The organism is Kribbella sp. NPDC048837 (assembly GCF_055586945.1).
The window spans coordinates 790,726-902,629 of the sequence record NZ_JBVJHF010000003.1 but is presented as its reverse complement, the minus strand read 5'-3'; the positions used below and the strand labels follow the sequence as shown (position 1 = coordinate 902,629).

Genomic DNA, 111,904 nt, shown 5'->3' with positions numbered 1-111,904 from the left:
CCTGCTGTTCGTCCAGCAGATCGACGCGCAGCGCAAGTTCGAGCGGTCCTGGGGTGACATCCAGTCGTACCTGCGGTCGGTGCTGCACATGGTCGGGGTGGACCCGATCGAGGCCGAGGAGCTGACCGTGCTGCCGGGCGCGGAGGAGGTGCTCGCGCTGCTCGAGGTGCGCGACCACGTCCGGTCCGGGCGCTGGGACGTGATCGTGGTGGACTGCGCGCCGACCGCGGAGACGCTGCGGCTGCTCGCGTTGCCCGAGGCCCTGAACTGGTACATGGGCCGGATCTTCAACGCCGAGCGCAAGGTGATGCGGACCTTCCGGCCGTTCCTGAGCCGCGGGTCCGGCATCCCGATGCCCGACGACACCGTCTTCGACGCGCTGAGGCGGCTGCAGAGCGACCTCTCCGACATCCGCACGCTGCTGGCCGGCCCGGACGCCTCGGTGCGGCTGGTGCTGACGCCGGAGGCCGTCGTCGTCGCCGAGGCGCGGCGGTCGCTCACGCGCCTGTCGCTGTACGGCTACCGCGTGGACGGCGTGGTCGCGAACCGGGTGTTCCCGGCCGCCGGCGCGGACTCGTGGCGACGGCAGTGGGTCGCCGCACAGCGAGGGATTCTCGAAGAGGTGGCCGACTCGTTCCGGCCGCTGCCGATCTGGGAGTCGCCGTACCGGGTCTGTGAGCCGGTCGGCGTCGAGGAGCTGGCCGCCTTCGCGGTCGAGATGTACGGCGGGGACGACCCGTTCGCCCGCGCCACGGCCGAGACCTCGTTGTGGGTGGACCGGCACATCGACACCGACGGTCGGACCTACACGCTGACGATGCCGTTGCCGCTGGCATCCGCGAGTGAGCTGGAGCTGGCGCGGCACGGTGACGAGCTGATCATCACGGTCGGGTCCTACCGGCGCGTGCTGCCGTTGCCGGCGGCGCTGGCGCGCGGTGTGGTCGCGGGCGCGCGGCTGGACGACGGTCGGCTGCAGGTGCGGTTCGCTCCGCGGGAGGCCGCGCGACCGGTGACCTCCGAGCTGCCGAGCGGCAGTGGGCCGCTGGAGTCCGCGCAGGAGCTGGCCCAGGAGCTCACCGCCGAGTACCACGCGAAGCAGCTAGCCCACGGCGCCGCGATCGGAGAGGGCCGTTGAGCAAGGAGCCGATCGGGTCCGTGGCGGAGGAGGCGGCGAAGCTGTTCGCCGTACTGCAGCAGGCCGCAACCGACCCCAGTGGTACGACGCATGCGGAGCAGCCGCCGGAGGCCCATGAGCACAAGCTCGGGCCGGACTGTGTGTGGTGCCCGGTCTGCCAGCTGATCAACAAGGTCCGGACCACCAGTCCGGAGACGATCGAGCAGCTGTCGACGGCCGCGGCTCATGTGCTCGGCTCGGTGAGATCTCTGCTCGAGGCCGCCGCTGACGCGGCCCGGCAGACGCGGGAGGACGCAGAGTCGCGTTCCCAGGAGACAGCGCAAGAGGAGCCGGTGCGGTCCCGGGTGGACCGGATCGACGTGAGTGAGGACCCCGAACCATGGGACTGACGATCGGCATCGATGTCGGCGGAACGAAGATCGCGGCGGGCCTGGTCGGCCCGGACGGAACGATCGGCGCCCGCGCGGTGCGCGACACCCCGGCGAACTCGGTGGACGACACCGCCGCGGCGATCTGTGACGCGGCGGCCGAGCTGATCGCCGGGCACGACGTGGAGGCGGTCGGGATCGGCGCCGCCGGGTTCGTCTCGTCGGACCGGTCGACCGTGCTGTTCGCGCCGAACCTCGCCTGGCGCGACGAGCCGCTCGGCGCCCGGGTCTCGAAGGTGCTGAAGATCCCCGTGGTCGTGGAGAACGACGCGAACGCGGCCGCCTGGGGCGAGTTCGCCTTCGGCGCCGCGAAGGACGTCGAGGACATGGTCTGCATCACGGTCGGCACCGGCATCGGCGGCGGGGTCGTGAACGACGGCGAGTTGCTGCGCGGTGCGAATGGTGTCGCGGCCGAGCTCGGCCACATGCGCGTCGTACCCGGTGGGCATCAGTGTGGGTGCGGGGCGCGCGGGTGCTGGGAGCAGTACGCGTCGGGGCGGGCGCTGGTGCGCGAAGGGCGCGCGCGGGCCGAGTCCGGCTCGCTGCTCGCCGCGCAGATGCTGAGCGTCTGCGGGATCACCGACCCGGCCGAGCTGACCGGGCCGATGATCACCCAGGCGGCCGCGGCCGGCGACCCGTGCGCGGTCGAGCTGCTGGAGGACCTCGGGCACTGGCTGGGCGAAGGCCTGGCGAGTATCGCGACCCTGTTCGACCCGACCATCATCGTCATCGGCGGCGGGGTGAGCGCGGCGAAGGACCTGCTGATGAAGTCGGCCCAGGTCGCCTTCGAGCGGAATCTGCCGGCCAAGGCCAACCGCCCGCACCCGGCGTTCGGGGTGGCCGAGCTGGGCAACGACGCCGGCCTGATCGGTGCCGCCGACCTGGCCCGCCGCCCGGCCGCGGCCCCGGAGAAAACCCGGTGATCCCGGGGACGCGGGATACTGGACGTAGTCCGGCGGGGGCTGGGGGTACGGCGAGGAGGGTCGTGCAGTGGCTCTGACGCAGGCTTTGACGATCGGGATCGACATCGGCGGGACCAAGGTCGCCGCCGGGGTGGTCGACCCGGAGGCCAACATCCTGGACCGGGTCCGGCGGGACACGCCGACGACGGACCCGAAGGAGACCGAGGACGCGATCGCGGAGATCGTCCACGACCTGGAGTCCCGGCACGACGTGATCGCGGTCGGCATCGGCGCGGCCGGGTTCGTCGACGGGACGCGCTCGTCGGTGCTGTTCGCGCCGCACCTCGCCTGGCGGCACGAGCCGCTGCGGGACGCGGTCGAGCGCCGGCTCGGCCTGCCGGTCGTGGTCGAGAACGACGCCAACGCGGCCGCCTGGTCGGAGTGGCGGTTCGGCGGCGGTCAGGGCGAGAGCCACCTGGTCTGCGTGACGCTCGGGACCGGCATCGGTGGCGCGATCCTGAACGACGGCGCGCTGCAGCGCGGGAAGTTCGGCATCGCGGGGGAGTTCGGGCACATGCAGGTCGTGCCGGGCGGTCACCGCTGCGAGTGCGGCAACCGCGGCTGCTGGGAGCAGTACGCGTCCGGCAACGCGCTGACCCGGGAGGCGCGGGAGCTGGCGCTGTCCGGTTCACCGGTCGCCCACAACCTGCTGCGCGCGGCCGGCGGCGATCCGAGCAAGATCAACGGCCCGATGGTGACCGAGCTGGCCAAGGACGGCGACCCGGTCGCGGTCGAGCTGCTCGAGGACGTCGGCCGCTGGCTCGGGATCGGACTCGCCAACCTGGCCGCCGCGCTCGACCCCGGCACGTTCGTGATCGGCGGCGGTGTGTCCGACGCCGGTGAGCTCCTGCTGGCCCCGGCCCGGGAGGCGTTCAAGCGGACCCTGACCGGTCGCGGCTTCCGTCCGGAGGCGCGGATCGTCCGTGCGGTGCTCGGACCGGAAGCGGGTCTCGTCGGCGCGGCCGACCTGGCCCGCGAAGAGGCCACCTGGCTGCGCCGGGTCCGGGTCAAGACCACTGCGGTCACCGCGAAGACCGCGGCCGCCCGCAGCCGCTCCACCCGCCTCGAGCGAGCCGCCCGCAAGTCCGCCGGCCGCCGCACCGGCATGCGCGCTGCCGCTTCCGACGCCGACCTGCACCCCGCCGACGACGCATGAGCGCAGGTCCCACCGGCGACGACTCGAAGCTGGGTCCATCCGGTGGTACGGCGGCGCTCCGGGTGCTGTCGTACAACGTGCATCGCTGGGGCGACGACCGTACGGCGCTCGCCCGGGTGGTGAAGGCGTGCGCGCCGGACGTGATGCTCGTCCAGGAGGCGCCGACCTGGTGGGGGACCCGGCGGAAACGGCGGGCGATGGCGGCGAGCTTCGGCATGCGGTACGTCGCCGGCTCGGCCCGCAACGCGATTCTCGTTGCTGACGGCACCGATCTGACCGAGCCACTGCACTGGCGGATCTGGCGCCCGTTCGTCCGCCGGCGGCTGAACTTCATCGCCACCCAGCTCCCCGGCGGCGCCGTCGGCGGCCACGTCACGCTCGGGACGACCCGGCTCGCCCTCGTCGTCTGCCACCTCGGCCTGCACATCCGCGGCCGTCAGCACGAACTCGAACAGGTCCTGAAGGGCTGCCGCTCCTTCAACCTCCCGTACCTCCTCGCCGGCGACCTCAACGAGGAACCCGACGGACCGGTCTGGAAACGCCTCGCCGAGGAAGGCCTCACCGACCTGGGCGCCGACGCCGGCCCGACCTTCAGCTCCACCAACCCCCACAAGCGCATCGACGGCGCCCACCTCTCGCCCGACCTGACCGGCCGCATCGTCAAGACCCCCGCACGTCAGGAAGACCTGGCCGCCGCCTCCGACCACCTCCCCATGCTGATCGAACTCAGCCCGGACGCCGGAACTCCAGCAACGGCTCAGTAACCGCCTCACGCCACCGCTCGCGATGCCCGCCGGCGTGCAACCGGTAGTAGATCGTCTCGCGCCATACGTCGTCCGCCGGGCCGGAATGCCCGCCGATGTTGTGCGCCAGCAGGTAATGCGCGAACAGCACACTGCCCGCCGAGCCTGTCGCCTGAATCGGCTCCCCGAGCGGGATCTTGGGATACGGCCCAGGATTCATCTCATCGACCCGGGCCAGCGCTTCAGCGCCATGCTCGGCCAGGTAGGCGCCGAGCCGCAGATGCGTACCGGGCCAGACGTACAGATTGCCGCGATCAGGCTCGTCCTGCCCGGTCAGCCAAACCCCCGCCAGCATCGTGAACGTCCCCGGAGTGCCGTCCTCGAGACAAGGCGTCACCCCGTCGACATGCGGCCCACCCGGCCGATGCGGCCACGGCGGAACCGTCGTCGCAACCTGCGCGAAGTCCGGCTCCTGAACGGTGAGATCCACCCGCAGCAACTGATCCGCAAGCCCGGCAATACCGACCGATCGATAGAAGTCGAGCAAGGGATGTCCGGCATCGAACCGTGGCCAGAGGAAATGTGCTCCCACATCTGACGGAGGTTGGCGGTCCAGCATCGTCGCCACGATCCGCCGGCCTGCTGTGAGCTGCTCCTCGGTCAGGACGTTCGGCACAACCAGGTAGCCGTCGGTCCGGAACTGTTCCCGCTGGTCATCGGTCAGCGCTGGCATGCCGCCAGTCCAGCAGCACGTTCACTGGGCGGCAAACGAATTGTCCGGGCGGCGTTCAGCCGAGGAAGCGGTCGATCTGGTCGACGAGGACCGGCCAGGCGGGCTCGTGGTCGGTGATGATGTGGTTGGCGCTGTCGAGGAAGACCAGGCGGCTGCCGGGGATCAGCTTGGCCAGTTCGTGCGCCTGCGACTCGGGCACGCGGATGTCGTCGCGGGAATGCAGGATCAGCGTGGGACAGCGAACCCGCGGCGCGACGGCCGAGACGTCGAGCTGGGCAAACGCGTCGAGGAAGCGGACGACGTTCTCCACCGAGGTCGTGGCGCGCTGCAGTTCGTTGAATGCGTCCCAGGTCTCGCGGGGCGCGTCCGGCAGGAACTGACTGGCGAACACCTGCCGGAAGGTGGCGTCGTCCCGGCGCCAGCTCACCCGTCCCACCGCCAGGTCGAGGGCCGCCTCCTGACGTTCCGCCTCGGAGTGCGCCCGGGCGAGCCGGCCACGGCAGTAGGCCCCGACGAGGACCAGCCGGGTGACGCGCTCCGGGTGGCGTTCGGCGTACGCGATCGCGACCGCGCCGCCCTGGGACACGCCGAGCAGCGGGAACCGGTCGACGCCGGCCGAGTCCACCACGAGTTCGAGGTCCTCGACCCAGGCGTCGATACCGAACTCCGACACGTTCCAGTCGGACAGTCCGCAGCCGCGTTCGTCGTACCGGATCAGGTGGTGGGCGCCGGCCAGCCACTGGATCCAGTGCCGCCAGATCGGGCTGCTCCACTCGTGTTCGAGGTGCGTGAGCCAGTTTGCGGCCTTGACCAGGGGCGCCCCGCCGCCGGCGATCGCGTAGGCGATCCGGACGCCGTCCGGGGAGTCGCAGTAGTGGATCTCCTGCGTGGCGCAGCCGGCCGGTACGGCGGTCTCCCCGAACACGTCGACCGGCGCGACGAAGCGGTACCCGATCCCGTGCACGGTGGCGATCACGTCCTGCCGGTGGCCGTCGTCTCCCACCGCCCGGCGCGCGTCCTTGAGCCGGCTGGTCAGCGCGGAGTCGCTGACGAAACGGTCACCCCAGATCGCGTCGAGCAGTTCGGGTTTCGGTACGACGCGGTCGCGGTTCTCGATCAGGTGGACCAGGACGGCGAACACCTGGCGCTCGACGCGTACCGGAGCGCCGCCCCGCCGGAGCACGAATCCGCGGGGATCGACCTCACAGTCGCGGAAGCGGTACATCGAAGGCCCCTTCTGAGCGAAAGTCTGCCACGCCTTCAGCAGATCTCGGGACTCTCCGCAGATGTTCTTCATGACTCCGCCGCCCCGGGGCTGTCACCGTGATCCCGACGGGATCACGGTCAGGGGGTGGCCGGCCCGCACTTTCCAGGGGGGAATCAGCATGAACAAGGATCGACTGGGCCATGCCGTCGTGATCGGCGGAAGTATGGCGGGCGTCCTGACCGCTCGGGTTCTGAGCGACCACTTCGCTCGGGTGACCGTGATCGAGCGGGACAGGTTGCCCGATGCGCCGGACGTTCGCAAGGGTGTACCGCAGGCGCGCCATCTGCACGCCTTCTGGACCGGCGGCATGGAGGTCGTCGAGCGTCTGCTCCCCGGTGTCGGGAGCGACCTGCTCGCGGCCGGCGCCGTACCGGTCGACCTGCCGACCGACATGGCCTGGCTGACGCCGGCCAATCGGTGGACCCAGCCGTTCCCGGCGACCCAGCATGTCGTCTCCGCCACCCGGGCACTGCTCGAATGGACCGTACGGAGCCATGTCGAAGAGGTCGCCGGTATCAGCTTCCGCACCGAGCACGAGGTCACCGCGCTGAACCTCGGCCCGACGGGTGACGTGTCGGGACTGACCGTGCGCGGCCGCGCCACCGGTACGACGGCCGACCTGGACGCCGACCTCGTCGTCGATGCGAGCGGACGCGGCTCCAAGCTGCCAGATTGGCTCGCGGCACTCGGCTGCGAGACTCCCGAGGAAAGCACCGTCGATTCGTTCCTCGGCTACGCGACAAGGATGTTCGAGATCCCGGCCGGGTTCAGCGCCCGGTGGAAGGCCGTCTACATCCAGAACGCGCCGCCGGTCCAGCCGCGCGGCGGCATCATGTTCCCGATCGAGGGGAACCGCTGGATCCTGACGCTGATCGGCGGCGGTGGGGACTACCCGCCGACCGAGGAGGACGGGTTCCGCGACTTCGCCGCGAGCCTGCGCAGTCCGCTGCTGTCGGAACTTCTCGAGCTCGTCGAACCGGCCTCGCCGATCTGGGGTTACCGGCGGACGGCGAACCGCTGGCGGCACTACGAGAAACTCGCGCTCCCGGGGCGGTTGCTGGTGATCGGCGACAGCCTGTGCGCGTTCAACCCGGCCTACGGTCAGGGGCTGACGGTCGCGGCGAAGGAGGCCGAGGTCCTGGCGGGTGTTCTCGCGGGCTGCCGGGCCGCCGACCTGACCCGCGACCTCGCCGGAGCGCAGGCCGCGATCGCGGCCCGGGCCGAGGGACCGTGGATGCTGTCGACCGGTTCGGACCTGCGGTACCCCACGACGGTCGGTGCTCGCCAGACCCGGAAGGACAGGCTCGTCAACAGGTATCTCGACCGGGTCCTCGCGGCCGTGTCCGACGACGCCACCGTGAGCGCGGCGTTCCTGCGGGTGCTGAACATGGTCGACGAGCCACAGGCCCTGTTCTCACCACGGCTGATGCCGCGTGTCCTCCGACCGCGCCGACGTGCGGCCGGCGCCTCCAACGACTTCGTCGTACCCGATCGACTGCCCAGCCGGTAGGTGCCGGTCAGCTCGACGGGGGACGGTCGTGGACGTAGTCCTCGACGGCGAACAGGTGGGCGGCCATGCGGGCTCGGGCTCGGTCGGGGTCGTGGGCGGTGATGGCGGCGAGGATGGAGCGGTGCTCGGCGTGGGTGGTCTCGTCCGCGCCTTGCTGGCTGATCGAGCGCCACAGGCGGTCGCGCGTGGTGCGGCCGCCGAGGGCCTCGATCAGGGCCGCGAGGACCGGGTTGCCGGAGGCCCCGGCGATGATGCGGTGGAAGGCGATGTCGTTGTCGATCACGGTCTCGTGGTTCGGATCGTCCTTCGCGAGCTCGAGCTCGATCCGGTGCAGGGCCTGGTCCGCGGCGGCGAGCTCCTCCGGGCCGATCAGCCGGGCCGCCAGTGCGGCGGCCTCGGTCTCGAGGACCCGGCGTACGGCGTGCAGGTAGTGCGCACCGGTGTGGTCCTGCAGATCCACCACGAACCCCATCGGTGCCAGCAGCAACGAGGAGTCGAGCGAGGTGACGTAGGTCCCGTCACCTTGCCGGGTCTCCAGCACCCCCATCATCGAGAGAGCGCGAACCCCTTCCCGCAAAGGGTTTCTGGACACACCGAGCGCCTCGGCCAGGTCCTTCTCCACCGGCAGCCGGTCACCCGGCCGGAGTTTGCCCTCGATGATCAGCTGCCGGATTCCCTCCACCACCACATCGGTCTGCGAGGTCATGGGACTGGCTCCGGAACTGCGCGCGACGCCCAGTACGTCCCGGTGCGGAACGTGTACGTCGCCAGCGACTCAGCCTGCATGTCGGCACTGTAACCGGCCGCGGTCGGCAACAGATACGCACCGCTCCACGGTTGCCGGCTAGCTCTTCTTGCGGTTCAGGAAGGCCAGCATCGCTTCCTGGGCCGCGGGGGAGCCGAACAGGCTCGCCGACAGGTCGGCCAGGTCCCTGCCCCGGGCATCGATGTCGGCGAGCAGTTCGCGGTTGAGCAGCTTCTTCGTCTCGCGCAGGCCCTGCGGAACGCCCTCGAGCAGCGACTCCAGGATCGAGCCGACCACGGCGTCCAGTTCGTCGTCGGGGACAGTGATGGTCACCAGCCCGAGCCGGGCAGCCTCGAGCCCGTCGAACCCGTTGCCGGTCAGGAACGTGTACGCCGCTCCGCGGTCGGTCAGCCGGGGGAGCACCGTCAGCGAGATGGTCGCCGCGGCCAGACCGAGCCGGACCTCGGTGAGGGCGAACGTCGAGGCCGCACCGGCGACGCTGATGTCGGCCGCCGCCACGATCCCGATCCCGCCGGCGCGGACCGGACCGGCCACCCGAGCGACCACCGGCTTCGGGTTCGCGACGATCGCCCGCTGGACGTCGACCATCCGCTGAGCGCCGACGCCCATGCCGACCGTGGTCGCCTCGGACAGGTCGGCCCCGGAGCAGAACACCTCCAGCGCGGACCGGATCACGATCACCCGGACGGCGTCGTCCGTACCCGCGCTCTCGAGCTGCTCCAGCAGTTCACCGGTGAGCTGCTGTGAGAGCGCATTCTTGTTGTGCGGCGAGTCCAGCGTGATCGTCGCCACGCCGTCGGCAGTCTCCAGATGCACGAGTTCGGTCATGGCCTCATCCAACACCAACCGATCAGGGTCCGGACGTGACGCGGGTTACTTGGTCTCGGCGTAGGTGGGGGAGAGTTCGCGGGCCAGGTGCTCGATGAAGAGGCCGACGTCGGTGACGATGCCGCGGGCCTGGGAGGAGCCGCGGTCGGCCAGCTTGGTCACCGTCGCCGGGTTGATGTCCACGCAGGTGAGCGGGATCGACGCGGGCAGGATGTTGCCCGTGGCAACCGAGTGCAGCATGGTCGCCGCCATCAGGCAGTAGCCGACGCCGGGCAGCTCGGCGCGCATCGCCCGCTGGCCCTCGAGGACGTCGGTGTAGACGTCGGGCAGCGGCCCGTCGTCGCGCACCGACCCGACCAGGACGAACGTCTTGCCCATCTTCACCAGCGCGTGCATGACACCGGAGGTGAGCACGCCCTGCTCCACGGCGTCGGCGATCGAGCCGGCCTTGCGGATCGTGTTGATCGCGCGGATATGGTGCTCGTGGCCGTGCTCCACGCCGCGGCCGCGGGCCAGGTCGACGCCGAGCGACGTACCGTACAGCGACGACTCGATGTCGTGGGTGGCCAGCGCGTTCCCGGCGAACAGGACGTCGACGAAACCGGCCTCGACCAGTGCGACCATGGCCGGCGCGGCGCCGGTGTGGACGATGCCCGGACCGCCGACCCACAGCACCTTCTGGCCGTTCGCCTTCGCCTCGCGCATGCCGTCCGCGACCTGCTTCACCAGCACCCGCTGCGGCTTCTCGCTGGACACGTCGGACTCCATGAAGCCGAAACCCTCTTCGGTGTTCACCGCGATCGGCGGGATCACCCGCACGCCCTGCGCGCTGGTGATGATCTTCATCCCGGCCCGGACGTCGGACATCGGGATGGTCCGCACGGTCTCGCCCTCGACCAGCAGCCCGCAGTCCATCTCCGGGTTCTGCACGGCGACCCAGTGGCCGCCGAGCCGGACACTGGTCGGCAGGTTCGTGGTGGAGTAGAAGCCGTCCGGGAACACGCCGTCGTGGGAGACCTCGGTGATCTCCGGCGTCCCGGGGTCGACCAGGTTCGCGCCCTTGGTCTGGATCCGCATCAGCAGCCGCTGCAGGGACTCCTCGTCCTCGGCGCCGACCGTCATCCGGACCGTCGACGGGTCGTCCTTGTCGTAGCCGAGGTCGAACTTGTCCAGCGTGTACTCACCGCCGTACCCGCGGATGTCGTCGAGGACCCGGGACAGCAGCCCGGAGTCCATCAGGTGGCCGGTGATCTCGACGGTCTCGGTGACCTGCACGGGTACCTCCCTCGGAAGTCGTCGGATTGTCCGACGATCCGCACTCTAACTCAGACGACCGCTCCATCATCGGGCGTGTCATCTGGTGGCAGCCGGTCCTTCATCCTGATCACCAGGGTGAGGAAGCCGCCGATGAAGCCGACCACCGCGAGCGTGGTGATCCGGCCGGTGCCGAAGTCGAGGATCGCGGCCGCGATCAGCAGCAGTGGGCCGCCGATCAGGCCGAGCCAGGCGACCCGGCTGATCCAGTCCAGCTTCGGGCCGCGCGGCGGCTCGGGCGGGACGTAGTGGTCGTGCGGGTCGTCGGTCTTCTTCGCCGGCTTGTCGTCCTCGTCCTCGTCGTCCGACTTGTCGTCGACGGCCAGCCCGGCGGGTACGTCGATCAGCGGTTCGTACTTCTCGTCGACGTCCTCGCTGGCCGGCCACCGCGGCACCGGCGGCTCGCCGCCGTCGTGCCCGGGCGCGGACGGCGCGTTGAACTGCTCGACCAGCGACGCCCACTCGGCGTCCTCCGTGCTCCGCTCCACGATCGGCCGGGCCCGCTCCACCGCTTCGGCGTCCACGAAGATCTCGGCGTACCCGACCGGTCCGTGGACCGGCTCCTCGGCTTCCTCCGGCGTCCGGGCCTCGCTCTGACTCGCGCAGTACGCCGCGATGCCCGCCTCGGCCAGCGCGGTCAGGACCGGCTCGGCGACGAGTGGATCGATACCACCGAGCGACGTGTAGCCGGCGGCGGTCAGGCCGTTGTCACGCATCGGCCGCGACCCGGCGGATGAACGCGGCCGAATCCGCGAAGATGCGCGGCGCGTCGTTGTCCAGCGTGGCCACGTGATAGCTGTCCTCGAGCATGGTCTCGGTCACGTCGCGCGACGAGATCGAGGCCAGCACGGTCCGCCCAGAGCTCGGTTCCACCACATGATCGACAGTACTGCGGAACATCAGCACCGGCTGTGTCACTTTGGGCAGATCGTCCCGGGTGACCTGCCAGAGCTGCGACAGCGAGTGCAGCGCCCGCAGCGGCATCCGGTCGTACGCCCCCTCCTCGACCCCCGGCTTCTTGATGTCGTTCGAGATGCCCGGGAACGACGGCACCAGCCGGGACAGCACCGGCAGCAGCGCCAGCCGCTTGTCGTCGGTCCGCACCGACGGGTTGATCAGGACCAGACCGGAAACGTTCGCGCCGTGCTGCTCGGCCAGCCGCAGCACCAGGCAGCCGCCCATGGACAGTCCGGCCAGGAACACCTGGTCGTGCTCCTTGCGCAGCCGCTCCAGCTCGTTGTCCAGGACGGCGTACCAGTCCGGCCAGCCGGTCTTGTTCATCTCCTGCCAGGTGGTGCCGTGGCCGGGCAGGCGGGGCACGGCGACGCCGTACCCCTCGGCGGCCAGGTGTTCGCCGAACGGACGCATCGACTTCGGCGAACCGGTGAATCCATGGCTGAGCAGGACACCTACCGCGGCGTTCTCGCCGGTCCCGGGACTGCGGAATTCCTCCGCGTAGCCTTGCACTGCCACGTCGACTCCTCGCAGGTCACGGTCCTCACAGACGGGCCGGGCCACGGTGGGCCCGGACGCACGCCCATCGTCCCATCTGGGCTGCATCCAGTCTGCATCCAGGTGACAACACGGTGAGCAACACCCGCATTCCTGGCGGTGACATTGCCTGAGGGGGAAGCTGGAACGTATCGTCCGCACTGTCGGGCGAGTGACGGAGGTCGAGGCGAATGCTTTATCTGTTCCTCAGACGGTTCCTCGTCGCACCGTTGGTGAAGCTGCTCTTCCGGCCGAAGGTCACCGGGCTGGAGAACATCCCGGCCGACGGCCCGGCGCTGCTGGTCAGCAACCACCTGGCCTTCTGCGACTCGATCTTCCTCCCGGTCGCCGTCCCCCGGCAGATCGTCTTCCCGGCGAAGTCGGAGTACTTCACCGCGCCCGGGCTGAAGGGGAAGCTGGTCGCCACGTTCTTCCGGTCGGTGGGCCAGATCCCGATCGACCGCTCCGGCGGGCGGGCCTCGCTGGCCGCGCTGAACACCGGGCTGGAGATCCTGAAGAAGGGCGAGCTGTTCGGGATCTACCCCGAGGGCACCCGCTCGCCCGACGGCCGGCTCTACAAGGGCAAGACCGGCGTCGCCCGGATGGCGATCGTGGCCGGCGTGCCGGTGATCCCGGTCGCGATGATCGACACCGAGAAGCTGCAGCCGCCCGGCACGCTCTGGCCGCAGTGGCTGATCCGTGAGCCGGGTCGCCGCCTGCCGCGGCTGGTCCGCCCGGGTGTCGCGATCGGCAAGCCGCTGGACTTCTCCCGCTACGAGGGGATGGAGCGCGACCGGTTCGTGCTGCGCTCGGTCACCGACGAGATCATGTACGCGATGATGGAGCTGTCCGGCCAGGAGTACGTCGACATGTACGCCGAGAAGGCCAAGGAGCTGATCAAGGCCGGCGAGTCGGTCGACGCGCACCTCCGACTCGGCGACACCAAGGCCAGCTGACCGCCTTTCGCGCCCGTCCGGGTCAGGATGTCGCCATGGACAGCGACCTGAACGTCCTCGGCGAACCGCTGGAGGAGTGCGGGACCGATCCGGTCACGGGCTTCTACCGGGACGGCTGCTGCACGAGCGGCCCCGAGGACCTCGGCAGTCACACGGTCTGCGCGGTGGTCACCGCGGAGTTCCTCGCCCACCAGGTCTCGGTCGGGAACGACCTGGTCACCCCGCGGCCGGAGCTGAGCTTCCCCGGTCTGAAGCCGGGGGACCGGTGGTGCGTGGTCGCGGTCCGGTGGCTCCAGGCGTACCACGCCGGCGCCGCGGCTCCCGTCGTACTCGCGTCGACCCACGTCCGCTCCCTGGACACGATCCCGCTCGCCGTGCTGCGGGAGCACGCGGTCGACGTACCGCCGGATCCGGGCTCACTGACCTGAGACGCTGACTGTGCGTTGACCCGGCTGGCCTAAAGTTGGGCTCATGCAATTTGCGACGTTGACGACGGGGGAAGTTCCCGGGGTTCCGAGCCTGGACGAATTGCGGGCTCTGAAGCCGCTGCAGCAGCCGGAATGGCCTGATTCGGCCGTGCTGGACCAGGTGATCCAGGAGCTGCGGAAACTGCCGCCGCTGGTGTTCGCCGGTGAGTGCGACGACCTCACCACGAAGATCGGCGCGGTCACCCGCGGCGAGGCGTTCATCCTCCAGGGCGGGGACTGCGCGGAGACGTTCGAGGGCGTGACCGCGGAGAACATCCGGGCCAAGCTGCGGGTGCTGCTGCAGATGGCCGTCGTACTCCAGTACGCCGCGAGCGTGCCGGTCGTGAAGGTCGGCCGGATCGCCGGTCAATACGCGAAGCCGCGGAGCTCGGGTGAGGAGACGCGGGACGGCGTAACGCTGCCGACGTACCGCGGGGACGCCGTCAACGGACTGGAGTTCACCCCCGAGGCGCGGATCCCGGACCCGCAGCGGCTGCGGGGTGTCTACAACGCGGCCGCCGCCACGCTGAACCTGACCCGCGCGTTCACCACCGGTGGGTACGCCGACCTGCACCAGGTGCACGCGTGGAACACAGACTTCGTGAAGTCCTCACCGGTCGGCCGGCGCTACGAGCAGCTGGCGTCCGAGATCGAGCGCGCGCTCTCCTTCATGCGGGCCTGCGGCGCGACCTCGGACGAGTTCAAGACCGTCGACTTCTACGCGTCGCATGAGGCGCTGATCCTCGAGTACGAGCACGCCCTGACCCGGATCGACTCGCGCACCGAGCAGCCGTACGACGTCTCCGGCCACCTGCTCTGGGTGGGGGAGCGGACCCGGCAGCTGGACGGCGCGCACGTCGAGTTCCTGGCGTCGCTGACCAACCCGCTCGGTGTGAAGATCGGTCCGACCACGACCCCGGAGTACATCCGGACCCTGATCGACAAGCTGAACCCGAAGGGGATCGAGGGCCGGCTCACGTTCATCACCCGGATGGGCGCTGGCAAGATCCGGTCGGCGCTCCCGCCGTTGCTCGAGGCCGTCCGGGACCACGGCTCGCCGATCGCGTGGGTGTGCGACCCGATGCACGGGAACACCTACGAGGCCCCGAACGGGTACAAGACCCGCAACTTCGACGACGTGATGGACGAGGTGCAGGGGTTCTTCGACGCGCACGAGCAGGTCGGGACGTGGCCGGGCGGTGTGCACATGGAGCTCACCGGCGACGACGTCACCGAGTGCCTCGGCGGCGGTGAGGAGCTGGTCGCGGAGGATCTCGTGAACCGGTACGAGACCGCCTGCGACCCGCGTCTGAACCGGCACCAGTCGCTGGAGCTGGCCTTCCTGGTCGCCGAGCGGCTGCGCGGCGCGCAAGCATGATCGACCTCCGCTCGGACACCGTGACCCGTCCGTCGGCGGGGATGCTGGCGGCGATGACGTCGGCGCCGCTCGGCGACGACGTGTACGGCGAGGACCCGACGATCAACCGGCTCGAGGAGACGGTCGCCGGCCTGCTCGGGCACGAGGCCGGGCTCTTCACCGTCACCGGCTCATTGGCCAACGTGCTGGGCGTGATGGCCCTGGTCCCGCGCGGCGGCGAGGTCCTGTGCGAGGCGAGCGCCCACATCGTGCGCGCCGAGCTCGGTTCGCACGCCGCCGTCAGCGGGGTCACCACCCGCACGTGGAGCGCTCCCGCCGGCCAGATCGACCTGGAGCAGATCCGCGCACTCATCGCCGCCGATCTCGGGCCGTACTTCGTACAGACCGCGGCCGTCTCGGTCGAGAACACCCACAACTTCGGCGGCGGCGCGATCCAGCAGGCGTACGACGCTCTGGCGGACGAGCTGGACGCCCGCGGCCTTCCGCTCCACCTCGACGGTGCCCGCCTATGGAACGCATCCGTGGCCACTGGCCGCCCCGCCGCGACGTACGCGTCCCGTGCGGCGGCCGCGAGCGTCTGCCTCTCCAAGGGCCTGGGCGCCCCGGTCGGCTCGGTCCTGGTCGGCTCAGCTTCTCTGATCGCCGAGGCTCGTGTCTGGCGCAAGCGGCTAGGCGCCGGCTGGCGTCAGGCCGGCGTACTGGCGGCTGCCGGTCTGTACGCGCTCGAGCACAACGTCGAGCGCCTGGCCGAGGACCACGCCAACGCCCGGCTGATCGCGGAGACTCTGGCCGACGCGGCACCCGGCTCGGTCAAGCCCGACCAGGTCGACACCAACATCGTCGTCGCCGACCTGGCCGCCACGGGCAAGTCCGTGGCCGAGGTGGTGGAGGCGGCGCGCGGTGCAGGCGTCCTGGTCGGCGGTGTCGGCGCTACCCAGCTCCGCGTCGTGACACATCTCGACGCGTCGACATCGGATTGCCGCAAAGCCGCGGAAGCCCTCGCCCGCTTGATCAGCTGAGCCCCGAGATAGGGTGCAGGTGTCGGGTTCGCAGCGTTCGGGGAGAGCCGTGCGAGAGATCGTCGTGTTCAGCGGAAGTGCCCACACTGGTTTGGCGGAGCGGATCTGTGCCGATCTCGGCGTACCGCTCTCGCCCGTCGAAGTCCATCGTTTCAGCAACGACTGCCTGCAGGTGCAACTGCAGGAGAACTGCCGGCAACGCGACGTCTACATCGTGCAGCCGCTGGTGCCGCCGACGCAGGAGCACCTGATGGAGCTGCTGCTGATGATCGACGCCGCCCGGGGCGCGTCCGCGCAGCAGATCACCGCGGTGATGCCGCACTACGCGTACGCACGGTCGGACAAGAAGGACGCCTCCCGGATCTCGATCGGTGGCCGCCTGGTCGCGGACCTCCTGGCCACGGCCGGCGTCGACCGCGTCCTCACCATGGCCCTGCACGCACCCCAGGTCCACGGCTTCTTCTCCGTCCCGGTCGATCACCTGACGGCGATCGGCGTACTCGCCGACCACTTCCGCGGCCGCGACCTCAGCGACACCGTCGTGGTCAGCCCGGACCTCGGCAACGCCAAGACCGCAACCCAGTTCGCCCGCCTCCTCGGCCTCCCGGTCGCAGCCGGCAGCAAGCAGCGCATGGCCGACGACCGCGTCGTCATCGACGCCATCGTCGGCGACGTCGCCGGCAAGCGAGCAATCATCCTGGACGACGAGATCGCCACCGGCGGCTCGATCATCGAACTCCTCGACCGGCTGAAAGACCGCGGCTGCACCCAGGCCGCCGTCGCCTGCACCCACGGCCTCTTCGCCGGCCCCGCCGTCGAGCGCCTCCGCTCCCACCCGTCCATCACCGAGGTCATCAGCACCGACACCGTGCCACGGCCGGCCGGCTTCCCGGAGCTCCAGGTCAGCACGGTCGCGGGGTTGTTCGCCGAGGCCATCAAGCGCATCCACGGGGGCGAGTCGGTGAGCAGCCTGTTCGACGGCGTAGACCCGACTCACGCCCCACCCCAACCCAAGCTCCCGTTCTAGGGGTTGTAGCCGACCCACGCGTGCTCCGCAGGCGCTCCGTCGCTCCGCTCCTCCCGCGCCTGCTACGCCCGCTCCCACCCACCCTCCGGCTCAGCGCCGGTGCATCCTTGCCGGCTACCGCCGGCGGCCTGCGGGCTGCCGCCCGCGTGCGACCAATTTGCCAGCGTCCGTGGTCGAGCGGGCTGCGAGAAGTGATGACCGAGGAGGAACGCACACCTTAACCCCACGCCACGGGCTCTGGCCTGATGTCCGTCGCCCGACCCTGTAATCATTGACTTGCGGGCCTCGCCCCCGGGGGCGTTGTCGGCGCCCGTTACGAGGACGCTGTCGCCTCGGCCAACTAGCCGCCAGATGTCGACACCCGCGGCGGGTGTCGGCATCACCGATATGGCGTCGACATTTCTTGCGGCGCACGGTTGCCACGCAGGCCGACACGAACTGGGCACAGTCCCCGGCGGTGGATCTGTTGGTTCAGCCGGCGATGATGGGGACCGGCCGGCCACGCCGCGTCGGCCGAGAAAGGTGTGGGCACTCGGCCCGCCGGGTGTGGAGATGGTGGGGGAGCTGTGAGCAGAACCGAGGAGACCAACGGGCACACCAACGCCAGCTCAACCGGCGCAACCGGTGTGCCCGGGCGAGGCCATGACCTTCCCTTCGAGGTGATTCACCCGGGTCTGCCGGCCCCGCCTGAGTACGGCGACGGCTGCTTCATCTGCCACCGGCTCTTCGGCGAGGAGGTGCGAGGGACTGAGGAAGACGTCGTGCCGAAGTGGATGCTGAAGCGTCTCGGTCTGGGCAACGCAGGAGCCGATCTGCCGAACAATCAGGTCTTCAGATACGGGAAGCGGAAGGTCCCGTGCTGTTTCGATTGCAACCAGCGGATGTCGACCGTCCTCGAGAAGCCCGTCAGCACCGCGTTCGGCACCGGCTGGGAGGCCGTCCGAGGTCTCGACTTCACCATCCTGTTCTTGTGGCTGGCCAAGATCTACTACGGGACCCGGTTCCGCGAGACCGGTCTCCGTGACCAGGTCCGCGATCCAGGCTCACATGCGATGCTGGAACCAGCCGAGCTCAAGGCCTCCACCGAGCACCTCCGCAGATGCCTGCAGCACCGACCGGATCAGCTGTCCTTCGGAGAACAGCCCGCGTCCATCTTCGTCTTCCGTGCCGGCCTGCCCGGCGAGAAGGAGGACCGGTTCGACTACTTCATCCCGAAGACGCCGCCCGCAGATCTGGTCGCCGTCCGGTACAACGACGCATTCGTCATCGGCATCTTTGGCGACAACGGCTACTGGGGACAGCAGTTCGGCGGCACCAGGATCGTGCACCAAGCCCTGGCAACGCTGGTGCTACACCCGGTGCAATGCGACGAGCTCATGCTCTGGTTCGCATCCGAGGTCGGCGGCGCACACACCAGCTCAGGTTGTTACGACCTCATCACGACCAGTCTCGAGGACCAAGCCCTTCGTTCGGTCCTCATCCCTCGATTCAGGGTCGAGCCCTCCGGTGCGCCGCGAGCGGTGCTCAACCTGATGCGAGTTAACTCGCTACTCAAGCGGCTCAACCTCGAAATCAGAGGGGACGACCTCCACGCGATCGCGGCGGCAGAGCGTCCACCGACCACCCTGTTCAACGCGACCTCGCAGGAGTTGGTACAGGCTACGTGCTTCGAACGCACCTGTCGCGAGGTGTTTCGGCTCGCGGGCTGGACCAACCTCGGCTCACGATGCGCACACTGTGGTGCCTGACGCGCCCGGCGCCGCGCGATCCTCGTTGCTCGCCGACAGCGTGCCCAACAATCGCCGTGAAGTCGGCAGGCGGGTAGGCGACCCAGGTCGACGCCGGCGATCAGCAGAAGACTCGTTAGCCCAAAGCGGTTTGGTTGAGCCAATCCTCGATGGGAAGGACAGCGTGGGTGCTGGCCGGGACGTTGCGGTATCCGGATTCGGGATGGCCGAAGTAGGGTCAACACACGATTCGGAAGGGGGACTGTGCGGGCACGCATCGGGCGAGTGGGCGCGAAGCTGTCCGAGCATCCGCTCGCCGCGGAGTTCGATCTGCTGTTGAACGCACCGATCACACCAGAGCAGCTCGCTCAGCAGGACAACAACAAGTACTGGTGGCAGTGCGCCTCGGGTCACAGCTGGGAGGCAAGTCCGAACAACAGGGTGGGGAAGGGCTCTGGTTGCGGAGTGTGCAATGGCAACATCCTGCACGACTTCAACCGCCTGTCACTGAACTGCCCGGACCCGCTCCTGCTCACGCAGTGGGACTACGACAAGAACGCTCCACTCACTCCGGACGACGTGACGGTCCATTGCGGCAAGAAGGTTTGGTGGCGTTGCGCGGTCGCGGACGATCATCGCTGGCCGGCTGCCGTGAACAGGAGGGTCGCCGGGCAAGGATGCCGGTTTTGTGCTGGTCTGGAAGTCTCCTCGACCAACCGGTTGTCGACGATGCGGCCGGACATCGCGGCTCAGTTGGACGAGAAGGCGTCCGGCTTCGCAGCGGACAGCGTCGGCATCGGGAGCACGATGGTCGGGACATGGAACTGCCCGAACGATTCCCGCCACCCGTCTTGGGAAGCCCCTGTCAATCGTCGTACCGGTGGGAACAAGGCAACCGGCAGCGGCTGTTACAGCTGCCGGCTGGGCCAGACTTCCCGGCAGGAACTGCGCCTCAAGGCCGAGCTCGCAACAGTGCTGCCGATCGACGCGGATCGCAAGACTGTCAAGCTCGGACGAGGCCGTCCGGAGAAGATCGACATGGTCGCTGAGGACGTCAGTCGGGGCCTTCGGCTCATCCTCGAGTTTGACGGTGTCTGGTGGCACAGCAAGGCAAAGGCGCGTCGGCAGGATGCCGACAAGGCGCGCCGGCTACGCGACGCGGGCTGGACGGTCGTCCGCATCCGTGAGGTGGGCCTCGAGAAGCTGGACGACACGTACGACGTCATCGTGGAATCTGTGGCAGCCGAGGAAGAGGTCGCCATCGCGGTACTCGACCACCTCGCCCGCCTCAATATCATCGCAGTGGCTGAGGCAGCGCAGTACCAGGTCGGTCAGCTGCCCAAAGCCTCGGCGACAGCTGACGACTGGATTAGCAAGGAACTAGGGCCGAGAGCCCTCTCGGATGATCGCCGCAACCAAGAGACGGCCTGGTCGAGTATGTACGACGCGCTGGTGGGCTTCGAAAAGGAGTCTGGGCACTGCCAAGTGCCGGCCGACCTGCGCGTAGATGGAGTCCACCTGCGTAGGTGGGTAGGCAAGCAGCGCAGTCGATATCGCAGCAATGAGCTGCCGCCGGAACGCGTGGAGCGGTTGCAAGCAATCCCCTCATGGTGCTTCAGGGAAAGATTCTGGACGGGTTTCGACCTCTATGCCAGCTGGCTCGCGGGCTCCACCGACCACGAGCAGAACGCGTCAGCCTGGGCCACCAACGTCCGAATGCGCCGAGCGGCCCTACAAGCTAAAGGACGCGACTACTCTGCCGACAAGTTGCAGGCCCTCGCGGATCTCCCCGGCTGGCACTGGAACCCGCGCGAAGCCGAACTCGATCGCAAGATCTCCGTACTGCGCGACTTCATCGCAGAATCCGGCTGTACGATCGCCGACGTCAAGCAGCGCGACCAGTGGGGCACCGAACCGATCGGCACTTGGATCAACACCTGGCGAACGAAAGCCCATCGCCTCACCCCGAATGCCCGGCGACTCCTCGAAGACCTGCCGGGTTGGACATGGACCAAGCGTGGCGACACTTGGGACACCACCTTCGCAGCCTTACTGGCCTTCGCTGCAACCCACGGGCACGTCACGCCCTCGCTCACCTCCACTGATGAGCACGAACGTGCCCTCGCCCGCTGGAAACGTAACAACAAGAACCGCAGGCGCGGTCACACCGAGCCGCAGACCCAGAACCTCCGCCGGCTCCTCGCCAGGTACGGCGAACGCCTGCCCTAGCCCTGCCCAGCGGAAGCAGCATCTAGCCGCGCTGGGGCGATGCGCCTCCGGAGCTCGATCACCTTGACTTCATCGAGTGCCAGCCACCCGAACTTGATGGCGATCATGAGATAGGCCTCAATCGCGTTCAGGTGGACCAACACCTGCTCGACCTCACCGCCATCCGACAGCTCATCAGCGTGTTTCAGTCGCTGAAGGGCCGTCCTGGCCACGATCAAACCCTCGACGGCGACCTCCTGCAAGGCCGACCGCATTCGTACTGGCGCGCCACCGAACACGAAGCACATGGCCTGGCCGCGCTTGCTTGGCCGCTTGGTGCCGCTGGACACAAAGGTCAGCTCAGTATCGTCTGGCCGGTTCTGCTTGATCCAGGCGAGAACCGTCTGCGCGTCGAACGCCCGACGCAGAAGGCGGTCAATGAATTCGATCAGCGAGTTCGCCGCCTGGGAGACGGGATCGGCCGGGTATGCCAGAGCATCCCGAGCCCCCTGCAGCTTCCGGCTGAGGACGGCACTCAACTCCAGCACCATGTCGCGGACACTTGCCGATTACAGTTCCTGAAGGTCGGCGGTAAGCGTTGCCAGGCTCCGGTCGTCGGAAGCATCGGTTGATGGGTCGAGCTGCCCGATCTCATCATCGAGCTCGGCCAGAATGGCTAGGGTCAACCCGGCGAACGTACTGATCTGAGGCAGCTGCGCCAGCTGCGCCGGACTTAGCGGTGCGACACTGTTATCCAGCGTCAGCGCGAACGGCATCCCGAGCTGAAGCGCCCGGCGGATCGCTCCGACCACGATGGCAACATCTTGGCGCAACGCCAACCTCAAGCGGTCATACTGCTTCTCGTCAAGAACCTGCCGCAACCGTTCGCGCCCAGCCGAAGACCGCAGCTCGTCTATCCAGAGCGGGATCTTGTCGGTGTCGAATGAGGCGATGGCTGCGCCCAGCTGCTCGATGCCGTCATCGGCGCCGGCTGGAAGTCCGAACTCCTCTACGAAGGCGGTGAGTCGATCTGGCCAGGGCCTCTCATCATTCCCATCAGTCAAAACAGCCGCCAGGGTCACCGACAGGTCGACCAGGAGGATGGCGGCGTCGGTCAGTTCGAGAGTGGACCTCAGTGCGGCAGGCAGTTCGGCCAGTTCCCGGGTCAACGCAGAACGGCCCAACGGCTCAGACACCTGCATCCCGACCCCGGACCTCTATCCCGCGCCGTAGTCACCGAGATGCTCACCCGGATACTGCATCCTACGAGACAGTGGTGAGCCACATGTCTCCAGCCGTCCTGCCTTGGAGAACGAGGCGTAGCGGGGCAATGCTTGACCCGGGCGGGAGGCTGACTTTTGGTATGAACACGCCTTGCGTTCAGGAGGAGGAGCGCCACCTCGCAGACTCGCACCGCCCTGGCGACCTGGCTCTGGCGCATCCCTTCGACGACGTCGAGGTAACTCTGGAATCGACGAACCCGTTCACCGCCGACAGGTTCGATATCAATGACCGGCGGGGCGAAGCCCTCGTCCTGCCCCATGGCGTTGATCTCGCGCAGGAGTGTTGCTCATGAGGTCCCCGAAGGCGACACGTGCGGGGGTTTGATCAGCTCAGCGATCGTGGGAGTCGGCGCGCACGCGGGAGGTTCTATTACACGATCCGCGTCAGTGCGGGGTGGTCGATGCGGGCGGTAGACCGCAGAGGCCGGCGGCAGCCGGCAAGGAAAGGTCCGGCGATGTGCCGGGGGTGGGTGGGAGCGGCGCGTAGTGCGGCGACGGAGGAGCCGGGCGTAGCACCGCGTGGGGTACCCGCGTCGCACGATCCGATTGGTTGACCGCCGCGCCAGTACGAGGCGGTTGCTGCGGGCGTAGCCCGCAGAGGCCGGCGGCAGCCGGCCAGGGGAGTGCCGGCGATGAGCCGGAGGGTGGGTGGGAGCGGGCGGAGCGGCCGCGTTGAGGAGCGGAGCGACGAAGGGAGCGGCTGCGTAGCACGCGTGGGAGGATCACTTGTATGGCGGATACGGTGCGGATGGGTGTGGTGGGGGCGGGGAGTATTTCGGTTCGGGGGATTCTTCCGCATTTGGGGCAGGGGGATCTGGCTGGGCGGGTGAAGTTGGCTGCGGTGTGTGATCCTGTGCCGGGGCGGGCGGAGGCGGCGGCGGCGAAGTTCGGGGTTGAGCAGGGGTTTACGGAGTACGAGGAGTTGTTGGCCCGGGGGGATGTTGATGCTGTCACGATCGCTTCGCCGATCGGGTTGCACTACGAGCAGGGGAAGCTGGCGCTGCGGGCCGGCAAGCATGTGCACTTCAACAAGACGATGACGGTGACGGTGGCCGAGGCGACCGAGTTGATCGAGCTTGCGGCGGCCAATGATCTGCGGATCGTTGCCTCGCCGGGGGAGATGTTGCGGCCGCATCATGTGCGGACGCGCGAGTTGATTGCCCACGGCGCCATTGGGACGCTGTCCTGGGTGAGTTGTGGTGCGGCGTTCGGCACGTATCACGAGGACGAGTCGGTGCGTGGTGGGAACGACGTACTGACGAACATCGATCCGTCGTGGTACTTCCGGAAGCCCGGGGGTGGACCGATGTACGACATGACGGTGTACGCGCTGCACTCGGTGACCGGGATCCTCGGTCCGGCCAAGCGCGTGACGGCGATGTCCGGCGTGCGGATTCCCGTGCGTACGAGCGGAGGCGTGGACGTTCGTACGGACGCCGACGACAACACCGTCGTACTGATCGATTTCGGCGACAACCTGTTCTGCGTCGCGACCGGGACCGCGGCCGGGGGGATGCGGGGCGGCTTCAGCGGGACGTACTACGGGACGGCGGGGACGATCGACGGGTTGCTGCTCAACGACGAGCCGTTCGACTTCCCGAATCGCAATCCCGCCGAGCTCTCGCCTCGTGGGCCGGGCAACCAGGCGCTGCTTCCGCATGTGACTGGGGTGCATCGCGAGATCGAGGAGCAGCATGTGTACGAGGACGTCATGCAGCTGGTCGATTGGGTCCGCGAAGGGAAGCCCTCGATCGTCACTGCCGAACACGCGCGGCATGTGATCGACATCATCGAGTCCGCGTACCGGGCCGCCGCGACCGGTCAGACCCAGGACCTCACGACCACCTTCTGACAGAGCGCAGGCGTTATCGTCTGCGCCATGCAATCCGTGTCTCCGCGTGTCCGGGCGCTCGTCGCCGCCGTCGTCTGTGTGCTGATCGCTCTCGGGGCGGCGCTGGCGGTGGACGCGCGGCTTGATCGGCACTGGATCCTGCGCGGGCTGACGCTGTTCGTCGCGCTCTGCTGTGCCGCGTTGTTACTGACCGATCAGAGCCGCGTGTTGCGGCAGGTGATCACCCTGATCGGGCTGTTCATGTTCGGATTCGTCATCCCGGTCACGTCGACCACGTGGGCGACCCCGCCGGAGATCGACTTCGCGCTGGCCGTCGCGACCGATGCGGAGAACGCGGCCACGAAGGACGCCCGCAGTGCTGTCTCGGTCGACGATGTGAAGGCGGCGGTCGCGGCCCGCGGTGGTGCGGTCGGCTCACTGAAGACCGAGCGTACGCCGGAAGTCCGGGGCGCGACCGCCTTCCCGCTGATCGTCCGCGCCGACCCGAAACAGGGCCGGCCCCGAGCCTGCATCTCCTTCCCCCACGGCCTGCAAGCCGAGGTCCGCGCCTGCTGACGCGTACGGAAGAACGGGTAGTGGTGGCTTGATCGGACACCACGTCCGCCGCACTGAGGCGAGCGGTCGGTGTCGTCGGCGGGTACCTCCCGTCCTTCGGTACGGCGCCCCGAGTCCCAGTCGGTGGGCAATCGTTTTCTCATGGACCTGCCCCCGGCTTAAGGTCGCGGGTATGACGCTTGGGAATCTGTCCGGCATCAGCGCGCTCGCCGACGTCGAGTCGCGGTCCATCAGTCCGGAGAATCCGACCGGTGAGCCTGGTCAGGGTGGGCGGCAGACCGAGGGGACGGGTGCGCACGCGGCCCGGGACCTCGGGCAGGGCTGGAAGGTGTCGCCGTCGATCGAGATCGGTCCGGGGGAGACCGCGACGCTCGCGGACATCGCCGGCGCCGGCTGCATCACGCACATCTGGCTCACCACGCACGTCGACAACTGGCGGCGGCTGGTGCTGCGGGCGTTCTGGGACGGCGACGAGGCGCCCGCGGTCGAGACGCCGGTCGGCGACTTCTTCTGCTCCGGCTGGGGCAAGTTCGCCCAGGTGAACTCGCTGCCGGTGGCGGTGAACCCGAACGGCGGCTTCAACAGCTACTGGGAGATGCCTTTCACCGAGCAGGCCAAGCTCACGCTCGAGAACACCCACGACGAGTCCGTGGTTGTCTACTTCCAGGTGGACTACTGGCTGGGCGCCGTGCCGGACAAGTCGGCGTATCTGCATGCGCAGTGGCGCCGGAGCAACCCGTTGCAGGCCAAGACCGTGCACACGCTGCTGGACGGCGTCGAAGGCCCGGGCCACTACGTCGGTACGTACGTCGCCTGGGGTGTCAACAGCTCCGGTTGGTGGGGCGAGGGCGAGGTGAAGTTCTACCTCGACGGTGACGAGGAGTTCCCGACCGTCTGCGGCACCGGGACCGAGGACTATTTCGGCGGCGCGTGGAACTTCGACGTACCTCACTTAGGTGGATACACCGAGTTCAGTACGCCGTACCTGGGCATGCCGCAGGTGATCCGTCCGGACGGGCAGTACGCGAGCCAGCAACGGTTCGGCATGTACCGCTTCCACCTGCCCGACCCGATCCGCTTCAGGGAGAAGCTCCGCGTCGACGTGCAGGCGCTCGGCTGGCGCTCCGGCGGCCGCTACCTCCCGTTGCAGGACGACATCGCGTCGACCGCGTTCTTCTACTCGGCCAGGACCAGTACGACGCGACCGGACGCGCCGACGCACGACGTGATGGAGATCTGCTAACCGGGAGTCGGAAGCGCGTTCTGCAGCGCAGTGCCCGCGAGGACGACCAGGGCCGCGGTCCAGCTCAGCGGCGCCTCGCCGGCCGGCTCCAGATCCCGATTGACCTTCTCGGGCAGGGCTCCGGTGCTGGTGCGGTGCTGGTCGAGCCAGCTCAGCAACGCATCGGCGGTGGCGTGATCGCCGCGGGCCGCCGCGCTCAGCGCGAACAACGCGGTTTGCGGTGTCCAGGAAACGCCGTCCGCACGCCAGTCCTCGCCAGGCGTCACCCCACCGTTGGGCTGCGTGAGTACGGCGAGCGCCCGGTCGATCGCTGTAGATACGACCGGCCGGGCCGGCGCGAACGGCGGACCGAGGATCGTGACGATCGCGTCGGCGCCACCGCCGAGCTGGATCGGCTCGACCCCCGGTTCCACGAAGCTGGTCGCCCGGCCCGGAGTGCGCGGATAGTCCGGCCCGAAGACGCGATCAGTTGCCTGAGACAACTTGTCCAGGGCGGACTGCCACCGGGTGGCCTCGGCCTGCCGATGCTGTTCGGTGGCGATCAGGATCGCGCAGCGGAGGCCGGCCAGCAGCGGGGCTACCGTCCCGAGGGTCACCTGCTTCTCCGGCCGCTCCCAGTAGTCGGAGGACGGACCGGGCAGGCCGTTCGGTCCGAGCTCGGCGACGATCTGGTCGGCAGACTCGCTGACCAGGTCCCAGTACCGGTTGCCGGCCCGGCAGAACCAGGTTGCCCAGAGCACCCATCCGGACCCGTCCAGCTGAGGCTGACGGCCGTCCGCTATGTGCGCGCCGGTCTCGGTGTACCGGGCTTCCCAGCGACCGGTCGGCGGCCGCACGCGGTCGAGGAAGGACAGCACCTTGAGGGCTTCGTCGTACTGACCGATCGAGCAGCGGGCCGCGGCGACGAACGACGCGTCGCGCGGCCAGACGTACCGCCAGGGGCCGTCCCAGCCCGCCAGCGTCGCACCGCTCGGGAGGGTGAGGGCGTCCAGGTCGGCGAGGGCATGGCTGATCAGATCGTCGTACGGCTCGCCACCGCCCAGTGACGAGGCGGTGTGCTGTGCGGAGTGGCCGGGGACGCCGTCCGCGACCAGGCGGGGCTGCGGGTTGCGGACCAGGTTGTTCACCGTACCGGCGGCCAGGAATGCGAGCAGGACGACGATGACGACGGCCGGAAACCACCGGCCCCGCCCCCCACCGTTCTCCCGCATCGCCCCTCCCTGTCCCGCCTATTGTGCGAGGTGTTGCACCTCGGCCTCGAGCTTGCGCCGCGGTGCGAGCTCCACCAGGTACATCGCCGACAGCACCAGTGCGCCACCGACCAGCATCCTCCACGTCACGCTCTCGGACCCGAACAGTACGGCGAACGCGGACGCGAACACCGGTTCCATTGTCATCGCGATCGCCGCCCGCGTCGGATTGAGGTGTGCCTGCGCCCAGGTCTGCACGATCAGCGCGAGCGCGCCGGCGATCAGCGCCATGTAGATGACGCTGGCCCAGTCCGCACCGGAGCCCGGGACCGTGAAGCCGCCAGGCAGCGCTCCGGTCGCGCAGACCAGGGTGATCACGACCATCTGCAGGGACGAGAGACCGAACGCGTTCTGCGGTGTCGACCAGGCGCCGAGACCGATGATGTGCAGCGCGTAGAGACCGGCCGAGGCGAGCGTGAGCAGCTCGCCGGTGCCCATGCTGAGGCCGCGCAGCGACAGTACGCCGAGGCCGACAGTGGCGAGGATCACGGCGACCCAGGCCCAGCGGCCGATCTTGTGGCGCAGGATCACGGCCGCGAGCAGCGGGGTGAAGACGACGTACATGCCGGTGACGAAGCCCGACACGCTGGCCGACGTGTGCCGCAGGCCCTCGGTCTGGACCAGCTGGGCGATGCCGTAGGTGATGCCGAGGGCAACGGCCCGGCCGCGGTCCAGGCGGCTCAGCCGGGAGATCGCCGGCGGGTGGATCAGGATCAGCGCGACCGAGGCGATCAGGAATCGCAACGCCAGGTAGTCGGCGACGTCCATCCTGGTGAGCAGGTCCTTGGTCAGGAAGAACGTCGATCCCCACGCCGCCGCGACCGCGAGCAGGGCGAGTACGGCGATGCGCGGGCGGTTCACGCCCGACATCTCATCAGACGCCCGGCGTAAGCACCAAAACGAGCTACAGGACTGTGATCGTCACCGTGCTGCCCGGCTGGGCCTTCTTGCCGGCGCCCGGGTTCTGTGCGGCGACGATGTTCAGACCAAGGTTGAACGGTGCTTTCTCGACCTTCACGATGAAGCCCGCGTCGGTCAGGATCTTCTGCGCGTCGGCGGTGCTCTTCCGCTTGACGTTCGGCACGTCGACCAGCGGCGGACCCTTCGACACCACCAGCTGGACCTTGTCCTTGGCGAACAACGTGCCGCTGTTGGGCGTCTGGCTGATCACGTCGCCCTCGGGCACCTTCTCGTCGTACGCCTCGGTGCGGCCGACGACGAAGCCGAGTTTGCGCAGGGCTCTGTTCGCGTCCTTGTAGCTCTTGCCGGTCATGTCCGGGACGTTGATCGGCCGCTTGCCCTTGCTGACGGCGAAGTTGACCGAGGTGCCCGGCTTCACGACCGTGTTGAACTTCGGGCTGATCGCGAGCACCCGGCCCTGCGGCACGGTCTCGCTGTACTGCTCGTTGATCTGCCCGGTGATCAGCTTGATCGGCGCGAGCGCCTGCTGGGCGGCGTCCAGGTCCAGACCGACCAGTTGCGGCACCCGGTAGCGCTCCGGGCCCTTGGAGACGGTGAGACCGATCTCACCGTTCTTGCGGATCCGGTCGCCCGGCGCGGGGTCGGTCCTCATCACGTAGCCCTTGGCCACGTCCTCGGAGAAGTCCTGGTTGGCCGGCGTGGTCGTCAGGCCCGACTTCTCCGCCTCGGTGGCCGCGGCGGCGGGAAGCATGTTCACCAGGTCCGGCGTGGTCGTGTAGCGGTGGATGCCGTAGTACCAGGCCGCTGTGCCGATACCGATGGCTGCGGCGAGGATGACGATCAGTGCGATCAGTCCGCGGCCTCTGCGCTGCTGCGGAGGCGCTTTCGCCGGTGTGCCGGTCGGCCGGCCCTTCTCCACCGGTACGACGATCGTGTCGTGCCGCAGGGCGGGTTGCTCGACCAGTTCGGGCACACCGCGCGTGTAGCCGTCGTCGTACCCACTGTCCTGCCGGATCTGCTGGATCGGCACGGTCAGGTCGCCGGTCAGCTCCGGGTCGTCCGGCAGGCCCTCCTCGAGCGCGCTGCGCACCCGGTGCACCTGACGGCTGAACACCCGCGCGTCGGCCGGTCGCAGGTCCCGCTCGCGGGCGGTGGCGCGCTGCACGAGCGCATCGACGTACGGCGGGATGCTCGGCTGCTCCAGCGACGGGGCGGGCACGTCGGCGTGGACGTGGGCGTACGCGACCTGGATCGGGGTGTCACCGGAGTGGGGCTTGTTGCCGGTGAGCATCTCGTACAGCAGGATGCCCGCCGAGTACACGTCCGAGCGGGCGTCCGCGCTACCGTCCGTGACGAGCTCGGGCGCCAGATACGACACCGTGCCCATCAGGAGGCCCTGGGTCGCGGTGTTGCCGGTCGCGCTGACCGCACGGGCCAGACCGAAGTCGGCGACCTTCACCGCGCCCTTGTCGGAGATCAGCACGTTCTCGGGCTTGATGTCGCGGTGGACGATGCCCGCGTCGTGCGCGGCCGAGAGCGCGGACAGGATCGGCGCGAGCAGATCGAGCGCCCGCGCGGGGGAGAGCGGCGCCTGCTCGCGGATCACGTCACGCAGCGTGCGGCCGGGGATGTACTCCATCGCCAGGAACAGGGTGCCATCGTCGTCACCCTGGTCGAACACGGCGACCACGTTCGGGTGCGAGAGGCGGGCGGCGGCCCGGGCCTCGGCCACGAACCGGCGGGCGAAGTGGGCGTCGTCACCGAGCCCGTCGTGCATCACCTTGAGCGCGACGGTGCGGTCCAGCCGCATGTCGAGGGCCTGGTAGACGGTGGCCATGCCGCCCTTGGCGACGCGCGCGCCGACGCGGTAGCGTCCGTCGAGCACTCGCCCGACGAGGCGATCGCTGACCTGCGTGTCCACGTCGTCCGTCACTTGCGGTGAGCCGCCTCTCAAAGCCGTTCTGCTCTGAGAGTGTAGATAACGGCTCAGCGTGACCGTGCCAGGCTCACCGCAGGGGATCCCACCCGCGTTCGAGCTGCGCCTTGATCCGGAGCACGTTCTTCACGTAGAGCTTCGTGTCCGGGTACATGCCGTTCTTCTTCACCCCGCCGAGGCCCTGGTAGTAGCCCGCCACCGCGATGTCCAGTTTGGCCGCCCCGGTCAGCCGGCTCAGCAGCACCACACCGGCCGTGACGTTGTCCTGGGGCTTGAGCAGGTCCAGGTTCCGCCCGACGATGCTCGAGGCGAACCTGCCGGTCGACGGGATCACCTGCATCGCGCCGACCGCGTTGGCGGGGGAGACCACCCGCTGCTTCCAGCCGGACTCCTGCCAGCTCACCGCGAGCGCGAGCTCCGGGTCGACGCCGTACCGCTTGGAGGTGGTGACGATCAGGCTGCGCATCTGGGACCGGGTCGGCAGTTTGCGCTTCTTCAGCGTGGCGCGGTTGCGGTCGGCCTGGGCGACGATGTGGTCGGCGTACGTCCGGCCGGCGAAGGTGTTGTTCTTCTTGGCCGGCTTGGCCTTCGGGCGGATCTTGACCGGCACCTGCAGCGGCTTGCCGGCGTAGATGCGTGAGCTCGCGTGCAGGCCGTTGGCGGCGAGCAGGTTCGCCTGGGAACACTTGAAGCGCTTGGCGATCCTGGAGATGGTGTCGCCGGGCTTTACGACGTACGTGACCCGGCCGAGCTGGGAGCGCTTGGCGGGCTTGGCCGCGCCGGTGGACTTCTTGCCGGGGAGCTTGAGCACCTCGCCGGCGTAGATCGCGTTGCCGTTGCCGGGCAGGTTGTTCAGCGCGACGAGCGTCTTGACGGTGGTGCCGTACCGGTTCGCGATGTGGCTGAGGGTGTCGCCGTTCTTCACCGTGTAGGCGCCGAAACCGGGCGAGCCGGCCGTGATCACCGCCGCGGTCAGCACCGGCACCGCGATCCCGGTCACTATTCGTACGACGTTACGCATCGCATCCATCTCCCCGTGTGAACGTCACTTGACCGTAAGTGCTGATACTGATGTGACAACAGGGGTGGATGGGGTGCTTGTTACGCCTGTAACTCAATGTTTACAATTCAAGGCTGAACTACATGGTTGTGGTTCACAAGCTGCCGTTGCTCACGGCAACCGGCCGCGCTCAGTGACCGGACTGGCCGAACCTGCTGCCCAGGAAGGGTTTCCCCAGGTCCGGCAGGGCGCCGGTACGCACGGTCTCGGCCAGGATCTGCGCGGTGATCGGGGTCAGCAGCACCCCGTTGCGGTAGTGCCCTGTTGCCCACAGCAACCGATCCAGACCGGACGGCCCGAGGATCGGTGCGTTGTCCGGAGTGGCCGGCCGGAGACCCGCGATTGTCTCCACGAGCTCGAGCTCGTCCATGATCGGCAGCACGGTCCGCGCGTCGCGCAACAACGCGAACACCCCACCGGCGAGCACTCGAGTGTCGTAGCCGAGCTCGCTGGTGGTGGCACCGACGACCAGTTCGCCACCCGGCCGCGGAACGAGGTAGACCGAGAAGCCTCGGGCGGTCGCACGGACTGTGTGCCGCAGCGCGGGGCGGTACGCCTCAGGCACGCGCAGCCGCAGCACCTCACCCTTCACCGGTCGCACCGGTGGCCGCAGTTCGTCGGGAACACCTTCCAACTGCGACGACCACGGGCCGGCGGCACCGATCACGTGACCGGCGTGCACGGTGTCCCCGTTGTCGAGCAGTACGCCGACAGCCGTCGTACCGGAGGTGATCACGCGAGCCACGCGCCGGCGGATGAGCTGGACACCCGAGACGTCGACAGCCCGGAGGAGTGCGGCGACTGCTTGCCGGTTGTCGACGGAGTGGTCGTTCGGGACCCAGACGCCACCGGAGACACCCGTGGCGAGCAAGGGCTCACGTCGACGGGCGTCGCGACCGGACAGCTCCTCGACCTCGAGTCCGAGTCGCCGCTGGTAGTCGGCGAGCCGGCGGAGGGCAGCTGCGTCGTCGACGTCGTACGCGACCGAGAGGGTGCCGGTCTGGTGGAGGCCTGCCGACAGTCCGGTCAGCTCTTCCAGCTCTGCGGCGAAAGCCGGCCAGGCGTTGACTCCGGCCAGGTTGAGGGCCAGCAGGTCGTCCTCGCCGTACTCCACCTCGGTCACCGGGGCGAGCATGCCGGCGGCGACGTTGGAGGTCTGAGCGCCGGGCGTCGGGTCACATACCGTCACCTGGATACCGTCTGCAGCCAGGCGCCAGGCGGTCGCCAGACCGATCAGCCCGGCGCCGACCACCACCACATCGGACGTGTGCTCAGGCATGCCGTAAGCCTACTTCTGGCAGGACATGGCAGGCTTTGGGGTGTGACTGACTACACCGACCAGCTGGCCGACGCACGCCTGTACCTGTGCACGGATGCGCGTGAGAAGCAGGGCGACCTCGAACAGTTCCTGGACGCCGCACTGGCCGGTGGCGTGGACATCGTGCAGCTCCGGCAGAAGGACCTGGAGGCTGCGGACGAGCTGGCCGCGCTGGAGGTGTTCGCGGACGCCTGCAAGCGGCACGGCAAGCTGCTGGCGGTCAACGACCGGGCGGACATCGCCTTCGCCGTGGGTGCCGACGTACTGCATCTCGGTCAGCGCGACCTGCCCGTGTCTGCGGCGCGGGCCATCACCGGTCCGGGACCGGTCATCGGCCGGTCCACGCACACGTTCAGCCAGGTGAACGCCGCGGTGGCCGAGCAGGGCTCCGACTACTTCTGCGTCGGCCCGACCTGGGAGACCCCGACGAAGCCCGGTCGCCAGGCGGCCGGCCTGGAGCTCGTCTCGTACGCCGCGAGCCGCCCGCAGGCGAAACCGTGGTTCGCGATCGGCGGCATCGATCTCGGCCGGCTGGACCAGGTCCTCGAGGCCGGCGCCACCAGGGTGGTCGTCGTCCGAGCCATCACGGACGCGGACGACCCGGCCGCGGCGGCCGCGGAGTTCAGCCGGCGATTGCGGGAGGCCGGGTGATCAACAACCCGAAGACCGCGCGGATCGTCGCGATCGTGGTGATCGCCATGCTGGTGATCACGCTGGCGGCGTCGTTGTTCGGGTGCGCCGCGGCCAAGCCGTCGGCGTCCGACAGCATCGATCCGGAGAGTGGTCTGACGGTCGTCGCGGTCGCGGACCTGCCGAAGGAGGCCCAGGACACGCTGAAGCTGGTCGACCAGGGCGGACCGTACCCGTACAGCCGGGACGGCGTGGTGTTCGGCAACCTCGAGAAGCTCCTGCCGAAGCATGACCGCGGTTACTACCACGAGTACACGGTGAAGACGCCTGGTGAGAAGGATCGTGGTGCCCGCCGGATCGTGACCGGCAATGCTGGTGAGCGTTACTACACCGACGATCACTACAAGTCCTTCCGCCGCATCGCGGAAGACGGGGGCACTTCATGACCGACCTGCGCACGCTGCTGACCGACGGGCTGCGACCGGGCGTCTACCGCTGGCAGACCGACCGGACGCCGGACGAGGTACGCCTTGACGTCGTGGCGGCAGGTTGGGACTTCGTACTGCTCGACACCAGCACGATCCACGACAAGACCGGGTTCCTCGACCTCTGTGCGACCGCCTTCGATCTGCCGCGGTGGTTCGGCCGGAACTGGGACGCTCTGGCCGACTCACTGAGTGACCGGTCCACCGGTGAGCCGGAGATCGTCCTGTGGGCCGGTCTGGCGCATCTCCTCGCGCATGACCACGACACGGTCGACGTGGCCCTGCAAGTCTTCACGGAGGACATCACGAACTCCGGTCAGCTCCGCGTGCTCATCGTTCAACCGAAGGACGCCACGTCACCGGATCTCCTCAGCTCACTGCCCGTTCTGTAGCCGGCCGGCCAGGGCGTCCAGATCCGGCACGAACCAGAGGTTCCGCCCGCGGTTGCTCTCCCGGACCCAGTCCGCGAGGGACGTGCTGGTCGCGACCCGGTCCGCGATGTCGCCGACCACGGCCAGCCGCATCCGGTAGTCGACGAACTTCTGCGCGATCGCGCCGGCCCGGCCACTGCGCAGTTCGAAGAACTCGTCGCCCAGCTTCTCGGCGCGCAGGGCGACCCACTCCGCCCGGTGCTCGTAGTGCGCTGTCGCGATGAGCTGCACGACGTCGTCCACCGGGGCGTCGCTCACGTACACCCGCACCCCGCTCAACTCCTCAACCATGCCGCTAAAATACCTCAAAGGTCCCTATCGAGCGATTTATAGGGAATTCTAAGGAAGCTGCCGTAGTCTGAGGGGCATGCCCCAGGAGCTGTACTCGGTCGAGCAGGTGGCGAACCGGCTCGGTCTGCACGTCCGGACGATCCGGAACTACGTGCGCGACGGCCGCCTCAAGGCCGTCCGGATCGGGAAGCAGTACCGGATCGCGCGTGAGGACCTGGAGGAGTTCACCGGCACCACCGCGGCCGCGCTCGAGGTGGACGAGTCGACGCGACACGTGGAGGCGTCGAGCATCGTGCACATCGACGCGATCGACCGGGCCGGCGCCGACCGGGTCAGCACCCACGTGATCGGATCCCTCAATCAGAGCGGGATCGGCCGGCTCCGGGTCGAGACCGTGTACGACGAGGACCGCGCCGTGCTCAAGGTCATCATCCTCGGCGACCTGGCCCCGACCGCCGAGCTCCTCCGCCTGATCGACATGATGACGGCGCCCTAGAGCTGCCTCGACGTCGCGGCGATCGCCAGGTCCGCCAGAGCTTTACGGGCGGTGTCGTCGGCCAGGGGAGCGCGGTCGAGGGCGTCGAGCGCGTCCTCGGTGCGTTCGGTGATCAGGTCCTCGCAGGCCTGCACCGCGCGGGAGTCCTGGAGGATCTCGCGCAGCAGCTGGATCTCGTCGTCGTCCAGATCGGGCCGGCCGAACAACCGGTCGAACTCGGCCAGCTGGACCTCCGACGCGTGATCGACCGCGTACGCGACCAGCACCGTCCGCTTGCCCTCCCGCAGATCGTCGCCGGCCGGCTTCCCGGTCAGTGCCGGATCGCCGAACACCCCGAGCAGATCGTCGCGCAGCTGGAACGCCTCACCCACCGGCAGTCCGTACGCCGACAGCGACTCGACGAGCCGTTGGTCCGCGCCGGCCAGGGCCGCGCCGATGTGCAGCGGGCGCTCGACCGTGTACGTCGCCGCCTTGTACCGCAGGACGCGCAGCGCCAGGTCCATCTCCGACTCACCACTCGCCTGGGCGACCAGATCGAGGTACTGCCCGGCCGTCACCTCGACCCGGACCGCGTCGAAGAACCGCGACGCCCGGGCCAGCGCGGCCGCGTCGAAGCCCGAGGTGTGCAAGAGCTCGTCCGCCCAGATCAGGCAGAGGTCGCCCAGCAGGATGGCCGCACCGACCCCGAAGCTGACCGGGTCGCCCCCGCGGCCGGACGCCTCCGAGCGGGCCCGCTGCAGCGCCTCGAACCGGCGATGAGCGGCCGGCGCGCCCCGGCGTACGTCGGAGGAGTCCATCACGTCGTCGTGCACCAGCGCGCTGACGTGCAGCATCTCCAGGCTGGCCGCGGCCTTCAGGATCGGCTGCGCCGGATCGCCGCCGGCGGCCCGGAAACCCCAGTAACAGAAGGACGGCCGCAGTCGCTTGCCGCCGCTGGTCGCGTCCCGCGCGGCCTGCACCTGTTCGGTCAGCTCCGGCCCGATCGCGGCCAGCCGCTGCTCCTGGAGGTCGAGGAAACCGGTCAGCGCGCGCTGGACCTCGGCCGGGATGTCCACATCGGCATACACGTCTCGGAGCGTAGTCGGTACGCGCGCAGCGGTGGACACCGCGGGTAACCTGTCGCCATGGCGAACGGACTTCCCTCGACGCTTCCCGGCAACACGCCGACGATCCGCGAGCTGCTGGCGGACGGTCGCCGTTCGTTCTCGTTCGAGTTCTTCCCACCGAAGACGCCGGAGGCCGAGGAGGTGCTCTGGCGCTCGATCCGGGAGATCGAGCAGCTGCACCCGACCTTCGTCTCGATCACGTACGGCGCCGGCGGGACGACCCGGGACGGCACCATCCGGGTCACCGAGCGGGTCGCGCAGGACACGTCGCTCACGCCGCTCGGCCACCTGACCTGCGTCGCCCACTCGCGCGACGAGCTGCGATCGGTGATCGGTGCCTACGCGGGGTCCGGCGTACGCAACATGCTGGCGCTGCGCGGCGACCCGCCGGGCGGCCCGAACCAGCCGTGGGTCGCGCACCCAGAGGGGCTGAACCACGCGATCGAGCTGGTCGAGCTGATCCGGTCGCTCGGCGACTTCTGCGTCGGGGTGGCGGCGTTCCCGGACAAACACCCGGAGGCGGACTCGCTGGAGGCGGACGCGCAGGTGCTCGCGGCGAAGGCCGCGGCCGGCGCCGACTACGCGATCACCCAGATGTTCTTCGGTGCCGACGACTACTTCCGGCTGGTCGACCGGGCCGCCACGCTGGGCTGCGAGATGCCGGTGCTGCCCGGCATCATGCCGGTCACCAACATCAAGCAGATCCAGCGGATGGCCGAGCTGACCGGGATGGCCCTGCCGACCGCGGTCACCGAACGCCTGCTCGCGGTCGAGGACGAGCCGGCCGCCGTCCGCGAGGTCGGGATCGAGATCGCCACCGAGCTGTGTGAGGCGCTGCTGGCCGGGGGAGCCCCGGGCATCCACTTCATCACCTTGAACCGATCGACCGCGACCCGTCAGGTCTTCTTGAACCTGCGGTCGTCCGTCGTATCCTGAGCCATGGCTGACCCGTCGGACCTGCTCATCGATCGAACGCTCGTTCTGCTCCGGCACGCGAAGTCGGTTCCGCCCGAGACGATGCCGGACCTGGAGCGCCCGCTGTCCGACCGCGGCCGCGCCGACGCGCAGGCGGCCGGCCGCTATCTCGTTGCCCAAGGCATCGAAGCCGACCTGGTCCTGTGCTCGCCGTCCAAGCGCACCCGGGAGACCTGGAAGTGCGCCGGCCAGGGCGGGGCGACCGCGACCGACGTCTGGTACGACCGGCGGATCTACAACGCCGACACCGACGAGCTCCTCGACGTCATCCACGAGGCCCCGGCCGAGGTCCGCACGGTGATCATGGTCGGCCACGGACCGGGCATCCCGTGGCTCGCCGACGAGCTCGCCCTGGACGGCACCAGCCCGGAGCGCACCGAGCTCACCCAGAAGTATCCGACCTCCGGCCTGGCCGTCCTCCACCTCACCTGCCGCTGGGCGGACCTCGGCCCCAACGACGCCGACCTCGTCTCGTACGTCGTACCCCGCGGCTAGTTCTCCGTCGGCACCCCCCACTGGAGGGCCGGCTGCTTCCTTCTCAGGAGGCGCGGGCGGGCAACCACTGGGTGGTGCTGTTGATGGTGATCAGCCGTTGCGTCGCGCGGGTCAGGACCACGTACAACGCGCGGACGCCGCCGAGGGTGTCGGTGACGATGCGGTCGGGCTCGACCACCACGACCGCGTCGTACTCGAGGCCCTTGGAGTCCAGGGGACTGACTGCGACGACGCGGGGGTCGCCGAGCTCGGCCAGGACCGGGTCGACGATCGGGCGCAGCTTCGGGGGCACGATCACGCCGACTGTGCCTTCGACCAGCTGGAGCAGCTCGACCGCGGCGTCACCGGCGGCCTCCGCGACCTTGCCGTCGTCGACGATCCGGTGCTCGGGCTCGACGCCCGTACTGCGGACCGCGTTGGGCAGATCCGCGTCCGGCAGTGTCTGGCGGATCACCTCGCCGGCGAACGCGTAGATCTCAGCCGAGTTCCGGTAGTTGGTGGACAGCCGGAACGCGTGCCGCTGCAGGTGCGACAGCATCGAGTCCATCGCCGCCCGGGCCTCGTCCGGATCGGGCCACGAGCTCTGGGCCGGGTCGCCGACGATCGTCCAGCTCGCCTGCGGGCCGCGCCGCGTCACCATCCGCCACTGCATGGGGGAGAGGTCCTGCGCCTCGTCCACCAGCACGTGTGCGTACTCCTCCGGCTCCTCCGCCTCGCGTGCGGCGGCTGCCCGGGCCCGGCGCTCGGAGGTGGTGAGCACCTCGTTGACGCCGTCGCTCAGGCCTTCCAGCCAGTCGAACTCGTCGTCCTTGGCCTCCGTGATCGGCGGCCGCCCCAGGAACGAACTCAGCTCGTCCAGCAACGCCACGTCGGCAATGGTGAACTCGTCCGTGCTGCGGATCGCCCTGGCGAGTGCGTCGATCTCTCTCGGGGTCAGGTCGTTCCGGGCCCAGCGCTGCAACCGGCGTGGATCACCGAGCCAGCGCAGGACCGCCTCTGGCGTCAGCACCGGCCACCACTGGCTGAAGAATGTCCTGAAGGCAGGCGTGTCGGACACCCGGTCACCGAACGCCTCACGGTCGCCGTAGACCCCGGTCCGCAGGTCTTCCGGGAACCTCTGCCACAGCGCGGCCACCAGGCCCTTGCGGGCTTCGGTACCGGCCCTGTTGCGCGGCGTCCGGCGCAAGGCGTTCCGCCGTACGTTGTCGAGCTGGTTGGCGTCCAGCTCGATGGTGGCGCCACCGATGAACACCCGCAGCGTGGTCGGGGCAGTCGGCACGCGGTCGCGCGCAGCCCGCGACAGTACGCCGCGCATCCGCAGGGAGCCCTTCACTGCGGCCGCCTCGGCTTCGTCGACCGCAGTGGCCTTCACGCCGTCCACCAGCTCGCCTACTGCTCGCAGGGACACCGTGTTCTCGCCAAGGCTCGGCAGCACGCGCTCGATGTAGGCCATGAACGCGGCCGACGGCCCGACGACCAGTACGCCGCCACGCTCGAACCGCCTGCGGTCGCTGTAGAGCAGGTACGCCGCCCGGTGCAGCGCGACCACCGTCTTGCCGGTGCCCGGTCCACCGCCGATGACGGTGACACCACGAGCTGGAGCCCGGATCGCCTCGTCCTGCTCGGCCTGGATGGTGGCGACGATGTCGCGCATCGTGTGACCACGAGCCCGCGACAGGGACGCCATCAGCGCGCCCTCGCCCATCACCGGCAGGTCCTCGGGCGCACGCTCCGGCGCCAGCAGGTCGTCCTCGAGCCCGACGATCCGCGGGCCCTTGTTGCGCAGCACGCGCCGCCGGACGACCTTGAGCCGGTCCGTCGAGGTGGCGCGGTAGAACGGCTCGGCCGCCGGTGCGCGCCAGTCGATCACCAGCGGTTCGTACTCCGCGTCCCGGACACCGATCCGGCCGACGTACAGCTTCTCGAGGTCCTCGGCGGCCTCGGCGGCCGGCTGGTCGTCCCCGTGGTCCGAATCGAGCCGGCCGAAGACCAGGCCCTCGTGCTCGGCGTCCAGCTCGGCGATCCGGCGGGCGGCGGCGAACACCAGAACGTCGCGCTCGTACAGGCCGGTCTGCTCTTCCTCGCGGACCCGGCCGACGTTCTGCGCCTGTGCGCGCTGGTGCCCTTCGACAGCGATCCGTGACGCCGATCGGGCCGCCTCCGCGACCCGGTCGTAGACCCGGTCGACGTGTTGTTGCTCAGCCGCCAGCTCAGCCCGCTCGACGTTCTCATGATCGGCCGGCGTGGGGGTTTGATCCACCGAGGTCCTCTCTACTGCCGGGCACCATCCCGACACGGAACACAGGAACCATCAATCTTAGTGTGCCCGGTTTCCCAACCCCAGCCCGGTCTCAGGCCTTCCCGATGGCGTCGGCGACGATCGCGGCGCCGAGCGTGGTGGCGGGTACGCCGGAACCGGGGTGCGCCCCCGCGCCGACGCAGTACAGGCCCTTGACCGGGGACACGTTGGACGCCCGCCGGCGGGCGGTCCGGTAGCCCTCCCAGGCCACACCGGCCCACCAGGACGGCGACGTCTGCCGCGACACCACCTTGTCCCGGACGTGCAGCCCCCGCGCGACCAGCAGATCCAGTACGTCGTCCGTCGGGTAGCCGTGGACCAGTACGGACCAGGCCTGGTGCCCGGCCGGCGCCTGTCCACCGGTCCGGACGACGACTGTCGGCGTACCGTGCAGGACCGTCTCGAAGGGCAGCGTCGGCACCGGCTCCCGCAGTCCCAGGTGTACGACGTACGCCGCCTGCGCCTGATGTGTCGCGCGGATCTTCTTGCGCACCTTCTTGGCCGCGGGGTCGTCCACCAGGTGCTCGTAGAGCTCACGCGGGTCGATGTCGCTCACGACGATGTCCGCCGGCAGCTCCGTCCCGTCAGCCAGCCGTACGCCGGTCACAGCGCCACCGGCCGTGCTCACGGCGACCACCTCGGCGCCGGTGTGGACGGTGACCTTGCGCTCGCTGGCCCGCTGCACCAGGGCGTCCGCCAGGGCGCCGAACCCGCCGTCGATCGTCCAGCGGCCGAACGTGCGCTCCAGATACGACCACACACCGACGTACCCGGGGGTGAGCTTCGCGTCGGATCCACCTTGCGCCGCGAAGTGCCGCAGTACGGCGCGAGCCCGGTCGTCAACGAGCTCGCGCTGGGCGACCTTCTCCAGCGACTGCCAGGGCTTGAGCGCCCGGACTGTCTTGAGCGGAAGTTTGTCCTGCAGCGGTGGTTCGAGCGACGTCTTCCGGAGGATCTGCCAGGTCTCGCCGTAGCCGTCGACCAGTGCGGTCCACCGCTCGGCAGCGGTCGCGCCGATCAGTTCGGTCCAGGCCTCTTCCTGCGCTCCGCGATCGCTGACCGGCAGGTCGAGCACCGATCCGTCACCGAACATGTGCCGTCGTGGGTCGGTCACCGGCTCCAGCTGGACCAGACTCTCGATCGGGCGACCACTCTTGCGGAACAGGTCACGCAGTGCGGCCGGAAGCGTCGTACTGGCGGCTCCCGCGTCCCAGATGAACCCGTCCGCTTCGACGCGGCCCAGCACGCCGCCGAGGTGCTCGTCCTTCTCGCAGACGGTGACCTGGTGCCCGAGCTTGGCGAGCCGGACTGCACTGGCGAGTCCGGCCAGGCCGGACCCGATCACGATCACGGTGGCCATCAGACGGCACTGCTCCCCGTCGCCGGGTCACGCCGTTTCTCCCGCCACGCCTTGAACCGGAGGTAGCCGCGCCGGATGAAGCGGAACGCGAAGTACACCCCCATCAGACCGAGGAACAGCAGGATGCCGGCGATGATGAGCGCGGCCTCCGGGTGGAACGCGGCCAGCGACACCACGCCGACGACGGTGATGTCCTCGGCCGACGACGCGGCGATGTTGGTGGCCGGCTCGGGGGAGGTGTTGATCGCCAGCCGCAGACTCGACTTCACCGAGTGCGAGAGCAGGGCGACCAGTCCGCCGGTGGTCGCGATGACGGCCTGGTGCAGCGTGGTCGCCTCGCCCGCCAGCATCGCGGCCAGGATCGCGCCGATGGTCGGCCGGATCACCGTCGAGATCGCGTCCCACGCGGAGTCGATGTACGGAATCTTGTCCGCGACGAACTCGAACGCGAAGAGAACACCCGCTGCGATCAGCACCGGTGTCGTGGTCAGTGCGGCCGGTACGTCGTCGGCACCGGCGAAGCGGCCGAGCAGACCGAGAATCAGCACGCAGGCGTAGGCATTGATGCCACTGGCCCAGCCCGTCGTGAACGCCAACGGCAACGCTTCCATCGTCGTGCTCCGTAACCCTCGGTCGCCGTCCCGTGCGCGGCATGGTTTCGTCAGTATCGAACCCTTTGGCATGAGTTTTGGTTAACCGTTGACATCCGGCTCGCCTCGACTCACAGTGACTAGGCTGCCAGTCTTTGTGACCGGCACCCGCCCTTGGGTTCAGGAGAACAACATGCTGCGTCGTCCGAAGATTCTCGCCGCACTGGCTGCGGTAGCGCTGCCCATCACCCTGACCGGCGTGTCGTCAGGAGGTCCGCCCGCCGCCGCGGCGCCCCCGCCGGCACCGGCCGCCGTCGCGGCCACGGCGTACAGCGCGGCCGCCGCGAAGTACGGCGTACCGGAGTCCGTGCTGCTGGCCGTGTCGTACGCGGAGTCCCGCTGGGACGACCACGGTGGCGCGCCGAGTACGTCAGGTGGCTACGGCCCCATGCACCTCACCGCGCTCGGCGCGTCGGAGGTCGCGGACCTGTCCGGCAAGCAGAAGGTCGCCACGGCCGACTCACTGCAGACGCTCGACAAGGCCGCCAAGCTGACCGGTCTCGACGCGTCCGCGCTGCGCACCGACACGACCGCCAACATCAACGGTGGTGCCGCGGTGCTGGCGTCGTACCAGCGGTCCCTCGGTCTGCCCGTCGGCGCCGAGACCTCTCCGGCCGAGTGGTACGGCGCGGTCGCGTCGTACGCCGAGGCCGGGGACAAGGTGGCCGCGGCCGGCTTCGCCGACGACGTCTACTCGATCATGGCCCGCGGTGCCGCCCGGACGACGAACACCGGCCAGCAGGTCGTGATGCCCGCCGTCGCGGTCACGCCGGACAAGGCCCAGGTCAACAAGCTGTCGCTGCCCGCGGGTGTGAAGCCGTCCACCTCCAACGTGGAGTGCCCGCCGTCGCTCGGCTGCGAGTGGCTGCCGGCGCCGTACTCGGAGTTCGGTACGGCCGGTGACTACGGCAACCACGACCTGGCGAACCGGCCGAAGACCGGGAAGATCGACTACATCGTCATCCACGACACCGAGGGCACCTGGCAGGGTGTGCTCAACCTGGTGCAGGACCCGACGTACGTGAGCTGGCAGTACACGATGCGGTCGTCCGACGGCCACACGTGGCAGCACGTGAAGGCGAACGACGTCGCCTGGCACGCCGGCAACTGGTACGTGAACATGCACAGCATCGGCATCGAGCACGAGGGCTTCGCGCCGCAGGGTGCGACCTGGTTCACCGAGTCGCTGTACCGCAACTCGGCCAAGCTGGTGAAGTACCTGGCCGCCAAGAACAACATCCCGCTCGACCGGGCGCACATCATCGGCCACGACCAGGTGCCGGGCACGGTCCCGTCCACGGTGCGCGGCATGCACTGGGACCCGGGACCGTACTGGGACTGGGAGCACTACTTCGACCTGCTGGGCGCGCCGATCTACGGGCACAACGTGTTCCCGGTGAAGGCCGGCTCGATCGTGACCATCAAGCCCGGCTTCGCGGGCAACGTGCAGGTCGTCAGCAACTGCGACGCTCCGGGCACCCAGTGCACGCCGCAGGGCACGAACTTCGTCTACCTGCGTCAGGCGCCGGACGACAACGCTCCGCTGGTCAAGGACGTCGGACTGCACCCGGACGGGAGCGACGGCACCACTGACGTCTCCGACATGGGGTCACGGGCCGCCGCGGGCTCGCAGTACGTCGTGGCGCAGCGCCAAGGGGACTGGGTCGCGGTGTGGTACCTGGGCGCGATGGGCTGGTTCAAGAGCCCGGCGTCGGCCCCGGATGCGTTCGCCAAGCCGGGTCTCGTGGTGAAGCCGAAGGCGGGCAAGACCTCGGTGCCGGTCTACGGGCGTGCCTACCCCGAGCAGGCGGCGTACCCGGCCAACATCCCGTACCAGACGGTCACGCCGCTGCAGTACTCGATCGGCGCGGGCCAGGCTTACCCGGTCGGTGACCTGAACATCGAGACGGACTACTACCGGGCCGTGACGTTCGCGGAGCAGCCCCCGGCCGACCACGTCCAGGTGCTGGGCAAGGACCGGTACTTCCAGATCTGGTTCGGCCACCGGATGGCGTACGTACGCGCCGCCGACGTGGACGTCCAGCCCGCCTTCTAGGCTGGGTGTCGTGATCGACGAGGCCGTCCAGCGACTGCTGGACGGCTTCGTCACATCTCTACGCCGGCTCGCCGCCGTCGAGGCAGTCTGGCTCCACGGCTCACTGGCCTTGGGGGATTACCAGTTGGGGCGCAGCGACCTCGATGTGGTCGCGGTCGTGTCCGCGCCTCCACCGGCAGCGGTCGCCGAGCTGCACCGGCGGCTGATCGCGTCTTCTCCGCTCGCCGCCAAACTCCACTGCTCCTACCTGGTCGCCTCGGAGCTCGCCGATCCCTTGATCCGCCACGCGACCTTCGCGCAGGGCCGGTACTTCGATCGCCCGGTGACGCCGGTGACCCGGCGGGAGCTTGCTTTGAGCAACGTGTCGCTTTACGGGCCGCCACCGTCGTCATTGCTGCCGGCAACCAGTGATGACGAGCTGTTCGCCTTCATCCGGCGGGATCTGCGCGACTTCTGGCTGCCGGTGACGCGGAAGCGGACTCCCTGGTACGCCGACATCTGGGTCGACCTCAGCCTGCTCACGATCGCCCGGGCGCACGTCACGCTCACGACGGGGGAGCTGATCACCAAACGCGCGGCCCTCGACGTGTTGCCGTCGCTGGACGCCCCTGGTGCGGTCGTCTCCGACATCGCTCGGCGGCGGTACGGTCCGCACCGGCGCGTGCTGCCATGGTGGCGGCATCGCCGCGCGGTGCTGACCCGGCAGTTCGTCCGGACGGCGATCCCGTCGGTGCTCAGTTGACGGTGATCGGCGTGCCGTTGGTGAGGTCGAGGAGTTCGGCGTACGTGGTGGGGAAGACCGAGTGCGGGATCCCGGCGGCTGCCCAGATGACGTCGTACTGCTCGAGGGCGGAGTCGACGTACGTCGGGACCTGGCCGGGGTGGCCGACCGGGGCGACGCCGCCGATCGACTGACCGGTGTGCTCCTTGACGAACTCCGGGGTGGCGCGGCGCAGCTTGCCGATACCGAGCTCGGCGGCGACCTTCGCGGTGTCGACCCGGTGCGCGCCGGACGTCAGGATCAGCACCGGGGTGCCGTCGCCGTCGAAGATCAGACTGTTCGCGATCGCGCCGACCTCACACCCGAGCTCGGCCGCCGCGGCCGCGGCCGTCGGGACCGCCTCGTCGAGGATCACGATCTCACCGGTGGCACCGGCCGCGTGGAGTGCGTCGGCCACCTTCTGCACATTGGGATGACTGCTCACCCACAGCACCCTATGCGAGCTGCGCCGCACCGAACGACACGTTAAATCGATCGCACCAGATCACGACGCTGCGGAAGTCCTCGAGCCTGGTGCCGGTCGGGATCGGGTAGTTCTGGTTGCCGTGGTTGCCCTTCAGGCTGCCCAGACTGCGGTACCGACCGTCGTCGAACACGTGCCATCCCGCCCGGCCGTCGACCACCGCGGCATCGCTCAACCACACTTTCAGGTCCGGACCGTCGGAGGTGTCCAGGTTCTCCAGGCGGAGCACGCGGGAGCCGTCCGGCAGTTGCAGCACGGCGACTGTGCCGGAGGTCTCGTGCTCGTGGGAGATCAACTGCCCGGTCAGCAACGTCTTCGGCGCCGGCGATCGCGGTCCGGAAACTGTCGGTGGCGTCGTCGACGATGACTGTGTGGAGATCGGAGCAGCGCCGGGGAGTGCCTCGTCGACGACCTTGTCGGTGACGAGCCGCCACGGCTGGAAGAGCGGCAACGCGACCGCGGTGACCACGACGGCCACCGCCGCCGCGGCGATCAACACTGCCCGCCATCGCTTCGTCATCGTTCCCTCCACCTCTTCGGTGTCTCCAGTCTGCGGGCTCTCGCGGCCGCGGGACGGCGCGCCGGGCTTACGGGCCGTTGACGATTGTCGGCGGGCGGCGATACGCTTCCAGTGTTCGAACAGATGTTCGATTACCTCAGATCCGGTTTCGTCGGGAGACCGGGCAGCCGGACGCGATGAGTTGTCCGGGAATGCAGAGGTGAGCCGGGCAGCTGGACGGCTCCGGTGTGGAGTTGCGGCCGCATCGGAAACCGGTGGTCCCGGCGGGCCGGGCACCGGGGTGGACCTCGACCCCCACCCCGTGCCGGCCCGCCGGGCCTCCGACCAGGGGAAGCAGTTCGTCAACAGGAGGCGATGGAACATGTGGGAGTTCGACGAGGCCGTCGATGTGCACTCGGTGCTGGTGGACGGCGCCGAGACCCCGGACCAGTTCCTCTGGCGCGGCCGGTTGTGGCGCGTCTGCTCCGTCCAGTCCCACTGGACCGAGACCGCCGCCTGGTGGGAACGCGGCATCATCGGCGCCGGCCTGACGTACGACGGGCGCGCCGACCACTGGACCCACGCCGAGCGCGCCGGTGCTGCGACGCGCCACCCGAACGGCGCGGTGGCGTCGGCGAGCCCCCGTTCTCTCGCCGACTGCCTGGCCGCGCTCGCTCCCGGCGGTAGCGATGGCGCATTCGCTGCCGCCGGGAGCGCCAACGAGTTCGGTGCGGACGCGGCCGGTGGGGAGCCGGCCCGCGGACTGTCCGCAAGCCCGGCGGCCGTCGGCGTGCTGGATGCGGATTGGGGACCGCGGCGTGCGGTGTATCGAGTCGAGGCGGCGTGTGGCCGGCATGGTCGGCGGGAGATGTTCGATCTCGCGCACGACCCGGACTCCGGTCGCTGGCAACTGGAGAGGGTGACGGATCGATGACTGTTTCACCGGTTTCCCCGGCGGCCGCAGGGGCGGCAAGCCGGGAGTTGTCCCGGGCGCGGGCCGCGCTGGCCGAGGCGCTGGAGACCAGCGACCACCTGCTCCGGTATTCGAGTGCGCATGTCGCGGCGCTCCGGGTCGCGGCGGCGGTCCTCGCCGTTCGTGCCCGCCCGGTGCGCTCGGGCGCCCGCCGCCGGGTCCAGCGGAACGCGTGGGTGCTGCTGGCCGAGGTCGCTCCCGAGTTCGGCGAGTGGGCCACGTTCTTCGCCGCCGGCGCATCCCAGCGCGCCGCCGCCGAGGCGGGTCTCGAGCGCGCCGTCACCACCCGCGAGGCCGACGACCTGGTTCGCGCCGTCGACACCTTCTACACGCAGGTGGAAGCCAGCCTGCGCCTCTCGACGACCCCCGGTCTCACCGCGACCACCGACCCCCAGTCCGTCCTCACTCAATCCTGGATGCAAGCCAGCTGATCCAGCCGGCAGGAGACCCCGACCCGTGACTGAACTCCCCAGAGGCATCGGCACAGACCTGTGCGGCCGAGTCCACGCCATCACCGGCGCCGAGTGCTACCTCCCCGACACCCACTACCCCCGCCCGCACCACTCCCTGACCGAAGAGTCTTGGCACGACGGCCTCTGCACCACCTGCGCCGGCGCCGGCACCCAAGCCGGCCTCCCCTGCCCGAGCTGCAACGGCACCGCCTTCGAACCCCTCATCCCGAAAGACCCCGACACCTACCAACCCGGCTAACCCACCAACCGGGCTAAACCCCCAACGGGGCAACCCACCAACCCGGCTAACCCCACCGACCTGGGCACCCCACCGACCCGGGCCAACCCACCGACCCGGGCCAACCCGCCAATCCGGCTAACCCACGTGCCCCAGGCTGGCGATCCGCCGCCCGGGGCACCTGCGCGTCCGGCGGGGTATACCGAGCCGCCCACCTGGCCGGTTGGTGGTTCAGGTGACGGGTTGCTGAATCGGCTGGTCGTGGGGTGGTTGTTGGGGGGTGTGAGGCCCGCGGGGCTTTAGGGTCTGGAGGGTGAGTGAACTTCCTGTGTTGGGGCCTGAGGATCAGCGGGTGCTCGGGAGCTTGATGGAGAAGCAGACGACGGTGCCGGCGTCGTACCCGCTCACCGCCAACGCGCTGCGGACGGCTTGTAATCAGGCGAGCAACCGGGATCCCGTGGTCGAGTACGACCAGGCGACGGTGGAGCAGACCGCGCGGTCGCTCCGGGATCGTGAGCTGGTGCGGATCGTGTGGGTGGACACGGGCCGGCGGACGCTGAAGTACCACCAGATTCTCGACGAGCGGCTGGAGCTCGAGCCCGATGAGCGGGCGCTGATGACGGTGTTGCTGCTGCGCGGCGAGCAGGCGCCGGGGGAGTTGCGGACCCGGACCGAGCGGCTGCACCCGTTCGCCGACCGGTCCGACGTCGAGGCCTGTCTGCGCCGGATGGCGGCGCGACCCGAGCCACTGGTGCGCGAGCTCGAACGGCGGCCCGGCCAGCACGACCGTCGTTGGGTGCATCTCCTCGGACCGGTCCCGGAGCAAGCCGCCGTGGTCGCCACCGAGTCCGTCGACCGCGACGTGGTGATCGCCGACGGGACGGATGCACGTGACGCTCGGGTGCGTACGGCGTACGACGCTGTCGCGACGGCGTACGCGGATGAGTTACTGGACGAGCTGGACGGGCTGCCGTTCGAGAGATGGCTGCTGGACCGGGTGGTCGAGCAGGCCGCCGGACGACCGGTGGTGGAGGTGGGCTCGGGCCCGGGACATGTGACCGCATATCTGGCCGATCACGGCGCAGACGCGACTGGCATCGACTTCTCGGCCGAGATGGTGGCAGAAGCCCGGCGGCGCTTCCCCGACGGGACCTTCGAGGTCGGAGACCTGCGGCGCCTCGGTCGCCCGCCGACGAGCTCAGGCTGGTCGGCCGTCCTGGCCTGGTACTCCCTGATCCACCTGGCCGCGTCCGAGCTCGCCGATGCCGTCGCGGCGCTCGTCCGCCCGCTCGACCCGGGCGGATGGCTCGTCCTCGCGCTGCACGCCGGCGCCGAGGTCCGTCACGTCGACACGTTCTTCGACCAGGAGGTCGACCTCGACTACGTCCTGTACGACGCCGCCTCCGTGGTCGCGGTCCTCGAGGCTGCCGGACTCGTCGACGTCGAGTGGTACCTCCGCGGCCCGATCACCGCCAGGCAGGAAACAACCCAACGCCTGTACGTCGTCGCCCGCACCGCACCCTGATCGCGGAAACCCCCGTCCGCACCAAGCCCTGATCGCGGAACCCGCCCGCACCAAGCCCTGATCGCGGAAACCCGCTCGCACCGCGTCCTGAGCGCGGAAATCGGTTGGACATCGCTTTCCTGCCCCGTTTAGCTTGGCGGTGGCAGCCGTATGTCGGATGGACCAGAGGACCCATGTGCTCTGCGCTGACGTTGCCCGGTCCGAACTACCCCCGACTTTCGAAAGCGGTACTCCACCGTGACGAATGCACCCGTCCCATCGCCCCGGCCGCCGGTGATCGCCGCGGCGGACCTCACCAAGACCTACACGTTCCACCAGCAGCAGGCCGGACTCGGCGGCGCGATCAAGAGCCTCGTCCGGCGGACGTACGAGACCAGGCTCGCCGTCGACAAGATCACCTTCAGCATCGACAGCGGCGAGGTCGTCGGCCTGCTCGGCCCGAACGGCGCGGGCAAGACCACCACCCTGAAGATGCTCTCCGGCCTGCTCTACACCACGGCCGGTGAGCTGGAGGTCCTCGGCTTCACCCCGTCCGATCGCAAGCACGACTACCTGCGCCGGATCGCGCTCGTCATGGGCCAGAAGACCATGCTGTGGTGGGACGTCCCGGCGATGGAGAGTCTCCTGCTGCACAAGGACATGTACGGCCTGACGCAGAAGGAGTTCGACCGCAACGTCACCGAGCTGGCCGAGCTGCTCGACGTCCAGAACCTGCTGAACGTCCAGGTGCGCAAGGTCTCCCTCGGCGAGCGGATGAAGCTGGAGCTGATGGCGGCGCTCGTCCACGGCCCGGAGATCCTCTTCCTCGACGAGCCGACGATCGGCCTCGACGTGGTCGCGAAGGCGCGCGTACGAACGTTCCTCGCCGATGTCAACAAGGTCCGCGGCACCACGATCCTCGTGACCAGCCACGACATGGACGACATCGAGGCACTCTGCTCGCGCGTCATGATCATCGACCACGGGCGCCTGCAGTACGACGGGGGCCTCGACGAACTCGTCCACACGGCACGCCCGCGCAAACTCGTGCAGGCGACCTACGCGACCATCGTCGACGGCGACCGCCTTGCCGCTCTCGAAGGCGTGACCGCGGTCGACAGTTCCGGCCAGACGGTCAAGCTCGAGGTGGACCGTGAGCGTGCGGGCGACGTGCTCGGCCAGCTGACCCGGATCGGTCCGCTGGTCGACCTCGACGTCGCGGACGCGGACATCGAAGAGATCATGCGCGACCTCTTCCTGCGCCGCAGCACGCTGGGGGACGCCCGATGAACACCCTCGTTCGCAACGCCCGCGTGCTGCGCCGGATGACCGCGGCGCAGGTCGTCCAGCAGTCCATCTACCGCGGCGCGTGGATCATCTTCATGGCGGCCAACGTCTGCGTGCCGATCATCTCCCTGCTGATCTGGCGCACCGCGATCGCGAACGGGGCTCGACTCCCGATCGACGAGCGATTCGTCACCACCTACTTCGTGCTGCTCAGCTTCGTCACGATGGCCACGTCGTCGTGGCTGACCGGCTTCCTGGCCAACGACATCAGGCTCGGCAAACTCTCCAGCTGGATGGTGCGGCCGGCGTCGTTGCTGTTGAGCTTCGTCGCGAACAACCTGGCGGAGAAGTTCCTCAAGCTGTTCGCGCTGGTCCCGATGATCGGCGTGCTCTGGTGGATCTTCCGCGACTCGATGAACATCCCGGCCGGCCCGGGCCGCTGGGCGGTGTTCGCGGTCAGCATCGTGCTCGGGGCCGTGCTCGTGTTCACGATCGACATCCTGATCGCGGCCCTCGCGTTCTGGATGGACGACGTGTCGGCGCTTGCGCAGGCCCGGCTGATCATTGCGAGTGTGCTGTCCGGTGCCGTCGTACCGCTGGCGCTGATGCCGGACTGGTCGCGTGGGTTCATCGACAACCAGCCGTTCAGGTACACGGTGTCGTTCCCGGTCGAGGTCGTCGCCGGCAACCTGTCCGGCCGGGATCTCCTGGTCGGCCTGGGTCTCCAGGCGGCGTACGTCGTCGTGTTCGGAACGATCGCCCGCCTGGTGTGGTCAGCCGGGATCCGCGCGTACTCGGCGGTGGGCGCATGACCGAGCTGCGTACGTACGCCGCCGACCGGCAACCGCTCGACCGGAACTGGCTGCACCGGCAGTGGCGCCACCTCCGGTTGTGGCGGCGGTTTCTGTCCCAGGCCGTGGTTCGTGAGACGCATTACCGCGCGCACTTCGTCACGACGTTGCTGGTGGGTCTCGTGCAGCTCGGGCTCGGCATCGTGCCGATCCTGCTGCTGTTCGGTTTCACCCGGGAGGTGCACGGCTGGTCGCGGGCCGAGGTGATCACGCTCGCCGGGGCGTACCAGATCATCACCGGCCTGATGGCGGCGTTCGTCGCGCCCAACCTGCAACGGATGACGGCGTACATCACCGAGGGCGAACTCGACAGCGTGCTGCTGCGGCCGGTCTCCAGCCAGTTCTACCTGACGCTGCGGTGGATCGACATCGCGGAGCTCAGCAACGTCGGGAGCGGCATCGCGGTGCTGGTGATCGGCCTCGTCCAGTCGGGTGCGAGCCCGGACCCACTGGAGATCCTGCAGGCGCTCGTCCTCGCGGCCTGCGGACTGGTGCTGCTCGCGACCGTGTGGAGCGCGATGTCGTTCCTCGCGTTCTGGCTGCAGTCCGTGGGTCCGATCGGCGCCATCTACCTCAACCTGGTCGAGGCGGGCCGCTATCCGCTGGTGTTCTTCCCGGTGGCGGTGCGCGCGTTCCTGACCTTCGCGTTCCCCGTGGCCTTCGCGACGACGTTCCCGGTCCAGGCGCTGTCCGGCGACGTCGGCTGGACCCCAGTTGCCGGCGGAATTGCCCTGTCGGTGACCGCCCTGACCCTCGCTCGAATGCTCTGGCACCGCGGCCTACGCACGTATGCCAGCGCGAGCTCCTGACCCGGCGGGGTGCGCTGACAGGGGAGGAGGTGGGGTGGAAGTAGGGTGTGGCGCGGTGAGGTGGTGGGTTCGGGGGACTGGCTGGAGGGTTGCGGATGGTGGATCGGCGGCGGCGGGGTGTGCGGACGGCGCTGGTGGCTGAGGCGCTGCGGGTCGCGTTGGCAGGACGGGCGCGCACCGATCCGGGCGCCGGGCTGGACATCGTCGACCTCGGCGGTGGGACCGGTGGGTTCGCGGTGCCGCTGGCTGTCGAAGGGCACCGCGTGACCGTGGTCGACCCGAGCCCGGACGCACTGGCCTCACTGGAACGCCGGGCCAGCGACGAAGGCGTGAGCGAACTGGTCCGCGGTGTCCAAGGCGACGCGGCGGAGCTCCCGGGACTGGCCGGCGAGTCGAGTGCGGACGCCGTCCTCTGCCATGGCGTGCTGGAGGTCGTCGACGATCCGGTGCAGGCCTTGCAGGCGATGGCCTCGGTCCTGCGGGAGGGCGGCGTACTGAGTCTGCTTGTTGCCCAGCGCAACGCTGTGGTCCTGGCCCGCGCGCTGGCCGGGCACCTGGCCGAGGCGCGCGTCGCGCTGCAGGATCCGGACGGACGGTGGGGCGCGACCGACCCGATGCCGCGCCGGTTCGACGAGGCCGGGATCATCGCGCAACTGGCCGACGCCGGGTTCATGGTGCACACGGTGCACGGCGTACGCACGTTCGCCGACCTGGTCCCGTCCGCGTTCGTCGACTCCGAGCCGGGCGCCGCCGAGTCGCTCGCCGAACTCGAGCGCGCGGCCAGCCAGCATCCGGCCTTCCGCGCCGTTGCCACCCAGCTCCATATCCTCGCCACGCGCTGACCGTGTCAGGCGTGTGGGCCCGATCACACCTGGACCGGCGGCGACGGAGGGTGATCGCGGAGTGACCTGCGGCCCCAGCGGCTGCGAGGCTGTGAGTCGGCTGTGAGCGACACGCCTGAAAGAGCAGGTTTGAACAGGGTGTTGTAGGGCAGTTGCCGGACCGTGACGCGCTGGACAGGTGGTCAGGGTTTCGTGTGGGGCGTGCTCGGCCTAGACTGGAGGCGGCCTATCGAGATCGCGCTCATCATGGAGGGATCGACGGTGCCCCTCTCGGAAGAAGAGCAGCGCCAGTTCGAGCAGCTCGAACGCGCCCTTGCTGCGGAAGACCCGAAGTTCGTCTCCGCTATGCGTGGGACCAATGTGCGCTTGTATTACAAGCGCCGGGCAGTGCTTGCCGGCGTCGGATTCGTGCTGGGCATCGTGGTGCTGATGGCCGGTGCGATCATCCCCAACACCATCATCGGAGTCATCGGCTTCGTCATGATGGTCGCCTGCCTGTACATCGCGGCGCTGAGCATGAAGCGGATCAGCAACGCCGGGGACGCCGACGACATCCCGCCGCCCCCGCCGACCAAGCGGCACCGGACCAAGCACGACTCGTCCGGCAGCTTCATGGAGCGCATGGAGGACCGCTGGCGGCGCCGGCGCGACGAAGACCTCTGACGGCTGGACGCGCCGCCGACTGAGCGCGAAACCCAGTCCGACAACCACACCCGTGCCCTGGTGGGGCGGGTGTGGTTGCTTTTTGTGTGGGGGAGTGCCGCTGCCGCGGCCACCGCTTGGTGGTGCAGGCAGCTCCCGTTCGGCGCTGCGCGGGCCGGCGGTTGGGTGACCGCCGGCGGCCAGGCACAGCGCCGAACTGGAGCGGCTGGGCTCAGCTGACTCGGTTAGCCGGCGTGGCGGCGTCTGAGGGCCAGGGAGCGGAGGCGTGCCAGGAGGAGGTCGAACTCGTCCAGGAGGTCGGAGGCCTCGGTGCTGCCCCGGTTGAGGTACCAGCGCCAGGACGGCGGCAGGAGTCGCGCCCGCCAGCGGCGGCGTCGCGGTGCCTGCGTCCAGAGTGCCTTGCGGACGGCGGCCGCCTCGGTCCGGAGGTCCACGGTCGGATTCGCGTCACCGGCGTACCGGAGGGCCTCGATCCCGCGGGCCAGCCGGATCGCCTGTGGCTGCGTGTCGGCGGGCAGCTTCGAGACGAGCCAGTCGCCGGACTGCCGCGGCGTGGAGATGTCGGACCAGTCCAGCCCGAGATCTCGGGAGGTATCCCGGATCTCGGCCCACAGGCCCTCGGCCGAAGCACGTCCTGGCTCCCGCGCGAACCGCCGGCGGCGGGTCAGGCTGCGGATCAACCACGGGATGCAGAGCAGCAGGAGCACTCCGGCGGCGATCCCGATCACCCGTCCGCCGCCGTTGGTGAACCAGTTGCCACCGCCAACGACGGCCACGCCGCTGTCGGTCGGCAGGTTCCGGTCGCCGTTCGGCCGGTTGATCTCCGGGTCGTCGGTCGCGCCCGGCGAGATCGGCGCGATGCTCGGGTTCGTGGTCGGGTTCGTCGGGTCGGGGGTCGCGGCGACCGTCCAGTCCGGCGTGGTCGCCACGCGCGCGGCCGGGGTCGGCTCGAAGCGGACCCAGCCGGTGCCCTGGAAGTACAGCTCCGGCCAGGCGTGCATGTCGTGCATCTTCACCGTGTACTGACCGTCCTTGCCGGACGTGCCGGGCAGGAATCCGATGCCGACGCGGGACGGGATGCCGACGATGCGGGCCATCAGGGCCATCGCGGTGGCGAACTGCTCGCAGTACCCGGTCTTGGTCTTCAGCAGGAAGTCACTCAGCGCCCGCATCCCGCTGCCGCGGGCGTTCTCGGTGCTGTAGGTGAAACTGCCGCCGCTGCGGAACCACTTCTGCAGCAGCACGGCCTCTTCGAACTTGTTGCCCTTGGCACTGGCCGTGAGCTGTTCGGTGAGCGCCTTGATCTCCTGCGGGGTGCGCGACGGCACGCTGCTCGTGTACTGGTCGGGGCGGCCGTCGACCGCGCTGGCCAGCAGCTCCGGCGTGGGCTCCAGGTCGTACGACGTCACGTCGTACTTCTTGCCGGCGACCGTCTGTCCGTTCGACACCACGTCGAGCGTGTTGCTGTCGTACCGCCAGTCGCGCTTGAGGGAGATCGAGCGCAGCGGGTAGGGGACCGGTGCGAACTGGGACCGGAAGCTCCGGCTGACGTCGATCTCCATCTTGGTCTGCGGGACCTTGCCCAGGTCGCCCATGAAGCCCGGCGGCTGGGTCAGGTCGCCGTCGATCTTGTGGCCCTCCGGCCGGGGCGCGATCCGCCAGGTGCTGCCGTCGAAGAGATCGAGCGCGGTCAGCCGCAGGTAGGTACCGCCGCTCGGGCCGCCCTTGTAGGTGAGCGCGACCACGTTGTCGCCGCGCGTCAGGTTCCGGCCCATGTCGAGCATCGGGTCGGTCGACGAGATCGACGCGCCGACCCCGTTGCCGGGACCGGTGCCGGCCAGGCCGTTGCCGATCACCCCTTCCGGCAGGGCCGGCAACAACGCCGGCAGCAGCGCGGCCAGGGCGACCACGGACAGACCGATCCGGCGTCCTGCCTGGCCGAGCGCGGACGCCTCCACCGGCTCGGCCGCGTCCAGGTGCGACACACCGGAGATGCGTCGGCCCCACCGGCTCAGCCGGCTCCGGCCCTCCGCGGACAGCAGCAGGATGTATCCGAGCGCCGGCGGGATGAACAGCAGTGCCGGAAGTCCGCCGTGCACGGTCGCGGCCGGCACGGTGTACATGATCAGGAGCAGCAACCCGGCCCAGGCGGCCTGCCGGAGCTGTACGGCGATGACGTGGATGAGCAACCCGGTCGCCGAGATCACCGAGACCGCGAACAGGGTCAGATGCGAGTCCGGCGGCAGCGGCGCGCTGAACCGGTTGATCGAGTCCATCGCGTTGACCATCTGCTGGTTGAACTCGAGCGCGGTCGCCTTCCACGGGATCAGCCCGAACTTCAGCGTGTCCCTCAGGAAGAAGAACGAGAGCAGCTCCACCAGCACGGCCAGCTGGACCAGCGGTACGACGACGCGCGGGGTGCGCAGGTTCTGCAGCAGGACGCCGATGCCGGTGATGGCGGCGCACATCAGGGCGCTGATGAACAGGAACGGGCCGGAGAACACCGGCGTCAGCACGAGCGACCCGAGCACGGTCGCTCCCCACGCGGCGATGGAAATCCTGGCGTGACCGGTCATGCGATCCTTCCGCTCCGCAGTCCCAGGGAGGACCACACGGTAGGTAGGTGGTCACCGCGCTGGACTCTGGCGACCCGCCAGCCGTTCAGGCGCAGTTCGTTCTCGGTGGCGGCCGTGGCCGCGCTCAGCCGGGCCGCCTTCTCGGTTGCTTCGGCGCCGACCGCCCAGCTGGCCGCGTCGAGCAGCAGCGCGACACCGGTCGCCTGGCTGGTCCGCCAGCGGTTCAGCGAGACGATGTCGTCACTGGTACACGCGCCGACGATCGCGACGACCAGGCTCGGCTCCTGCACGTGCCGGTCGACCGTCAGCAGCGGGCCGATCTCGGCGTACTTGTGTTCCTCGACGGTCGCGCACTCGGTCAGCAGCTGCTGCGGGTTCAACGGCTGGTGTACGGCGGCCGACGTGCGATGCGTGATCGCCGACAAGGTGGTCGGCCCACCGAGCATCGTGGTGACGTAGCCGCGGCGGATCCGGTCGATGCCGATCGAGGCGGCCGCGCTGACCGCCCATTCGAGGCTCGACGACGGCCCGTGCCCGTGGTGCGAGATCGTCCGCGCGTCCAGGAACATCGCGCACCGGCTCTGCCAGGGCTGCTCCTCACGCCGGACCATCAGCTCGCCACGGCGGGCGGTCGAACGCCAGTGCACCCGGCGCAGGTCGTCACCGTCGCGGTACTCGCGGACTGTCGCGTCCTCTTCACCGGCGGACGCGATCGCCCGTGGCCGGTTCTCGCCCGAGCCGGCCCGGTCCGCACCCAGCCGGATCTCGGGCAGCCGGTAGACCCGCGGCGTGACCAGCAGGTGCTGGCTACGGGTGAACGTCCGGCTGGTCTCCACCAAGCCGAAGGGGTCGGCCACCGTCAGCATCAACGGACCGACCTGGAACAGCCCACGGACGTCGGACTTGACCGGGTAGCTGACGGTACGACGCCAGTTCGGGCTGACCCGGTCCACCACGAACCGCGGCCGGTGTCCCAGGACATAGGGAATCCGGTCCTCGAGCAGCAGCAGCCCGGCCGGCATCCGGCCTTGGTTGCTCAGGGCAAGCTCCACGGTCGCCTGCGTCCCGACCGGGACCTGGTCCGGCGCGAGGCTGCGACGGACCTGCAGGCGCAGCCTGGTCCGGCCGACGACGAGCGCCGCGACGACCGGGAGAGCCACCAGGAGGATCCCGACCCGCAACAGATCTTTCTGCCCGAGCAGCAGCGCACACAGCGAGGCGGTGATACCGGCCGCGACGAACGCCCGCCCTCTGGTGGTCAGCCCGCGCAGTGCCTGCCGCATGGCTCAGTCCCGACGCGTGCGGGGCAGCGGCACGCTGGCCACCAGCCCGGAGACGATGTCGGCTGATCCGCGCCCACCGAGGTGCGCCTCAGCCGCCGGGAGCACCCGGTGGGCCAGCACCGGCACCGCGAGCTCCTGGATGTCGTCGGGCAGGACGAACTCCCGGGCGTCGAGCGCCGCGGCCGCCCGGGCGGCCCGGATCAGGTGCAGCGTCGATCGCGGGCTGGCCCCGAGCCGGAGCTCCTGCGACCGCCGGGTCGCGCCGACCAGTGCGACGGCGTACTCCTTGACCGACTCCGACACGTGCACCGACTGCACTGTCTTCACCAGGCGCAGGATCTGCTGACCGTCGGTGACGGGCTGCAACGTGAGCAGCGGATCGTCGGCGGCGTGCCCGTCGAGCATCCGCAGCTCGGCGGCCGGCTCCGGGTAGCCCATCGAGACGCGGGCCATGAAGCGGTCGCGCTGCGCCTCGGGCAGCGGGTAGGTGCCTTCCATCTCGATCGGGTTCTGGGTCGCGATGACCATGAACGGCGCCTCGAGCTGGTACGTCGTGGTGTCGACGGTGACCTGGCGCTCCTCCATCGACTCCAGCAGCGCGGCCTGGGTCTTCGGCGAGGCGCGGTTGATCTCGTCGCCGACCACGATGTTCGCGAACACCGCGCCGGGCTTGAACTCGAAGTCGCGGATCTCCTGGTTGAAGACGGAGACGCCGGTGATGTCCGACGGCAGCAGGTCCGGCGTGAACTGGATCCGTCGCACGCTGCAGTCGATCGACTTCGCCAGCGCCTTGGCCAGCATCGTCTTGCCGACGCCCGGTACATCCTCGATCAGCAGGTGTCCCTCGGCCAGCAGGACCGTGATGGCGACCTCGACCACGTCTGATTTGCCCTCGATCACCTGCTCCATCGCCCGGCGGACCCGGCCCGCCACCTCGGACAGCTCGTCGAAGTCCCCGGCTCCTGCCAGCGCCGAGCTGGTCGCGGTGGTGCTCACCCTGTGTCCTCCCCATTCATTGACGGCCGACACATTCTCACCCGCTGTAGGGGTCGGGCCTAGAGCAGCGGGGGTTTCGTTACCTGGCGTTTCGGTGTTCATCGGCACACGCCCTCACGGCGGGGTCGGTCTCTGGTCTCCAGATCTTGACGTCCCTCCAAGCGTACGGGCGGAAAAAGCAGTGCGCGGGGCGTACGACGTACCCGGCCGCCAGAAGGTTCACGGACAGTCTGCCCGGAAGGTTCACTGGCGTACCGCGGCGAGTGCGGTGGAGGTCGCCGGGTGGAGGGAAGTGGAGGAGGCCCGGTGGAGCGAAGTGGAGGAGATCCAGGCGGTTGACCCGGCAGCGACACGCGGGGGAGCGGTGCCGGAATCAGGCGGCGCGGGGAGGGAATGGGGCGGAAGTTGGTTGACGGTGGTGGAAAGTGGAGTAAGGTGGAGCGCAATGGAATCGAAGTGGTGGAAACAGCTCGCCTGAGACGGAGAGTCCGCAACGGGGAGGTGGAGCGTGTTCCTCGGAACTCACTTCCCCAAGCTCGACGACAAGGGACGGCTGTTCCTGCCGGCGAAGTTCCGCGACGAACTGGCCGACGGCCTGGTGATCACGCGTGGACAGGAGCGGTCGCTGTCCGTGTGGCCCGAGGGCGAGTTCGTCCAGTTGACCGAGCAGTTGAAGCAGGCGCCGATCACCAACAAGGGTGCGCGGGACTATCTGCGGATGCTGTTCGCCGGAGCCTCGAACGAGGTGCCGGACAAGCAGGGCCGGGTCACCATCCCACCGATGCTGCGCGACTACGCGGGACTGGATCGCGACTGCGTCGTCATCGGGGCGATGAACAGGGTGGAGATCTGGAACACGGAGAACTGGAACAGGTACTCCCAGGAGCAGGAGCAGGCGTTCGCCGATCTCTCCGAGGAGGTACTGCCCGGCATCTTCTGAAGCTGAACAGTGGGCAAGCGGCATCGCGAGCACACCGGCCGTCCGGTGAGATCACGGGTCCGACTTCCGACCTCCTGTGTTGGCGCCACTTCCCCGGCGCCAAGACCCCGAGGTACTTCCCCGGAAGGCGTACCCGCGATCTGACCGGACGGAGTCGTCTCCGCACCGCCCACCACCGATCGGCATCACCGCAACACAGAGAACCTGCGGGGGCAGGGTCGCTCCCGCGGCGACGGGAAGGGTCGAGATGGACGCTGCGGAGCGGCATGTGCCGGTGATGCTGGAGCGCGTGGTCGCGCTGCTGGCGCCGGCACTCGCGCATCCCGGTGCGGTCCTCGTCGACGCGACCCTCGGTCTGGGTGGTCACTCCGAGGCTTTCCTGCGCCAGTTCCCGGACGCTCGCCTGATCGGGCTCGACCGTGACCCGGCCGCGCTGCGGCTGGCCGGTGACCGGCTGGCGCCGTACGAAGAGCGGATCACCCTCGTGCACGCGGTGTACGACGAACTCCCGCGGGTGCTCGCGGACCTCGACGTACCGGCCATCGACGGGATCCTGTTCGACCTGGGTGTCTCCTCGATGCAACTGGACGAGGCGGACCGCGGTTTCGCCTACGCGCAGGACGCGCCGCTGGACATGCGGATGGACAGCACCGGCCCGACCACCGCGGCCGACATCGTGAACACCTACAGCGCGGCCGACCTGGCCCGGATCCTGTTCCAGTACGGCGAGGAGAAGTTCGCCCGCCGGATCGCGGACCGGATCGTGCGGGAGCGGGAGACCGAGCCGTTCACGAACAGCGCGCGGCTGTCCGAGCTGGTCCGGAACGCGATCCCGCAGGCGGCCCGCCGGACCGGGGGACACCCGGCCAAGCGGACCTTCCAGGCGCTGCGGATCGAGGTGAACGGGGAGCTCGACGTACTGCGTCGTGCGCTGCCGGCGGCGATCGAGGCGCTGGCGCTGCACGGCCGGATCGTGGTGATGAGCTACCACTCGCTGGAGGACCGGATCACCAAGCAGACGCTGGCGGCCGGGACCAAGACCGACGTACCCGACGACCTGCCGGTCATTCCGGCCGGTCATGAGCCATATCTGAAGCTGCTGACCCGGGGTGCGGAGCGGCCGACCGAGGAGGAGGTCGCGGCGAACCCGCGGGCTGCCTCCGCTCGCGTGCGGGCGGCCGAACGAGTCCGGGAGAAAGGGCTGGTGGCCTGATGAGTACTGTCTTCAGCCCGCAGAAGGCGCGGGTCACGCCGGCCGCACCGGCCAAGCGGTCGGAGCCGAAGCTCAGGGTGGTCTACGGTGCGCCGTTCCGGCCGCCGCGGATGCCGTTCGTCATCTTCGTGGTGTCGCTGCTGGCGGCCGGCCTGGTCGGCCTGCTGCTGCTCAATACCGAGCTGCAGCGCGGGACGTTCGAGGTCACCAGCCTGAGCAACCAGGCCGACCAGCTGCGCGACCAGCAGGAAGGTCTGGAGAAGCAGGTCCGCACGCTCGAGTCGCCGCAGAACCTGGCCGACCGGGCGCTGCGGATGGGCATGGTGCCGAACCCGAACCCGGTCTTCCTGCGGCTGTCCGACGGGCGGGTGCTCGGGGTGCCGGCCGAGGGGAAGGCCGGCACGGGGACGGCGATGTTCGGTCCCGGCACACCGACCGGCACCGCGACCAAGCCGCCGGTGGTCAAACCGCCGGTCACGAAACCAACGGTCAAGACACCGCCGGTGGTGAAGCCGCCCGCGGGCACGGTGAAGCCCGGCACGGTGAAGCCAGGCACGGTGAAGCCCGGGACAACGACCGCACGGACAGGAACGGCGACGGGCACGAAGCCGCCCGCCACGACGAACAAGCCGCGCGCCGGTACGACGGGGGCGCAGGGCACCACGACCACCGGGGGATGATCGGATGACGGATCGACGGGGCGACGAGCCGCCGCGTAAACGTGGCGCGGCACCACGCCGGGGCACCCCGCCCCGCAAGGCTCCGCCCCGTCCGTCCGCCACTACCGACAGCACCCGCAACACCCCGCAGCGTCCCGAGTCCACCCGCGAAAGACTCCTCCGCCAGTCCCGCGAGGAGCAGCGCGCGGCCGAACAGAGCGCGGCGCCGCGACGCCCGGTGAAGAAGGCCGCACCCAGCCAGCCCAGGAAGAGGCCTTCCACTGGTACGGCGGCACCTCGCAAGCAGGCGCCTGCCAAGAAGACAACAGCCAAGCGCCCGGTCAAGAAGGGTTCACCGCCGCGCAAGCGCCCGCCGCAGAACAGGCCCGCGCCGCGCCCGAAGAAGCGGAAGGTGCGGAAGCCGCCTCGGATGTTGCGGTTGGGGCGGCCAGCCTTGCGGTTGCGGATGACGTTCGGGGTGATGGCGTTCGTGCTGTCGCTGTTCGCCGGGCGCCTGGTGCTGCTGCAGGGCGTGGACCCGGACAGTTATGCGGCCGCGGCCACGAAGGAGAACACCGAGGGGTTCGTCCTGCACGCGTCCCGCGGGTCGATCGAGGATCGCAACGGGGTCCCGCTGGCGGTGTCCGAGGACGCGGTCGCGATCACGGCCGACCCGACCCAGACCAAGCCGGTGGCCCAGCAGCTCGCCTCGATCCTCGCGCCGAAGCTCACGAGTACGACGTACACCAAGCTGCTCGCCGCGATGTCCGGGAGCGGCCGCTTCGCGATGCTCGCGCACCAGGTCAGCCCACAGACCTGGAACGAGATCGAGGCCGAGCTCAAGACCCGCAACGCCGCCATCGCCGAGGAGAACAAGAGCAAGCCGCCCGAGCAGGACGCGCCGCTGCTGGCCGGCCTCTACACCGAGGACGACCCGATCCGCAGCCACCCCAACGGCAGCGTCGCGTCGACCGTCGTCGGCGTGGTCGGCGCCGACGGCAAGGGTCAGTCCGGGCTCGAGTACGCCCTGAACGACAAGCTGTCCGGTCAGGACGGCAAGGCGATGTACGAGGTCGACACCAAGGGCAACAAGATCCCGAACGCGAACCACACGGTCGAGGAGCCGAAGCCCGGCGTCAGCGTGCAGCTGACCCTGGACACGGACCTGCAGTTCTTCGCGGAGAAGCGGATCGAGCAGGCGGTCAAGCAGTACAAGGCCAGCGGCGGCACGGTGATCGTGCAGGACGTGAAGTCCGGCGAGATCCTGGCGATGGCCAACTACCCGACCTTCGACCCGAACAAGAAGTACGCGCCGGCCGACCTGAACAACCCGGCGCTGGAGCGCACCTACGAGCCGGGCAGTGTGCAGAAGGTGGTCACGATGGCCGCCCTCGCCGACGCCGGCCTGATCGACCTGAACACCAAGCTCCGGGTGCCGGGCAGCATCGAGGTGCAGCGGCGGACGATCAAGGACCACTGGGACCACGGCCCGCTCAACCTGACCATCGCCGGTGTGGTCGCGAAGTCGTCGAACGTCGGCACGATCATGGCCGCGCAGCAGATGCGGATCCCGCAGTTCGTGAAGTACCTGCACGACTTCGGGTTCGGCGAGCCGACCGGGCTCGGCTTCCCGGGGGAGAGCAAGGGATTGATGCAGCCGGGTGACGAGTGGCCCGAGCTGACCCGGTCGAACGTCGCCTTCGGCCAGGGCCTGTCGGTGAACGCCGTCCAGATGACCGCCGCGGTGAACGCGGTCGCCAACGGCGGCGTGTACGTGCCGCCGAAGCTGGTCCGCAACTACATCGACGCGAACGGCACGGTGATCCCGAACCAGACCGCCCCGCCGCACCGGGTGGTCAGCGAGAAGGCCGCCAAGGAGGTCGCCACGATGATGGAGGCGGTGACCGCGAAGAAGGGCACCGCGCCGCAGGCCGCGATCGACGGCTACCTGGTCGCGGGCAAGACCGGGACCGCGCAGCAGGTCGACCCGAAGACCGGCAAGTACGGCAAGTGGGCGACTTCTTTCGCCGGATTCGCTCCTGCCGACAACCCACGGTTCGTCACGTACGTCGTACTGCACGACCCGACAGGTGCTCGGGGTGGTGGTTTCCAAGGAGGACCGGTGTTCCGAGACGTGATGAGCTACGCGCTGCAGAAGTACGTCGTCCCGCCGACGGGAGCCAAGCAGCCCGACGTACCCGTCACCTGGTGACGCAGGGTCAGGTAGGAGTCACGGTGCCCGGAGCGGTAGCCTCAGGGCCCGTGTCCACCCCTACTGCCGCAGGCGGCGCCGTCGCAGCGATCAGGCCACGGCACGTCGTGCCGGTGAGCCTCGCCGACGTCGCCCGGATCGCCGCAGCAGCGGTCCCCGCCGGTCCGCCGGTCGACCTGACCGGCGTCTCACTCGACTCCCGTTCCGTCCTTCCCGGTGATCTGTACGCCGCTCTGCCCGGTGCGGTCACGCATGGCGCGGAGTTCGTCGCGAAAGCTCGGCAGTCCGGGGCTGTCGCCGTACTGACCGACCCGACGGGTGCGGAGCGGGCGGCGGCAACCGGTCTCCCGGTGCTCGTGGCCGACAAGCCGCGGGACGTGCTGGGCGCGGTCGCGGCCCGCATCTACGGTGAGCCGACCAGTGAGCTGCGACTGCTCGGGGTGACCGGCACCAACGGCAAGACCACGACCAGCTTCCTGCTCGACGCCGTACTGCGTGAGATCGGCCGGACCGCGTTGATCGGGACGATCCAGACGCGGATCGGCGACGAGGTGGTGAAGAGCGTCCGGACCACTCCGGAGGCCACCGACCTGCAGGCGCTGTTCGCGGTGATGCGCGAGCAGGCGGTCGCGTGGTGCGCGATGGAGGTGTCGAGTCACGCACTGGCGATGGGCCGGGTCGACGGGGCCCGCTTCGCGGTGGCCGGGTTCACCAACCTGACGCAGGACCACCTGGACTTCCATCACACGTTCGAGGAGTACTTCGCGGCGAAGGCCTCGCTGTTCACCCCGGAGCGCTGCGATGTCGCGGTGGTGATGATCGACGACGACTACGGACGCCGGCTCGCCGCGCAGACCGTCGTACCGCTCGTCACCGCGTCCACCAAGGGCGACGCCGACTGGACCGTGGCGAACGTGCACGAGTCCGAGCACGGCACGACGGTCGTGGACGTCCGGGGGCCGGGCGAGACGCTGACCGTCGAGATCGCGTTGCCCGGGGACTTCAATGTGGCCAACGCGCTGCTCGCGACCGTGATGCTGCGGCAACTCGACGTACCCGCCGAGGCGATCGCGACCGGGCTGCGGACCGCGACTGTGCCGGGGCGGATGGAGACGTTCACCCGCGAGGACGGACTGGCGGTGATCGTCGACTACGCCCACACGCCGGACGCGGTCGAGCTGGCGCTGCAGGCCGCGCGGGGTGCGACCAAGGGCCGGCTGTTCGCGATCGTCGGCTGTGGTGGCGACCGCGATCCCGGCAAGCGGCCCGCGATGGGCGCCGCGGCGGCCCGCACCGCGGACGTCGTGATCGTCACCGACGACAACCCGCGCAGCGAGGACCCGGCCACCATCCGCGCCGCCGCGCTGGAGGGCGCGCGGCAGGCCGTGCCGGGAGTCGACCTGCACGAGATCGGTGACCGCCGGCAGGCCATCGCGACCGCGATCGAGCTGGCCGGTCCGGGCGACACCGTCGTCGTACTGGGCAAGGGCCATGAGACAGGCCAGGACGTCGGCGGCGTGATCCACCCGTTCGACGATCGCCAAACCGTGCGTGAGCTGTTGGAGGCAGACCGGTGATCCCTGTCAGTTGCGGCGAGATCGCCGACGCCGTGCACGGCGAGCTCGCGGGGGTCGCCCCGTCAGCCGTCGTGGACGGCGCGGTGGTGATCGACTCGCGAGCCGCCGGCCCCGGTGGGCTGTTCGTCGCCCTGCCGGGCGAGAACGTCGACGGGCACGACTACGTCGGTACGGCGACCGCGGCAGGCGTCACGGTGTCACTCACCACCCGGCCGATCGACGGCAGCCCGTGCATCGTCGTCGCCGACCCGCAGACCGCGCTCGGAGCGCTGGCGCGGTTGGTGATCGGCCGCCTTCCCGACCTGACCGTGATCGCCCTGACCGGCTCGTCCGGCAAGACCAGCACGAAGGACCTGATCGGGCAGCTGATCAGCCCGCACGGCGAGACCGTGGTGCCGGAGGGCTCGTTCAACAACGAGATCGGGCACCCGCTCACCGCGCTGCAGGCGACGGAGCGGACGAAGTACCTCGTCGCCGAGATGGGTGCGCGGCACCAGGGCGACATCACCTACCTGGCCGGGATCACGCCACCGAAGATCGGGCTGGTGCTGAACGTCGGCACGTCCCACATCGGCGAGTTCGGGTCGCAGGACAACATCGCCGTCGCCAAGGGCGAGCTGATCGAGGCGGTGACCGCCGGCGGCACCGCGGTGCTCAACGCCGACGACCATCGCGTCGCCGCGATGCGGAGCCGGACGAAGGAACGGGTGCTGACCTTCGGCGAGGCACCCGAGGCCGACATCCGGGCGGAGGGCGTGAAGCTCGACGCCGAAGGACAGGCAGCCTTCACGCTGCGCATCGGGGACTTCGGCGGCCACGTCCAGCTGCAGTTCATCGGCGAGCACTACGTGTCGAACGCGCTGGCCGCGGCGGCCGTCGGATCGGCGATCGGTCTGACCCCCGAGCAGATCGCGGAAGGTCTCAACGCCGCCACGCGGGTGTCCGCGGCCCGGATGGAAGTGGTCGAGCGCGCGGACGGCGTGACGATCATCAACGACGCCTTCAACGCCAACCCGGACTCGATGCGCGCCGCCCTGAAGGCACTGGTCGCGATCGGCCGGGCCCGCGAGGCCCGCACGTGGGCAGTCCTCGGCGAGATGCTCGAGCTGGGCGGCGCGTCGGCTGACGAGCACGATGCGATCGGGCGGCTGGTGGTGCGGCTCGACGTGAACCGGTTGGTCGTGGTCGGGGCGGGAGCGAAGCCCATTCATCTGGGTGCGTCGCTGGAAGGCTCCTGGGGCAACGAGTCGGCGTACGTCGACAGCATCCCGGAGGCGCTCGAGTTCCTGCGGTCCGAGCTGCGCGCGGGTGACGTCGTACTGGTGAAGTCCTCGAAGGGATCGAAGCTCCGCAGTCTCGCGGAAGCGCTGATCGGGGAGGGCGTGCAGTGATCTCGATCCTGTTCGCCGGCGCCGTCTCGATGGTGCTGACCCTGATCGGCACCCGCTGGGCGATCACCCTGCTGGCCAAACGCGGCTACGGCCAGGAGATCCGCGACGACGGCCCGACCTCGCACCACACCAAGCGCGGTACGCCGACGATGGGCGGCACCGTGTTCATCGTCGCGACCATCATCGGGTACTTCGCGGCGAAGCTGTTCACGATGACCCCGCCGACCGCCTCGGCGATCCTGGTGCTGTTCCTGTTCGCCGGGATGGGCGCGGTCGGCTTCCTGGACGACTTCATCAAGATCTTCCGGCAGCGCAGCCTGGGCCTGCGCAGCAAGGCGAAACTGGCCGGCCAGACCTTCGTCGCGGTGGTGTTCGCCGTCCTCGCCCTGCAGTTCCCCGACGACCGCGGCCAGCGGCCGGCGTCGCCGTTCATCTCGTTCATCCGCGACATCGGCTGGCTGGAGCTGCCCGCGATCCTGGTGGTGATCTGGATCCTGCTGCTGATCGCCGGCATGTCGAACGGCGTCAACCTCGCCGACGGCCTGGACGGTCTGGCCACCGGCGCGTCGATGATGGTGTTCGGCGCGTACACGCTGATCTGCATCTGGCAGTTCAACCAGAACTGTGCGACCGTGCCGACCGCCAAGTGTTACGAGGTCCGGGATCCGCACGACCTGGCCGTGGTGGCCGCCGCGTTGACCGGTGCGCTGTTCGGCTTCCTGTGGTGGAACGCCTCGCCGGCGAAGATCTTCATGGGTGACACCGGCTCGCTGTCCCTGGGTGGCGCGCTGGCCGGCATGGCCGTGATGACCCGGACCGAGTTGCTGGTGCTGCTGCTCGGCGGCCTGTTCGTCGTCATCACCGCCTCGGTCATCCTGCAGGTCGGCTACTTCAAGCTCACCAAGGGCAGACGCCTGTTCCGGATGGCGCCGCTGCATCACCACTTCGAGATGCTCGGCTGGGAACAGGTGAACGTGGTGATCCGGTTCTGGATCATCCAAGGCTTGTGCGTGGTGATCGGACTCGGGGTCTTCTACGCGGAATGGGTGGCCGGATGAGTCTCGAGACACGCACGTCGGACGGTTGGGCGACGACCCGGTTCGTGGTCCTGGGCTTCGGTACGGCGGGGTACGCGTGTGCCGACTCGCTGCTGCAGGCCGGTGCCGAGCACCTGATCGTCCTGGACGACCGGGACAACGAGGCGCTCCGCGAGAAGGCGCAGATCCTGGAGGTCCTCGGCGCCTCGGTCACCCTCGGTCCGGGCAGTACGGCGGAACTCCCCAAGGAAGTCGATGTCGTCGTGACGTCGCCCGGAGTACCGCCGCACGCACCGCTGCTCGCCCAGGCGGCCGAGCGGGACGTACCGATCTGGAGCGAGATCGAGCTGGCCTGGCGACTGCGTGACCCGGCCAACGCCGCGCCGTGGCTGTGCATCACCGGCACCAACGGCAAGACGACGACCGTGCAGATGCTGACCGCGATCCTGACCGCCGCCGGCCACCGGGCGGTTGCCGCGGGCAACGTCGGGCTGCCGCTGCTGGAAGTGGTGATGGACCCCGAGCCGTACGACGTGATCGCGGTCGAGCTGTCCAGCTACCAGCTGCACTTCACGCACTCGATGTCCGCGCACTCGGCCGCCGTACTGAACCTGGCACCGGACCATGTCGACTGGCACGGCTCGATGGAGGCGTACGCCAAGGACAAGGGCCGGATCTACGAGAACTGCCAGGTCGCCTGCGTCTACAACGTGGCCGACCCGGTGACCGAGCAGCTGGTGATGGACGCGGACGTGATCGAAGGCTGCCGCGCGATCGGCTTCACCCTCGGTACGCCGGGACCGTCGATGGTCGGCCTGGTCGACGAGTTGCTGGTCGACCGGGCGTTCGTCGAGCAGCGTACGACGTCCGCGCTGGAGCTGGCGACGATCGACGACGTCACCCCACCCGCACCGCACAACGTGGCGAATGCGCTGGCCGCGGCCGCGCTGGCCCGGGCGTTCGGCGTACCGGCGACGGCGGTCCGGGACGGGCTGCGCGGGTTCCGGCCGGACAAGCACCGGATCGCGCACGTCGCGGAGGTTGCCGGGGTCAACTATGTCGACGATTCGAAGGCGACCAACCCGCACGCCGCGCAGGCCTCGCTGCTCGCGTACGAGCACGTGGTGTGGATCGCCGGCGGTCAGGCCAAGGGCGCGACGTTCGACGAGCTGGTGATCGCGGCCAGGGGTCGGTTGCGTGCCGTCGTGCTGCTCGGCCAGGACAAGGCCGTGATCGCGGAAGCACTCGAGCGACACGCACCGGATGTCCCGAGGATCATGATCGAGGCAACGGACACTGGAGCCATGGAGATCGTGGTGGGGGAGGCGGCGAAGCTCGCACAGGTGGGTGACACCGTGCTGCTCGCGCCTGGCTGCGCATCCTGGGACATGTTCGCCAACTACGGAGCCCGTGGGGACGCCTTCGCCGAAGCCGTGCACCGGCTGGGCGACCGCTGATCCGGGGTGATCGAGTGACATCGATCGCGGACCAGCCGGACCAGAAGAAGACCCAGGACAGGCCGTGGCTGACGGCCGTCCGGGAGATCCTCGACCGGCCGCTGACGTCGTACCACATCTTGCTCGGGGCAACCGGTCTGCTGCTGGTGCTCGGGCTGCTGATGGTGCTGTCGGCGTCCAGCGTGCTGTCGCTGCGCGCGAACGGGAACAGCTACACGATCTTCATCCGCCAGCTGATCTGGGTCGGCGTCGGCCTGCCGATGGCGTACGTCGCGTCCCGGATGACGCCGCGGCACTTCCGCATGCTGTCGTACGTCGCCCTGCTCGGCTCGGTGTTCCTGCTGGTGCTGACCTACGTCCCCGGCCTCGGCGTCGGCGTGAACGGCAACACCAACTGGCTGAACCTCGGTGGACCGCTGCAGATCCAGCCGAGTGAGTTCGCCAAGCTGGCGCTGGTGATGTGGTGCGCGGACCTGTACGCGCGCAAGGAGAAGCTGCTCACCCAGTGGAAGCACATGCTGGTCCCGATGGTGCCGGTCTGCGGCCTGGTGATCGCCCTGGTGGTCGGCCAGCACGACCTCGGTACGGCGCTCGTCCTGATGGCCGTGATGCTCGGTCTGATCTGGATCGTCGGCGCACCGACCCGGCTGTTCGTCGCGACCATCGGTGTGGTCGGTGCGACGGCGGCGTACTTCGTCAACGCGGAGAAGTACCGGATGGAGCGCGTCACGTCGTTCCTGGACCCGTTCAAGGACCCGACCGCGGTCGGGTGGCAGGCGTACCACTCGTTCTACGCACTGTCGACCGGCGGCTGGTGGGGCGTCGGGATCGGCAACAGCCGGCAGAAGTGGGGCAATCTGCCGGAGGCGCACACCGACTTCATCTTCTCCGTGATCGGTGAGGAGCTCGGCCTGGTCGGGTCGCTCACCGTGCTCGCCCTGTTCCTCACCCTGGCCTACGCCGGGGTGCGGATCGCGACCCGGAACACCGAGCCGTTCGTCCGCTACGCGGCGGCCGGGATCACCATCTGGATCATGGCGCAGACCCTGGTCAACCTGGGTGCCGTGATCGGACTGCTACCCATCGTGGGTATCCCGCTGCCGCTTTTGTCGTACGGTGGTTCCGCACTGCTGCCGACGCTGATCGCGATCGGCATGCTGCTGTCCTTCGCGAAGGCCGAACCCGGCGCGCAGGCCGCCCTGAAGGAGACCAGGCGCCCGCGTTTCGGATGGCTGCCGTCGCGACGAACGAACGACTGAGAGAATCCGCGGGAGCGTTGAAAGCTGTGCCCAGCATCGTCCTGGCCGGTGGCGGTAGCGCCGGCCACACCTCACCCCTGATCGCCACCGCCGACGCGCTGCGCCGGATCGACCCGACGGTCGAGATCCTCGCGCTCGGCACCGAGCGCGGCCTCGAGACCCGGGTCGTCCCGGAAGCCGGGTACCGCCTGGAGCTGATCCCGCCGGTGCCGCTGCCGCGCAAGCCCACGCCGGCGCTGCTCGCCGTACCGGGCAAGATGCTCGCCTCGGTGAGCGCGGCCCGGCGCGTCCTGGAGGAGGCCAAGGCCGACGTCCTGGTCGGCTTCGGCGGCTACGTCTCGACTCCGGCGTACGTCGCCGCCTGGCGGAGGAAGACGCCGATCGTCGTGCACGAGGGCAACGCCGTGCCGGGGATCGCGAACAAGTTCGCCGCCCGCTACTGCACCCAGCACGTCAAGACGTCGTTCCCCGGCACCGAGCTGCCACACGCCGAGTACGTCGGCCTCCCGATCCGGCGCGCCATCTCCCAGCTGGACCGGGCCGCGCTGCGGGCCGAGGCACGACAGTTCTTCGGGCTGGACCCGCAGGCTCCGACGCTGATGGTGACCGGCGGTTCGCAGGGTGCGCAGCGGCTGAACGAAGCGATCGCGGGTGCGGCCGCGGACCTGCAGGCGGCCGGCATCCAGGTGCTGCACGTGATCGGGCCGAAGAACACTCTCGAGGTCCCGTCGACCGGCCCGCTGCCGTACGTGGTGCTGAACTACGTCGACCGGATGGACCTCGCCTATGCGGCCGCCGACCTGGTGGTGTGCCGCTCGGGGGCGAACACGGTGACCGAGGTCTCCGGGGTCGGACTGCCGGCGATCTACGTTCCGCTGCCGCACGGTAACGGTGAGCAAGCCCTGAACGCCAAGCCGGTGGTGGATGCGGGCGGTGGCCTGCTGGTGGACAACGCGACGGTGACCGCGGACTGGGTTCGGGCGAATGTTCCGCAACTTCTGCTGGACTCCGCGCGTCTGACAGCCATGTCCACAGCAGCGAAGGGCCTGATCCGTACGGACGCCGACGAGCGATTGGCGCGGATCATCCTGGATGTGGTGAGGTCTGCTTCGTGATCGTCACCGCTCCTGACACCACGCTGCCCGCGGAGAAGCTGGGCAGAGTGCACTTCATAGGTATCGGCGGCGCCGGCATGTCCGGTATCGCCCGGATCATGGCGTCCCGCGGCATCGAGGTGTCCGGTTCCGACGCCAAGGACGGCAAGGTGCTGGCCGCGCTGCGCGCGCTCGGTGCCACCTGCTGGGTCGGTCACGCCGCCGAGCACGTCGCCGACGTGGACACCGTGGTGGTGTCGACCGCGATCCGCGAGACGAACCCCGAGGTGGTCGCGGCCCGGGCCGCCGGGATCCCGATCCTGCCGCGGGCCGCCGCGCTCGCCTCGGTGATGGTCGGCCGCCGGACGCTGGCGGTGGCCGGCACGCACGGCAAGACGACCACGACGTCGATGCTGACCGTCGCACTGCAGCACTGCGCGGCCGATCCGTCGTACGCGATCGGCGGCAACCTGAACGAATCGGGCTCGAACGCCCACGACGGCACCGGTGACCTGTTCGTCGCCGAGGCGGACGAGTCGGACAAGTCGTTCCTGACCTACACGCCCGAGGTGTCGATCGTCACGTCGGTCGAGCCGGACCACCTGGACAACTACGGCGACGAGGCCAGCTACCGGCTCGCCTTCGAGCAGTTCTGCGACCGGGTGCTCCCGGAAGGCTTCATGGTGATCTGCTACGACGACGCCGGGGCGCGCAAGCTGGCCGGGTTCGCCCGCGCGCGCGGCATCGACGTACGCACGTACGGCGAGTCCGACGACGCGGACCTGCGGGTCACCGAGATCACCGCGACCGGGGCGACGCAGTCGTTCGTGCCGGTGTACCGCGGGCGCAAGCTGCCGATGGTGCAGCTGCAGCAGGCGGGCAAGCACAACGCGCTGAACGCGTCGGCCGCGTTGACGGTCGGGCTCGGGCTCGGGTTCTCGGCGGCCGACCTGGCCGAGGGGCTCGCGTCGTTCACCGGCACCGGGCGGCGGTTCGAGTTCAAGGGGCTCGAGGACGGGGTGCGGGTGTTCGACTCCTACGCGCACCACCCGACCGAGCTGGCCGTGGACCTGACCGCGGCGCGGCAGGTCGCGGGGGAGGGGCGCGTGATCGCCTGCTTCCAGCCACACCTGTTCAGCCGGACCAGGATCTTCGCCACCCAGTTCTCCGAGGCGCTCGCGCTGGCCGACGAGGTCGTCGTGATGGACGTGTTCGCCGCCCGCGAGGACCCGGAGCCGGGTGTCACCGGGGCCCTGATCGCGAACCACGTGCCGCTGAAGCCGGAGCAGGTGCGGTTCGAGCCGTCGTGGTCCGCCGTACCGCAACTGGTCGCGGACCTGGCCGAGTCCGGCGACCTCGTCGTGACGCTGGGCGCCGGCGACGTGACCCTGATCGGCCCGGAAGTCGTTGGTTTGCTGGCGGAACGCGCCGCTGCCCGCGAGTCTGCCGAAGCAGAGCCTGCACCTGTGGTGGAGTAAAAGGGTGGGGTCGACTGAATGAGCCAGAGCGTTGATCTGGCTCGGGCACAGCAGCGGTTCGCGCGCCGGCAACGGCTGGTGCGCTGGCGGAGTTGGCTTCCGTGGGCGATCGGCGGCGCGCTGGCTGTGCTGGCCGCCCTGATCGTCTGGCTGTTCTACTACTCGTCCGCCTTCGCGGTGGCCGGGGTCCGCGTGAGCGGTGCGGATACGGTGCCGGTGGCAACGATCGAGCAGGAGGCGGCGGCGCCGGTGGGCACTCCGCTGGCCAAGGTCGACCTGCGCTCGATCGCGGACCGGGTCCGGACCATCCCGGCGGTCGCGGACGCGCAGGTGACCCGCGCCTGGCCGAACAAGATCGTGATCGTCGTCACCGAGCGGGTCCCGGTGGTCGTCGTCACCGACGGCTCGCGGTACGAGCTCGTCGACGCGACCGGTACGACGTTCAAGACGGTGCCGAACCGGCCGGTCGGGCTGCCGGAGGCCAAGGTGACCGGCACCCGGCGCGACGTCACGGTCCGTTCGCTGGTGACCGTCTCGGCGGCGCTGTCGGACACCCTGCGGGCGCAGGTCAGATCGATCTCGGCAGAGTCGCCGGACTCGATCACCCTGAATCTCGCGTCCGGTGTGAAGGTCGTTTGGGGCAGTTCCGATGACAGCGAGCGCAAGGCCGAGGTACTGAGCGTGCTGATGAAGCGCAAGGCGACGGTGTACGACGTCTCGGCGCCCGATCTCCCTGTCACCAAAGGGGAAAAGCGGTGACGGATCACATCACGGGAGTGTGCGGCGAGGCGCGTGGACTTTGGCTGGAAGCGTCCCGTACCGTGCGTCGTAATCTAAAGTTGACATAAGTCTAAGCATCCACTTGAGGTTCAGTCTTTTCGCTGGACAACGGGAAACGAACGAGGCGAGAGGCGCGGACGTGGCGGCACCGCAGAACTACCTGGCACTCATCAAGGTCGTCGGCATCGGCGGAGGCGGCGTGAACGCCGTCAACCGGATGATCGAGCACGGTCTGAAGGGCGTTGAGTTCATCGCCATCAACACCGACGCCCAGGCGCTGCTGATGAGCGACGCGGACGTCAAGCTCGACATCGGCCGCGAGGAGACCCGCGGCCTCGGCGCCGGCGCGAACCCGGCGATCGGGCAGAAGGCCGCCGAGGATCACGCGGAGGAGATCGAGGAGGCGCTGAAGGGCGCCGACATGGTCTTCGTCACCGCGGGCGAGGGCGGCGGCACCGGCACCGGTGGCGCACCGGTGGTGTCCCGCATCGCGCGCTCGCTCGGTGCGCTGACGATCGGTGTGGTGACCCGGCCGTTCTCGTTCGAGGGCAAGCGCCGCGCGACCCAGGCGGAGGACGGTATCGCCGCCCTCCGTGAGGAGGTCGACACGCTGATCGTCATCCCGAACGACCGCCTGCTGACGATCTCCGACCGCGCCGTGTCCGTGCTGGACGCCTTCAAGCAGGCCGACCAGGTGCTGCTGCAAGGTGTCTCCGGCATCACCGACCTGATCACCACGCCCGGCCTGATCAACGTGGACTTCGCCGACGTCAAGGCGGTCATGTCGAACGCCGGCTCGGCGCTGATGGGCATCGGCTCGTCCCGCGGCGAGGACCGCGCGGTCGCGGCGGCCGAGGCGGCCATCTCCTCACCGTTGCTCGAGGCAAGTATCGAGGGTGCGCACGGCGTGCTGCTGTCGATCGCGGGTGGCTCCGACCTGGGGCTGTTCGAGATCAACGAGGCGGCCCAGCTGGTCTCGGAGTCCGCGCACACCGACGCGAACATCATCTTCGGCGCGGTCATCGACGACGCCCTCGGCGACGAGGTCCGGGTCACCGTGATCGCGGCCGGCTTCGACGGCGGCATGCCGAAGCGCCGCGAGCAGGCGATGAACCAGGCCCGCCCGCAGACGTCTCGCCCCGGGCAGCAGTCCTACTCGGCCCCGATGTCCGGGTCAACCGCCCCAGGCGCCCCCCAGAGCGGCCAGCAGCCCGGCCAGCCCTCCGCGGGCCAGCCCGCCGACGGCCAGTTCGGCGGCAGCCAGCCCGGCGCTGGCCAGCTCGCCGCTGGACAGGCTGGCGCTGGACAGGCGAGTGGTGGCCAGGCAGGGGCGACCCAGGCCGGTGCCACCCCGGGCGGCCAGCCTGGTGTCGGCCAGGCCCCCGGCGCTCAGCCGGGCGCAGGTCAGGCCGCCGCCGGTCAGCCGGGTGCTGCGGCCGGTCAGTCTTCGAACGGACAGGCAGGCCAGTTCACGAACCCGCCGGCCGCGACCGACGACACCGTCCCGGTCCCGGCATCGACCGAAGGCCGCCCAGGCGCCGGCACCACCAACTCGGCCCGCCCGCAAGCCGGCGACCCGGTCCGCACGGTCCAGTCAGGCCAGCAGCCGGCCCCCCACACCCCCGCCTCGCCGACCGCCCCCGCCACCCAACACTCCTGGCCCACCCACGGCCCCAGCGGCGCAGGCTCCACCCCCAGCTCCAACGGCGGCTCGACCCCGTCCACCCCAACCCGCCCCACCCGCAAGCCCGAGCCCGAGGAAGACCTAGACATCCCCGACTTCCTCAAGTAACCCCACCTCGACCCGCCCGCCCTCGCCTGACAGACCGATCCGGCGGGGGCGGCAGCTCGTCGGCCCAGCAGCTAAGCCCGGCACGGCCCGCGTCCCCGAGCACGCGCCTCCGCCGGCAACCCGGCACCACCCGGCTCGCGCCAGCATCCGGCACCACCGGCGACCTGGCCCGGCAGTTACGTCGGGCCGACTCCACCCGCATCTCCTGCCACCCGGCTCCACCCGCGTCCCCTGGCACCCGGCTCGGCCGGGCCCTCCGGCTGTATGGCTTCGTCGGGGCTGGTCTGGTGGGTGGTTGGGGGACGTCAGGTGGTTGGAGTGGTCTGGCGGGGGCGGTACACGGAGACGACGACGCCGTAGCGGGATTCGCCGGGGCCGGCGTCTGTGAGGTCGGCGAGCATGCGGTCGAGGGTTGTGGAGAGTTCTTCGGCTTGGGCGGCGGTGAGGCGGATGTTCCGGAGAGAGAACATCGGGTCTGGGTCGGCGGTCTCAAGTTCGGCTGCGACTGCCTGGAGTGCGACGGTGTTGTTGGCCCGGGCGCCCTCGCCGACGAAGTCGAACCGCCGCGCGGACCTTCGGTAGTACTGCTCGGTCCCGCCGCGGACCTGCCGGGTCTCGGCGACGTGCACCATCCCGGCGTCGCGCAGCACGCCCAGGTGATGGGCGATGTTGCCCTTCGCCGTGCCGAGGGCGACGGCCAGCTGGCTGATCGTGGCCGCCTCCTGCCCGAGCGCGAACAGCAAACGGTGCCGCAGCGGGTGCCCGAGCGCCTTGAACTGCGCGGCACTCGACACTTCCAGATGATCGGCGATCTCGGCCATGGATCAAGCGTCAAGAACTCTTGACGCTTTGTCAAGCCACATGCTTCACTCCTGCCCATGCAAACCGAACAGAGCACGGCCGAAGAGACCCAGGCCGACCAGATCCGGCTCGACGAGATCCGAGCCGAGGAGATGCGGGCCGACGAGATCCAGGCCGACGAGGTCCGGGCCGTCCTCGGTCGCCTGGGCGCGCTGGTCGCCGAGCACTACGTCTTCCCCGAGACCGGCCGCGAGATCGCGGACCGCCTCGCCACCGCAACAGCCGAAGGCCAGTACGACGACCTGCGTACGCCGGAGCGCCTGGCCGAGCGAGTCACGACCGACCTGCAAGTCGGCAACCGCGACAAGCACCTCCGGCTGAAGTTCCACAGCGACGGCCTGCCCGACGAGACCGACCCGGTCGCCGAGGAAGCGCACTGGCGCCGCCGGGCCGAGCTCGACGCCGGCGGGATGGCCCGGGTCGAACGGCTCGACGGCAACATCGGGCTGCTCGAGATCCGGCCGCTGCTCTACGACCCGATGCACGCCGGCCCGGCCGCGACCGCCGCCATGTCGCTGCTCGCATCGACCGACGCCCTGCTCATCGACCTGCGCCGATGCCTCGGCGGATCACCCGACCAGGTCGCGTTCGTCTGCAGTCACCTGGTCGACGGCGATGACGCGGTCCATCTCAACGACCTGGTCACTCCGGCCGACGGGACAGTGCGGCAGTTCTGGACGACGCCGTACGTACCAGGCCCGCGGTTCGGCGGTAGGAAGCCGATCTGGGTGCTGACGAGCTCGGCGACGTTCTCCGGTGGCGAGGAGCTGGCGTACGACCTGCAGCAGCTCGGCCGAGCGGCGATCGTCGGCGAGCGGACGGGTGGCGGTGCGCACCCACGCCGTGGTTTCAAGCTGCACGAGCAACTCGAGGCGACGGTCCCCGTACAGCGGGCGGTCAACCCGATCTCCGGAATCAACTGGGAAGGCACCGGTGTCGCTCCCGACGTCGACGTCCCCGCGGACCAGGCGTTCGCCGAGGCGTACCGGCTCGCTTCAGAACATGTGGGTAACCTTCAGTCGTGTTCGGCTACGACGAAGTCCTAGAGGATGTCCGCTTCGCCTTCACCGATCGCTTCGGTGGCGCCAGCCAACCCCCGTACGGCGAACTGAACCTCGGCGGAGTCGGCGAAGACCAGGAGTTGATCGGCGAGAACTACCGCCGGATCGCCGAGGCCTTCGGGGTCCGGCCGGAGGCGGTCGTCCGCGTCAGCCAGGTCCACGGCCGCGACGTCCAGGTGGTCCGTCCCGAGGACGACCTTCCTGTCGTGCCGACGACCGCGGATGCGATCGTCACCACCAGGCCTGACGTGGTGCTGGCGGTCCGCGCCGCCGACTGTCTTCCCGTACTGCTCGCGGATTCCGATCAGGGCGTCATCGGCGCCGCGCACTCCGGCCGCAAGGGCCTGTACGTCGGCGTCGTACCGGCGACCGTCGAGGCGATGCGTGAGCTCGGTGCGCGACAGATCACCGCCGTGCTCGGGCCGTACGCGTGCGGGAACTGCTACGAGGTGCCGGCCGAGATGCGGGCCGAGGTAGCCGACCGGGTGCCGGCGTCCTACGCGGAGACCAGTTGGGGGACGCCGTCCATCGACGTGGCGGCTGGGGTCCGAGCGCAGCTGGACGAGTTGGGCGTCGAGGTCGTCGACGCAACGCGATGCACGATCGAGTCGGAGAGCCTCTACTCGTATCGGCGGGAAGGCCCGGTCAGTGGCCGGATGGCCGGGCTGATCAAGCTGGTCGGCTGATGAGTACTCGCGAGGATGAACTGCGGGCCAACCTCGAGCAGGTTCGGGAGCGGATCGAGAAGGCCTGTCAGGCGGCCGGGAGGGCTTCGGGTGAGGTGACCCTCGTGGCGATCACCAAAACCTTCCCAGTCAGCGACGTGCGGGCGCTGGCGGCCCTCGGTGTTCACGACGTCGGGGAGAACCGCGAGCAGGAGCTCAAGGCGAAGGCGCCGGACTGCCCGGACCTCACCTGGCACTTCGTCGGTCAGCTGCAATCGAAGAAGGCTCGCTCGGTGGTGCGCTCCGCGGCGGTCGTGCATTCGGTCGACCGGTCCTCGCTGGTCGACGCGCTGTCGAAGGCCGCGGTCGCGGAAGAGAAGACGCTGCGCTGTCTGCTCCAGGTGAGCCTCGCGTCGTACGGATCGGCGGAGGCCGCGACCGGTGCCGCACGCGGTGGTGTCGAGCCGAACGCCGTACTCGAGTTGGCCGCCGAGGTCGCGGCGGCGGACGGGCTCGAGCTCGGCGGAGTGATGGCGGTGGCGCCACTCGGATCCGATCCCGACGAGGCGTTCGCGGGCCTGCGCGACGTAAGCTCCCGGCTACGCTCCGAACACCCGGGCGCCGGCTGGATCTCGGCCGGGATGACCGGCGATCTGGAGGCCGCGATCAGGCACGGAGCGACACACGTGCGGCTCGGGCGCGCCTTACTCGGTACGCGTCCTCCACTCGGTTAGTGTCGACATCGAGCAGGTTTTGCTTCCTGCTCACCGTTGTCGTCGAAACCGGATCGAGGGGCTGGAGGGCCATGAGCGGCGCGCTGCGCAAGATGGGTGTCTACCTCGGCTTGGTCGAGGACGGGGAGCGCTACAACGCGCGGTACGACGACGAGTACGACGACTACGAAGAGTACGACGACGAAGCCGTCGACGGGGAGTCCCACGAGCCCGAGCCGGTGCCCGCCGGCCGGGAGAGTCGCGAGACCCGGGAACCGCGGGAGACCCGCGAGGACCAGGGCGCGACGGTCAGCAAGTTTCCAGATCGACGTGGTGTCGCACCGTCCCCGGAGGTTACCGAGTTGGCCCGCATCACCACCGTGCACCCGCGCAGCTACAACGAGGCGCGGGTCATCGGTGAGCACTTCCGCGACGGGACGCCCGTCATCATGAACCTGACCGAGATGGACCACGCCGACGCCAAGCGGCTGGTGGACTTCGCCGCGGGGCTGATCTTCTGCTGCCGTGGATCGATCGAACGGATCACCACCAAGGTGTTCCTGGTCTGCCCGCCGAACGTGACGGTGGCCGCCGAGGAGAAGGAGAAGATCGCCGCGGACGGGTTCTACAACCAGAGCTGATGCCCTGGTCTGGTCACCCGCTACCTCCGGTCTTCTACACTCATTGACGACATGGTTGCTCTAGCGCTCGTCCTCAGTGTTCTCAGCTGGGTGCTGCTCGCCTTCTTCCTCGTGCTGGTGGCGCGGTTCGTGCTCAGTCTGATCGTCATGTTCGCGCCGCAGTGGCACCCGAAGGGGCCGCTGCTGCTCTTCTTCGAGGCGATCTACTCGATCACCGATCCGTTCCTGCGGCCGCTGCGGCGGATCCTGCCCCCGATCGGGGCCGGCGGTGTGCGGATCGATCTGTCCATGCTGATGCTCTTCGTGATCGTGTCGGTGGCGATGTCCATCAACTCGACCGCCTTGCGCTCACTGTGAGGGTGAGGACATCACGGACGGGGTAGGTAGAGTCTCGGAAATGGGGATCTCCGGGCGTTGTCGCCCGCCCGGATTCCGTCATAAGACAACGAAGCGATAACGTGATCTACTGAGTCGCCGAGGTGAAGGCCACGGGGACTCCGCCAAGACACAGACAAACGAGGTGAAAGATGCCGCTGACGCCGGATGACGTCCGCTCGAAGCAATTCACGCCCGTCCGACTACGGGAGGGCTACGACGTCACTGAGGTCGACTCCTTCCTCGACGAGGTCGAAGCCGAGCTCGAGCGACTTCTCGCCGAGAACGAGGAGCTGCGGGCCAAGCTCGCGGCGGCTCAGCGCGCGGGCGCCGGGCAGGAGCGGCCGGTCGACCAGACCGCCGCGCTGCCGCCCGTCGTGCAGCAGCCCAAGCCCCCGGTCGTGGTCGAGAAGCCGGAGGAGAAGCCGCCCGTGGTGCCCGCTGTAGCGGCCGCGGGGGCTGCTGCGGCAGCAGGTACCGTCGGGGACGCCTCCAGCTCCGCCGTGCGGCTGCTGGAGATGGCCACCAAGCACTCCGACGACCTGGTCCAGGAGGCGAAGGACACCGCCGACAAGATCATCGGCGAGGCCCGCGCCAAGGCCGAGCGGCTGGAGAACGAGGCGCGCGGCAAGGCCGACCGGATGACCGGCGAGGCCCGTGCCCGCGCCGAGAAGCTGGACGGCGAGATCGCCGAGCGCCGGGCCCAGATGCTCGGCACGCTGGAGAAGCAGAAGGGCCAGCTGGAGCGCACGATCGACGACCTGCACGCCTACGAGCGCGAGTACCGCAGCCGGCTGAAGACCTACTTCACCGAGCAGCTCAAGGCGCTGGGCAACGGCGACGACACGCTCAGCCCGCGGAACGGCTTCCGTCCGGAGGCTCGCGCGCAGGCACACGGTCACGGCGTCTAAAAACCTCGAGAAGAGGCGGTGCTTTCCGGCGGCACCGCCTCTTCGTCATGTCCGGACCCTTTTGACACACCGTCCGTATCTGGTGACACGGTGTCAAAGTCGGGGTCAGGGCCACCTGAGAGGTTGCTTCCGGCCACTGAGCGTCTCGACATCAGTGAGCCGCAGCCGGTACGGCGTCAGCCGCAGGAGTGACGGTGATTCCCCGGCCGGCCCGACGGGGAACACACTCCAGAAGTCGTAGCCGAGTGGTGCGGGAGCGTCGCGGTACAGCTCCCACACTCGTTGCCGGGTCGCGGCATCGTCGACCCACTCCGCGTGGCAGTCCGCGACCGCCACTTCCTGTCCGGGCTCCCAGTAGCTGCAGCTCAGGTACGGACTGTGAGCGAGGTGCCGGACCTTCACCGGCGTCGCGCGCGTCACGATCCAGCCGACCAGCTCTGTGTCCAGTTCCCAGAGCGGGTGCAGGATCCGGGTTCGGGGCCGGTTGTCCGGTCCGACCGTCGCCACTGTGCACCAGACGATCCGGTGCGCTCTCTCCACGAACTCCTTTTGCACAACCATGGTTGTAGATTAGCCAATGCACAACCAGGGTTGTATAGTTCACGGCCATGGACTTCGATCCCGCTGACGCCAATCTGTCGCTCGCGTCGCTGTTCACCGGCTGGGCGCTCGCCGACGAGATCCAGCGGAGGCTCGCCGGGGACGGTTTCGAGGATGCACGCTTCGCCGACGGGGTGGTGTTCCAGCATCTGGTCGGCGGACCGGTGACGATCAGCACACTGGCCGAGCGTCTCGGCGTCACCCAGCAGGCGGCCTCGAAGTCGGTCGTCGACCTGGAGAAGCGCGGTTATCTCCGCCGCGACCCGGATCCCGCGGACGCCCGCGCCCGGCAGGTCGTGCTGACCGACCGCGGCGACGCGGTGATCGCGGCGGCACGCAAACACCGGGCCGCACTCGACGCAGAGCTTCGCCACGCTCTGGGCGACCATCGGGTCGAGGTGGCGCGCCTGCTGCTGGTCGACGTGATCAGCCGGCTCGGCGCGAGCCCGGCATTGCGGGCTCGCGCCGTCCGTCCGCCGCGTTAGTTAGGCCTTGGTGAGCCAGTAGGTCAGCTGCAGGTCCTCTTCGGTGCCGGTGGCAACGTCCGCGGACTCCGACGGGGCCGACTGGGTCAGCTCGACGGCGAGCACCTCGCGGGCGATCTCGTCGGCGTGCTTGCCGAGGGCATCGGTCAGCTCGGCGTCGGTCGAGGTGAGCCAGACCCTGATCCGGTCCGACACCTCGAGGCCGGCGTTCTTCCGGGCCTCCTGCAGCGTCCGGACCACCTCGCGGGCCAGGCCGGCCTGCTTGAGCTCCGGGGTGACCTCGAGGTCGAGGGCAACGGTCTCGCCCTGCTCGTTCACCACGGACCAGCCTTCCTTCGGCCGCTCGGACAGCAGCACCTCGGCCTCGCTGACCCGGACGTCCTCGCCGTCGACGACGACGCTCGCCGTCCCGGTCTCCTTCAGCTCGACGGCGAGCGCGCCGGCGTCGGCGGCGGCGATCGCGGCCGCGACCACCGGCGTCTGCTTGGCGAACCGCTTGCCCAACTCACGGAAGTTGCCCTTGGCCGAGAACTCGACCAGATCCGCGCCCGCCGCGGACAGCGGCTCCACCGAACCCACGTTGAGCTCGTCGGCGATCTCCCGCAGCAGCTCCGGCGACAGGTCCGCGATCGCGGCCGACCCGACCAGCGCCCGGGACAGCGGCTGGCGCGTGCGCACCTTCGCCTCCGCCCGCGCCGACCGGCCGAGCTCGACGACCCGCCGGGCCATCGACACGTGCTGCGCGAGCGCGTCGTCGATCAGCGTCTCGTCGTACGTCGGGAACGCGCTGAGGTGGACCGACTCCGGCAGTCCGGGCGTGACCGGCCGGAACACGTCCTGCCAGACCCGCTCGGTGACGAACGGCATCAGCGGCGCCATTACGCGGGTCAGCACGTCGAGCGTCTCGTGCAGCGTCGCCAGCGCGCCGGCGTCACCGGACCAGAACCGGCGGCGGGACCGCCGGACGTACCAGTTCGAGAGCACGTCGACGAACGAGTTGACCAGCAGACCGAGCCGCTGCGTGTCGAAGGCGGCGTACGCCTCGTCGGTGTCCCGGACCAGCCGGTGCGTCTCGCTCACCAGCCAGCGGTCGAGCACCGAGCGCTCGGCGACGGCCGGGGCGTCGGTGGGCGACCAGTCGGCCAGCCGCGCGTACAGGGCGTGGAACGCGACCGTGTTCCAGTAGGTGAGCAGCACCTTCCGGACGATCTCGTTCAGCACGTTCGGACCGATGCCGCGCGCCTTCCACGGCGAGCCGGATGCGGCCATGAACCAGCGCACCGCGTCCGCACTGTGGTCGTCCATCAGCGGGATCGGCTCGAGGATGTTGCCCAGGTGCTTGGACATCTTCCGGCCGTCCTCGGCCAGGATGTGCCCGAGGCAGACGACGTTGCGGTACGACGACTCGTCGAAGACCAGCGTGCCGATCGCCATCAGCGTGTAGAACCAGCCGCGGGTCTGGTCGATCGCCTCGGAGATGAAGTCGGCCGGGTAGGTCTCCTCGAACTTCTCCTTCGAGCCCTCCGCCCACGGGTAGCCCCACTGCGCGAACGGCATCGCCCCCGAGTCGTACCAGGCGTCGATCACCTCGGGCACGCGGCGCGCCTCGGCACCGCACGTCGGGCAGTCGAAGGTGATGTCGTCGACGTACGGGCGGTGTGGGTCGGTCGCGCTCAGGTCCCGGCCGGCCAGCTCACCGAGCTCGGCCAGCGACCCCACGCACACCTGGTGGTCGTCCTCGCACCGCCAGATCGGCAGCGGCGTACCCCAGTAGCGGGAGCGCGACACGGCCCAGTCGATGTTGTTGCGCAGCCAGTCGCCGTACCGGCCCCACTTGACCGAGTCCGGGTACCAGTTGGTCTTCTCGTTCTCGCGGAGCAGGGCGTCCTTCACCTGCGTGGTGCGGATGTACCAGGAGGGGAGGGCGTAGTACATGACCGGGGTGTGGCAGCGCCAGCAGTGCGGGTACGGGTGCTCGTACGGCACGTGCTTGAACAGGATGCCGCGCTCGTCCAGGTCCTTGACCAGATCCTGGTCGGCCTTCTTGAAGAACTGCCCGCCGACCAGCGGCACGTCGGCGTTGAAGTGACCACTGGCGTCCACCGGGTTCACCACCGGCAGGTCGTACGCGCGGCTCACCGCGAGGTCGTCCGCACCGAACGCGGGGGACTGGTGCACCAGACCCGTGCCGTCCTCGGTGGTGACGTAGTCCGCGAGTACGACGTAGTGCGCCGGCTCGGGGAACTCCACCAGCTCGAACGGCCGCTGGTAGGTCCACCGCTCCATCTCCCGGCCGCCGTACTGCCCGGTGACCGTCCAGCCGTCGCCGAGCCTGTCCAGCAGCGGCTCGGCCACGACCAGGGACTCGTTGCCGTCGGTGGCGACGACGTACTGGACATCCGGGTGCACCGCGACCGCAGTGTTTGAAACGAGTGTCCAAGGAGTCGTCGTCCAGACCAGCAGCGACGCCTGACCGGCCAGCGGACCGGAGGTCAGCGGGAAGCGCACGTACACCGACGGGTCGACGACCGTCTCGTAGCCCTGGGCGAGCTCGTGGTCGGACAGTCCGGTGCCACAGCGCGGGCAGTACGGCGTGATGCGGTAGTCCTCGACCAGGAGACCCTTGTCGTGGACCTGCTTGAGCGACCACCAGACGGACTGGACGTACTCGGGGTCCATGGTCCGGTACGGGCGCTCCAGGTCGACCCAGTAGCCCATCCGGACCGTGAGCTCGTTGAACGCGTCCACGTGCCGCAGCACCGACGCACGGCACTTGGCGTTGAACTCGGCGATGCCGTACGCCTCGATGTCGTTCTTGCCGTTGAAGCCGAGCTCCTTCTCGACCGCGACCTCGACCGGCAGGCCGTGGCAGTCCCAGCCGGCCTTGCGCTCGACCCAGAAGCCCTTCATGGTCCGGTAGCGCGGGAAGACGTCCTTGAAGACGCGGGCCTCGATGTGGTGCGTGCCGGGCATGCCGTTCGCGGTCGGGGGACCCTCGAAGAACGTCCACGGCTGTCCGCCGGCGGACTGCTCGAGGCTCTTGGTGAACGTGTCGTGCTCGTCCCAGAGGGTGAGCACCTCCCGCTCGAGCGCGGGGAAGTCGACCTGCGCCGGAACCTGCCGCCACGGGGTCCCTGGGGTGTCTGCCGCCATCTCTCCGTCGTCCTTCGTCGCCAGTGCCTGCTGACGAGGGACGAAGCACCGGGCGTGTCGCCCGATACCGCGCGGTACCACCCTCCTTGGTGACTCTAGGTGCAGTCACCCACTTCCTTAACGCGTCGCTGCCGGTTCTAATAGGTCCTTGCGGACTGTTCTTCCGGCGGCTCCGGGGTGATGGCCCCATCACTGCCGTGCGGATCGCGGTTGTCAGTGTACGGCGTCGTACCAGGCAACTACGAATCGTTAATCGCTGGTCAGCCGCGACCGTCAGGGATGAGAATCTGCCGGAACGACAGTGTTGCCGGCCGAAGGGGGAGACAGATGGCGCAGCGACTGAAACGTTGGGGTGACTCGGCGTAGCCACTGAGACGTGGCTGTGACGCGCGGAACATCGAGCGGGCTTGAAGAACCGACTACCGTATGTCCACGGTCTGCGCGTCGGACTGGCACGTGACTATCACGTGGCCTACTGTCTTGCGACCAGTCCGCTTCAGTCTCCGACGAAGGCAGGGGGTAGCTGACCATGGCTACATCGGCTCCCAAGAAGACCGCCCCCCAACGCACTGCCGCGGCCAAGAAGAGCGCCGCGAAGAAGTCGACCGAGCCGGCCCCGACCACGGCCCGCAAGAAGGCACCGGCGAAGACCTCGCCGGTCAAGAAGACTCCCGCGGCGAAGAAGTCCTCAGCGACGACCGCCGCGGCGAAGAAGGCTCCGGCCAAGAAGACCCCTGCCAAGCAAGTACCGACGAAGAGGGTGGCCATGAAGACCAACGAGAACAGGACCCCGGCAACGGCGCCGGCGAAGTCCGCAGCACACAAGGCGGAGACCCTCACGGTGAAGTCCGGCGAGACCCCGTGGACCGCGGCCGAGCTGGCCGAGCTCCGCGGTGAGCTGGAAGCCGACGTGGTGCACCTGAAGAAGGAGATCCACGACGCCGAGCAGGAGATCGTCGGATTGCTCCGCGACGGCGGTGACGGCGCCGGGAACGACCAGGCCGACGTCGGCTCCACCACGCTCGAGCGCGACCACGAGATGTCGCTGGCCAACAACGCCCGGGACATGCTCGACCAGATCGAGCGCGCGCTGGCCAAGATCGAGGACGGCACGTACGGCGTCTGCGAGAGCTGTGGCAACGCGATCGGCAAGGGTCGGTTGCAGGCGTTCCCGCGTGCGACACTGTGCGTGTCATGCAAAGAACGCGAAGAACGCCGCTGAACGACCCAGCTTCGTCCCGTCAGGTGGGGGACGCGGAGTCACCGGAACCGGCCGACCTCGAGTCGGCCGGTTCTCCGTCATCTCCGGACCCCGGCGGCGGGACGCCGGCGCGGTCCTGGAAGTGGATGGCGCTGTTCGGCGGGGTCGGGTTGCTGATCCTGTTCCTGGACCAGTTGACGAAGGCCCTGGCGCTGCAGCATCTGACGCCGGGTGAGCCGGTGAACGTGATCGGCAGCCTGCTGAAGTTCAACCTGATCCGGAACTCCGGCGCCGCCTTCAGCCTCGGGGCGGGGTACACGCCGTACATCAGCGCGGTCCAGATCACCGTCGCGATCGGTGTCGTCTACCTGTCCCGCAAGCTCGGGTCGGTCGGCTGGGCGATCGCGTTCGGGTTCCTGTTCGGCGGGGCGGTCGGCAACATCATCGACCGGATCTTCCGTGAGCCGTCGCCGTTCCACGGGCACGTGGTCGACTTCCTGCAGACCCCGCACTGGGCGATCTTCAACGTCGCCGACATGGCGGTCACCTCGGCCGCGATCCTGCTGGTGATCCAGACCCTGCGCGGGATCAAGCTCGACGGGACCCGGGAGCACCGCAAGTGAGCTCGCGGACCGTGATGGTGCCGGACGGTCTGGCCGGCGAGCGGCTGGACGCGGCGCTGTCCCGCCTGTTCGGCGTGTCCCGGACCAAGGCGGCCGAGTTGATCGAGTCCGGTCTGGTCCAGGTCGACGGTGCCCCGGCACCGAAGTCGTCCCGGGTCGCCGCCGGCGTGCTGCTCGATGTCGAGCTACCGCCTCCGCCGGCCGAAGTGACCGTCGTGCCGGAGACCGTGGACAACCTGCGGATCGTGTACGACGACGACGAGATCATCGTGGTCGACAAGCCGGTCGGAGTCGCCGCGCACCCGTCACCCGGGTGGACCGGCCCGACCGTCATCGGCCATCTGGCCGGCGCCGGTTTCACCATCTCCACCAGCGGCGCCGCCGAGCGCAAGGGCATCGTGCACCGGCTCGACGTCGGCACCTCCGGGCTGATGGTGGTCGCGAAGACGGAGTACGCGTACACCGTGCTCAAGCGCGCCTTCAAGGAGCGCACGGTCAAGAAGATCTACCACGCGCTGGTCCAGGGGCATCCCGACCCGTTCACCGGCACTGTGGACGCCCCGATCGACCGGCACCCGCACCACGACTACAAGTTCGGCGTCGTGGCGGGCGGCAAGCCGAGCGTGACGCACTACGAGACGCTCGAGGCGTTCCGGTACGCGACCTTGCTCGAGATCACCCTCGAGACCGGCCGGACGCACCAGATCCGCGTCCACATGTCCGCGATCGGGCACCCGTGCTGCGGCGACCTGACGTACGGCGCTGACCCGGTCCTCGCCGAGCGCCTCCAGCTCAACCGGCAATGGCTCCACGCCATGCGCCTCGGCTTCACCCACCCGGGCACGGGCGAGTACGTCGAGTTCACCTCGGAGTATCCCGACGACCTCGACCACGCTCTGGATCTCCTCGTCGATGCTCAATGAAGTTGTATCTGTCGTCCTTCCGCCTCGGTGACCACCCGGAGCGCCTGGTCGGCCTGCTCCCGCCGCAGGGCCGGGTGGCGGTCATCTGCAACTCGATCGACAACGAGGATCCCGCTGTACGCCGGGAGAAGGTCGCCGAGGAGATCGCCTGGCTGACCGAGCTCGGCCTCCGCGCGGAGGAGCTGGACCTTCGCTCGACGTCCGACCTCCGGGCGGAGCTGGGGGAGTACGACGGCGTCTGGGTCCGTGGCGGGAACGTGTTCGTCCTCCGGGTCGCCATGGCTCGCTCGGGTGCGGATCAGATCCTCCCGGACCTGATCCGCTCCGAGCAGCTCGTGTACGCCGGGTACAGCGCCGGACCGTGCGTCCTCGCGCCCAGCCTCCGCGGCCTCGAGCTGTGCGACGACACCAGCGTGCTGGACGGCGAGATCATCTGGGACGGCCTCGGCGTGCTCGACCACGCGATCGTTCCGCACCTGAACTCACCCGGCCATCCCGAGACGGAGCTCCTCGAGCGTGTCGCCGAGCTCTACGACCGCACCGGCGTCGCGTACCTCCCCATGAGCGATGGCCAAGCTCTCGTCATCGACGGCGCCCACCGCGAACTCGTCTGACCGCCTCTAGGTCAGAGCTGATCGGCAAGCCTGACGACAGCCGCAACCACCTGCGCGCCGTGGACCAACACCGGATCGTTGTGGTCGGCTCCTGGGATCTCGACCAGCTCCTTCAACGCCGGCGCAGCCGCAGCCACCGCCCGGCTCTGCTCCGGCGGTACGACGGAATCCGCGCTCCCGTAGACCACAGCAACCGGCACCTTCACCGCGGCCAGCCGCTCAGCCACCGGAAACTCGTCCCGCAGCAGCAGCCGGACCGGCAAGAACGGGTAATGCACCCGCCCGACCGCTGCCAGATCGACGAACGGCGACCGTAGTACCAACCCACCCGGCGGAACCTCGGTCGCCAACTCAGTCACCACAGCAGCCCCGAGACTCTCACCGAAGTACACAGTCCGCTCAGCCGGTACGCCGTACCCCACCAGAAACCGCTGCGCTGCCCGCACATCCCGAGCCAGTCCTTCCTCACTCGGTCTGCCTGCGTTCCCGCCGTACCCGCGATAGTCGAACAGCAACACCGTCAGTCCCTGAGCCGCCAACGCCCGCGCGAGCGGAGCCCGCCCAGCCCGATTCCCGCCGTTCCCATTGGCAACCAGTACCGCGATCCCACGATCTCGCCCTTGCGGCCGGACCAGCCAGGCACCCAGACGCAGACCATCGCTTGTCTCCAGCAGCACGTCCTCGGCCCCTACGCTCGCACTCACCGCAGCCGTGTCGGGGAGGTAGATCAGCCGCCGTTGAACACCCCACAACAGTGCCGTGAGCAGGACAATCACTGCCGCCACAGCAAGGGTGATGCGCACCATTGTTTCAGTGTGCCCTTCAACACTGGGGAATTCGGCCTAGTCTGAATAGGCATGGGGGAGTCGAAGCCTGGGGTGTCAGCGCGTGGGCGGTTGCCGGCGGAGCTGACGAGCTTCGTCGGACGCCGGCGCGAGCTGGCGGAGACCAGGCGGTTGCTGGCCGGCAGCCGCCTGCTGACGCTCACCGGCGCCGGGGGAGTCGGCAAGACGCGCCTGGCGCTACGGATGGCGGCAGAGGTACGACGGACGTTCGCCGACGGGGTCTGGTTCGTCGAGTTGGCCGCACTGCATGACCCTGACCTGCTCGCCAACACTCTGGCCGAAGCGCTCGAGCTGAGCCAGGTCTCCGCGAACCCGGCGGATGATCTCGCGGCGTACATGGAGGACAGGCGCCTGCTGCTGGTGCTGGACAACTGCGAGCAGGTGGCCGAGGCATGCGCCGTACTGGGGAGAAAGCTGCTCGCGGCCGCGCCACGACTGCAGATCATCGCGACCAGCCGTCACGTGCTCGGAGTGGAGGGCGAGCAGGTCCTGTCGGTCCCACCGTTGCCGACGCCGCCCCCGGAGGCTCCGGCCGCGGACGCCGACCAGTACGAGGCGATGCTGCTCTTCACCGACCGGGTGCGCGCGGTGCTCCCGGATTTCGTGCTCGACGACACCAATCGGGCGCAGGTGATCGAGCTCTGCCGGCAGCTGGACGGCGTACCGCTGGCGATAGAACTCGCGGCGGTCTGGATGCGGACTCTCTCGCTGCAGCAGATCCTCGATCGGCTCGAGGACCGTTTCCGCCTGCTGGCCGGCGGCAAGCAGACAGCACCGGCCCGCCAGCAGGCGCTGGCGGCGGCGATCGACTGGAGCTACGACCTGTGCTCCGAGGCTGAGCGCACGCTGTGGGCGAGGCTGTCGGTCTTCTCCGGAGGCTTCGACCTGGACGGAGCCGAGGAGGTCTGCTCCGGTGACGGCATCGGTCACGACGACGTACTCGGTCTGATCGCCGGCCTGCTCAACAAGTCGATCATCACCCGCACGATCGGTAGACCCCGCTCGGTCGCCTGGTACGACATGCTCACGTCGATCAGCCAGTACGGCGCTCTGCGGCTCGGCAGCGGGAAACGCGAGTACCGGCTGCGGCACCGCGACCACTACCGGAACCTGGCGGCGGAGTGGGCGACCGACATCTTCGGGCCGCGTCAGGCCGACTGGTACCTCCGGATGCGGCGCGAGCACGGCAACCTGCGGGCCGCACTCGACTTCTGCCTGAGCGAGCCGGACGGTGGGTCGGCCGCCCTCGAGATCGCGGCGCCGATCTGGAACTTCTGGTTCACCGGGTTCCCCCGCGAGGGCTATCACTACCTGTACCGCGCCCTCGATGCGACACCGGAGCAGACGCCGATGCGCGCGCTCGGGCTCTGGGCCGGCGGTTACAACGCGATGTTCATCGGCGAGGCCGAGCAGCAGACGCGCTGGCTGGCCGAGTGCAAGGTCCTCGCCGAGCGGTACGACGACGACCATCTGCGGGCCCGGATCGCGGAGGTGGCCGGGCAGGCGCGGATCAACCGCGGTGACCTGTCGGGTGCGGTCGACGATCTGCTGCCGGCCCTCGACGGTTTCCGTGCGGTCGGCGATCTGCTGGGGGAGTTCGGCGTACTGACCCTGTTGTCGGCGGCGACGTTCTTCCTCGGCGATCCGCGGGCGGACGAGTTCAGCCGGCAGGCGTACGACCTGGCCGACTCCAAGGGCGCGGAGTCGTCCAAGGCATACGCGATGCTGGCCGTCGGCGTGGTGCAATGGCGGGACCACGAGCGGATCGAGGACGCGACCCGGTCGTTCCAGGAGGCGATCCGGCTGTGGCTGCCGCTCAACGGCCGGACCGGCATCGCGCTGTGCGTGCAGGCGCTGTCATGGTGTGCCGCGTCGTCGGAGCCCGGCGCGCGTGCCGCCCAGCTGCTGGGTGCTTCACGGGCGGTGTGGCGGTCCACCGGTGCGCATGTCGACCAGACCACGCCGTACAGCAGGTTCGACGACCAGGCCGAGGAGCGGATCCGGGCCGCGATCGGGGATGCCGCGTTCGACCGGGCGTTCGAGCTGGGAGCGGCGTACTCCTTCGAGCAGGTGGTCTCGCTCGCGCTCGGCGAGGAAACGGTGAACCACCGGGTGGCGCGGACCGGACTGGCCGGCAAGCTGACGCCGCGCGAGCACGAGATCGCCGGCCTGCTCGGCGAGGGATTGAGCAACCGCGAGATCGCTGCTCGCCTGGTCATCTCGCAACGGACCGCGGAGACGCATGTCGAACGCATCCTCGGCAAGCTCGCCTTCACCTCGCGGTCCCAGGTCGCGCGCTGGATCACAGAGCACCCGGATACGTAGACAGATTCGTAGTTCTCCCGATGGGTGGGCGGGCGGCGGGCGGCACCCTTGCTCTGGCGTCCCCCCTCGCCGCCCGGACCCTCCTGCCGGGCGGCCGCCAGACCGGTGGACCCGGCGTCCTGAGATCCCCTGCTCGGCGCTGGGTCCGCCGTTCCAACTGGTGTGAAAGTGGTGTCTTCCACGCCCGGATAGCGGGCGCCGCGGACCCGCGCCGGTGAGCCGGTGAGGAACTGTCGGCGGGCCCGCATAGGCTGTGTCAGTCCCGCTCACTCACGCCCTGGGAGGTCTGCGTCGACATGGCGTCCAGCGATAGTTTCGTGCACCTACACGTGCACACCGAGTACTCCATGCTGGACGGCGCCGCGCGGATCGACGAGTTGTTCAAAACCGCCCAGGAGATGGGCATGCCGGCCATCGCCACCACCGACCACGGCTACGTGTTCGGTGCGTACGAGTTCTGGAAGACCGCGAAGAAGTACGACGTCAAGCCGATCATCGGCGTGGAGGCGTACCTGACCCCGCACACCCACCGCAGCGAGCGGAAGCGGGTCAAGTGGGGCGACGCGAACTCCGGCCGCGACGACGTCTCCGGCTCGGGTGCCTACACCCACATGACGCTGCTGGCGAAGAACACCTCCGGCATGCACAACCTGTTCAAGATGAGCTCGCTGGCCAGCCTCGAGGGCTACTACTTCAAGCCCCGGATGGACCGCGAGCTGCTGAACACCTACGGCCAGGGCCTGATCGCGACCACCGGGTGCCCGTCCGGCGAGGTGCAGACCCGGCTCCGCCTCGGGCAGTACAAAGAGGCCGTCGAGGCCGCCGCGGAGTTCCGCGACATCTTCGGCAAGGAGAACTTCTACTGCGAGCTGATGGACCACGGCCTCGGCATCGAGCGGGACATCCAGAAGGACCTGCTCAGGCTGGCCCGTGAGCTCGGCCTCCCGCTGGTCGCGACCAACGACCTGCACTACACCAAGCCCGAGGACTCGACCGCGCACGCGGCGCTGCTGTGCGTCCAGTCCGGCTCGACTCTGTCCGACCCGAACCGGTTCAAGTTCGACGCGAACGAGTTCTACGTCAAGACCGCGGCCGAGATGCGCGAGGTGTGGAAGGAGCTGCCGGAGGCGTGTGACAATACGCTGCTGATCGCCGAGCAATGCGACGTCAGCTTCACCGAGGGCGAGGGCCGGTTCATGCCGCGCTTCCCCTGCCCGGACGGCCACAACGAGGAGTCCTGGTTCGTCGCCGAGGTGGAGACCGGCCTGCACAAGCGCTATCCCGGCGGTGTCCCGGACCAGGTCCGCAAGCAGGCGGAGTACGAGATCGAGGTCATCACCTCGAAGGGCTACGCCGGCTACTTCCTGGTCGTCGCGGACTTCATCAACTGGGCCAAGGAGCACGGCATCCGGGTCGGTCCGGGCCGTGGTTCCGGTGCCGGTTCGATGTGCGCGTACGCGATGCGGATCACCGACCTGGACCCGCTCCAGCACGGCCTGATCTTCGAGCGCTTCCTGAACCCGGAGCGGATGTCGATGCCCGACTTCGACATCGACTTCGACGACCGCCGCCGCCCCGAGGTGATCCGCTACGTCACCGAGAAGTACGGCGACGACCGGGTCGCGATGATCGTCACCTACGGCACCATCAAGGCCAAGCAGGCGATCAAGGACGCCGGCCGGGTGCTGGACTACCCGTTCGCGATGGGCGACCGGATCACCAAGGCGATGCCGCCGGCGGTGATGGGCAAGGACATCCCGCTGTCCGGCATCTTCGACTCCCAGCACAAGCGGTACTCCGAGGCCGGCGAGTTCCGCCAGCTCTACGAGTCCGACCAGGACGTGCGCAAGATCGTCGACACGGCCCGCGGCCTGGAGAACCTGAAGCGCCAGTGGGGTGTGCACGCGGCCGGCGTGATCATGTCCTCGGAGCCGCTGATCGAGCTGATCCCGATCATGCGCCGCGAGCAGGACGGCCAGGTCATCACCCAGTTCGACTACCCGAGCTGCGAGACGCTCGGCCTGGTCAAGATGGACTTCCTGGGCCTGCGCAACCTGACGATCATGGACGACGCGGTCAAGAACGTCGAGGCCAGCCGCGGCATCTCGCTGGACCTGGACGAGCTGGCCAAGACCCTGGACGACGGCCCGACCTTCGAGCTGCTCGGCCGCGGCGACACGCTCGGCGTGTTCCAGTTCGACGGCGGCCCGATGCGGGCGCTGCTGCGGCTGATGAAGCCGGACAACTTCGAGGACATCTCCGCGGTCGGCGCGCTCTACCGGCCCGGCCCGATGGGCGCGAACAGCCACACCAACTACGCCCTGCGGAAGAACAAGCAGCAGGAGATCAGCTACCCGCACGACGAGCTCGCCGTCGCGCTCGAACCGATCCTGGGGACGACCTACGGTCTGATCGTCTACCAGGAGCAGGTGATGGCGATCGCCCAGCAGCTGGCCGGCTACACGCTCGGCAAGGCGGATCTGCTCCGCCGGGCGATGGGCAAGAAGAAGCGCGAGGTGCTGGACGCGGAGTATGTCGGCTTCTCCGAGGGGATGAAGGCGAACGGCTTCTCCGCCCAGTCGATCAAGGCGCTGTGGGACGTCCTGGTCCCGTTCTCCGACTACGCGTTCAACAAGGCGCACTCCGCGGCGTACGGGCTGGTCTCGTACTGGACGGCGTACCTGAAGGCCAACTACCCGGCGGAGTACATGGCCGCCGTCCTCACGTCCGTCAAGGACGACAAGGACAAGATGGCCATCTACCTGAACGAGTGCCGCCGGATGGGGATCAAGGTGCTCCCGCCGGACGTGAACGAGTCGGACTCGAACTTCACCCCGGTCGGCACCGACATCCGCTTCGGCCTGTCCGCGATCCGCAACGTCGGCGTGAACGTGGTGGCTGAGATCGTCGCGGCCCGCGAGGAGAAGGGCCGGTTCACCGACTTCGTCGACTTCATCGACAAGGTGTCGCTGCCGGTCTGCAACAAGCGGGTCATCGAGTCGCTGGCCAAGGCCGGTTCGTTCGACTCGATGAACCACGCCCGGCGCGCGGTCGTCGCGGTGCACGAGCAGGCCGTCGACGAGGCCATCGACCTGAAGCGGAACGAGGCGCACGGCCAGTTCGACCTCTTCTCGATGGGTGACGACGCGGACGAGGGCGAGGGCAACAGCCGCCTGACCGTCACCGTCCCGGAGATCGAGGAGTGGGACAAGGCGACCAAGCTCGCGCACGAGCGCGACATGCTGGGGTTGTACGTGTCCGACCACCCGCTGTTCGGCGTCGAGCACGTGCTCACCAACGGCAGCGACTGCACGATCGGTCAGCTGCTCGCCGACGAGGACCGGCCGGACGGCTCCCAGGTGACCATCGGCGGCCTGGTCACCGCGGTCCAGCGGAAGGTGAACAAGCGCGGCGACATCTACGCGATCGTCACCATCGAGGACCTGGAGGGTTCGATCGAGGTGATGATGTTCTCCTCGGCGTACCAGCTGCACGCGCACCTGCTCAGCAACGACGCGATCATCCTGATGAAGGGCCGGCTGCGTCGCCGCGAGGACCGGGTCGAGCTCAGCGGCTCCGAGGTGATCGTGCCGGACCTGACCGAAGGGCCGAGCGGCCCGGTGGTGATCACGATGCCTGTGAACCGCTGTACGCCGCCGCTGGTCGAGCAGCTGCGGGATGTGCTGCAGTCGCATCCCGGGATGACCGAGGTGCAACTGCGGCTGCAGGCCCGGCAGAAGACGACTGTGATGCGGATCGGCGACCGGTTCCGCGTCACGCCGACGTCGTCGCTGATGGCGGACCTCAAGGCGCTCCTCGGCCCGTCCTGCCTGGCCAGCTGATTGGCATTGGATTCGATGCGTCACACTGTCGACGTGACTCAACCGCAGCCCATCCAGCCGTCTCCCTACGTTCCGCCCCCGGCCGGTGCTCCCTTCGGTGCGCCGAGTCAGCCGGAGCCGCGGATGCCGTGGGCGAAGGCGATCGTGGTGACCGTGGTGGTGTTCCTGGCCGCGGGTGTGGTGGCCGGGTGGGCGTGGCAGCAGTTCTCGCCGTTGGCGCAGTACACGGTGGACGAGAACGGTGGCGCACTGGGGGAGGAGCAGATGACCCGGATCTTCGGGCCGGACGGCACCTTCACCTCGATCGGCTTCCTGGCCGCGCTCGTCCTGGGTGGTGCCCTGTTCTGGTGGCTGCGGAACTACGGTCCGTGGTCGGTCGCGATCGTGACGCTCGGCGCGTGCCTCGGCTCCGGCATCGCCTGGGGAGTGGGCATGCTGCTCGGCCACGACCCGATCCAGCCGCGCCTGCAGGCCGCCAAGCCCGGTGACCTGGTGTCCGCGCCCCTGGAGCTGCACACCTGGACCCCGGCGGTCTCCTGGCTGATCGGTGCCGCCCTGGCCTGTGCGATCCTCGCCGCCACCACCTGGCGCAGCGAGCCGGTTGCAACCACATCGCAACCTGCCGCGTCAGAGCCTGCACCACCGGTGCAATAGCCTTTGCCAGTCCGGTGGGTGAGGCCACCGGCCAGCGAGGGAGCATATGTCCGACCAGAACACCCCGCCGTACCCAGGTGCCGGCGGTCCGCAGAACCCCCAGAACCCCTACGGCCAAGGCCAGTACGGCGGACCGCAGCAGGGCCAGCGCCCGCCGGCCGGACCGCCGCAGCAGGGCCAGGGCCAGGGCCAGAACCTGTGGCCCCAGCCTGGACAGCAGCAGTACCCGCCGCAGCCGAACGGCCCGCAGTACGGCGCACCGCAGCACAGCGGCCAGCCCGGCCAGCAGTACGGCGCTCCGCAGTACGGAGGACCGCAGCAGCCGCAGGGGGGACCGCAGTACGGTCAGCCCGGGCCGCAGTACGGCCAGCCGGGTCAGGCGTCGTACGAGCAGCTGAACATCGGTGGGCAGCCGCAGCAGTGGCAGCCGGAGCCGAAGAAGAAGCGCGGCAAGGTGATCCCGCTGATCGCGGCGCTCGCCATGGTGCTCGTCGTCGCCGGTGGCGGAATCTTTGCCTACGGCAAGCTCAAGGGCGGCGACCAGCCGGCCGCGGTCCTGCCGGGCACCGCCGTCGCCTACGCCCGGGTCGACCTGAACCCGTCGGCCGGCCAGAAGGTCGCCGCGATCCGGTTCCTGATGAAGTTCCCGTCGGTCAAGGACAAGTTCGGCCTGACCGGCGAGAAGGACGACCTGCGGCAGAAGCTGTTCGAGCAGATCAAGAAGTACGCCGGTGACGACCTGGCCGACGTCGACTACGACAAGGACGTCAAGCCGTGGCTCGGTGAGCGCGCCGGCATCGCCGCGCTGCCGCCCGCCGACGGCAAGGACGACCCGGTCGTCGTGATCGCGGTGCAGGTGAAGAACGAGGGCGAGGCCACCAAGGGCCTGGACAAGCTGATGGCCGGCGAGGACAAGAAGCCCGGCCGCGCGTTCAGCAACGGCTACGTGCTGCTCGGTGACGACCAGGCCACCGTGGACGCGGCCGTCGCCACCGCGAAGGACAACCCGCTGGAGAAGAACGCCAAGTTCAGCGCGGACATGGACAAGCTCGGCGAGCAGGGCTTCGCCTCGGTCTGGGCCGACATGAAGGGGATCGCCTCGATCTCCGGCAAGGTCGACTCCGAGGCGCTGGCCGGTGTCGGCGACGCGAGTATGGCCGCCTCGCTGCGGTTCGACGCCTCGTACGTCGAGCTGAAGGGCATCGCGCAGGGCGACCAGAGCATCAAGGTCAACTCGGCCGACGCCGGCGACCTGGTCACCAAGCTGCCGGACAGCACGGCCGGCGCGATCGCGGTCTCGGGTGGCGAGAACCTGGTCGACACGATGTGGCAGCAGCTGAACAAGGCGGCCAACGGCAACATCAAGCAGCTGACCGAGCAGATCGCCGAGGAGACCGGCCTGAACCTGCCGGACGACCTGAAGAGCCTGCTGGGGAAGAACCTCGCGGTCGCGATCGACAAGGACGCGTCGAACGGCCCGAAGATCGCCGCCCGGATGGAGACCGACCCGGCCAAGGCCGAGCCGGTGGTGGAGAAGCTGACCACGCTGCTGCACGAGCGCAGCTCGGCCAACATCCCGATCGAGAGCGCGAAGGACGACGACACGCTCGTTCTCGCCACCGACAAGGACTACGCCGAGCAGGTGCTGAAGGGTGGCAACCTCGGCCAGAGCGAGAACTTCAAGCAGGCCCTGCCCGACACCAAGGGCGCGGTGACGATCGGGTACGTCGACTTCGAGTCGGTCGGCGCGCTCAGCCCGCGGTTCAGCTCCGACAAGGATCTGGCCGCACTCCGCTCCGGCGGTTTCGTCGTCCGCTCCACGGGTGACGGCCAGGCGGACTTCACGCTGCGGGTCGTCGCGAAGTAGGAATTTCTCCGGCCGACGATGTCGAAATCGGCCGGACGGCTTCTACCTCCTGGGTGAAAGCACCTTTCACCCAGGAGGAGAACCGAGATGAACCACTTCACCGGCATTGCGACCGTCGGCGTACCCGTCACCGACCAGGACCGCGCGGTCGCGTTCTACACCGAGACGCTCGGGTTCGAGCTGTTGATGGACGCACCGCTGCCGCAGCTCGGCGGCCGCTGGATCGTGGTCGCGCCGTCCGGAGCCGCGACGAGTATCGCCCTGGTCCCGGCCTCGGAGGGCAACCCGGCCGGCGTCGACACCGGCATCCGGCTGTCCAGCCCGGACGCGGCGGCGGCGCACAAGCACTTCCTGGCCGAGGGCGTCGACACCGACGAACTGCTCGAGTGGCCGGACGTCCCGCCGATGTTCAGCCTGCGCGACCAGGACGGCAACCGGTTGTACGTCTCCCAGTTCTAAGCCAGGCGCACCCCGGTGAGCGAGGCGCAGGTCTCCAGGAAGGCTGCCTGCGTCTCGGGATCCGAGGCGGCGGGATGCGTCCGATGTGGCCGCAGGTGGTAGAAGTACCCGCCGGTCGGCGCATCCGGCGCGGTCGCAAGCCAGATCTGGGTCAGGTGTGCCTGGCTCAGATCACCTGGCGCGCCACGGCCGCCCATCTTGGTCGGGACCCAGCCGGGATCCACGGCGTTGGAGAGTACGCCGGGCCAGAGCCGGGCGACCGCGAACGCGAGGATCACGTCGTACAGCTTCGAGTCCGAGTACGCCTGCGCTCCGCGCCACCGCCGCCGTACCCACTGCAGATCGTCGAGTACGACGTCGCCGCCCTCGTGCATCCCCGAGCTCAGATAGACCAGCCGCCGCGGTCGCTCGATCAGAGCGGTCAGCAGGTACGGCGCCAGCGCGTTGACGGCGAACACGTGCTCCAGCCCGTCGGCCGTCTCGATCCGCGGCTCCTGATACCCGACCGCCGCGTTGTGGATCACCACGTCGAACCGCCCCGACTCGTTCGCCTGCCGGGCCAGCTCGCGAGTCTCCGCGATGCTCGCCAGGTCGCCGGTCAGCACGCCTGCCGCCTTCGGCAGCGCGGCGACGGCGTCATCGGCGCGGGACTCGTTCCGGGCGTGGAGGACGACCTCATGTCCCTGCGTGATCAGCTCGCGAGCAGCCAGTTGCCCCAGCCCGTCGGCCGACCCGGTGACCAGAATGCGTGCCATGCGTCCCACTCTGCCAGGCTCAGGCGATGACGTGGCCACCGTCGACCGAGACGATCGAGCCGGTGGCGAACGGTTCGTTCATCAGGAAGACGTAGGCCGCGGCGATGTCCCCGGGTTCGCCGACCCGGCCGACCGGCAGGCCGCGGGCGACCTCGTCGTAGTCCATCGCGCCGGCCCACAACGGCGTGCGCACTACGCCGGGCTTGACCGCGTTGACGCGCAGGGGCGCGAGTTCGACGGCGAGGGCACGGACGAGCGAGTCCATCGCGCCGCAGATGCTCGCGGCGACGGACCAACCAGGTGCCGGCCGGTCGCCGGCCGCGCCGGTCGTCAGGACGACCGAACCGCCGGGACGGATCTTCGACGCCGCGGCACTGACGGCACCGAGAGCGCCGAAGTACCGGACCTCGAACGCCGTGCGCGCCTGGTCCAGATCCATCGTGCCGACCTCGAGCAGCGTCAGCGACTCACCGGCGGTGAACACGAGATGGTCGAAGGGCTCGAGGCGCTCGAGGAACGCGCCGACGGCGGCGGAGTCGGTGAGGTCGACCGCCTCGCCGGTCGCCGAGTCCGGAAGGGTTTCGAGTGCGCGCTTCACCGAGTCGGGGTTGCTGGAGGCAACGATCACGGTGGCTCCCTGGGCGGCTGCCAGTTCCGCGGTGGCGAGCCCGATGCCCGACGTACCGCCGAGGACGACGACGCGCTGGTCCTGCAAGGTCATGACACTGCCTTTCGTGGTTGAGAATTCCCTTCCACGATGCAGGCGCCGGGCGACCGGCGTCCAAGACCTGTTCCGGCGGCTGTAATACCCTGAAGGTATTATGGACGTCGACCTCCGCAAGCTCAGGTACTTCGTCGCCGTGGCCGAGGAACTGCACTTCGGCCGGGCGGCGGAGCGGCTGCACATCGCCCAGCCGGTGCTGTCCCGGCAGATCCGCGCGCTGGAGAACGAGCTCCGCGTCCAGCTGTTCGTCCGCACCAAGCGCGCGACCGAGCTCACGCCCCCCGGCCGCCAGTTGCTCGACGACGCGCGGCCGTTGCTGGCCTCGGCCGAGGCCGTCCGCCGGCGCGTGACCCAGGCAGCCCGGGGACCGAAGACCTTCACGGTCGGCTTCATGCCCGGCATCACCGTGACCCCGGCTGTCCGGGCGTTCGCCGCCGCGCATCCCGACGTCGAGGTCGAGGTGATCCGGACGACATGGGACGACCAGGTCGAGGTACTGCACGACGGCCGCGTCGATGTCAGCATCGTCCGGCTGCCGATCGACCAGCAGGGGTTGAGCATCCGGCCGCTGTTCGAGGAGTCCCGCGTCGCGATCGTCCCGTCCGACCACCGCCTGGCGGGCAAGCCGATGATCGAGATCACCGACCTCGCCGACGAACACCTGCTCCAGGACCCGAACGCCGTACCGGAGTGGCGCGACATCGCCCTCGAGCTACGCCTCGGCCGCCCCAAGGCGGTGCCGACGTATCGCAGTGTCGAGGAGAAGCTCGAACACGTCGCGGCTGGACGCGGCATCTCGATCCTTCCGCTGTCGGTCGCCACTTACTACCAACGCCCCGACATCGCGGTGGTCCCGGTGCACGAGATCGCCCCCAACAAGGTCGCCCTCGCCTGGATCGCCACCCGCCGCTCGCGCCTCGTCTACGACTTCGCCGACCTCGCGGGGTCGGCCGACTGGCCGCGATGATCCGGCCGGGGCTCAGGGCAACGCCGGCTGGATTTGGTGGCATCATCGAAGGATGAGGTGGAGCGCAGCCGCCCTCCTGGTGATTGCGCTGGTGGTGGGATGTTCTGGTGGGAGAGTCCGGCAGCCGCGCCGACCACGTCTGCCACGGTGCCGGCGTTCCCGGCGCCGGGGACGGCGGCGCTTGACCCGGCGAAGGCCAAGGCCCTTCAGGACGTGATCGACAAGGTGGTCGCGTCACCCGACAGCCCATCAGGCTCGCGAGGTGCGACCGCCGCGGTCGTGACCGATCGCTGGATCTGGTCGGGAGCGGCCGGGACGGACATCCGCGGTACGGCGTTGCGTCCGGAGACGAGCATGGCGGCCGCGGACATCACGAAGACGTTCGTCGCGGCCGAGGTGATGCTGCTCGTCAAGGCCGGCAAGGTCGACCTGGACAAGCCGATCTCGACGTACCTCCAGCACAAGTTGACCGCGAACAGCGCGACCGTCCGGCAGCATCTGTCGATGACGTCGGGCGTTCCCGACTTCGGGAACGACGACTACCGCGAGCTGGACAAGGCGGTCACGGCGGCGCCGGGCAGGCATTGGACGCGTGAGCAGACGCTGTCGTACCACACTGCCAAGGTCGGAGCGCCGGGCAGCGACTCCGGTTACAGCAATGCCAGCTATGAGCTGCTGGGCCTGCTGATCGAGAAAGTGACCGGCCAGCCGCTCGCCGGTGTATTCCGTCGCGATCTGGCCGCGCCGGCCGGGCTGAAGCACGCCGCCTTCCAGGACGGGGAGAAGCCGGAGCCCCCGGCGGCCGTGGACGACAACGAGTCCTGCGGCGAGCCGGACGGCTACCTTCCGTGCCGCGCCTTCGCGAGCGCGCTCGCGGCGGGTCATGGACTTGCCGCCGACGCACCGACGGTCGCGCGCTGGGGGTACCAGCTGTACGGCGGCCGCGTGCTGCCGGCCGAGCTGGTCAGCGAGATGACCAAGGGCGACGGGCCCTACGGGCTCGGGACGGAGTTGTTCGCGAAAGCGCTCGGCATTGGTACGTCGTACGGTCACTACGGTGACAATCCCGATCACACCAGCCTGCTGGTCGTGGTCCCGGCGAAGAAGGTTTCGGTCGCCATGATGATTGCCGACAGCAGGAGAGATGTCGGCAAGATGATGCAAGAGCTGACCAAAGCCCTCCAGCCCCTGCTCAACTGAGTGGAGCCGGAGGGCTGTGTTCAGTGGCGGACCCGGTAGCGGATGTGGGTGGCCGCGGGGGTGTCGATCACCCGCGCCACCTCCAACTCGATCTGCTTCGGGAGGACGTCGAACAACCGCAGGCCGCGTCCGAAGAGCACCGGGACCTGGTCGATCTGCAGCTCGTCGAGCACCCCGGCCTCGAGCGCCTTCTGCGCGGTGTACGCACCGTGCACCAGCACGTCCGTGTCGCCGGCCGCCGCCTTCGCCTGCGCCATCGCGCTCTCGATGTCGGTCACGAACGTCACCGACTCGTACTTCTGCGCCGCGGGAGGCGCCGGCTGCCGGCTGAGCACGAAGATCGGCGCGCCGTGATGGTCACCGCCGTAGTAGTCGACCTGCTCCGCGGTTCGCCGGCCGACCAGCACCGCGCCAGTCGCGTTCAGCTCGTCCCAGATGTCGCCGGCCGGGCCCACCGGCCGGCCGAACTCCCCGTCCGGACCTTCGTACCACTTGTGCAGCCGCATGAAGCCGTCACCGCCCGGGTTGCCCGGTTGGTCGTTCGGACCCGCGATGAACCCGTCGACGGACATCGACATCAGCAACACCGATGAAGACATGATCCTGCTCCTTCACTCCGCAGAGCGCGGCGAGTCCGCGCCCCTACCCTCGCGTCGAAGAAGCCTGACCCGACTCGACATCAGTCTTCCGCGGACAGTGCCTCCAGCACGCCTTCGCCGTACTTGGCCAGTTTGTTCTCGCCGATGCCGCTGATCGTGCCGAGCTCGGCCAGAGTGCTGGGCAGGTCGGTCGCGATCTGGCGCAGCGTCGCGTCGTGGAAGATGACGTACGCCGGGACGCCCTGCTCCTTGGCGACACCGGCCCGCCATGTCCGCAACCGCTCGAAGACCGGCGCCGCCTCGGGCGCGAGATCGGCCGCGGCCTTCTTCGCCGACGACGACCTCGACTTCGACTTCGTGCGCTCCGGCTCGCGCCGCATCATCACCTCACGACGCTTGCCGAGCACCTCACCGCTTTCCTCGGTGAGCACGAGCGTGCCGTAGTCGCCCTCGACCGCGAGCAGCCGGAGCGCCAGCAGTTGCCGGATCACGCCGCGCCACTCGGTGTCCTTGAGCTCGGTCCCGATCCCGAACACGGTCAGCTGGTCGTGCCGGAACTGTTTGACCTTCTCCGTCTCCTTGCCGAGCAGGATGTCGATCAGCTGCCCGGCGCCGAACTTCTGGTTGCGCTCGTGCTGCAGCCGGTACACCGTCGACAGCAGCTTCTGCGCCGCGATCGTGCCGTCCCACGATTCCGGTGGCGTCAGGCAGGTGTCGCAGTTCCCACACGTGTCACCGTGCTGACCGAAGTACGCCAGGAGTTGCGATCGCCGGCACTGCACGGTCTCGCACAGCGCGAGCATCGCGTCCAGGTGCGCGCTGAGCCGGCGCCGATGCGCGAGGTCACCCTCGGACGTGTCGATCATCTTCCGTTGCTGCACGACGTCCTGCAGTCCGTACGCGAGCCACGCCGTCGAGGGCAGTCCGTCCCGCCCGGCCCGGCCGGTCTCCTGGTAGTACCCCTCGACCGACTTCGGCAGATCGAGGTGCGCGACGAACCGGACGTCCGGTTTGTCGATGCCCATCCCGAACGCGATCGTCGCGACCACCACCAGGCCGTCCTCGCGGAGGAACCTGGCCTGGTTGACCGCGCGGGTCCGGCTGTCCAGTCCGGCGTGGTACGGCAGGGCTTCGATCCCGTTCTGGGTCAGGAACGCGGCGGTCTTCTCGACACTGTTGCGGGACAGGCAGTACACGATGCCCGCGTCGCCGGCGTGCTCGGTGCGCAGCAGGTCGAGCAACTGCCGCTGCGGGTTGTCCTTCGGGACGATCCGGTACTGGATGTTCGGCCGGTCGAAGCTCGCGACGAAGTGTTTGGCGTCCGTCAGCTTCAGCCGGGTGGCGATCTCCTGGTGCGTCGCCTCGGTCGCCGTGGCGGTCAACGCGATCCGCGGCACGTCGGGCCAGCGCTCGTGCAGCTCGGACAGCATCAGGTAGTCCGGCCGGAAGTCGTGGCCCCACTGCGACACACAGTGCGCCTCGTCGATCGCGAACAGCGCGATCTTGCCCTGGTCGAGCAACCGGACGGTCGCCTCGACCCGGAGCCGCTCGGGCGCGAGGTAGAGCAGATCCAGCTGGCCGGCCAGGAACGCCTGCTCGACCTCACGCCGCTGCTCGAAGTCCTGCGTCGAGTTCAGGAATCCCGCTCGTACGCCGAGGGCCGTCAAGGCGTCGACCTGGTCCTGCATCAACGCGATCAGGGGCGAGATCACCACGCCCACACCGGATCGGACGAGTGCCGGGATCTGGTAGCACAGCGACTTGCCACCACCGGTCGGCATCAGCACCAGGGCATCCCCGCCGGCCACGACGGTGTCGATGATCTCGGCCTGCTCACCGCGAAAGGCGTCGTACCCGAAGACCCGGCGCAGCACATCGACAGCTTCTGGCTGTCCGTCGATCGCTTCTGGAAGGGGCAGCCCGGTCGTCTCGGTCACCCCGCGAGTCTAGTGAGATCGCCACGACGATGCTGGCTGCCGACGCGAAACCTGTGGATTACCGGGCGACTTCGCCGCGATAGGTCCCGACGCTCCACAGATTGCCCTCGGGGTCCTTGACGGTGAAGCCGCGCGAGCCGTAGTCCGCGTCCTCCAGGCCGCGGACGACGACCGCGCCGGCGCCGATGACGCGACCGATCAGGCTGTCCGGGTCGTCGTGGACCAGATAGATCGACTGCGCCTGGTCCGCCAGCGCGGTGAACTCGTCGGGCTCCGCCTTGGCATCGGCCGAACCCATCATGATCCCGCCGCCGAACGGCCAGGTCAGCTCGGAGTGCGCGATCGATCCCTCGGCCACGCCGGGGTACGACGCGACGAGGGTGAAGCCGAGGCCCTCGGTGAGGAACTTCAGTGCGGCCTGTCCGTCGCGGTAGTGGAGGCCAGGCCAGACCCCGATCACCGTCTTCTGCTCAGTCATGCTGTTCATACCTCCGACTCTGCGGTCCAGGCCGGCACGAAGTCTTGGACGTTTGGGAGTTCCTCGGTGATCCACTGCCGGGGTGAGCAGCCCGCGATCGCCTTCCACTCCCGGGTCAGATGCGCCTGGTCGGCATACCCGAACCGGGCGGACAGGTCGGCCAGCCGGATCGCCGGCTGCCGCCGCAATCGCCAGACCGCGCGCTCGAACCGCAGCACCCGCGCCGTCACCTTCGGCGCGAGCCCGAACTCCGCGGTGAACCGATCGGTCAGATGCCGCCGGCTCCACCCGACCTCCGTGGCCAGATCCTGTACGCCGATCGCCCCGCCGGACTCGCACAACCGGCGCCACGCCCAGCCGACCTCCGGGCGAGCTCCATGGGCTGCGTCCGCAGCCCATCGCTCGAGGAACAACCCTTCGAGCAGGTCGAAGCGTGCGTCCCAGGTCGGTGCCTCGCGCAGTTGTTCGGTCAGCAGGCGGGCGGGCCGGCCGAGGAGGTCGTCGAGCCCCACAACAGTTGAGGCAAGCTCGATCGGTGGCAGGCCGAGCAGGACGCGGGCGGCGGCCGGGGTCAGCGACAGTTGCACACCGGCCCGGCTGGGGGTCGCTCCGACGTGGACCGCGGTCGCGTGCAGGCCGCCGACGAGGGCGTCGAACTTCTCGACCGGTGCGCCGGGCCAGGCGACGCCCAGCGGTTCGTCCAAGGTGATGACGAGCGTCAGGTGCCGGGAGGGGAGACCGCGGTGGAGCGCCGGCGGATCACCGTCGTACGCATAGCCGCTGATGTCGCCGACGTACGGACGCAGGGCGGGGTGCACCGGTCGCTGCACCTGCGTGAACCCCGCCATGGTTCTCAGGCTAGGACCACCCTCCGACAGAATCACCCGCTCCGCGATTCGGGACCCGCGTACCGCCATCCGGACGGGCGTGGCACCATCGGATAGTCGTCCGGACGTAGAGGAGAAGCCGTCGTGCCCGCTTTGAGGTCCCGTACTGTCACCCACGGCCGCAACATGGCGGGCGCCCGCGCGCTCATGCAGGCCTCCGGGGTAGCCCGGGAGGACTTCGGCAAGCCGATCATCGCGGTGGCCAACAGCTTCACCGAGTTCGTCCCCGGGCACACCCATCTGGCGCCGGTCGGCCGGATCGTGTCCGAGGCGATCCACGCGGCCGGTGGGATCGCGCGCGAGTTCAACACGATCGCCGTCGACGACGGGATCGCGATGGGCCACGGCGGCATGCTCTACAGCCTGCCGTCGCGGGACCTGATCGCCGACTCGGTCGAGTACATGGTCGAGGCGCACTGCGCGGACGCGCTGGTCTGCATCTCGAACTGCGACAAGATCACCCCCGGCATGCTGAACGCCGCCCTCCGGCTGAACATCCCGACCGTGTTCGTCTCCGGCGGCCCGATGGAGGCCGGCCGGGCCACGCTGGTCGACGGCACGGTCCGCAAGCTCGACCTGATCGACGCGATGTCCGAGGCCGTCAACGAGAACGTCTCCGACGCCGACATCCTGCGGATCGAGGAGAACGCCTGCCCGACCTGTGGCTCGTGCTCGGGCATGTTCACCGCGAACTCGATGAACTGCCTGACCGAGGCGATCGGCCTGTCGCTGCCGGGCAACGGTTCGGTGCTGGCCACCCACACCGCGCGCAAGGCGCTGTACGAGAAGGCCGGCGAGACCGTCGTCCAGATCACCAAGCGGTACTACGACAACGACGACGCGACCGTGCTGCCGCGGAACATCGCGTCCCGCGAGGCGTTCGGGAACGCGATGGCGCTGGACATCGCGATGGGTGGATCGACGAACACGATCCTGCACCTGCTGGCCGCGGCCCAGGAGGCGGAGGTCGGCTTCGACCTCGACGACATCAACGCGGTGTCGCGCCGGGTGCCGTGTCTGGCGAAGGTCGCGCCGAACGTCGCACCGGGCGGCACGTACTACATGGAGGACGTGCACCGGGCCGGTGGCATCCCGGCGATCCTCGGTGAGCTGCACCGGGCCGGCCTGCTGAACGAGAACATCCACACCGTGCACAGCGACTCGATCGACGAGTGGCTGAAGACGTGGGACCTGCGTGGCGGCTCGCCGTCGCCGGAGGCCGTCGAGCTGTGGCACGCGGCGCCTGGCTGCAAGCGGTCGGCGACGGCGTTCTCGCAGTCGGAGCGGTGGGAGACCCTCGACACCGACGCGGCCGGCGGCTGCATCCGCGACCTCGAGCACGCGTACTCCAAGGACGGCGGGCTCGCGGTCCTGAAGGGCAACCTGGCCGTCGACGGCTGCGTTGTGAAGACGGCCGGCGTGGACGAGTCGATCTGGACCTTCCAGGGTCCCGCGGTGGTGTGCGAGTCGCAGGAGGAAGCGGTCGAGAAGATCCTGGCCAAGCAGGTCCAGCCGGGCGACGTCGTGGTGATCCGGTACGAAGGCCCGAAGGGTGGCCCTGGGATGCAGGAGATGCTGTACCCGACGTCGTTCCTGAAGGGCCGCGGCCTGGGCAAGGTCTGCGCACTGGTCACCGACGGCCGCTTCTCCGGCGGTACGTCGGGACTCTCGATCGGTCACGCGTCACCCGAGGCCGCGTCCGGCGGGACGATCGCGCTGGTCCAGGACGGCGACCAGATCCGGATCGACATCCCGGGCCGCTCGATCGAGCTGCTGGTGGACCAGGCCGAGCTCGATGCCCGCCGGGCGGCGCTCGGCGGTGTCTACGCCCCGAAGAACCGCGACCGCAAGGTCTCCCAGGCACTCCGCGCGTACGCCGCGATGGCAACCAGCGCCGACAAGGGCGCCGTCCGCGACGTCAGCAAGCTGGGTTCCTGAACGAGCCGCGATGGACGAAGCAATGCCTGGCGGCCGCTTCGCCAAGCCGGTGCGGCAGGGTGACACCGTTCAACGCCGGAGGGGTACGGCGAACACGCACGCACTGCTCCGGCACTTCGAGCGAGTCGGCTTCGACCTGGCTCCCCGGCTAGTGGCTGTGGAAGGTACGACGGAGACGCTGTCCTACCTTCCCGGAACCACGGGATATCCGCCTCTGACTGAGGAGCTCCGGTCGGATCAGGCGCTGGTGAGTGTGGCTCGCGCGATCCGTCGGCTGCACGATGCGACCGAGGGATTCGAGCCGGTCGACCCCTGGGACTGGCACGGCCTGGAAGTCGCGGCGCCGGTTCGGATCGACTGCGTCGGGCACCACGATCTGGCGCCCTGGAATCTCGTCTTCGACGGTGCCGAGGTCACCGGGATCATCGACTGGGACACGATCCGGCCATCGAACCGCCGGTGGGATCTCGCCTACGCCGCGCACCAGTTCGTGCCGTTCCACCCGCCGGCCTGGCTCGAGTCCTTCGGGTGGCCGGAGGAGCCCGACCGGGCCCGGCGGCTACGCCTGTTCTGCGACGCCTATGGCCTCGGGGTCGCACCGGCCGAGTTGGTGGATCTGATCGCGATCAGGCTGCTGTCGTTCGCGGCATACATCGAGCAGCAGGTGCGTGCGGGTGACCCGGCGTTCGACGTACATCGGGACGAGGATCACGCGGGCGGGAACCGGGCCGCGGCGGCGTACGTCCTGGCGAACCGGGCGGTGCTGGTCGCGGAGAGCTAGATCTCCAGGTCGAAGGCGAGGCTGATGGCTTCGGCGAGGGCTGGTTCCTGGTCGGGGTGGAGGTAGCCGATCAGGCGGCCGAGCTGGGCCTTCGGGATGGTCTGGATGTTGTCGCAGGAGATGGCGCTCGCATGGTCGAGGCCGTTGTCCGGGCCGACCAGGACCTCGGTGGAGAGGCCGCGGACGGTGCTGGTGATCGGGGCGACGGTGACGTTGGTCAGGCGCGGGCGGATCAGCTCGCGGGTGAGGACCACGACCGGCCGCGGCTTGTCCAGCCGGGCGATGTGGATCGGCCGCATCAGTCGAGGTCGGTGAGCACGGTGCCGGCCGCAGTCGGGGCCAGGCCCTCCAGATCCGGGTAGTCGCCGTGTTCGGCGAGGATCGCGAGGTCGCGGGCGGCCAGCTCCCGGCGGCGCTCACGCTCCATCGCCCGGGCGACCACGGACGCCCGGCTCGTCGCCTTGTCGGTCGCCACCAACTGGTCCATGAAGTCGACCAGCTCATCCGGCAACCGCACGGTGATCTGCTTACTCATACCAACACCATACCGCCGTGGGATTCATTTCGGTAGCGTCGTCAGTTCGGGGACATGGTCGACCAGTTGATGAGGTCGGTGGCGGGGAGGGAGGGGAGGGCCGCGATCGCGGAGAGTTCGCTGTCGAGGAGGCCGACCAGCTGGACCAAGCGGGAGGTGGTGTCGGGGGCCTCGAGGAGCTTCTGGCGGTCGGGGGTGAGCAGCGTCATCGCGGCCGACATCAGGAACGACAGCGTGCCCGGGTCGTCGGGCAGCTCGCCGATGTGCAGTCCGGGGCGGCTGACCTCGCTCACGGCCGCGGCGTACTTCCGGAAGCGGGCGACCGCGATCGTCGCCGTACCCAGGGGGTCGTCGCCGAGCTCCTCGTCGAGCCACTCGACGTCGCCGACCAGGTAGTCGCCGCTGCCGTCCAGCTCGGCCACCTTGAACCGCCGGTTGCCGGTCAGGGTGATCTCGACCGGACCGTCGTCGTCCTGGTCCAGCGTGATCTCCGAGATCGTCGCCGCGCAGCCGGTGCCGTACAGCGACCGGAAGACCCGCTCACCCAGCTCGTACCCGTCCCGCACGGCCAGCGCGCCGCAGACCAGCTCTCCACCGTTCTCGACCAGGTCGCGGATCACCGCGCGGCCCTGGACATCGGTCACCGGAACGGGGAGCACCAGCCCGGGAAAGATCACTGTGTCGACAGTGAGCAGCGGCAGGCGGGAGTCCATGCCGACGAGCCTAGGGCATGTCCACCCCCGATCACGCCTGGTGACAGCACCGGTGCGGCCGTCCTGTGGATACGCGGTCGGGGCGGGAGGCCGCCACCACTAGACTGACGGCATGATTCGCCGCGTCGACCTGCGGGGCCGAGTGGCGGCCGGAGAGGTGCCTGACCTCCCCGCCGAAGTGAACGCCCTCGTCCCCCGAGCCGTGTTCGACGTCGAGAAGGCCCTCGACGTCGTCCGACCGATCTGCCTGGACGTCCGCCATCGTGGACTCGCGGCGATCAGGGAGTACGGCGAGCGGTTCGACCATGTCCGCGTCGACGACATCCGGGTCCCGGCCGACGCCCTGAAGACCGCGCTGGAGGAGCTCGACCCGGAGGTCCGCACGGCCTTCGAGGAGTCGATCCGCCGGGTCCGTGAGGTCAGCCAGGACGAGCTCACCGCCGATGTCGTTTCAGAGCCCGCGCCCGGCGGCCGGGTCACGCAGCGGTTCGTCCCGGTCCAGCGCGTCGGGCTGTATGTCCCGGGCGGTCGTGCGCCGCTGGCGTCCAGCGTCGTGATGAACGTCGTGCCCGCACAGGTCGCCGGCGTCCCGTCTCTCGCGGTGGCATCCCCGCCGCAGAAGGAGTTCGGTGGTCTGCCGCACCCGACGGTGCTCGCGGTGTGCGCGCTGCTCGGGATCGAAGAGGTCTACGCGATGGGCGGCGCGCAGGCGATCGCCGGTTTCGCGTACGGCTTCGACGGCTGCCGCAAGGTCAACCAGATCACGGGTCCCGGCAACATCTACGTGGTCGCCGCCAAGCGGTTCCTGCTCGGTGAGGTCGGGATCGACTCCGAGGCCGGCCCGACCGAGATCGCGATCCTCGCCGACGACACCGCGGATCCGCAGCACGTCGCCGCGGACCTGATCAGCCAGGCCGAGCACGACCCGATGGCCGCCAGCGTGCTGGTGACGCCGTCCGAGAGCCTGGCCGCGAAGGTCGAGGCCGAGTTGCCGCTGCAGGTGGCGAAGACCAAGCACCAGGACCGCGTGACCGAGGCGCTCGGCGGTCAGCAGTCGGCCGTCGTCCTGGTCGACGACCTCGAGCAGGGCACGGCGGTGGTGGACGCGTACGCCGCCGAGCACCTGGAGATCCAGACCGCGGACGCGGAGGAGCGGGCCGGCCTGATCACGAACGCCGGCGCGATCTTCGTCGGCGGTTGGTCACCGGTGTCCCTCGGCGACTACTGCGCGGGCTCGAACCACGTCCTCCCGACGGCGGGGTGCGCCTGCCACTCGTCCGGCCTGTCGGTGCGGAGCTTCCTGAAGGCGGTGCACGTCATCAACTACTCACGCGACGCCCTGTACGACGTCGCCGGCCACGTGGTCGCGCTCGCGCACGCCGAGGACCTGCCGGCGCACGGTGCCGCGGTGTCGGTGCGATTCCCCGGGGAGAGCTGATGGGCCGGTTCGACGGGCTGCCGATCCGCGAGGAGCTCAAGAGCTTCGAGCCGTACGGCGCCCCGCAGCTCGACGTCCCGATCCTGCTCAACGTCAACGAGAACCCGTACCCACCGAGCCAGGAGACCGTCGCCGACATCGCGGCCGCGGTCTCGGTGGCGGCGAGCGGGATGAACCGCTACCCGGACCGCGAGTTCCTCGACCTCCGGGCCGATCTCGCGGCCTACCTGGGCCGCGAGTCCGGTGCGCAGCTCACCGCCGAGCAGGTCTGGGCGGCGAACGGCTCCAACGAGGTCATGCTGCACATCCTGCAGGCCTTCGGCGGCCCCGGGCGGACGGCGCTCTCGTTCGCGCCGACGTACTCGATGTATCCGGAGTACGCCCGGGACACGAACACGGGCTGGGTCACCGGTCGCCGGGCCGAGGACTTCACCCTCGACCGGAGCAAGGCGCTGGCCGCGATCTCCCGGCACCACCCGTCGGTCGTGCTGCTCGCCTCGCCGAACAACCCGACCGGCACGGCGCTGCCGATCGAGGTGGTCGAGGCGATCGCCGCCCGGACGGCCGCGATGGGATCCGTCCTGGTCGTCGACGAGGCGTACGCCGAGTTCCGCCGGGCCGGCACTCCGAGCGCGGTCACATTGTTGCCGTCGTACCCGAATCTCGCGGTGGCGCGGACGATGTCGAAGGCGTTCGCGATGGCCGGCGGCCGGGTCGGATACCTTGCCGCGAGCAAGCAGTTGGTGGACGCGCTGCGGATCGTCCGGCTGCCGTACCACCTGTCCGCGGTGACCCAGGCGGTCGCGCGGGCGGCGTTGCGGCACTCCGACGAGTTGCTCGGCCGGGTCGAGCAGTTGCGGGTCGAGCGGGACGAGACCGTCGACTGGCTGCGGTCGCTGGGCCTGCGCGCGGTCGACTCGGACGCGAACTTCGTGCTGTTCGGCACGTTCGCCGACCGGCACGCGGTCTGGCAGTCGCTGCTGGACGACGGCGTCCTGATCCGGGAGACCGGGCCGGACGGCTGGCTGCGGGTCTCGATCGGCACCAGCGAGGAGATGGCCGCGTTCCGCGCTTCACTGGAGCGCATCCTCAAGACAGACACGGGAAGGCTGACATGACCCGCACCGCGCGGATCGACCGGGAGACCAGTGAGTCGAAGGTCCTGGTCGAGCTGAACATCGACGGCGAGGGGCGCGCCGACATCTCGACCGGCGTCGGGTT

At 69.2% G+C, this 111,904-nt stretch carries 105 protein-coding genes and 1 pseudogene (2 of these 106 running past the window's edge); 69 read left to right on the top strand and 37 right to left on the bottom strand.

The window, feature by feature from the left end:
- The 5 genes from ACZ6O0_RS19865 to ACZ6O0_RS19845 all read left to right on the top strand — a co-directional run.
- Window positions 1-1,135: the 3' portion of an ArsA family ATPase gene (locus ACZ6O0_RS19865; protein WP_465766387.1), read on the top strand. Its footprint begins 182 nt before the window's first position; only the last 1,135 of its 1,317 coding nucleotides appear in the window; its start codon lies beyond the left edge, outside the window; its stop codon occupies window positions 1,133-1,135.
- On the top strand, window positions 1,132-1,524 hold the full coding sequence (locus ACZ6O0_RS19860) for a hypothetical protein (protein WP_465766386.1): 393 nt from the start codon (window positions 1,132-1,134) through the stop codon (window positions 1,522-1,524). The genes ACZ6O0_RS19865 and ACZ6O0_RS19860 overlap by 4 nt, the downstream gene beginning before the upstream one ends.
- On the top strand, window positions 1,515-2,486 hold the full coding sequence (locus tag ACZ6O0_RS19855; protein ID WP_465766385.1) for an ROK family glucokinase: 972 nt from the start codon (window positions 1,515-1,517) through the stop codon (window positions 2,484-2,486). The genes ACZ6O0_RS19860 and ACZ6O0_RS19855 overlap by 10 nt, the downstream gene beginning before the upstream one ends.
- 67 nt (window positions 2,487-2,553) lie before the next feature.
- Window positions 2,554-3,681, top strand: coding sequence for an ROK family glucokinase (locus tag ACZ6O0_RS19850; RefSeq protein WP_465766384.1), 1,128 nt, complete (start codon window positions 2,554-2,556; stop codon window positions 3,679-3,681).
- Window positions 3,678-4,445, top strand: a complete 768-nt coding sequence (locus ACZ6O0_RS19845; RefSeq protein WP_465766383.1) for an endonuclease/exonuclease/phosphatase family protein — start codon at window positions 3,678-3,680, stop codon at window positions 4,443-4,445. Before ACZ6O0_RS19850 ends, ACZ6O0_RS19845 begins: the two co-directional genes overlap by 4 nt.
- Here the strand turns inward: ACZ6O0_RS19845 and ACZ6O0_RS19840 are convergent.
- Both ACZ6O0_RS19840 and ACZ6O0_RS19835 read right to left on the bottom strand, forming a co-directional pair.
- Complete coding sequence (locus tag ACZ6O0_RS19840; RefSeq protein WP_465766382.1) at window positions 4,408-5,157, bottom strand: phytanoyl-CoA dioxygenase family protein; 750 nt, start codon at window positions 5,155-5,157, stop codon at window positions 4,408-4,410. The genes ACZ6O0_RS19845 and ACZ6O0_RS19840 overlap by 38 nt on opposite strands.
- A 55-nt stretch (window positions 5,158-5,212) precedes the next feature.
- Window positions 5,213-6,382: an alpha/beta hydrolase gene (locus ACZ6O0_RS19835; RefSeq protein WP_465766381.1), complete on the bottom strand. Its 1,170-nt coding sequence runs from the start codon at window positions 6,380-6,382 to the stop codon at window positions 5,213-5,215.
- 160 nt (window positions 6,383-6,542) lie between these two features.
- On the opposite strand from ACZ6O0_RS19835, the gene ACZ6O0_RS19830 reads away from it, so the two are divergent.
- On the top strand, window positions 6,543-7,934 hold the full coding sequence (locus ACZ6O0_RS19830) for an FAD-dependent oxidoreductase (protein ID WP_465766380.1): 1,392 nt from the start codon (window positions 6,543-6,545) through the stop codon (window positions 7,932-7,934).
- 7 nt (window positions 7,935-7,941) lie between these two features.
- Here ACZ6O0_RS19830 and ACZ6O0_RS19825 read toward each other — a convergent pair whose 3' ends face one another.
- The 5 genes from ACZ6O0_RS19825 to ACZ6O0_RS19805 form a co-directional block, all read right to left on the bottom strand.
- Window positions 7,942-8,640, bottom strand: a complete 699-nt coding sequence (locus ACZ6O0_RS19825; RefSeq protein WP_465766379.1) for a FadR/GntR family transcriptional regulator — start codon at window positions 8,638-8,640, stop codon at window positions 7,942-7,944.
- A 138-nt stretch (window positions 8,641-8,778) separates the two neighbouring features.
- Window positions 8,779-9,528, bottom strand: coding sequence for an enoyl-CoA hydratase-related protein (locus tag ACZ6O0_RS19820; protein WP_465766378.1), 750 nt, complete (start codon window positions 9,526-9,528; stop codon window positions 8,779-8,781).
- A 45-nt stretch (window positions 9,529-9,573) separates the two neighbouring features.
- Window positions 9,574-10,803, bottom strand: coding sequence for an ornithine cyclodeaminase, nickel-pincer nucleotide-dependent (locus ACZ6O0_RS19815; RefSeq protein ID WP_465766377.1), 1,230 nt, complete (start codon window positions 10,801-10,803; stop codon window positions 9,574-9,576).
- 50 nt (window positions 10,804-10,853) lie between these two features.
- Entirely contained in the window at window positions 10,854-11,558 is a 705-nt protein-coding gene (locus tag ACZ6O0_RS19810; protein WP_465766376.1) for a hypothetical protein, read from the bottom strand.
- A complete protein-coding gene (locus ACZ6O0_RS19805) occupies window positions 11,551-12,315 on the bottom strand; it encodes an alpha/beta hydrolase (RefSeq protein WP_465766375.1) in 765 nt (254 codons plus the stop codon). The genes ACZ6O0_RS19810 and ACZ6O0_RS19805 overlap by 8 nt, the downstream gene beginning before the upstream one ends.
- A 209-nt stretch (window positions 12,316-12,524) precedes the next feature.
- Here ACZ6O0_RS19805 and ACZ6O0_RS19800 point away from each other — a divergent pair, with 209 nt between their 5' ends.
- From ACZ6O0_RS19800 to ACZ6O0_RS19770, 7 genes are all read left to right on the top strand, one after another.
- Window positions 12,525-13,289, top strand: a complete 765-nt coding sequence (locus ACZ6O0_RS19800) for a lysophospholipid acyltransferase family protein (RefSeq protein WP_465766374.1) — start codon at window positions 12,525-12,527, stop codon at window positions 13,287-13,289.
- Between the two features lie 35 nt (window positions 13,290-13,324).
- Window positions 13,325-13,717, top strand: coding sequence for a DUF2237 family protein (locus ACZ6O0_RS19795; protein WP_465766373.1), 393 nt, complete (start codon window positions 13,325-13,327; stop codon window positions 13,715-13,717).
- A 43-nt stretch (window positions 13,718-13,760) separates the two neighbouring features.
- Window positions 13,761-15,134, top strand: coding sequence for a class II 3-deoxy-7-phosphoheptulonate synthase (locus tag ACZ6O0_RS19790; protein ID WP_465766372.1), 1,374 nt, complete (start codon window positions 13,761-13,763; stop codon window positions 15,132-15,134).
- Window positions 15,131-16,153, top strand: coding sequence for a threonine aldolase family protein (locus ACZ6O0_RS19785; RefSeq protein WP_465766371.1), 1,023 nt, complete (start codon window positions 15,131-15,133; stop codon window positions 16,151-16,153). Before ACZ6O0_RS19790 ends, ACZ6O0_RS19785 begins: the two co-directional genes overlap by 4 nt.
- 49 nt (window positions 16,154-16,202) lie before the next feature.
- On the top strand, window positions 16,203-17,180 hold the full coding sequence (locus ACZ6O0_RS19780) for a ribose-phosphate diphosphokinase (protein WP_465766370.1): 978 nt from the start codon (window positions 16,203-16,205) through the stop codon (window positions 17,178-17,180).
- 566 nt (window positions 17,181-17,746) lie between these two features.
- On the top strand, window positions 17,747-18,928 hold the full coding sequence (locus tag ACZ6O0_RS19775; RefSeq protein ID WP_465766369.1) for a hypothetical protein: 1,182 nt from the start codon (window positions 17,747-17,749) through the stop codon (window positions 18,926-18,928).
- A gap of 264 nt (window positions 18,929-19,192) precedes the next feature.
- A complete protein-coding gene (locus ACZ6O0_RS19770; protein ID WP_465766368.1) occupies window positions 19,193-21,136 on the top strand; it encodes a zinc-ribbon domain-containing protein in 1,944 nt (647 codons plus the stop codon).
- On the opposite strand, the gene ACZ6O0_RS19765 is transcribed toward ACZ6O0_RS19770, so the two are convergent.
- Window positions 21,133-21,666: a hypothetical protein gene (locus tag ACZ6O0_RS19765; protein WP_465766367.1), complete on the bottom strand. Its 534-nt coding sequence runs from the start codon at window positions 21,664-21,666 to the stop codon at window positions 21,133-21,135. The genes ACZ6O0_RS19770 and ACZ6O0_RS19765 overlap by 4 nt on opposite strands.
- An 18-nt stretch (window positions 21,667-21,684) precedes the next feature.
- Entirely contained in the window at window positions 21,685-22,311 is a 627-nt protein-coding gene (locus ACZ6O0_RS19760; protein ID WP_465766366.1) for a hypothetical protein, read from the bottom strand.
- A gap of 817 nt (window positions 22,312-23,128) precedes the next feature.
- On the opposite strand from ACZ6O0_RS19760, the gene ACZ6O0_RS19755 reads away from it, so the two are divergent.
- The 3 genes from ACZ6O0_RS19755 to ACZ6O0_RS19745 all read left to right on the top strand — a co-directional run bounded on the left by ACZ6O0_RS19755 (window position 23,129) and on the right by ACZ6O0_RS19745 (window position 26,048).
- Window positions 23,129-24,250: a Gfo/Idh/MocA family protein gene (locus ACZ6O0_RS19755; protein WP_465766365.1), complete on the top strand. Its 1,122-nt coding sequence runs from the start codon at window positions 23,129-23,131 to the stop codon at window positions 24,248-24,250.
- Window positions 24,251-24,277: 27 nt separating this feature from the next.
- Window positions 24,278-24,805 (top strand): hypothetical protein, encoded by a 528-nt coding sequence (locus tag ACZ6O0_RS19750; protein ID WP_465766364.1) that lies wholly within the window; start codon window positions 24,278-24,280, stop codon window positions 24,803-24,805.
- Between the two features lie 172 nt (window positions 24,806-24,977).
- Window positions 24,978-26,048, top strand: coding sequence for a glycoside hydrolase family 172 protein (locus tag ACZ6O0_RS19745; RefSeq protein ID WP_465766363.1), 1,071 nt, complete (start codon window positions 24,978-24,980; stop codon window positions 26,046-26,048).
- Here ACZ6O0_RS19745 and ACZ6O0_RS19740 read toward each other — a convergent pair.
- The 5 genes from ACZ6O0_RS19740 to thiO form a co-directional block, all read right to left on the bottom strand.
- Window positions 26,045-27,259: a glycoside hydrolase family 15 protein gene (locus tag ACZ6O0_RS19740; protein ID WP_465766362.1), complete on the bottom strand. Its 1,215-nt coding sequence runs from the start codon at window positions 27,257-27,259 to the stop codon at window positions 26,045-26,047. The two genes, ACZ6O0_RS19745 and ACZ6O0_RS19740, sit on opposite strands and share 4 nt — an antisense overlap.
- A gap of 18 nt (window positions 27,260-27,277) precedes the next feature.
- Window positions 27,278-28,168, bottom strand: a complete 891-nt coding sequence (locus ACZ6O0_RS19735; RefSeq protein WP_465766361.1) for a DMT family transporter — start codon at window positions 28,166-28,168, stop codon at window positions 27,278-27,280.
- Between the two features lie 34 nt (window positions 28,169-28,202).
- Window positions 28,203-30,152, bottom strand: a complete 1,950-nt coding sequence (gene pknB / locus ACZ6O0_RS19730) for a Stk1 family PASTA domain-containing Ser/Thr kinase (protein ID WP_465766360.1) — start codon at window positions 30,150-30,152, stop codon at window positions 28,203-28,205.
- A gap of 73 nt (window positions 30,153-30,225) precedes the next feature.
- The gene (locus ACZ6O0_RS19725; protein ID WP_465766359.1) at window positions 30,226-31,185 is read right to left on the bottom strand and encodes a LysM peptidoglycan-binding domain-containing protein; all 960 of its coding nucleotides are present in this window, start codon (window positions 31,183-31,185) and stop codon (window positions 30,226-30,228) included.
- 160 nt (window positions 31,186-31,345) lie between these two features.
- Window positions 31,346-32,494, bottom strand: coding sequence for a glycine oxidase ThiO (thiO, locus tag ACZ6O0_RS19720; RefSeq protein WP_465766358.1), 1,149 nt, complete (start codon window positions 32,492-32,494; stop codon window positions 31,346-31,348).
- 42 nt (window positions 32,495-32,536) lie between these two features.
- Between thiO and thiE the strand changes: the two genes are divergently transcribed.
- The 3 genes from thiE to ACZ6O0_RS19705 are packed head-to-tail and all read left to right on the top strand — an operon-like array spanning window position 32,537 to window position 34,040.
- The gene (thiE, locus tag ACZ6O0_RS19715; protein ID WP_465766357.1) at window positions 32,537-33,184 is read left to right on the top strand and encodes a thiamine phosphate synthase; all 648 of its coding nucleotides are present in this window, start codon (window positions 32,537-32,539) and stop codon (window positions 33,182-33,184) included.
- Complete coding sequence (locus ACZ6O0_RS19710) at window positions 33,181-33,609, top strand: guanyl-specific ribonuclease (RefSeq protein ID WP_465766356.1); 429 nt, start codon at window positions 33,181-33,183, stop codon at window positions 33,607-33,609. Before thiE ends, ACZ6O0_RS19710 begins: the two co-directional genes overlap by 4 nt.
- Window positions 33,606-34,040 (top strand): barstar family protein, encoded by a 435-nt coding sequence (locus tag ACZ6O0_RS19705; protein ID WP_465766355.1) that lies wholly within the window; start codon window positions 33,606-33,608, stop codon window positions 34,038-34,040. The genes ACZ6O0_RS19710 and ACZ6O0_RS19705 overlap by 4 nt, the downstream gene beginning before the upstream one ends.
- Here ACZ6O0_RS19705 and ACZ6O0_RS19700 read toward each other — a convergent pair.
- Complete coding sequence (locus tag ACZ6O0_RS19700; protein ID WP_465766354.1) at window positions 34,023-34,370, bottom strand: DUF4180 domain-containing protein; 348 nt, start codon at window positions 34,368-34,370, stop codon at window positions 34,023-34,025. The genes ACZ6O0_RS19705 and ACZ6O0_RS19700 overlap by 18 nt on opposite strands.
- Before the next feature lie 76 nt (window positions 34,371-34,446).
- Between ACZ6O0_RS19700 and ACZ6O0_RS19695 the strand changes: the two genes are divergently transcribed.
- Window positions 34,447-34,866: a helix-turn-helix domain-containing protein gene (locus tag ACZ6O0_RS19695; protein WP_465766353.1), complete on the top strand. Its 420-nt coding sequence runs from the start codon at window positions 34,447-34,449 to the stop codon at window positions 34,864-34,866.
- On the opposite strand, the gene ACZ6O0_RS19690 is transcribed toward ACZ6O0_RS19695, so the two are convergent.
- Window positions 34,863-35,933 carry a polyprenyl synthetase family protein gene (locus ACZ6O0_RS19690; protein WP_465766352.1) on the bottom strand — a complete coding sequence of 357 codons (1,071 nt, stop codon included), beginning with the start codon at window positions 35,931-35,933 and terminating at the stop codon, window positions 34,863-34,865. The two genes, ACZ6O0_RS19695 and ACZ6O0_RS19690, sit on opposite strands and share 4 nt — an antisense overlap.
- 57 nt (window positions 35,934-35,990) lie before the next feature.
- Here ACZ6O0_RS19690 and metF point away from each other — a divergent pair, with 57 nt between their 5' ends.
- Both metF and ACZ6O0_RS19680 read left to right on the top strand, forming a co-directional pair.
- Complete coding sequence (metF, locus tag ACZ6O0_RS19685; RefSeq protein WP_465766351.1) at window positions 35,991-36,908, top strand: methylenetetrahydrofolate reductase [NAD(P)H]; 918 nt, start codon at window positions 35,991-35,993, stop codon at window positions 36,906-36,908.
- Window positions 36,909-36,911: 3 nt separating this feature from the next.
- On the top strand, window positions 36,912-37,442 hold the full coding sequence (locus tag ACZ6O0_RS19680) for a SixA phosphatase family protein (RefSeq protein ID WP_465766350.1): 531 nt from the start codon (window positions 36,912-36,914) through the stop codon (window positions 37,440-37,442).
- Window positions 37,443-37,485: 43 nt separating this feature from the next.
- On the opposite strand, the gene ACZ6O0_RS19675 is transcribed toward ACZ6O0_RS19680, so the two are convergent.
- From ACZ6O0_RS19675 to ACZ6O0_RS19665, 3 genes are all read right to left on the bottom strand, one after another.
- Window positions 37,486-39,702, bottom strand: a complete 2,217-nt coding sequence (locus tag ACZ6O0_RS19675) for a HelD family protein (RefSeq protein WP_465766349.1) — start codon at window positions 39,700-39,702, stop codon at window positions 37,486-37,488.
- A 91-nt stretch (window positions 39,703-39,793) separates the two neighbouring features.
- Window positions 39,794-41,101, bottom strand: coding sequence for a phytoene desaturase family protein (locus tag ACZ6O0_RS19670; protein WP_465766348.1), 1,308 nt, complete (start codon window positions 41,099-41,101; stop codon window positions 39,794-39,796).
- Entirely contained in the window at window positions 41,101-41,712 is a 612-nt protein-coding gene (locus ACZ6O0_RS19665) for a DUF4126 domain-containing protein (protein ID WP_465766347.1), read from the bottom strand. Before ACZ6O0_RS19665 ends, ACZ6O0_RS19670 begins: the two co-directional genes overlap by 1 nt.
- 172 nt (window positions 41,713-41,884) lie before the next feature.
- Between ACZ6O0_RS19665 and ACZ6O0_RS19660 the strand changes: the two genes are divergently transcribed.
- Both ACZ6O0_RS19660 and ACZ6O0_RS19655 read left to right on the top strand, forming a co-directional pair.
- Window positions 41,885-43,807: an N-acetylmuramoyl-L-alanine amidase gene (locus ACZ6O0_RS19660; protein ID WP_465766346.1), complete on the top strand. Its 1,923-nt coding sequence runs from the start codon at window positions 41,885-41,887 to the stop codon at window positions 43,805-43,807.
- 10 nt (window positions 43,808-43,817) lie between these two features.
- Window positions 43,818-44,549, top strand: a complete 732-nt coding sequence (locus ACZ6O0_RS19655; protein ID WP_465766345.1) for a nucleotidyltransferase domain-containing protein — start codon at window positions 43,818-43,820, stop codon at window positions 44,547-44,549.
- On the opposite strand, the gene ACZ6O0_RS19650 is transcribed toward ACZ6O0_RS19655, so the two are convergent.
- Together ACZ6O0_RS19650 and ACZ6O0_RS19645 are read right to left on the bottom strand one after the other, a co-directional pair.
- A complete protein-coding gene (locus tag ACZ6O0_RS19650) occupies window positions 44,542-45,012 on the bottom strand; it encodes a YbaK/EbsC family protein (RefSeq protein WP_465766344.1) in 471 nt (156 codons plus the stop codon). The genes ACZ6O0_RS19655 and ACZ6O0_RS19650 overlap by 8 nt on opposite strands.
- A 10-nt stretch (window positions 45,013-45,022) precedes the next feature.
- Window positions 45,023-45,571 carry a DM13 domain-containing protein gene (locus tag ACZ6O0_RS19645; RefSeq protein WP_465766343.1) on the bottom strand — a complete coding sequence of 183 codons (549 nt, stop codon included), beginning with the start codon at window positions 45,569-45,571 and terminating at the stop codon, window positions 45,023-45,025.
- A 361-nt stretch (window positions 45,572-45,932) separates the two neighbouring features.
- On the opposite strand from ACZ6O0_RS19645, the gene ACZ6O0_RS19640 reads away from it, so the two are divergent.
- The 9 genes from ACZ6O0_RS19640 to ACZ6O0_RS19600 all read left to right on the top strand — a co-directional run bounded on the left by ACZ6O0_RS19640 (window position 45,933) and on the right by ACZ6O0_RS19600 (window position 53,169).
- Window positions 45,933-46,484, top strand: a complete 552-nt coding sequence (locus ACZ6O0_RS19640) for a DUF6504 family protein (RefSeq protein ID WP_465766342.1) — start codon at window positions 45,933-45,935, stop codon at window positions 46,482-46,484.
- Window positions 46,481-46,954 (top strand): SAV_6107 family HEPN domain-containing protein, encoded by a 474-nt coding sequence (locus tag ACZ6O0_RS19635; protein ID WP_465766341.1) that lies wholly within the window; start codon window positions 46,481-46,483, stop codon window positions 46,952-46,954. The genes ACZ6O0_RS19640 and ACZ6O0_RS19635 overlap by 4 nt, the downstream gene beginning before the upstream one ends.
- Before the next feature lie 25 nt (window positions 46,955-46,979).
- On the top strand, window positions 46,980-47,234 hold the full coding sequence (locus tag ACZ6O0_RS19630) for a hypothetical protein (RefSeq protein WP_465766340.1): 255 nt from the start codon (window positions 46,980-46,982) through the stop codon (window positions 47,232-47,234).
- Window positions 47,235-47,526: 292 nt separating this feature from the next.
- Window positions 47,527-48,738 (top strand): DUF480 domain-containing protein, encoded by a 1,212-nt coding sequence (locus ACZ6O0_RS19625; RefSeq protein ID WP_465766339.1) that lies wholly within the window; start codon window positions 47,527-47,529, stop codon window positions 48,736-48,738.
- Window positions 48,739-48,975: 237 nt separating this feature from the next.
- Window positions 48,976-50,007: an ABC transporter ATP-binding protein gene (locus tag ACZ6O0_RS19620; protein WP_465766338.1), complete on the top strand. Its 1,032-nt coding sequence runs from the start codon at window positions 48,976-48,978 to the stop codon at window positions 50,005-50,007.
- Window positions 50,004-50,816 carry an ABC transporter permease gene (locus tag ACZ6O0_RS19615; protein ID WP_465766337.1) on the top strand — a complete coding sequence of 271 codons (813 nt, stop codon included), beginning with the start codon at window positions 50,004-50,006 and terminating at the stop codon, window positions 50,814-50,816. The genes ACZ6O0_RS19620 and ACZ6O0_RS19615 overlap by 4 nt, the downstream gene beginning before the upstream one ends.
- Window positions 50,813-51,664: an ABC transporter permease gene (locus tag ACZ6O0_RS19610; protein ID WP_465766336.1), complete on the top strand. Its 852-nt coding sequence runs from the start codon at window positions 50,813-50,815 to the stop codon at window positions 51,662-51,664. Before ACZ6O0_RS19615 ends, ACZ6O0_RS19610 begins: the two co-directional genes overlap by 4 nt.
- A gap of 95 nt (window positions 51,665-51,759) precedes the next feature.
- A complete protein-coding gene (locus tag ACZ6O0_RS19605) occupies window positions 51,760-52,506 on the top strand; it encodes a methyltransferase domain-containing protein (protein WP_465766335.1) in 747 nt (248 codons plus the stop codon).
- 162 nt (window positions 52,507-52,668) lie between these two features.
- On the top strand, window positions 52,669-53,169 hold the full coding sequence (locus ACZ6O0_RS19600) for a DUF3040 domain-containing protein (RefSeq protein ID WP_465766334.1): 501 nt from the start codon (window positions 52,669-52,671) through the stop codon (window positions 53,167-53,169).
- Window positions 53,170-53,393: 224 nt separating this feature from the next.
- Here ACZ6O0_RS19600 and ACZ6O0_RS19595 read toward each other — a convergent pair whose 3' ends face one another.
- Genes ACZ6O0_RS19595 through ACZ6O0_RS19585 form a run of 3 tightly spaced genes read right to left on the bottom strand, consistent with a single transcriptional unit; the run spans window position 53,394 to window position 57,937 of the window.
- Window positions 53,394-55,745, bottom strand: coding sequence for a transglutaminase TgpA family protein (locus ACZ6O0_RS19595; RefSeq protein WP_465766333.1), 2,352 nt, complete (start codon window positions 55,743-55,745; stop codon window positions 53,394-53,396).
- Window positions 55,742-57,028 (bottom strand): DUF58 domain-containing protein, encoded by a 1,287-nt coding sequence (locus tag ACZ6O0_RS19590; RefSeq protein WP_465766332.1) that lies wholly within the window; start codon window positions 57,026-57,028, stop codon window positions 55,742-55,744. The genes ACZ6O0_RS19595 and ACZ6O0_RS19590 overlap by 4 nt, the downstream gene beginning before the upstream one ends.
- A gap of 3 nt (window positions 57,029-57,031) precedes the next feature.
- A complete protein-coding gene (locus tag ACZ6O0_RS19585) occupies window positions 57,032-57,937 on the bottom strand; it encodes an AAA family ATPase (protein ID WP_465766435.1) in 906 nt (301 codons plus the stop codon).
- Window positions 57,938-58,532: 595 nt separating this feature from the next.
- On the opposite strand from ACZ6O0_RS19585, the gene mraZ reads away from it, so the two are divergent.
- The 13 genes and pseudogenes from mraZ to ftsZ form a co-directional block, all read left to right on the top strand.
- On the top strand, window positions 58,533-58,964 hold the full coding sequence (gene mraZ / locus ACZ6O0_RS19580) for a division/cell wall cluster transcriptional repressor MraZ (RefSeq protein WP_465766331.1): 432 nt from the start codon (window positions 58,533-58,535) through the stop codon (window positions 58,962-58,964).
- Window positions 58,965-59,211: 247 nt separating this feature from the next.
- Window positions 59,212-60,177 carry a 16S rRNA (cytosine(1402)-N(4))-methyltransferase RsmH gene (gene rsmH, locus ACZ6O0_RS19575; RefSeq protein WP_465766330.1) on the top strand — a complete coding sequence of 322 codons (966 nt, stop codon included), beginning with the start codon at window positions 59,212-59,214 and terminating at the stop codon, window positions 60,175-60,177.
- Window positions 60,177-60,857 carry a cell division protein FtsL gene (gene ftsL, locus ACZ6O0_RS19570; protein ID WP_465766329.1) on the top strand — a complete coding sequence of 227 codons (681 nt, stop codon included), beginning with the start codon at window positions 60,177-60,179 and terminating at the stop codon, window positions 60,855-60,857. Before rsmH ends, ftsL begins: the two co-directional genes overlap by 1 nt.
- Window positions 60,858-60,861: 4 nt before the next feature.
- Window positions 60,862-63,048 (top strand): peptidoglycan D,D-transpeptidase FtsI family protein, encoded by a 2,187-nt coding sequence (locus tag ACZ6O0_RS19565; protein ID WP_465766328.1) that lies wholly within the window; start codon window positions 60,862-60,864, stop codon window positions 63,046-63,048.
- Window positions 63,049-63,098: 50 nt separating this feature from the next.
- Window positions 63,099-64,625: a UDP-N-acetylmuramoyl-L-alanyl-D-glutamate--2,6-diaminopimelate ligase gene (locus ACZ6O0_RS19560; RefSeq protein WP_465766327.1), complete on the top strand. Its 1,527-nt coding sequence runs from the start codon at window positions 63,099-63,101 to the stop codon at window positions 64,623-64,625.
- Entirely contained in the window at window positions 64,622-66,016 is a 1,395-nt protein-coding gene (locus tag ACZ6O0_RS19555) for a UDP-N-acetylmuramoyl-tripeptide--D-alanyl-D-alanine ligase (RefSeq protein ID WP_465766326.1), read from the top strand. The genes ACZ6O0_RS19560 and ACZ6O0_RS19555 overlap by 4 nt, the downstream gene beginning before the upstream one ends.
- On the top strand, window positions 66,013-67,074 hold the full coding sequence (gene mraY / locus ACZ6O0_RS19550) for a phospho-N-acetylmuramoyl-pentapeptide-transferase (RefSeq protein WP_465766325.1): 1,062 nt from the start codon (window positions 66,013-66,015) through the stop codon (window positions 67,072-67,074). The genes ACZ6O0_RS19555 and mraY overlap by 4 nt, the downstream gene beginning before the upstream one ends.
- A complete protein-coding gene (gene murD / locus ACZ6O0_RS19545) occupies window positions 67,059-68,510 on the top strand; it encodes a UDP-N-acetylmuramoyl-L-alanine--D-glutamate ligase (RefSeq protein WP_465766324.1) in 1,452 nt (483 codons plus the stop codon). Before mraY ends, murD begins: the two co-directional genes overlap by 16 nt.
- Window positions 68,511-68,524: 14 nt before the next feature.
- The gene (gene ftsW / locus ACZ6O0_RS19540; protein WP_465766323.1) at window positions 68,525-69,769 is read left to right on the top strand and encodes a putative lipid II flippase FtsW; all 1,245 of its coding nucleotides are present in this window, start codon (window positions 68,525-68,527) and stop codon (window positions 69,767-69,769) included.
- A 26-nt stretch (window positions 69,770-69,795) separates the two neighbouring features.
- Complete coding sequence (murG, locus tag ACZ6O0_RS19535) at window positions 69,796-70,884, top strand: undecaprenyldiphospho-muramoylpentapeptide beta-N-acetylglucosaminyltransferase (RefSeq protein ID WP_465766322.1); 1,089 nt, start codon at window positions 69,796-69,798, stop codon at window positions 70,882-70,884.
- On the top strand, window positions 70,881-72,341 hold the full coding sequence (gene murC / locus ACZ6O0_RS19530; protein WP_465766321.1) for a UDP-N-acetylmuramate--L-alanine ligase: 1,461 nt from the start codon (window positions 70,881-70,883) through the stop codon (window positions 72,339-72,341). The genes murG and murC overlap by 4 nt, the downstream gene beginning before the upstream one ends.
- Window positions 72,342-72,359: 18 nt before the next feature.
- Window positions 72,360-73,100, top strand: a complete 741-nt coding sequence (locus ACZ6O0_RS19525; RefSeq protein ID WP_465766320.1) for a cell division protein FtsQ/DivIB — start codon at window positions 72,360-72,362, stop codon at window positions 73,098-73,100.
- 160 nt (window positions 73,101-73,260) lie between these two features.
- Window positions 73,261-74,266 (top strand): annotated as a pseudogene (gene ftsZ, locus ACZ6O0_RS19520) (cell division protein FtsZ); the annotation flags it as partial.
- 952 nt (window positions 74,267-75,218) lie between these two features.
- Here the strand turns inward: ftsZ and ACZ6O0_RS19515 are convergent.
- Window positions 75,219-75,734 (bottom strand): ArsR/SmtB family transcription factor, encoded by a 516-nt coding sequence (locus ACZ6O0_RS19515; RefSeq protein ID WP_465766319.1) that lies wholly within the window; start codon window positions 75,732-75,734, stop codon window positions 75,219-75,221.
- Window positions 75,735-75,791: 57 nt separating this feature from the next.
- Between ACZ6O0_RS19515 and ACZ6O0_RS19510 the strand changes: the two genes are divergently transcribed.
- The 6 genes from ACZ6O0_RS19510 (at window position 75,792) to ACZ6O0_RS19485 (ending at window position 80,140) form a co-directional block, all read left to right on the top strand.
- Window positions 75,792-76,820 (top strand): S41 family peptidase, encoded by a 1,029-nt coding sequence (locus ACZ6O0_RS19510; RefSeq protein ID WP_465766318.1) that lies wholly within the window; start codon window positions 75,792-75,794, stop codon window positions 76,818-76,820.
- Complete coding sequence (gene pgeF, locus ACZ6O0_RS19505; protein ID WP_465766317.1) at window positions 76,796-77,521, top strand: peptidoglycan editing factor PgeF; 726 nt, start codon at window positions 76,796-76,798, stop codon at window positions 77,519-77,521. The genes ACZ6O0_RS19510 and pgeF overlap by 25 nt, the downstream gene beginning before the upstream one ends.
- Entirely contained in the window at window positions 77,521-78,234 is a 714-nt protein-coding gene (locus tag ACZ6O0_RS19500; RefSeq protein ID WP_465766316.1) for a YggS family pyridoxal phosphate-dependent enzyme, read from the top strand. The genes pgeF and ACZ6O0_RS19500 overlap by 1 nt, the downstream gene beginning before the upstream one ends.
- Before the next feature lie 71 nt (window positions 78,235-78,305).
- A complete protein-coding gene (locus ACZ6O0_RS19495) occupies window positions 78,306-78,854 on the top strand; it encodes a cell division protein SepF (RefSeq protein ID WP_465766315.1) in 549 nt (182 codons plus the stop codon).
- A gap of 51 nt (window positions 78,855-78,905) precedes the next feature.
- Window positions 78,906-79,211 carry a YggT family protein gene (locus ACZ6O0_RS19490; protein WP_465766314.1) on the top strand — a complete coding sequence of 102 codons (306 nt, stop codon included), beginning with the start codon at window positions 78,906-78,908 and terminating at the stop codon, window positions 79,209-79,211.
- Between the two features lie 170 nt (window positions 79,212-79,381).
- Complete coding sequence (locus tag ACZ6O0_RS19485) at window positions 79,382-80,140, top strand: DivIVA domain-containing protein (RefSeq protein WP_328521776.1); 759 nt, start codon at window positions 79,382-79,384, stop codon at window positions 80,138-80,140.
- 105 nt (window positions 80,141-80,245) lie between these two features.
- Here the strand turns inward: ACZ6O0_RS19485 and ACZ6O0_RS19480 are convergent, their stop codons facing one another.
- A complete protein-coding gene (locus tag ACZ6O0_RS19480) occupies window positions 80,246-80,701 on the bottom strand; it encodes a pyridoxamine 5'-phosphate oxidase family protein (RefSeq protein WP_465766313.1) in 456 nt (151 codons plus the stop codon).
- 47 nt (window positions 80,702-80,748) lie between these two features.
- Between ACZ6O0_RS19480 and ACZ6O0_RS19475 the strand changes: the two genes are divergently transcribed.
- Window positions 80,749-81,225: a MarR family winged helix-turn-helix transcriptional regulator gene (locus tag ACZ6O0_RS19475; protein ID WP_465766312.1), complete on the top strand. Its 477-nt coding sequence runs from the start codon at window positions 80,749-80,751 to the stop codon at window positions 81,223-81,225.
- Here ACZ6O0_RS19475 and ileS read toward each other — a convergent pair whose 3' ends face one another.
- The gene (gene ileS, locus ACZ6O0_RS19470; protein ID WP_465766311.1) at window positions 81,226-84,378 is read right to left on the bottom strand and encodes an isoleucine--tRNA ligase; all 3,153 of its coding nucleotides are present in this window, start codon (window positions 84,376-84,378) and stop codon (window positions 81,226-81,228) included.
- Window positions 84,379-84,907: 529 nt separating this feature from the next.
- Between ileS and ACZ6O0_RS19465 the strand changes: the two genes are divergently transcribed.
- From ACZ6O0_RS19465 to ACZ6O0_RS19450, 4 genes are read left to right on the top strand one after another with little or no spacing between them, the layout of a single operon-like run.
- Window positions 84,908-85,600, top strand: a complete 693-nt coding sequence (locus ACZ6O0_RS19465; RefSeq protein ID WP_465766310.1) for a TraR/DksA family transcriptional regulator — start codon at window positions 84,908-84,910, stop codon at window positions 85,598-85,600.
- Entirely contained in the window at window positions 85,573-86,202 is a 630-nt protein-coding gene (lspA, locus tag ACZ6O0_RS19460) for a signal peptidase II (protein WP_465766309.1), read from the top strand. Before ACZ6O0_RS19465 ends, lspA begins: the two co-directional genes overlap by 28 nt.
- A gap of 14 nt (window positions 86,203-86,216) precedes the next feature.
- Complete coding sequence (locus ACZ6O0_RS19455; protein WP_465766434.1) at window positions 86,217-87,125, top strand: RluA family pseudouridine synthase; 909 nt, start codon at window positions 86,217-86,219, stop codon at window positions 87,123-87,125.
- Complete coding sequence (locus ACZ6O0_RS19450) at window positions 87,122-87,739, top strand: Type 1 glutamine amidotransferase-like domain-containing protein (protein WP_465766308.1); 618 nt, start codon at window positions 87,122-87,124, stop codon at window positions 87,737-87,739. Before ACZ6O0_RS19455 ends, ACZ6O0_RS19450 begins: the two co-directional genes overlap by 4 nt.
- 11 nt (window positions 87,740-87,750) lie before the next feature.
- Here ACZ6O0_RS19450 and ACZ6O0_RS19445 read toward each other — a convergent pair whose 3' ends face one another.
- On the bottom strand, window positions 87,751-88,545 hold the full coding sequence (locus ACZ6O0_RS19445) for an alpha/beta hydrolase (RefSeq protein WP_465766307.1): 795 nt from the start codon (window positions 88,543-88,545) through the stop codon (window positions 87,751-87,753).
- A 51-nt stretch (window positions 88,546-88,596) separates the two neighbouring features.
- Between ACZ6O0_RS19445 and ACZ6O0_RS19440 the strand changes: the two genes are divergently transcribed.
- From ACZ6O0_RS19440 to ACZ6O0_RS19420, 5 genes are all read left to right on the top strand, one after another.
- Window positions 88,597-90,909: an ATP-binding protein gene (locus ACZ6O0_RS19440; protein ID WP_465766306.1), complete on the top strand. Its 2,313-nt coding sequence runs from the start codon at window positions 88,597-88,599 to the stop codon at window positions 90,907-90,909.
- Between the two features lie 296 nt (window positions 90,910-91,205).
- On the top strand, window positions 91,206-94,751 hold the full coding sequence (gene dnaE / locus ACZ6O0_RS19435) for a DNA polymerase III subunit alpha (RefSeq protein WP_465766305.1): 3,546 nt from the start codon (window positions 91,206-91,208) through the stop codon (window positions 94,749-94,751).
- Between the two features lie 33 nt (window positions 94,752-94,784).
- A complete protein-coding gene (locus tag ACZ6O0_RS19430; RefSeq protein ID WP_465766304.1) occupies window positions 94,785-95,405 on the top strand; it encodes a hypothetical protein in 621 nt (206 codons plus the stop codon).
- A gap of 46 nt (window positions 95,406-95,451) precedes the next feature.
- The gene (locus ACZ6O0_RS19425; protein ID WP_465766303.1) at window positions 95,452-97,272 is read left to right on the top strand and encodes a DUF3352 domain-containing protein; all 1,821 of its coding nucleotides are present in this window, start codon (window positions 95,452-95,454) and stop codon (window positions 97,270-97,272) included.
- An 87-nt stretch (window positions 97,273-97,359) separates the two neighbouring features.
- Entirely contained in the window at window positions 97,360-97,731 is a 372-nt protein-coding gene (locus tag ACZ6O0_RS19420) for a VOC family protein (RefSeq protein WP_465766302.1), read from the top strand.
- Here the strand turns inward: ACZ6O0_RS19420 and ACZ6O0_RS19415 are convergent.
- A complete protein-coding gene (locus ACZ6O0_RS19415; RefSeq protein ID WP_465766301.1) occupies window positions 97,728-98,486 on the bottom strand; it encodes an SDR family NAD(P)-dependent oxidoreductase in 759 nt (252 codons plus the stop codon). The genes ACZ6O0_RS19420 and ACZ6O0_RS19415 overlap by 4 nt on opposite strands.
- Before the next feature lie 19 nt (window positions 98,487-98,505).
- A complete protein-coding gene (locus tag ACZ6O0_RS19410) occupies window positions 98,506-99,207 on the bottom strand; it encodes an SDR family oxidoreductase (RefSeq protein WP_465766300.1) in 702 nt (233 codons plus the stop codon).
- A gap of 100 nt (window positions 99,208-99,307) precedes the next feature.
- Here ACZ6O0_RS19410 and ACZ6O0_RS19405 point away from each other — a divergent pair, with 100 nt between their 5' ends.
- Together ACZ6O0_RS19405 and ACZ6O0_RS19400 are read left to right on the top strand one after the other, a co-directional pair.
- Window positions 99,308-100,177, top strand: a complete 870-nt coding sequence (locus ACZ6O0_RS19405; protein ID WP_465766299.1) for a LysR family transcriptional regulator — start codon at window positions 99,308-99,310, stop codon at window positions 100,175-100,177.
- Window positions 100,178-100,276: 99 nt separating this feature from the next.
- On the top strand, window positions 100,277-101,377 hold the full coding sequence (locus ACZ6O0_RS19400) for a serine hydrolase domain-containing protein (protein WP_465766298.1): 1,101 nt from the start codon (window positions 100,277-100,279) through the stop codon (window positions 101,375-101,377).
- Window positions 101,378-101,397: 20 nt separating this feature from the next.
- Here ACZ6O0_RS19400 and ACZ6O0_RS19395 read toward each other — a convergent pair whose 3' ends face one another.
- The 4 genes from ACZ6O0_RS19395 to ACZ6O0_RS19380 all read right to left on the bottom strand — a co-directional run bounded on the left by ACZ6O0_RS19395 (window position 101,398) and on the right by ACZ6O0_RS19380 (window position 105,239).
- Window positions 101,398-101,976: a dihydrofolate reductase family protein gene (locus tag ACZ6O0_RS19395; protein WP_465766297.1), complete on the bottom strand. Its 579-nt coding sequence runs from the start codon at window positions 101,974-101,976 to the stop codon at window positions 101,398-101,400.
- Window positions 101,977-102,056: 80 nt separating this feature from the next.
- The gene (recQ, locus tag ACZ6O0_RS19390; RefSeq protein ID WP_465766296.1) at window positions 102,057-103,913 is read right to left on the bottom strand and encodes a DNA helicase RecQ; all 1,857 of its coding nucleotides are present in this window, start codon (window positions 103,911-103,913) and stop codon (window positions 102,057-102,059) included.
- A gap of 58 nt (window positions 103,914-103,971) precedes the next feature.
- Window positions 103,972-104,400 carry a VOC family protein gene (locus ACZ6O0_RS19385; RefSeq protein ID WP_465766295.1) on the bottom strand — a complete coding sequence of 143 codons (429 nt, stop codon included), beginning with the start codon at window positions 104,398-104,400 and terminating at the stop codon, window positions 103,972-103,974.
- A complete protein-coding gene (locus ACZ6O0_RS19380) occupies window positions 104,397-105,239 on the bottom strand; it encodes an AraC family transcriptional regulator (protein WP_465766294.1) in 843 nt (280 codons plus the stop codon). Before ACZ6O0_RS19380 ends, ACZ6O0_RS19385 begins: the two co-directional genes overlap by 4 nt.
- A 123-nt stretch (window positions 105,240-105,362) precedes the next feature.
- Here ACZ6O0_RS19380 and ilvD point away from each other — a divergent pair, with 123 nt between their 5' ends.
- Both ilvD and ACZ6O0_RS19370 read left to right on the top strand, forming a co-directional pair.
- On the top strand, window positions 105,363-107,216 hold the full coding sequence (ilvD, locus tag ACZ6O0_RS19375) for a dihydroxy-acid dehydratase (RefSeq protein ID WP_465766293.1): 1,854 nt from the start codon (window positions 105,363-105,365) through the stop codon (window positions 107,214-107,216).
- A gap of 10 nt (window positions 107,217-107,226) precedes the next feature.
- Window positions 107,227-107,997 (top strand): phosphotransferase enzyme family protein, encoded by a 771-nt coding sequence (locus ACZ6O0_RS19370; protein ID WP_465766292.1) that lies wholly within the window; start codon window positions 107,227-107,229, stop codon window positions 107,995-107,997.
- Here the strand turns inward: ACZ6O0_RS19370 and ACZ6O0_RS19365 are convergent.
- From ACZ6O0_RS19365 to ACZ6O0_RS19355, 3 genes are read right to left on the bottom strand one after another with little or no spacing between them, the layout of a single operon-like run.
- Window positions 107,994-108,296 carry a type II toxin-antitoxin system PemK/MazF family toxin gene (locus ACZ6O0_RS19365; RefSeq protein WP_465766291.1) on the bottom strand — a complete coding sequence of 101 codons (303 nt, stop codon included), beginning with the start codon at window positions 108,294-108,296 and terminating at the stop codon, window positions 107,994-107,996. The genes ACZ6O0_RS19370 and ACZ6O0_RS19365 overlap by 4 nt on opposite strands.
- A complete protein-coding gene (locus ACZ6O0_RS19360) occupies window positions 108,296-108,532 on the bottom strand; it encodes a ribbon-helix-helix domain-containing protein (RefSeq protein WP_465766290.1) in 237 nt (78 codons plus the stop codon). Before ACZ6O0_RS19360 ends, ACZ6O0_RS19365 begins: the two co-directional genes overlap by 1 nt.
- Window positions 108,533-108,573: 41 nt before the next feature.
- Complete coding sequence (locus ACZ6O0_RS19355; protein WP_465766289.1) at window positions 108,574-109,245, bottom strand: LON peptidase substrate-binding domain-containing protein; 672 nt, start codon at window positions 109,243-109,245, stop codon at window positions 108,574-108,576.
- Between the two features lie 112 nt (window positions 109,246-109,357).
- On the opposite strand from ACZ6O0_RS19355, the gene hisD reads away from it, so the two are divergent.
- The 3 genes in view from hisD to hisB are tightly spaced (each overlapping or abutting the next) and all read left to right on the top strand, a layout consistent with a single transcriptional unit that may run on beyond the window.
- Window positions 109,358-110,683 (top strand): histidinol dehydrogenase, encoded by a 1,326-nt coding sequence (hisD, locus tag ACZ6O0_RS19350; protein WP_465766288.1) that lies wholly within the window; start codon window positions 109,358-109,360, stop codon window positions 110,681-110,683.
- Window positions 110,683-111,801 carry a histidinol-phosphate transaminase gene (locus ACZ6O0_RS19345; protein ID WP_465766287.1) on the top strand — a complete coding sequence of 373 codons (1,119 nt, stop codon included), beginning with the start codon at window positions 110,683-110,685 and terminating at the stop codon, window positions 111,799-111,801. Before hisD ends, ACZ6O0_RS19345 begins: the two co-directional genes overlap by 1 nt.
- Window positions 111,798-111,904, top strand: the 5' end (the start) of a protein-coding gene (hisB, locus tag ACZ6O0_RS19340; RefSeq protein ID WP_465766286.1) for an imidazoleglycerol-phosphate dehydratase HisB. Its footprint extends 493 nt past the window's final position; 107 of the gene's 600 nt are visible here — the first part of the coding sequence; the start codon lies at window positions 111,798-111,800; its stop codon lies beyond the right edge, outside the window. Before ACZ6O0_RS19345 ends, hisB begins: the two co-directional genes overlap by 4 nt.

Excerpts from the sequence above, each read along its gene's own strand:
- ACZ6O0_RS19855 (WP_465766385.1), top strand. The coding sequence starts at position 1,515 with ATGGGACTGACGATCGGCATCGATGTCGGCGGAACGAAGATCGCGGCG.
- ACZ6O0_RS19845 (WP_465766383.1), top strand. The coding sequence starts at position 3,678 with ATGAGCGCAGGTCCCACCGGCGACGACTCGAAGCTGGGTCCATCCGGT.
- ACZ6O0_RS19840 (WP_465766382.1), bottom strand. The coding sequence starts at position 5,157 with ATGCCAGCGCTGACCGATGACCAGCGGGAACAGTTCCGGACCGACGGC.
- ACZ6O0_RS19835 (WP_465766381.1), bottom strand. The coding sequence starts at position 6,382 with ATGTACCGCTTCCGCGACTGTGAGGTCGATCCCCGCGGATTCGTGCTC.
- ACZ6O0_RS19830 (WP_465766380.1), top strand. The coding sequence starts at position 6,543 with ATGAACAAGGATCGACTGGGCCATGCCGTCGTGATCGGCGGAAGTATG.
- ACZ6O0_RS19825 (WP_465766379.1), bottom strand. The coding sequence starts at position 8,640 with ATGACCTCGCAGACCGATGTGGTGGTGGAGGGAATCCGGCAGCTGATC.
- ACZ6O0_RS19820 (WP_465766378.1), bottom strand. The coding sequence starts at position 9,528 with ATGACCGAACTCGTGCATCTGGAGACTGCCGACGGCGTGGCGACGATC.
- ACZ6O0_RS19810 (WP_465766376.1), bottom strand. The coding sequence starts at position 11,558 with ATGCGTGACAACGGCCTGACCGCCGCCGGCTACACGTCGCTCGGTGGT.
- ACZ6O0_RS19800 (WP_465766374.1), top strand. The coding sequence starts at position 12,525 with ATGCTTTATCTGTTCCTCAGACGGTTCCTCGTCGCACCGTTGGTGAAG.
- ACZ6O0_RS19795 (WP_465766373.1), top strand. The coding sequence starts at position 13,325 with ATGGACAGCGACCTGAACGTCCTCGGCGAACCGCTGGAGGAGTGCGGG.
- ACZ6O0_RS19790 (WP_465766372.1), top strand. The coding sequence starts at position 13,761 with ATGCAATTTGCGACGTTGACGACGGGGGAAGTTCCCGGGGTTCCGAGC.
- ACZ6O0_RS19785 (WP_465766371.1), top strand. The coding sequence starts at position 15,131 with ATGATCGACCTCCGCTCGGACACCGTGACCCGTCCGTCGGCGGGGATG.
- ACZ6O0_RS19765 (WP_465766367.1), bottom strand. The coding sequence starts at position 21,666 with ATGGTGCTGGAGTTGAGTGCCGTCCTCAGCCGGAAGCTGCAGGGGGCT.
- ACZ6O0_RS19755 (WP_465766365.1), top strand. The coding sequence starts at position 23,129 with ATGGCGGATACGGTGCGGATGGGTGTGGTGGGGGCGGGGAGTATTTCG.
- ACZ6O0_RS19750 (WP_465766364.1), top strand. The coding sequence starts at position 24,278 with ATGCAATCCGTGTCTCCGCGTGTCCGGGCGCTCGTCGCCGCCGTCGTC.
- ACZ6O0_RS19745 (WP_465766363.1), top strand. The coding sequence starts at position 24,978 with ATGACGCTTGGGAATCTGTCCGGCATCAGCGCGCTCGCCGACGTCGAG.
- ACZ6O0_RS19740 (WP_465766362.1), bottom strand. The coding sequence starts at position 27,259 with ATGCGGGAGAACGGTGGGGGGCGGGGCCGGTGGTTTCCGGCCGTCGTC.
- ACZ6O0_RS19735 (WP_465766361.1), bottom strand. The coding sequence starts at position 28,168 with ATGTCGGGCGTGAACCGCCCGCGCATCGCCGTACTCGCCCTGCTCGCG.
- ACZ6O0_RS19725 (WP_465766359.1), bottom strand. The coding sequence starts at position 31,185 with ATGGATGCGATGCGTAACGTCGTACGAATAGTGACCGGGATCGCGGTG.
- thiO (WP_465766358.1), bottom strand. The coding sequence starts at position 32,494 with ATGCCTGAGCACACGTCCGATGTGGTGGTGGTCGGCGCCGGGCTGATC.
- ACZ6O0_RS19705 (WP_465766355.1), top strand. The coding sequence starts at position 33,606 with ATGACCGACCTGCGCACGCTGCTGACCGACGGGCTGCGACCGGGCGTC.
- ACZ6O0_RS19700 (WP_465766354.1), bottom strand. The coding sequence starts at position 34,370 with ATGGTTGAGGAGTTGAGCGGGGTGCGGGTGTACGTGAGCGACGCCCCG.
- ACZ6O0_RS19695 (WP_465766353.1), top strand. The coding sequence starts at position 34,447 with ATGCCCCAGGAGCTGTACTCGGTCGAGCAGGTGGCGAACCGGCTCGGT.
- metF (WP_465766351.1), top strand. The coding sequence starts at position 35,991 with ATGGCGAACGGACTTCCCTCGACGCTTCCCGGCAACACGCCGACGATC.
- ACZ6O0_RS19680 (WP_465766350.1), top strand. The coding sequence starts at position 36,912 with ATGGCTGACCCGTCGGACCTGCTCATCGATCGAACGCTCGTTCTGCTC.
- ACZ6O0_RS19670 (WP_465766348.1), bottom strand. The coding sequence starts at position 41,101 with ATGGCCACCGTGATCGTGATCGGGTCCGGCCTGGCCGGACTCGCCAGT.
- ACZ6O0_RS19665 (WP_465766347.1), bottom strand. The coding sequence starts at position 41,712 with ATGGAAGCGTTGCCGTTGGCGTTCACGACGGGCTGGGCCAGTGGCATC.
- ACZ6O0_RS19660 (WP_465766346.1), top strand. The coding sequence starts at position 41,885 with ATGCTGCGTCGTCCGAAGATTCTCGCCGCACTGGCTGCGGTAGCGCTG.
- ACZ6O0_RS19645 (WP_465766343.1), bottom strand. The coding sequence starts at position 45,571 with ATGACGAAGCGATGGCGGGCAGTGTTGATCGCCGCGGCGGCGGTGGCC.
- ACZ6O0_RS19640 (WP_465766342.1), top strand. The coding sequence starts at position 45,933 with ATGTGGGAGTTCGACGAGGCCGTCGATGTGCACTCGGTGCTGGTGGAC.
- ACZ6O0_RS19635 (WP_465766341.1), top strand. The coding sequence starts at position 46,481 with ATGACTGTTTCACCGGTTTCCCCGGCGGCCGCAGGGGCGGCAAGCCGG.
- ACZ6O0_RS19615 (WP_465766337.1), top strand. The coding sequence starts at position 50,004 with ATGAACACCCTCGTTCGCAACGCCCGCGTGCTGCGCCGGATGACCGCG.
- ACZ6O0_RS19610 (WP_465766336.1), top strand. The coding sequence starts at position 50,813 with ATGACCGAGCTGCGTACGTACGCCGCCGACCGGCAACCGCTCGACCGG.
- ACZ6O0_RS19605 (WP_465766335.1), top strand. The coding sequence starts at position 51,760 with ATGGTGGATCGGCGGCGGCGGGGTGTGCGGACGGCGCTGGTGGCTGAG.
- ACZ6O0_RS19595 (WP_465766333.1), bottom strand. The coding sequence starts at position 55,745 with ATGACCGGTCACGCCAGGATTTCCATCGCCGCGTGGGGAGCGACCGTG.
- ACZ6O0_RS19590 (WP_465766332.1), bottom strand. The coding sequence starts at position 57,028 with ATGCGGCAGGCACTGCGCGGGCTGACCACCAGAGGGCGGGCGTTCGTC.
- ACZ6O0_RS19585 (WP_465766435.1), bottom strand. The coding sequence starts at position 57,937 with ATGGAGCAGGTGATCGAGGGCAAATCAGACGTGGTCGAGGTCGCCATC.
- rsmH (WP_465766330.1), top strand. The coding sequence starts at position 59,212 with ATGGACGCTGCGGAGCGGCATGTGCCGGTGATGCTGGAGCGCGTGGTC.
- ftsL (WP_465766329.1), top strand. The coding sequence starts at position 60,177 with ATGAGTACTGTCTTCAGCCCGCAGAAGGCGCGGGTCACGCCGGCCGCA.
- ACZ6O0_RS19565 (WP_465766328.1), top strand. The coding sequence starts at position 60,862 with ATGACGGATCGACGGGGCGACGAGCCGCCGCGTAAACGTGGCGCGGCA.
- murD (WP_465766324.1), top strand. The coding sequence starts at position 67,059 with ATGGGTGGCCGGATGAGTCTCGAGACACGCACGTCGGACGGTTGGGCG.
- ACZ6O0_RS19525 (WP_465766320.1), top strand. The coding sequence starts at position 72,360 with ATGAGCCAGAGCGTTGATCTGGCTCGGGCACAGCAGCGGTTCGCGCGC.
- ACZ6O0_RS19515 (WP_465766319.1), bottom strand. The coding sequence starts at position 75,734 with ATGGCCGAGATCGCCGATCATCTGGAAGTGTCGAGTGCCGCGCAGTTC.
- ACZ6O0_RS19510 (WP_465766318.1), top strand. The coding sequence starts at position 75,792 with ATGCAAACCGAACAGAGCACGGCCGAAGAGACCCAGGCCGACCAGATC.
- ACZ6O0_RS19500 (WP_465766316.1), top strand. The coding sequence starts at position 77,521 with ATGAGTACTCGCGAGGATGAACTGCGGGCCAACCTCGAGCAGGTTCGG.
- ACZ6O0_RS19495 (WP_465766315.1), top strand. The coding sequence starts at position 78,306 with ATGAGCGGCGCGCTGCGCAAGATGGGTGTCTACCTCGGCTTGGTCGAG.
- ACZ6O0_RS19490 (WP_465766314.1), top strand. The coding sequence starts at position 78,906 with ATGGTTGCTCTAGCGCTCGTCCTCAGTGTTCTCAGCTGGGTGCTGCTC.
- ACZ6O0_RS19485 (WP_328521776.1), top strand. The coding sequence starts at position 79,382 with ATGCCGCTGACGCCGGATGACGTCCGCTCGAAGCAATTCACGCCCGTC.
- ACZ6O0_RS19480 (WP_465766313.1), bottom strand. The coding sequence starts at position 80,701 with ATGGTTGTGCAAAAGGAGTTCGTGGAGAGAGCGCACCGGATCGTCTGG.
- ACZ6O0_RS19475 (WP_465766312.1), top strand. The coding sequence starts at position 80,749 with ATGGACTTCGATCCCGCTGACGCCAATCTGTCGCTCGCGTCGCTGTTC.
- ileS (WP_465766311.1), bottom strand. The coding sequence starts at position 84,378 with ATGGCGGCAGACACCCCAGGGACCCCGTGGCGGCAGGTTCCGGCGCAG.
- ACZ6O0_RS19465 (WP_465766310.1), top strand. The coding sequence starts at position 84,908 with ATGGCTACATCGGCTCCCAAGAAGACCGCCCCCCAACGCACTGCCGCG.
- lspA (WP_465766309.1), top strand. The coding sequence starts at position 85,573 with ATGCAAAGAACGCGAAGAACGCCGCTGAACGACCCAGCTTCGTCCCGT.
- ACZ6O0_RS19455 (WP_465766434.1), top strand. The coding sequence starts at position 86,217 with ATGGTGCCGGACGGTCTGGCCGGCGAGCGGCTGGACGCGGCGCTGTCC.
- ACZ6O0_RS19450 (WP_465766308.1), top strand. The coding sequence starts at position 87,122 with ATGAAGTTGTATCTGTCGTCCTTCCGCCTCGGTGACCACCCGGAGCGC.
- ACZ6O0_RS19445 (WP_465766307.1), bottom strand. The coding sequence starts at position 88,545 with ATGGTGCGCATCACCCTTGCTGTGGCGGCAGTGATTGTCCTGCTCACG.
- ACZ6O0_RS19440 (WP_465766306.1), top strand. The coding sequence starts at position 88,597 with ATGGGGGAGTCGAAGCCTGGGGTGTCAGCGCGTGGGCGGTTGCCGGCG.
- dnaE (WP_465766305.1), top strand. The coding sequence starts at position 91,206 with ATGGCGTCCAGCGATAGTTTCGTGCACCTACACGTGCACACCGAGTAC.
- ACZ6O0_RS19425 (WP_465766303.1), top strand. The coding sequence starts at position 95,452 with ATGTCCGACCAGAACACCCCGCCGTACCCAGGTGCCGGCGGTCCGCAG.
- ACZ6O0_RS19420 (WP_465766302.1), top strand. The coding sequence starts at position 97,360 with ATGAACCACTTCACCGGCATTGCGACCGTCGGCGTACCCGTCACCGAC.
- ACZ6O0_RS19415 (WP_465766301.1), bottom strand. The coding sequence starts at position 98,486 with ATGGCACGCATTCTGGTCACCGGGTCGGCCGACGGGCTGGGGCAACTG.
- ACZ6O0_RS19410 (WP_465766300.1), bottom strand. The coding sequence starts at position 99,207 with ATGACCTTGCAGGACCAGCGCGTCGTCGTCCTCGGCGGTACGTCGGGC.
- ACZ6O0_RS19405 (WP_465766299.1), top strand. The coding sequence starts at position 99,308 with ATGGACGTCGACCTCCGCAAGCTCAGGTACTTCGTCGCCGTGGCCGAG.
- ACZ6O0_RS19400 (WP_465766298.1), top strand. The coding sequence starts at position 100,277 with ATGTTCTGGTGGGAGAGTCCGGCAGCCGCGCCGACCACGTCTGCCACG.
- ACZ6O0_RS19395 (WP_465766297.1), bottom strand. The coding sequence starts at position 101,976 with ATGTCTTCATCGGTGTTGCTGATGTCGATGTCCGTCGACGGGTTCATC.
- ACZ6O0_RS19385 (WP_465766295.1), bottom strand. The coding sequence starts at position 104,400 with ATGAACAGCATGACTGAGCAGAAGACGGTGATCGGGGTCTGGCCTGGC.
- ACZ6O0_RS19380 (WP_465766294.1), bottom strand. The coding sequence starts at position 105,239 with ATGGCGGGGTTCACGCAGGTGCAGCGACCGGTGCACCCCGCCCTGCGT.
- ACZ6O0_RS19370 (WP_465766292.1), top strand. The coding sequence starts at position 107,227 with ATGGACGAAGCAATGCCTGGCGGCCGCTTCGCCAAGCCGGTGCGGCAG.
- ACZ6O0_RS19365 (WP_465766291.1), bottom strand. The coding sequence starts at position 108,296 with ATGCGGCCGATCCACATCGCCCGGCTGGACAAGCCGCGGCCGGTCGTG.
- ACZ6O0_RS19360 (WP_465766290.1), bottom strand. The coding sequence starts at position 108,532 with ATGAGTAAGCAGATCACCGTGCGGTTGCCGGATGAGCTGGTCGACTTC.
- ACZ6O0_RS19355 (WP_465766289.1), bottom strand. The coding sequence starts at position 109,245 with ATGGACTCCCGCCTGCCGCTGCTCACTGTCGACACAGTGATCTTTCCC.
- hisD (WP_465766288.1), top strand. The coding sequence starts at position 109,358 with ATGATTCGCCGCGTCGACCTGCGGGGCCGAGTGGCGGCCGGAGAGGTG.
- ACZ6O0_RS19345 (WP_465766287.1), top strand. The coding sequence starts at position 110,683 with ATGGGCCGGTTCGACGGGCTGCCGATCCGCGAGGAGCTCAAGAGCTTC.